Source organism: Marinagarivorans algicola (assembly GCF_001292705.1).
Lineage (GTDB): Bacteria > Pseudomonadota > Gammaproteobacteria > Pseudomonadales > Cellvibrionaceae > Marinagarivorans > Marinagarivorans algicola.
The window spans coordinates 115,344-230,686 of the sequence record NZ_LGAK01000001.1 but is presented as its reverse complement, the minus strand read 5'-3'; the positions used below and the strand labels follow the sequence as shown (position 1 = coordinate 230,686).

The window sequence follows — 115,343 nt, the reverse complement described above, 5'->3', positions numbered from 1 at the left end:
TGTATGGAATACGATTGATGGAATAAACAAGGCTCATAATAACGTGCAAGTTTTACTCAGCGGATGAAGAGATTCGAACCAATGACTATATTAGCGGTCACAGGGCGCTCAACCAAAGCGCTAACGCGAGCGTATGTGGTCGTGAATTTTTGAGCTTTTTTCAGCTATAGTGCGATCTCGGGCACAGTACTGTATTAACATTAGTACCGCCTAAACGTTAGTATGGCCTTAGTTTTAGTACGATTTTAACTTTGCTCGATATTGCTTTATGAACATCAAATAGCACCTAAGGTAGCATTGAAGATAACACCGATACTCATGACTGCTACCGACAGCAATCACTGAGTAGTCACTAACTGAGTAGCCACTAACTAAGTAGTCACTAAGCAAGTAGCAATAACAGTAGGCACTGAGATACAAACAAACGGCTATTAAGAGGCAAATCAAAAGGTATAAGACACAAACATAAAATGACAACAGCCGCAAAGACACAGCGCGACGCAACAAGCAAAATAGCGTGAAATGCAGGTTTTTCTGATGTTTAACTTTGCTATATGTTTTTAACGTTATACAGTATGCCACTGGATGAAAGGTGTCACCATTGTGACATGAGCTGCAATAGGTATAGGCTATTTGGCAAGAATTCACCGGCTAAGTACGAGCAGGTTTAGTATCAATAGAACTAAGGTAGCTTTGAACAAGAACCATAGAAGAGCCAATAGCTCAGCAACACGCTCAAAGCGGCGAGACTATGAGCTAGTCATTGATGAGCGCACATAATTTAGGGGTTAATTTTGATTAAACAACTTTTCGTGACCGGATGCCTTCTAGGCTTAAGTATTCAAGCGCTGGCAATACCCACTACAGCGCCGACGATAGAACCCACCAAAATGCAATCGGTGACCACACGCAAACTAGTGGAAATGCTCAGCAGCAGACACTATCGCAACCTCGTTGTTGATGATGCGCTCTCTGAGGCTTTTTTAGATAAATATTTAAGCAGCCTAGACCCTGCTCGCATGTTTTTTTTAGCCGCCGATATCGCAGAATTCACCAAACATAAACACCAGTTTGATAACGACTTCAAAAGTGGTGATCTGGCCTATGGCTTTAGTATTTATGACCGATATCGCCAACGCTTAACAGGCCGCCTAGAAAGCGTTATTCGTATTTTAGAAGACAAAAAACACCTCTTTGATTTTACGAAAGACGAGATGGTTGAGCTCGATCGTGAAGAATCTCCTTGGCCCAAAACCCTTGCCGAAGCCGATGAGCTTTGGGATAAACGCCTGCGTTTAAGTATTCTTAATCAAAAGTTATCCGGTAAAGAGCCTGAGAAAGCCCGCGAGACACTACTCAAACGCTACCAAAACCAATTAAAGCGCATTGCACAACAAACAGGTGCCGATGTTTACGAGTCACTGATTAACTCGTTAACACTGCTGTATGACCCCCATACTAATTACTTTTCACCGCGCACCTCCGAAAATTTCAACATTAATATGTCCTTATCGCTCGAAGGTATTGGCGCTGTTTTACAATCTGAAGACGAACATACTAAGATTGTGCGCTTAGTCGCTGGCGGCCCAGCGCACAAACAAGGCCAACTGAAACCAGCCGATAAAATTGTGGGTGTTGGGCAAGGTGAAAAAGGCGAAATTACCGACGTTATTGGCTGGCGTTTAGACGAAGTGGTAGACAAAATACGCGGCAAAAAAGGCTCAATTGTACGCTTAGAAGTACTCGATGAAGATGACACTACCCGCGTTATCGCCATTAAACGCGACCAAGTGAAACTGGAAGACCAAGCCGCGCAAAAGGCCATTTTAGAAATAGACGACAATGGTGTTAAGCGCAAAGTAGGCGTGATTGATATTCCAGCCTTTTATATTGACTTTAAAGCCGCCCGCGCAGGAGACCCTAATTACCGCAGTACCACACGCGATGTTGCTCGATTAGTCACCGAACTGAAAAACGAAGGTGTTAACGGTATTGTGCTCGACTTGCGCAGCAACGGCGGCGGCTCTTTGCAAGAAGCCACACAGCTAACGGACTTATTCATTAACCAAGGTCCTGTGGTGCAAATTCGCAGCTCAGATGGCCGCGTTGCACGCGACCATCGCGCTTATTCGAGCGCACTGTATAGCGGCCCCATGGCCGTACTCATCAACCGCTTAAGTGCCTCGGCTTCGGAAATTTTTGCCGGTGCCATCCAAGACTATCAGCGCGGCTTAGTAGTAGGCACGCCGTCTTTTGGTAAAGGGACTGTGCAATTGCTAACACGTATGCCTGAAGGCGAGCTAAAACTCACCGAGTCCAAGTTTTACAGAGTCTCCGGCGAAAGCACACAGCATCGCGGTGTCGTACCCGACATTACCATGCCGGCCATTGTTAATCACGACGAGGTCGGCGAATCAGCCTACGAAAACGCCTTACCCTGGGATACCATTCATGCTGCTGCACACGCGCGTTATTTCGACTTCAGCAAAATAATGCCTACGCTAACCAAAAACCATGAAGCGCGGATTAAAGATAACCCCGACTTTATTTTTATTAAAGAGCAATTTGCGCTGAGCAGCAAAAACGCCGAGCGCACACATGTGTCACTCAATAAAAAGACACGTGAAGCCGAAAAAGCCGATATGGAAGCACAGGCACTTGCTATCGAAAACAAGCGTAGAATCGCTAAAAAAGAAAAGCCTTTTGCCAATATTCAAGCCTACAAGGACGATCAAGAAAACAAAGAAGAAGAGCGTAATGCCAACTATGGCAGTAAAGATAGCCAGATTGATATCAAAGACGATGCCATGCTGACTGAAACAGGGTATATTTTGGTCGACCTTGCCAATGCACTCAGCTCGGATATGGTCGCACTGCAAGCGCCCCTCCACAAAAAGCGCTAACTGCACTAAACAGCTTTGACTAATGCCCCCAAAAGCCCTCTCATCAAAAAGAGGGCTTTTTTTTATGCTTTTTTTAGCATCAAGCAGGCAATAAAAAAGCAGTGACACTGCCAATACAGGCATAAGCGTCAACCCCTCCAGTAGTCATGACTTAGGCGCATTTTTACTTGGCATAAAAAGCAACATTATCGTCTCTTATAACTAAATAATTAGTACATTTTAATCAACTACTCGTTTCAATTCTTGAGGATATAGTCAAAATAACCTAACATTTGCATACTTTTTGTACCGGACAACAGAATTATAATTATGCGATCACTATCGAAATCCTGCAAAAAATGTCACAAAAACATGAACGGCGGGCTTTACCGCGCCCCTCATATTTGCCCACATTGCCACTTTGAGCACCCCAGTAACAAAAAAACACCCAAAAGCTTGGCACAACAGAGCGCTATGGCACCCCAACCTATGCAGCCACGCACTGTTGCTGCTGAGGCTGTAGCGGTAACAGCACAATCCAGCGTTGCGACTCAACCTACACCGATACCCGCCAAGCAAACACATACTGAGCCGTTAAAGCCTGAAGAAGCACCGGCCGAACCTGTTAAACCTCAATCGGCAAGTCACAAGCCTGTTGTCGCTATATCAACAACATCAACATTAACAACAAGACCAATAACAACATCAACAACGGCATCAATACCAACAGCCGCACCCTCAACAAGCACTAAAGCCAATACAGCGCCTAAAGCTCGACCCAACCCATCATTGGCGAGTCACTTAGCCACGGCCAATTTAGCCACTGCAAGTCCCGTGACTGCCAGTACAATGACTGGCACGCCAAAATCTCACGCGCCAAAGGCTAAAGCACCCATTGCTGATATTACTCAGCCCAAACCGGCTAAAACCCAGCCCAAAAAGGTCGGTGCCGATATTACGTTAACAGCAAGCCCCTCTTACGAGCTTCATGCACTCAAATTATTTGAAGAGGTCTCTGCCACCTGTATTTTGAATATTGAGTTAACCGCTGATTTGTTTATCAAGGGCAAATTTGCAGGAGTCAAAAGCCCAAAAATTCAGGCAGCACTCAAACAGGGCAAAAAAGATACCCTAGGGCAACTGCGCAAAATCGCGCGAGACTTAGGCGCTAATGTTGTTGCTGATATTGAGATTAAAAACGCCATGAAAATGGTCGACCAAAATAACGCCAATATCACGGTTAATGCCAGCGGCACAGCGTTACTAGCCGATAACCCCATGGTAGATGACGCAACTACGATGACCGGCACACTCTAAGCCGGCACACTCTAAGATGACGATCACATTTTAAGAAGACGGCCACAGCGGGTTAGCTAACATAGCGATAGCTCGGTAGTTATGAGTAAACGCCCGTTTTTATCGTAGAAGTTTTTGGCGCCGAAGTAGACACGGCGCCTTTTTTTTGCCTAAAGATTTTGTCACTCAGCCATACTGACAACCCTCGATATAACAGGGTACTGACGGATTATTTTCTGGGTAGTTCATCACCGAGAGCACTAATATAGCGCCCGCTCCGCTTAGATGATGAAGGGCGACTTTACGATCGAGGTGCACAAAGTCGCCAATGGCTTGAGCCTCCCAGCCAATCAATCAGGAGTGCCCAATTCCGGCGCCTCTGAACAGTGACAAAATTTTACCCTAAAAAGTATTGCTCCAGCGCAATAAATATCGCTGCCAGTACATCGCTCAATACGCCGATGAGAACATCAGCACAGCCGCAGTCACATTAAAATTGTTGACAGGCATAAAGTTCCAGAGCGGTCGGCGATCAAACCTGATACAATCGAGCAAACAACAAACCTATATCAATATTTTTCAATATAGGTTTTTCGGCTTGAGTATACGCATCAGGTTTTGACTGAACTCAGACTAACTAAGTTCATTCGCTACCGCAGTGATTGAGCGCATACACACGCCGCTCGCCCAGCCTAATTAACAGCTGGGTTTGATATTGCTAACGCTGAGTTACTGCTCAAATATTAGCCGCTAAACTATGACCAACTCCATTATTAATCCGCAAACTATTAGCGACTAGACCATTAGCCACTCGCACTTAACTATAGGTACTCCATGTCTGCACACTCTGCCCGCTCAGCCCTTTTGCAACAAGCACTCAAAGACCGCATTCTGATTCTCGACGGTGCCATGGGTACAATGATTCAAGGCTACAAGCTGCAAGAGGCCGACTACCGCGGTGAACGCTTTGCTCACTATCATCAAGATATAGCAGGCAACAATGATCTACTCAGTATCACCCAGCCCCAAATTATCAAAGATATTCACCGCGCTTATTTTGATGTGGGTGTTGATATTGTCGAAACCAATACCTTTAACTCCACCCAAGTATCGCAAGCCGATTATGATATGGAGGCTATCGCCTATGAGCTTAACGTGCAAAGCGCGCGTATTGCTCGCGAAGTGGCCGACGAACTAACAGCACAAAACCCTGCAAAGCCACGCTTTGTCGCCGGTGTACTAGGCCCCACGAGCCGCACCTGCTCTATCTCGCCCGATGTTAACGATCCTGGTGCACGCAATGTGACCTTTGACATACTGGTGACCAATTACACCGAAGCCACTAAAGGCCTAATTGAAGGTGGTGCCGATATTATTCTTATCGAGACTATTTTTGATACGCTCAATGCCAAAGCGGCCATTTTTGCGGTACAGAGCGTATTTGATGAACTCGGTTTTGAAGTACCTATCATGATTTCGGGCACTATTACCGATGCCTCGGGCCGCACGCTATCCGGCCAAACCACTGAGGCCTTTTACAACGCCTTAGCACATGCCAACCCTCTGTCTATTGGCCTTAACTGCGCGCTCGGTGCGGCAGAATTGCGCCCTTACATACAAGAATTATCGCGCGTGGCCAACTGCTTAGTGTCAGCACACCCCAATGCCGGCTTGCCCAACGAATTTGGCGAATACGATCAAAGTCCCAACGAAATGGCTGGCATTGTGGCCGAATTTGCCCACAGCGGTTTTATTAACATTATTGGTGGCTGCTGCGGTAGCTCACCCGCTCACATTGCTGCCATCGCCAACGCCGTGGCATCTATACCCCCGCGCAAAATTCCCGATATAGAACCGGCCTGCCGCTTGTCCGGGCTCGAGCCTTTTAATATCACGCAGGATTCGCTCTTTGTAAACGTAGGCGAGCGCTGTAATGTCACAGGCTCTGCACGCTTTAAACGCCTTATTATCGACGAAGATTACACCACCGCACTCGAAGTTGCCCTTGCACAAGTTGAAGACGGCGCGCAAATTATTGATATTAATATGGATGAGGGCATGCTCGATGCGCAAGCCGCCATTGAGCGCTTTTTAAATTTAATTGCTGGCGAACCCGATATTTCACGCGTACCCATTATGGTTGACTCGTCAAAATGGGATGTCATCGAAGCGGGTCTTAAGTGTATTCAAGGCAAACCCATTGTAAACTCCATCAGCATGAAAGAAGGCGAAGCTGAGTTTTTAGCCAAGGCCAAATTATGCCGGCGCTACGGTGCCGCTATTATTGTGATGGCCTTTGATGAAGAAGGGCAAGCCGATACCGCCGCGCGCAAAATCGAAATTTGTCAGCGCAGTTACGATCTATTAGTCGGCAGTGGCTTTCCTGCTGAAGATATTATTTTTGACCCTAATATTTTTGCTGTTGCAACGGGTATTGAAGAGCACAATAACTACGCAGTCGATTTTATTGAAGCTTCGAGGTGGATACGCGCTAACCTGCCTTATGCCGGTATTTCGGGTGGGGTGAGTAATGTGTCCTTCTCATTTCGCGGTAATAACCCAGTGCGCGAAGCGATTCACTCTGTCTTTTTATACCATGCCATTAAAGCCGGCATGAATATGGGGATTGTGAATGCCGGCCAACTGGCCATTTATGATGACCTACCCACCGAGCTGCGCGATGCTGTCGAAGACGTTGTTAATAACCGCACCGATGCCGCTACCGAAAACATGCTCGATATTGCAGAAAAATACCGCGGCGACGGCAAGGCACAAAGCAAAAAAGAAGACCTTGCTTGGCGTGAAAAGCCTGTCAAAAAGCGCCTCGAATACGCACTGGTTAAAGGTATTACTGCCTTTATTATTGAAGACACTGAGTTGGCTCGCCAAGAATGCGCCCGCCCACTTGATGTGATCGAAGGGCCGCTCATGGATGGCATGAATGTCGTGGGTGATTTATTTGGCGAAGGAAAAATGTTTTTGCCTCAAGTGGTTAAATCAGCACGAGTAATGAAACAAGCCGTAGCCTACCTTAACCCTTTTATTGAAGCCGAAAAAAGCGAAGAAACCAAAGCCAACGGGAAAATCTTAATGGCCACGGTTAAAGGTGATGTGCACGATATTGGCAAAAATATTGTGGGTGTAGTTTTACAGTGTAATAACTACGAAATTGTAGACTTGGGTGTCATGGTGCCTTGCGAGAAAATACTCGATACCGCCATTCAAGAAGGCTGCGATATTATTGGCTTATCGGGCTTAATTACACCCTCGCTCGATGAAATGGTCTATGTGGGCCAAGAAATGGAAGCTCGGGGCATTAATTTACCCCTAATGATTGGCGGTGCTACCACCTCCAAAGCCCATACCGCCGTTAAAATAGACCCAAGCTTTAATATTAACCAAGCCGTTTATGTCGCCGACGCTTCACGTGCTGTGGGGGTGGCAACCGCCCTGCTATCTGACGAGCAGCGCCCGCAGTTTATTCAAGACATTAAAGACGAATATATCAAAATACGCGAGCGCACAGCCAACCGTCGCGCACGCCCCATGATTCCGTATGCAGATGCATGTGCACGCCGCTTTCAACCACAGTGGCAAGATTACATACCGCCTAAGCCTTCTTTTATTGGCACCAAAACGCTACTAAACTATCCCTTAGAAGAGCTCGTGCCTTATATTGACTGGACACCCTTTTTTATCAGCTGGGATTTAGCCGGTAAATACCCCCGCATATTAACCGATAATGTTGTCGGTGAAGCAGCTACACATTTATTTGAAGACGCACAAACCATACTCAAGCAACTGGTCGAACAAAAACAATTGCAAGCCAACGGTGTGCTAGGGTTTTGGCCTGCCAATAGTGTCGATCACGATGTACTGACCGTCAGTGACGAGGCGGGCACCGAAATATCGCGCTTATATCACCTGCGCCAACAACAAGACAAAAACGCACAAACCGATACATTGTACTCATTGGCCGATTTCATTGCGCCCAAGGACACCGGCTTACAAGACTATATTGGGGGCTTTGTGGTCACTGCAGGCATGGGCGCCGAAGAACTTGCCAAAGCCTATGAAGCAAAAGGCGATGACTACAGCGCCATTATGGTTAAAGCCTTGGCCGACCGCTTAGCCGAAGCCTTTGCCGAGCGTTTACATGAGCGAGTGCGCAAAGAATTTTGGGGCTATGCCAGTGATGAAGCGCTACCTAATGACAGCTTAATTAAAGAGCAGTATACGGGTATTCGCCCAGCACCCGGCTACCCAGCTTGCCCCGATCACACCGAAAAAACGCAATTATTTGAGCTATTAAACGCCACCGCCGAAACAGGCGTTAGCCTGACTGAGCACTTTGCGATGTTCCCTGCGGCGGCGGTAAGCGGTTGGTACTTTTCTCACCCAGAAGCCAAGTATTTTGGAATCGGCAAAATAGATCGCGATCAGCTCAATACCGTGGCAACACGTAAAGGCTGGGATCTTAAAACAGCCCAAAAATGGCTGCAACCGCTGCTCAATTAATTTGTCACGCATCAATTCGCACGGCCAGTACTATTTATTGGCTGTGCGAATTGATGGCCTAGCGTACCTCAATACTGATTATGATTGTTTGGGTAATAAAACCCACAAAATACCGTTTGCTTTCATTTGGCCCGCTTTTATTGCCGCATCGCTGCCACTGCCCCAAAAAAAATCGCCCCGCAACGCACCTTTTATGGCGCTACCAGTATCTTGGGCAATGACCAAACGGGCCAATGCTGCTGTATGATCTGCGCGCGCGCCAGTGTTTGACGCCTGAGCTTGTGGTACATCGGCTGTTATATACAAAGGCAAACCATAACCCCAATACTGAGGATCAATGGCTATTGAATGCTCGGGCGTTAGCGGCACACCTTGTGCCCCCACAGTGGCTTGTGCAGTATTTTCGCTAAAAAAGATATAAGAGGCATTTAGATTCATTACCTGCATGGCCTCGCTGGGATGGGCTAATAGCCACGCACGAATGGCTTGCATCGAAATCGTTTCGCGCTCTAGTTCGCCGCGTTCAATCAACGGCTTACCAATCGCGGTATAAGGGTGGCCATTACGCCCTGCAAACCCTACGCGCAGTGTTTGCCCATCGGGTAAGACTAATAGCCCAGAACCTTGAACCTGTAAAAAGAATTTATCAACATCATTAGCCACCCAAGCGATGGGCTTATCGTGTTGTGCCCCAAGCGCACCGCTGTTAATGTCGGCCCTTGTCCAGTAAGGTTTAAGTTGATTAGCATCCAAGCGGCCATACAGCTTTTTACCGGCCAATGCCGTATCAAAAGCCCCTAAATCAACCGTAACAATATCACTCGGCGGCGCTCTTAATGGCACCGTAAAACCCGCCTGCTTTTGCCGAGTCGCTAATATTTGAGGTTCATAATAACCCGTAAAAAAAGCCTTATTTGAACCGTTATTGGTCACGGCATAGACCTTAAAATATGTTTCAAAAAAAGTTTTTGCCTGCGCATCAGTTGTGACACTCACTTTAGCCTGACAGACTTTTTGCAAGTCGCCAAACACATGCATTGGAGCTGCCAACAGTAATGGCCGCTGCGCGCTTTGCTTGAGTATTTTAGGGCACGAGTGCATCAATGCCCGAAAGGCATGCAAATGGCGCTCTTGCGGCCAGTGCGGCAACAGCTCAAAGCGGCTCGGGCTCATAGCGACACCTGATTCGGTGTGTTTGGTTGGCTCGACTGATTCGAACGACTGGCAGGCAACGACAACAAAACACGTTAGCAGCAAGCTGCCTACACGTAGGCTCCGGGCAAAATGGCAAAGTACTCCATCTGGAGTAAGGCGTTTTAAGTCTTTTAATAGACGGCTCATGTCGGCAGGCTCGTGTGGGTGATAATATGGGTGGCGGTATCAATCGTTATGTCAGTCTGACCACCGGCCTCTTTAAAGCGGGGACTCATGCAAAAAATCATCGTCTAGCGCAATACCCACTGCGTAATCGCGGTAAACGACCTCAAAGCGCCTCAAGCACGTTAAAGTATCGTGCCATATGCCATCAGCTTTTCCTGTTGTTAAATCAAACCCAATGCCGTGCGCACGGCAGCGAATGCTATTGGGCTCTAAGGTGCCTGTCGCTAAGGGTACATCCATATGAGGGCAGCGGTCTTCAATGACATGCACTTCGCCTTGGTGCACAAAAATGAAGACATTAATATGGGGTAGTTTGACGGTCCGCTTAAACCCGTCTTCTAATTCGTTGGTTTTTGCTAAAGCATAAAAAGGCATCACTGTCTCTCAAACATCTCTACAGTTTATTTTCATATAATCACGGTGTGGGTACGTAACTAGGGTAAAATCTATTGCTGGATAATTTGCTATGGCTCGGCCTAGCGCTCAACACCCCCCAACTTGCCCTATAACGAATAAGCCGCCCTCGAACATGACCTGCAGTACCGCATTACCTTACCATAATAACCCAGAAGTTTATTTCAACCAGCTTAAGCATTTACCCGACTTTAGTTGGCTAGATAGCGGCCGGCCAGCAAGTACACAAGGCCGGTACGATATTTTTACCGCCTGCGCCATTAGCCACGCAATGATTGATCACACCCATCACTTTAGCTGCACCGACTCGCATACCAGTACTTTAAAGGCATGGCTTGCAAAATACAGCGCCAACAACGCCGCTGCGCCACGCGACTTACCGTTTACCGGCGGCGTATTGGGTTATTTAGGCTATCACTGGCAAGATGAGCACTTTCAACTTGCCCAGCAAGTGTACTCAAGCGACACCCCTCACGCGCAACTTGCCGCTTATGACTGGGCTTTAATCGTGGATCATAAAAAGCAGCAATGCCAAGTGTTTTTTTTACCCGATAGCCAAGTGGCTCACCAAGTCATGCCTTTACTGCACACACTGCCTTTAGTACCCATCGCACCTGTCACGACCTTACAAGCCCAAGCAGCGCGTGAGCCCTTTAAGTGTGAGCCCTTTATCGCCGCCACAACAGAGCAAGAGTATTTAAAGGCCTTAGCGCGCATACACGATTATATTTTGGCGGGTGACTGCTACCAAGTAAACTTTAGCCAACGCTTTAGCGCGCGCTATAATGGCAGCCTAGATACGGCCTATCTCACATTGCGCCAAGCCACGCCAAGCCCTTTTTCGGCGTATTTAAAGCATGTAAGCAACCCCATACTCAGCCTGTCGCCCGAGCGGTTTTTACAGATTAACGATAGGCAAGTACTGACCCAACCCATTAAAGGCAGCGCACCACGCGGTGCCACTCCCGCCCACGATGAGCAACTCGCCAAGGCACTGCAAAACAGCGATAAAAATCGTGCCGAAAACATTATGATTGTTGATTTGTTACGCAATGATTTAAGTCAAGGTTGCCAGCCATTTAGCGTCAAAGTACCCAGCCTGTGCGAGCTACACAGCTTTGCCAATGTGCACCATCTTATCAGCACTGTTGTCGGCACACTTAAAGAGGATACCGATGCCATTGCATTATTTGCCCAGTGCTTTCCGGGGGGATCGATTACTGGGGCACCCAAAAAGCGCGCCATGCACATTATTGCCGAGCTAGAAAAACACAGCCGCGGTATTTACTGTGGTAGCATTGCTTATTTTAGCAATAATGGTAATGCCGACAGCAGCATTACCATACGCACCTTACAAGCGAATAATAACCAGTTACATTGCTGGGGTGGTGGCGGTGTGGTGCTCGACTCGGTGGCACAAGAAGAATACCAAGAGTCTTTATTTAAAGTACACAAACTCATGCGCGCACTCGCCCCCCTTGCAACCGTGAGCAAAACTATCACAACATAAACGCAACTGTTTCAGATACAGCGCAAGTAGGCGCTCATGAATTATAAGCTGGGCCTGCCAAACCGTTAGCACCCTATCCAAGCAAACTTGTTCGCTGGGCTGTGCGTTAGCATTTTGTACTATTGTGCATCACCGGTCGCCGTTACACGCAATCTGTGGCAATTAATTGCGGCTGTGCGTTGGTAGTAAAATCATCTAGCATAATCATGGGCTGACTAAAAACAGGATCGCCAAGCATCGCCATAAAAGCCGCATTATCGGGATGATCAGTTTGATGTACGCACACACGCTGGTACTCGGCCGGAGAATAAGTGCCCCAATTATTAATTTTAGAAAACTTTAAAATATCGACCCCCCAACTCTTTGCCAATGCCACTAACGCCTTCATATCGCGCCAATTATTCGCCTGCACAACACAATTTATTTTTAGCACTATATGCGGCAGTTGCCTACGAATACGGGCCACAAAAGCCATGCGCTCGAGTAAGACCGCCCATTTTGCAGGGTAGCGATTTTGCTCGTATGAGCTGGCTGTCCCGCCATCAATCGAGACCTCGATTAACTCAATTTTAGGGTGCAACGAGGCAATTTTTTGCCAGCGTCTCTCAGTAAACAAAATTGCATTGGTGTGCAAACGGTAGCTCAGTTTTGGGTAGCGCGATACGATATCTGAAGTGAGCAGCTGCCAGTAATGGCGCGAAGCAAAAGGGTCACCAGAGCCCGTGACATACAAAGTGCCTAAATCATCGGCAAAGACATCCAGCACACGACCAATGAGGGCATCGTACGCTTGACGCTCGTGTGAAGAGGCCTGCATCACCTCATCGCGACACGAGGGGCAGGCTAAATTGCACGAGCGATCGTAAGCGCAATTCATGGTTTTCGGCGCCGACATAAAAAGCTCTGGCTGGTTTACTGCCAACTGGTATTCGGCCAGCTGTATGTCATCCACATATTTAATAGGGCTTTCGGGTGCATTAGGCTCGGCTAAATACGGGCAAAATTCTGCACTGCAATAGCGAAAAGAGCCATCAATCACTGACTGTCTAATATCTGAAGCTACAGCACTGTGCCATAATGTTTTAGCATCATGGTTGTGAATATTTCCTATCGACTTCGGCAACCAACCAGAGCAACATAAATACAGCTCTCCTTCGGGCTGATTAAACACCTCTAACCACTCAAAGGGTTTGGTACATATTTTTGTTGTCATCGCTTACCTCTACTGTGTTGTTTCACCGTGCTGATTAGCCCCTCCCTTAAACAGTGACACTGTGGCGTTATCGATCGCTAGCTTTAGGGAGTATCTGTCACTACAATATGAATTCTTCTGACATTTTTGGATAGTAATGTTATTAAATAAAAAACGTGTTACTTAATAGCATTACTATCTAATGACTCACTTCCCACTGCCCCGACTTACCGAGCCTGCACATCCTGTGAAACACTACTTACCCCTGCTTCAACCTGCCGCACTACTCACTTATTTAATGTCTTTTTTGATTGGCTCGCTCTATGCACAAACCCTGCCCACACTGAGTGTCTATATCGTTGAGCGCTACCAGATAACGCCTTTTTATTTAGGGGTGTTTTTTGTTTCGCTGGCTGCCAGTGCTATGACGGTGTCACAAATTGTAGGCGTACTGTCAGATAAAGGCATGAGCCGCTTATGGCTAATTTTTGCCGGTATGGTCGCCGGCGCACTGGCGTGTGCGGGCTTTGCGCTGAGTGCTCATTATTGGCAGGCCTTGGCATGCGGGGTTTTTATTTATAGCTTTAGCGCCATGACGTTACCGCAAATTATGGCGCAAGGACGCGAATATGCCGACCAGCATTTTGCGGCGCAACAAGTCCCTTTATTTAATGCCATACTGCGCGCCAGCTTTGCCCTTGCTTGGGTAGCCGGCCCGCCTATAGGGTTTTATTTTCAGCATACACTCGGCAGCATAAACCACTATCTTAGCTTGAGTATCGCCTACTTGGGTGTTGGTATTATGGCATGGTTTTTATTACCCAAAGTACAGCGGGCTAAGGTCAAACCATCTAAAGTACAGGCACCTAACGTTGGCGCACCACCGGTGAGCGACGATAACCATTCAGGTCGTATTCCATTTAATTTAAAGTTAGGCTTTGTTGCATGCGCCATTTTATTTGGTGTGAATCACAGCTACATTATTGCCCTGCCGCAACTGCTAGAGCAGCATTTACACATACCCATTTATAATACAGGCTACATTTTAGGCGCAGCCGCTGCACTCGAAATACCCATTATGCTGCTAGGTGGCTGGCTGGCCGCACGCTTACCGGTATTGCCATTGGTGCGCATAGGCGCCGCCGCTGCCGCTAGCTTGTATTTAGGGGTGTGGCTGGCCAATAGTTTATGGCAACTTATTGCCTTACAAATATTTAACGCAGTATTTATTGGCTTTGTGGCAGGTTTGGGCATGACATGGTTCCAAGATCAAATGCCACACTTAACCGGCACCGCATCATCGCTATTTAGCAATGCCATTAACCTGGGTAATATTTTAGGAAGCTTGTTAATTGGCCTTATGGCAGCCTGGGTTGGCTATCAGCACTTATACTTAGCCAATACCCTATGTGCGCTGATTGCCGTTGCTTTACTGTTTTTTTGTAAAAATAAATAAGTTTTTTGTTTGGCTCAATAGTGACAAAATAACAGGCAAAAAAATAGGCGCTAATGCGCCTGGAGTAGTTAAGCCTAAAGTAGTTAAACTTGTAGTCGTTAAAACGGATTTTTAAGCTGATTTTAAAACGATGCAACTTACTTTGTAACTATTCAGTTCAGCTGACAAACCTCACCTGATAAGGTGCTGATGGATTATTTTCTGGGTATTTAAGCGCCGGGCCTTGCAGGGAAAGCAAGGGTTAGACAGTGCAGGAGCAAACTGCCCAGAGCACTTGTATAGCGACCATGGATGGCTTGAGCGGCCCAATCAATGATTCATGAGCGCCTAATTTCGATACCCCTGAATAGTTACCTGACTTTAAGTCTATGCCATAACACCTGCTAGGGTAAGACTTAAGATGCCGGTGCGTCATATTGTTTTTGTAGCCAATCTTTATAGCTGCCATCCATCACGGCACGCCACCACGCCTCGTTATTTAAGTACCATGCTACGGTTTTAGTGATGCCTGTTTCAAAAGACTCTTTGGGTTGGTAGCCTAACTCGTTATTGGTTTTGGTCGCATCAATGGCGTAGCGGCGGTCGTGACCTGGGCGGTCTTTGACATAGGTGATTAATGACGCGCTGTCGCCTTTTTGCGCGGCGGCCGCTTTAGGGAACTGCGCCGCTAGTGCGCTATTGCTGGCAAACTGCTGGTCCATTAACGTGCAAATGGTTTTGACAATATCGATATTGGCCCATTCGTTATTGCCGCCAATATTATAATTTTCCCCTACCCGGCCTTTATTCAGCACCAAATCAATACCATAGGCATGATCGGTTACATATAGCCAATCACGAATTTGCTGACCATCGCCATAAATCGGCAGCGCCTCGTTGTGTAAAATATGGGTAATCACTAGGGGAATGAGTTTTTCGGGGAAGTGGTAAGGCCCGTAATTATTTGAGCAATTACTGGTGGTCACATTCAAGCCATAGGTATGATGGTAGGCGCGCACCAAATGGTCGGAGGCCGCTTTACTGGCAGAATACGGCGAGTTAGGTGCGTAGGCTGTTTCTTCGGTAAAGGCGGGGTCGGTCGCACTTAAGGTGCCGTACACCTCATCAGTAGAAACATGGTGAAAACGATGATTGCTAACACCGGTGTCTTTATTATCTAACCACACTATTTTAGCGGCCTTTAATAAACTGTAGGTGCCTAAAATATTGGTTTCAATAAAAGCATCTGGCCCGGTAATCGAGCGGTCAACATGCGACTCGGCCGCAAAGTGCACTAAAGTATCGACGCTATGCGCGCGCAATAATTGCTCGACTAAGGCGGTATTACAAATATCGCCTTGCACAAAAGTAAAGTTAGGGTTGCTATTGACCGTCGCTAGGTTGGCCATATTACCGGCATAAGTTAAGGCATCAATCACAATGACTTTATCTTGCGGGTACTGCGCTAACCAATAATGGACGAAGTTAGCGCCAATAAAACCGGCGCCGCCGGTAACTAATAATGTTTTCATAAAAGTATTATCTTCAAAATAATGTCAATGATGCGGCCAGTTAGCCGAATGTTTTAGCTGGCTAAACGCAGCCGGTCAGTGAAAGCCAAACGCTCACGTTGCAAGTTTTAATGTTTAATGTTTAATATTCAAAAATTCAGTGCATGTAGCTCATCGAGCATCGTACTTAACTGTTGCTGCCAATGCTTAGCGTGCAGACCGGTCGCTTGCTCGGCACTGGTTTTATCGAGTACCGAGTAACCTGGCCGCTTGGCGGGGGTCGGGTAGCCCGATGTGGGTAGGGGGTTAATGGGTATTGCCTGTGTTAAAAGACCCTTTTGCAGCGCTAAGTGTTGAATAGCCACGGCAAAGTCGTACCAGCTGGCCACGCCGGCATCGCTCCAGTGGTGTATGCCTTGTACTTGGGGCTTAGCCGCTACTGCCCACAACCACTGCGCCAACCCTTTCGCCCATGTGGGTGTGCCTATTTGGTCGGCAATAATACCCAGACTCGGCTTGGTGGCCATTAAATTGAGCATGGTTTTAACAAAATTATTACCGTGAACCGAGTATACCCACGCAGTGCGTACAATAACGCTCGCGTGTGGCAAAATTGTTTGTATATGCTGCTCGCCCGCTAATTTAGAGGCGCCGTACACACTGACAGGGTTGGCCGGCGCGCTAGGCAGTAGCGGTGCAATACCATTAATGGTAACGGCGCTGGTATTGCCAAAAACAAAATCCGTCGATACATGCAATAACCGTGCGTTCACGTATTTTGCCGCCTCGGCAAGATGTTTAACGCCTTGCGCATTAACGGCAAAGGCTTGGGCTTGCTCGGCTTCGGCTTGGTCGACCGCTGTATACGCCGAGGCATTAATCACCACCGCAGGCTTAATGCGCTGCATGAATGCTAATACGGCGCCGGCATCGGTAATATCCAGCTCGGGTCGGCCCACACAGGTTACCGTTGTATTAGCTGGCGCGCAGGCTAATAGCTCGTTGGCCAACTGACCGGTTTTACCCACAATTAAAATATTCATTGATTGACTCTAATTAACATGTAATCAAGGTGTCATCAACACCCCTGCTCTATCTGAGCGATATTCAAAGCACACATTCATCAGCCGATATGGCTCATCGCAGGCTTAAAATTTAGGGGCATCGGCAAAGCTTAAGCCGCTGGCGTCTTTGGCCGATAACGCAGGCGCCTCACCGTTAACCAAAGGCCATTGTATACCTAGCGCAGGGTCATCCCACTTAACCGAGGCCTCTGACTGGGGATGGTATAAATCGGTGCATTTATAAATAAATTCTGCACTTTCGCTAGTCACATAAAAGCCATGGGCAAACCCTTCGGGTACCCATAACTGGCGCTTGTTAGCGGCCGATAGCTCAACGCCCACCCACTGCCCAAACGTAGGCGATTGTTGGCGCATATCAACCGCCACATCAAACACTGCACCGCTTACCACACGCACTAATTTGCCTTGGGTTTGGGTTTGCTGGTAGTGCAAACCGCGCAATATACCCTGCGCCGACTTACTGTGGTTATCTTGTACAAAGGGTTTGGCGGCAACGCCGCAGCTATTTACGCCTATCGCCGCAATAAACTCATCGGCCCTGAAGGTTTCCATAAAAAAACCCCGCTCATCGCCAAATACCGTGGGCTCAAGTATTTTGACATCGGGAATACTCGTATCAATAAATTTCATAGGGGGGTTAAATCATTAATAAAAAAATATGTATAAAAAAAGCATTAACAAAAAAGCGACTAGCAAAAAAGCTTAATCAAAGAACGCCTATAAACTGGAGCCAGCAATACTAATACCAACACCAACACCAACAGTAGGCTAATACACGGTGCTATCTAATAGTTTGAGTAAGTAAGCGCCGTAACCGCTTTTGACCAAGGGTTTGGCTATTTCGCGCAGTGCATCGGCGGTTATCCAGCCATTGCGGTAAGCAACCTCTTCGGGGCAGTTGACTTTTAGGCCTTGGCGCTTGTCGAGTGTGGCGATAAATTGCGCCGCCGCCAATAGGTCATCGTGGGTACCGGTATCGAGCCAAGCCGTGCCACGCCCCATAAGTTGTACATCTAACTGCCCTGCCGCCAAGTACATTTGCATAATATCGGCAATTTCTAGCTCGCCACGGGGGCTGGGCTTAACAGCTTTGGCAAAATCTACCACTTGGGCATCAAAAAAGTAAATGCCTGGCACGGCATAATTGCTTTTGGGGGTTTGGGGTTTTTCTTCGATACTAAGCACTTTGCCTTTAGCATCAAAATCGACAACGCCGTAGGCGCTAGGATTGGCCACATGATAACCAAATACCGTGCCGCCGTTTGTTTTATTGGCAGCTGCGCGCAATTGCTTGACTAAATCGTGGCCATAAAAAAGGTTATCGCCCAGTACCAGGGCGGCAGGGCTACCCGCTAAAAAGGCCTCGGCCAGTATAAAGGCTTGGGCTAGGCCATCGGGGGTGGGCTGCACCTGGTAGCTAATGGTGATGCCAAACTGGCCGCCATCGCCCAGTAACTGCCTAAAGCGGTCAGACTCTTCTGGGGTGGTAATCACTAGTACATCTTGAATACCCGCCTGCATTAACGTGGCTAAGGGGTAGTAAATCATGGGTTTGTCATAAACAGGCATAAGCTGTTTACTGACCACCTGCGTTAATGGGTAAAGCCTTGTACCACTGCCACCGGCTAAAATAATACCTTTGCGCATAACACCTCCTAAATGTTGTTAGAACCAGAGTAGCAAAGTTCGAACAAAAAGGCACCAATACGTAAAGCGATATCTTATGAGCCTACCCATTATGCGCATGTTATCTATATACGCATAGATAACATGCTTGATACGCGGTATATTATTGAGCGCTAAAGATACAACAGCGGCTAATCGCTGCCAAATAAATCGCGGGTATACACCTTATCGGCGACATCTTTAATATCATCAACCATGCGGTTAGCCACAATCACATCGCAGGTATTTTTAAATTCAACTAAGTCTGTCATAACCGCAGAGTTAAAAAACTCAGTTTGTGTTAATACGGGTTCATAAATAACCACCTCGATGCCCTTGGCTTTAATACGCTTCATGACGCCCTGAATAGACGAGGCCCTAAAGTTATCGGAGCCGGCCTTCATAATTAAACGGTAAATGCCCACACGCTTGGGGTTTTTGCGCACAATAGCATCGGCAATAAAGTCTTTACGGGTGGTGTTAGAGTCAACAATGGCGCGGATAATATTATTGGGCACCTCGTTATAATTGGCCAATAATTGCTTAGTGTCTTTGGGTAAACAATAGCCACCATAACCAAAGCTTGGGTTGTTGTAGTGGTTACCAATACGTGGGTCTAGGCCTATGCCTTCGATAATTTGGCGGCTATTAAGCCCATGGCTTTCGGCGTAGGTATCTAGCTCGTTAAAATAAGCCACTCGCATTGCCAAATAGGTATTGGCAAATAGCTTAATAGCCTCGGCCTCGGTACTGTCGGTAAACAGTACGGGTATATCATCGGCGGGCTTTAGGGCTCCGGCCACTAATAGGCCTGCAAAGAGCTTAGCGCGCTCTGATTGCTCGCCCACAACCACACGCGAGGGGTGCAGGTTGTCGTACAGTGCCTTGCCTTCTCGCAAAAACTCCGGCGAGAACATCACATTATTAGTACCCAGCTCTGCTTTAATGCGCTCAACAAAACCGACCGGCACGGTCGATTTAACCACCATTACAGCATTAGGGTTTATCGCCATCACCTCTTTAATAACCGCCTCTACGCTGCCTGTATTAAAATAATTGGTATCTGGGTCATAGTCGGTAGGGGTGGCAATAACCACAAACGCCGCGTCCTCGTAAGCTTCGTGCTTGTCGGTCGTGGCGCGCAAGCTTAGCGGGGCCTGGGCCAAGTATTGCTGTAGCTCTTTATCGTCTATTGGGGACTTTTTGTTATTAATTAAATCTACTTTGGCCTGTACAATATCTAACGCCACCACAGTGTTGTGCTGAGCCAATAATACCGCATTCGAAAGGCCCACATAGCCTGTACCTGCAATTGCAATTTTCATATGTACTCTTTGCTCTTTATTTTTTAATCTTTAGCCCAATGTAAAAAGCGCTAGTTAGGCGGCATATTTTAATGCAAAAAACACAAATGGATAGGCATTAATGTGCTTTTGCCCAACATATGGAGGTTGGAGAGCTTGGGTCACGTAAACCGTAAAGTCCAGAGCGCCATTGAGATTCTTGGTGGCTTTACCCCTTTATTCAGCGAAGTCCATAATGACGCGAAGCAACGTACGATCTCGATATCGTAGCCATGACCGATAAATACGACAATTCTATTTTGGACAATTTGCATAATACCGCCACTTTGCCGCCCTAGGGTTGCACGTGGCTGTAAAAGATGCCAGTGTTAACGGCAAAGTGGATATGGCGATTCAATACAACCATAAAACCTTTATTTTTGAATTTAAAGTGGTAAAAGAACAAGCCACGGGCAAAGCCCTGCAGCAAATTATTGATAACAATTGCGCCGAGAAGTACCGACACCAAACAGCCGAAGTTTGGGGCATAGGGGTTGAGTTTAGCAAAACTGATCAGCAAATTGTGGCATTTGAAACACAGCAATTATAAATGCACACTCTACTCTACTCTACTAGAACAGGCAGATCGTTGCACTAGAAGCTCAGAAATTGTAATGATAGAGGCGGCACTCGGTATGCCGAAAGAGATACATCGCCCTGCTGAACACTGCAGTCAGCAGTACGCTATAAAGCCTCAAAAAAGTCCCCCTCTGGTAATAACACCCCTATCCTCTAAGTCACTACGCACATCAATGCCGCCATAGCACACAGCTAAAGCCCCGCTTTAGCTGTTATACTGCGTACCAGTATTCACGTACAGGCACAGCACATGACAACTAAACGCAAGCTCCCCATTGGCATTCAATCATTAAGCGAGATTATTAACGGCGGCTATTATTATGTTGATAAAACGCCCTATGCCCATGCGCTAATAGAGCAGGGTAAGTTCTACTTTTTGTCCCGTCCGCGCCGCTTTGGTAAGAGCTTGTTTTTAGACACCTTACAGCAATTATTTGAAGGTCAGCGTGCTTTATTTAAAGGCCTGTTTATTGACGATAAGTGGGACTGGCAAACAACCTACCCTGTGGTGCGTTTTGGTTTTGGTGATGGCGTGGTACAAGGGCGTGCATCATTAGATGACCGCATCAACCAGCAACTGAGCGACAACCGCGAACGTTTAGGCCTACCCGCCAACACAGCATTAGATATACCCGGTAATTTTCGCAGTTTATTAATGGCCGCCCACCAAAAATACGGCCAAGGCGCTGTATTGCTGATCGACGAATACGACAAACCTATTTTAGATAATATCGAAAATACCGACATTGCCACGCAAAACCGCGAAGGTTTAAAAAACTTATACAGCGTAATAAAAGACGCCGACCCATTTTTAAAATTTGTGCTGCTAACGGGTGTGAGTAAATTTAGTAAGGTGAGCCTGTTTAGTGGTTTGAATAATCTGCGCGATATTACCTTAAGCCCAGAGTATTCGGCTATTTGTGGTTATACCGACGACGATATCGATGAAGTATTTAAACCGGAGCTAGAAGGCCTAGACCGCGACAAAATACGCACGTGGTATAACGGCTACAATTGGCTAGGTACGTCGGTGTATAATCCGTTTGATGTGCTTTTATTGCTGCAAGAGCGACAATTTAAACCCTTTTGGTTTGAAAGCGCCACGCCGACTTTTTTAATCAAAGAATTGGGCAAGCGGCAAATTAATACGCTAGATTTAGCCGCCCTACATTCCGACCAAGATTTACTCGGCCATTTTGATGTAGATGCCATAGGCACCGAAGCACTGTTATTTCAAACCGGTTATTTAACCATTGCGGCGGCGGATGAACCCATCCCCGGCATTTGGGAATACACCCTGAGTTACCCCAATGTTGAGGTAGAAGTTAGTCTTAATAAAGCCCTGCTACCCACCCAAGGTTTTAGTATTAGTGCCGTTACTAAAACGCGATCTACCTTATTAAAAGCCCTAAAAACCTGCAACTTTGAATTACTCGCCACCCATTTAAAAGCCCTATACGCCAGCATCCCCCACGACTGGTACCGAAATAATCCTTTAAATAATTACGAAGGCCACTATGCCAGCATCTTTTACAGCCACTTCGCCGCTTTGGGCTTGCATGTAACCGTGGAAGAGGCCAGTGTTAACGGTAAAGTGGATATGGCCATTCAATTTAATAACACGACGTTTATTTTTGAATTTAAAGTAGTCGACGATAAACCCTTAGGCAATGCCTTGGCACAAATTAAGGCGAATAATTATGCGCAAAAATATGTGCGTGAGGGGTGGGCTATTTATGGTATTGGGGTCGAATTTAGTAAGGTGCAAAGGCAAGTAGTTGCGCTAGAAGCGCAGAAATTAGGATAACCAGAGTCAAGAAACCGGAGCACTGCTATAGCGGAGCTTGATACTGGGAAAGTACGGTATGCTCCACTCGCGCGAAGCATTCTTGCAACAAAACCATTTCCGACATTTTTACCCGTAAAACGCCTTATACCACTCAACAAACCTAGCCACACCCTCTTTAACGCCAACCGCAGGCGTGTGGCCTGTAGCGGTCTCTAGGCCTTGGGTATCGGCATAGGTTTGGTAAACATCGCCTGGCTGCATGGGCATAAAGTTCTTTTTGGCCTCTACGCCTAAAGCCGCCTCTAATGCCGTAATAAAATCCATTAATTTAACCGGGTTGCCGTTGCCGATATTGTACACCGCATAGGGTGCGCTACTATTGGCTGGGCTGCCGGTTTCGGGCGTCCACGCATTGCCTTGCGCATCTACGCCTTTACCTTGGGGTATTACATTTTGTATACGCATGACGCCTTCAACAATATCATCGATATAGGTAAAGTCGCGGCTTAGCTTGCCGTTGTTATAAATATCAATGGCTTCGCCCGCCAAAATGGCCTTAGTAAACTTAAACAAGGCCATATCGGGCCGGCCCCAAGGGCCGTAAACAGTAAAAAAGCGTAAACCGGTGGTAGGCACTTGGTATAAATGCGAATAGGTATGACTCATTAGCTCATTCGCTTTTTTACTGGCCGCATAGAGCGATATCGGGTGATCGACACTATCGCTTGTGCTAAAGGGCGTTTTAGTATTTAAGCCATACACACTGCTGCTGCTGGCATACACCAAGTGCTTAACTTGGGTATTGCGGCAGCCTTCTAAAATGGTTAAATGCCCCACCAAATTACTATCGGCATAGGCCAGCGGGTTATCGAGCGAATAACGCACACCCGCTTGCGCCGCTAAATGAATCACGCGGTCAAATTGCTGCGACTCAAATAAAGCGGCAATACCTTCACGGTCGGCCAAATCTAATTGCATAAATGTAAAGCCCGCTAAAGGCTTTAGCTCGGCTAAGCGCGCTAGCTTTAAATTCACATCGTAATAGTCATTCAGGTTATCAATACCTATTACATTATGCCCCTGTGCAACTAAACGCTGCACAACAAAAAAGCCAATAAAGCCAGCAGCGCCGGTGACTAAATATTTCAGAGCACTGACCTCTTCATAAAAAATACCCATTAAAAACCATCATGAAATTAGGGGGAATGCATACAGGTTCATCAATCTAGCCGATATACAGAAGTCTTAAGCATGGTTATGCGACCTAAACTATAAACAATAATTAAGTTTATAATAACTAGTAGAATCCTAATACTACTTGAAAAACTTATCTCAGCCATACTAATGAGGAATGTAATTACGTAGAAATTCCAAAATAAAAACAAATGTTTATTACAACTCAACTTAGTAATACATTGACAGAAGAACAATAATCCAGAAGATATAAATATAAATATCAATATAGAAAACGGATACCCGTATTTGACGATAAGATCGCCGGTATAAAATGTTGGAGCAGAACCATCAAAAGACACATTATACATCTTCTGAAAAACAGCAAACTTTATCCCCCTCACATGCTCAATAACACCTCCAAATTCAAGAAGGTCCAAACGATGAATAAACCCTGTCCCCTGAGTAACAAAGAAACGACGAAAAGGAGAGTCCATCATATACGCCAACACATCTGCATCTATATGAGTTATGCCCTTAGTTAGCATATAGACAAAAAGTAAAGCAAAGAAAATAGCAAATATTTTGAAATCAACTGAGAGTTTGAAAACGAAGACCCATAAAAAAAGACAATAATAAACAACAAATCCTTTATGGCCAGCCATAACATAAATAAAACACATTAACAAATTAATAACTACATGCAGATATTTGCTACAAATAGCATCGAAATAGTAGAAATATGTAGAACCAAGATACACCATAACTAAGCTAGATATTGTATAGAAATGAGGGATACTCCCTGTCAAATCGGGCCTATCTATCATTTCACCAGAAATCAAAAAGTACATTAAAGGCATAGATTTAAAGTACATAGCGTAATACACAACTATAATACCGACAAAGAACGAAAAATATATTTTAATTAGAACAGTGGACTGAAATCTAATATTACCAGAAGGGGAAAAAATGAGGCGAATAAAAAACATCAACAGTCCATAAATAAATAAAAACACCCCGCCTATGTGAAAAAACAACACTAATGATTCATTATTAAAAAAACGATATGTAGTACCACCAAAATAAAAATACAGTGATGGCGTATAAAATATAGTTATCAATGACAAAGAATATAAAACAGTGGGCTTTTTGATTTCACCAGTTAGGATATACACCCACAATACAAAAAAAAGTGCTAATGTGAGAAAAAAAAACCCCAAGATCATCAAGTAAACTCCTTACTCTTAATAGTGAAGTAATGTGACTCATCTCTCATAGAAAAGACGGTAGCGGGGTGACCGCCAGCTATACTTAATGCAGGAATATCACATACAACAACACTACCCGCTTGAACAATTACACCCTCACCAATTACTACGCCACCGAGCACTGTAACATCTTGCCCAAGCCAAACATAATCGCCGATAGATACATCTTTGGTGATATATGTATTATCGTACGGTAAAGCGGTACCATTATAGTTATGTACATCAGTAATCACCTTGCAGCCACTGCCACTATGAAATCCCTTACCAATAGTGACCCTACCAACACCTAAAACTTTAAAGCCGTTAAAGTGACAATCATCGCCAATATATGTATTTTTTGTAAAGCGCGACAATGCATTCACCTTAGGTCGGCCACCGCCTAGTGATGTACGCGCCCAAAAACTCCAAAAATATGTCATCATGTTGCGCAAAAATCTCATAACTCAACCACCTCAACATTATTTAACACATGATAAAAATCATACACCTGATCAATATCTTTTGAAAATTTTAGCGCAACAAAATCCAAAGGAATTTTAAATGATATGACGTCAAAACCACTCTCTCTCAACATAAATAAAGCCGTTGAATAAAATGATGCCGCGCATGCAGGTGCCATCTTCAGTTTTTGCATATATGACTCGACATCTTCATTGAGAGATTTCACGGTAAATAGATTCAGCCCATCAACACTTGCCGAGTAGTTTTCTTCAAGCTCGGCCCTGTGTGGGACATATACAACTTTTTTAATAGAACGGTGTTTGTGATAAAAATATTCTGCGACATCGGCCATTAAGGATTTATAGCTCTGCGCTGTAACTATGCCTTTTTCAACAAGAGGGGCACCAATAAAGTATGCAACAGAGCTATCAGTATCACGATCATCAGTAAAACGCTCTACAGGAAGATATACGATATCAACCTTCTCTGCTTTTATGTTAAATGCGGTATAAAAACACACCGAAGGCATCAATAAACGCAACAGCCCCCCCTGTTTAACAAGAGACTCATCTAACTTAGAAACAACATGAATTGTTGCCATACCATCGTCTAAGATATTTATAGACCTTAAACTAAAGAAGGACGCACAAATCCTCATCCAAAATGCACGATAGTCCCCGATAAAAACAGTCGAGCACTTAACACTAAAAACCTGCCTTAACCTAATATAAACAGCAAGCACAATAAGCTTCATCAGTCCCCAAGCACTGCCTGGAGGAGCGACGATAAAGCGATATTCTATATCAGCACCACATGCAGAAGACTTAATTCTAGAATCATTTTCGGCCTCACCATTTAGACGACAAACAATCAATAAATTACCACTACTGGATGTCATCCTAAGTGCACTTTTAAGCTGTAAAGGAGATTCTATAAAAACTATTTCAGGCGGCATCACTTCGACCTCTTAGACACAGCAAAAACTAACACTAATGTGAAAGTGAATAGTAAAAACCAACTTACCAGTAAAGCTAACGCCCCACCTGCAACTCCATATTTTGCAATCAATAAAGGTGCAATAAAAATATGCACCACCAAAGAAGCCACCGAAGGAATAAAGATAAAATGGCTTTTATCATGGAAATGTAAAAAGTTTACAACTAGGAAATACGCCCCCTGAAAAGCGTATGCCAAACAAAAAACGGGGATTAGGTAAGTATACTCAAGATAGTCGACGGGAAAGAAATAATAAAACAACAGCGCCCCCATAACAGAGACTATGCAAAACAAAATTAGCACCCCAGCAAATGCACGACGGAGATATGAAGCAACGCTACTACCGGCAAACAATGCTGTCAAAATCTTAGGAGACATGAATTTATTCATTCCCATCACAACAACACTAACAACTAAGCCCACCTGTAAAGCAGCCGAGTACCCACCAACAGCCACAACCCCAACTAAGGATGCTAGAATCATACGATCATACCCCAAGCGCACCCAACTAGACATAACATGAGGTAACTGAGCCAAAGCAAACCGCACATTTTCTTCAAGTTCGCCAAAAACATTACGGTAAGCTAGTCTTTCCCTAAACATCAAATACGAATGTATCGCTAGCATAATAAAAGATGCAAAGAAGATTAACATCCACACAGTATTCAATGAGAATAATAAAACACCCGTCACTATAGATAGAAAAACTAAAATCGTTTGGGTAAGCTGTAATAATGCATACCTAAATGCGTCTAAACGAGCTTGATATACCGACATACACAATGCAACTAATGCATTGCAAAAACCAGAGAGTATTAAAAGTAGAATACTATTTAGTTCGAACCCTGAAAACACTTCCAGATCAGAAAAGTACTTTAACAACACCGCTAATAATAAGGCTGAAAAAATAGCTATCAGTAAACCGGCACCCAAAACAGATTCAAAAGGCTTCTTTTTAGTAATGGCAAGTATGACTTTTGCGCTCATGCCGGACAAGCAAAAGGCCTGAGAAAACTGCACAAATAGAATACCCAGAGAATACAAACCAAATTCATATCCCGTTGTTTTGTTAATAATTAACGGAAGTAACAGAAAAGGGATTGCCTTATTTAAGGTATCACCGCCAATAAATATTAACGCTGTTTTTGCACCAGAAGAACCGATTAGATTATGTAGACGCTTATACATATCGTTACAAATACTTAGCTAGCACTTCTGCTACATCAAAGTCAAATTGACTATCTATATCAACTGAGCGCTCACGAGGCATCACATAACCACGTGAACCTTTATCATAAGCAAAGCCTTTATTGCTAATTATTGACTCCACATAAGACACATAAATCGCCCCATTCAACCTAAAGTAAACTGGTAAGTCTTGACTTCTTTTATTACTCACAGACTTATCAAAAAACCCTTCCATCGAGCCAGAAGGTGGCAACTGACCACACCACAGAGGACTATGTTCGCACTCTGTAAGGGAGACAATACAGTTAGCGGTATCATCATCTCTCAATAACTGTACTGCATTAATAATATCCTCCGCCCGCCTTAAGGGTGAGGTTGGCTGCAGTAAAACAAGAACATCGCTATATCCCAACTGCAACTCATGAATAGCATGCAAGATAACATCTGCACTCGAAGCCATATCCCCTGAAAGCTCTGAGGGTCTTAAAAAAGGGATCTTCGCACCGGCTTTTTGCGCCAACTCAGCAACATACTCGCAATCAGTAGAGACAACAATCTCATCAAATACACCGGACTGGGCTGCCGCCTCAATCGTCCAAGTAATTAGCGGCTTACCCATTAAGGGTAATACGTTTTTTTGCGGTAACCGTTTACTCCCCGCACGAGCAGGAATCAGTGCTACAACCCTCATAAAACACCCTTTAACCCTAAGGTTAAGATATCCACTTGCGCTTTATTAAAATCATCCATACGACCAATATCAAGCCAATAGTCATGCATTAACTTAGTTTTCACCAACTTACCGTTATCAATTTGAGATTGTAATAATGTTGGCATATCCAATCTTACGTCTTTTTTAACAAAAGCTAAAACCTCTGGGGATATCACGTAAATACCCGTATTCACGAAGTACCTATATGTTGGCTTTTCAACCATAGCAGTAATTTTATTATCATCTGCTTCTATTACGCCAAAAGGAATATTAACTTCATGAGCCCTCACACACATAGTGGCCGAAGCCGCACTCAATGAGTGCTCATCTAAGAGAAGCTTGTAATCTAAATTGGTTAAAATATCTCCATTAATTACAATAAGAGGGAGCTTTGGAATATTGCTAGGTAATAAGCCTAAAGCCCCACCTGTACCTAACGGGCTTTTTTCATGAACATAGGTGATACACACACCAAAATCAGATCCGTCACCAAAATACTCAGTAATAACTTCGGGTAAATAATGTGTAGATATATAAAAGTTCCTAAACCCCTTCGCTTTAAAGCTTTTGATGAGAATTTCCAACATTGGCGTACCGCCAATTTTCAGCATTGGCTTTGGGCAGCTGTCGGTTAATGGTCGTAAGCGCGTGCCAAAGCCTCCTGCCATTATGAAGACCGGATTATCAATAACAGGGACTTGTAACAAGTCTTGCAAGACCGCCAAACCAACTAAAACACCATTGTCAACTTGAGGAAGCGCTAAAACCTTACGTTCTTCCATCAAATCAATCAGCGCTTGCTTCTCCATACTACGAGGAATAGTTATGGGGCTTTTATTCATTACCGCACTGATGCTATCACCCAGCTCCATACCAGATAATAACCCTCGACGAATATCGCCATCAGTCACTACACCTAGTAGCTTATAACTGTCGTCTGTCACCATAACAAAACGTAAAGCACCATCATTCAGAATACGCCAACTTTCTCTAATACTCTGAGAGGGGCGAACAACTACATCCATCCAATCATTGATCATATTAACCTTCTACTTTGCCTTACTCATTAGATTTTATTCATTATGGTTTTTTGTGTAGCTTCTTGCGGGGTAAACGACTGCATCACTAAGCACATCACGAGTAACAATTGCCCCCGCACCAATGACGGCACGGTCACCAACTTGTACACCTTGAATGATATTTGCCCCAGTCCCAACATGTACGCCGTCACCTATCAGTACGCCGCCACATATAGTTGCAGAAGGAGCAATATGGCAATTCGAACCAATCATACAATCGTGCTCTAGAATAGCTCCTGTATTTACAATGCTATTTTCGCCAACAGTTGTATCTGCATGGATAATAGCTCCATCCATAACTTGCACACCGCGACTTAATTTTGCACTCGGCACGCAAGTGGCTGCAGCTGACACTAACTCAGGAAATAAAAAGCTGCGCTGACTATATTGATTAAAAATACTACACCTGACACGAGACCCGGGCAAGCTGCCGATACCGTTGTAGAGCCGTGATAACGATGGGTTAGTTTCTAATAATTCATCATCGTAAACAAATGCTATACCGCTAAAAAAACTTGACGGAACCTCTCCACGCTGCAGCACCAAGCAATAGGGTGAAGTCGACATGGAAGTTAACATGTCCGCAACAACCTTAGCATGCCCTCCGCCACCAATAAGATAGGTTCGCCACTCAACTTTCATCAACCACATCGCCTAAGTTGAATTTTTTAGTAGCTCTACGTCCGAGGTATTCCCAGTAAAGATAAGGAGAGACGCCATCGCCAGGTCTTTTTATATCTAGATTTTCAACGGTAAAACAATCGCCCTCACAGATCTCCGCGGCAGCAACTAAGCTCTTACGGGCAACTGCAATATTTTTAACTTCCGATAATGTTGGCACTTTAACGCTTCGCCCCATAGCCTGCTCTACATTTCTCACACTCAAAACCATTTGCTTGAGCTCAACAGGGTCTAATGAAGCCTTATGGTCTGGGCCAGGCATATTTTTATCTAGCGTGAAATGTTTTTCGATAACAGCTGCACCTAATGCGCTTGCGGCAATAGGTATTTCAATTCCAGCCGTATGATCAGAGTATCCAACCGTTAAATCAAATGCTAAATTTAACGCCGCCATTACATTTAAATTAACCTCCTTGACAGGAGCCGGGTACTCCGTTGTGCAATGAAGGAGCGTAACCTTTCTTTTCAGGAGTGCCTGCCCCTCTATTGATGCATAAGCCTCTTTAAATGCCTGAATCGAAGGCTTAATATTTCGCCCATCAAGATGCTCCAAATAACCAAATGCAATAACGCCTAATACAGACTCGATTTCAGATAATGTTGCCATCCCGGTAGAAACAATGATGTCAAGGCCTGTTTTTGCATGAGCTAAAGCCAAGGGTGCATTTGTTATTTCACCAGAAGGGAGCTTTAATCTTTTTATACCAATATCGTTCACTAAAAATGCTAAGCTATCCTCATCAAAAGCAGTTGATAAAAATTCAATCCCTAACTCATTACAGCGGACCAGTAATTTTTTATGGGTTTCATAACTAAGCTCAAGCCGAGACAACATCGCAAGCTGGGTTTCTGTTTTTTTTGTATTGGCGAGTTGATAATTGGCCTGCTTAGCACTTTTCGTTACCAAGCGCGCTGCTTTAAATGTTTGAAATTTAACAATATCTGCACCCGCCGCATGCGCCGCCTCAACTAATTTTAATGCCAAGTCCTCACACCCGTTATGATTAACGCCAGCCTCAGCAATTATTAATGTCATACACCCTCCACAATACCGTCATAGAATTTTTTTGCTAAATTCACATCTACATTTTTGATAGCTTCAATTACTTTCTTACTTGCATTACCACTGCCATAGGGGTTTTTTACATTATTAAGCACCTCTGCAAAAGCAACACTTAACACTTCACTTATCGCATCATGTATTTCATTAACTTCAACACCGCAATCAACAACGCTGCAGGCTGATACACGCCCTCTTTGGCGCGCACCAATATTCACTGTAGCTCGCTTAAATGATGGAACCTCAATAACACCACTGGAAGAATTACCAAGTACTGCCGAGCACTCTTTTACCGCACTTAAATAACGAAGTTGCCCCAACGAGGGCACAACCAAAGCTCTTAATGGGTTGGTTTTTGCGTACCGCTCTAGTATAGGGATAATTTTTTTTCCTCCGTCATCCGCATTTGGATATGTGATGATGACATTATAATCAGGGAATAAATCAATAGCACTTAATATACTTTCGCATGTTTTCTCTGGACCCTCATCGGCGAGAGTCACAGGATGATACGTAAGAATAAAAAAAGGCTTATCCAAAGTGAAGCACAATGATGAAGACAGCTCACGCCTTGTCATTAGCTTAGTACGCCTTAAGTGATCCAAGCCTATAGCCCCAACATTAAATACTCGACTAGGGTCTTCTCCCATCCGAATAATACGATGTCGATAGACCTCCATGGAGGCGCAATGAATATAGCTCAACTTAGAAATAGCATGTCGAATGGAATCATCATAGGCTCCTTCAGTGATTTCACCACCATGCAAATGCACAACTGGAATCCTTAGGAGCATTGACACCTGAACAACAGCTAACGCTTCAAATCGATCACCAAGTACGACTAAAAAGTCAGGCTTCATTCTTTCCAGTGCATCGGTATAACCTAAAACACCTAAACCAACACTTTTAGCAACGGAAACTGGCGTATCTCCAGATAAAAGGACCTCAATTTTCTCATTAATGACGAAACCGTCTTCCTCTATTGCCTGATACGTCAATCCATGGTCAGGTGATAAGTGGGTACCCGAAACCAACAACTGCAATTCTAGCGTAGAATCCGACTGAATATCTTTAAGCAACCAGTACAGTAAGCCATATTCTGCACGAGTACCTGTAAACACTGCTATTTTCATTAATTACACTCGGCTAAATACGCCTTTGGCGGAGTACTTGGTAGGTTAACTAACGTAGCTTCAAGTTTTTCAGACTCCACTAGAGGGCCGCCGCGTAAACAATCTTTATACATTGGTAAGCGGTGCATCAGCTGCCAAACAGGTCTAGTCATTACTCCCATATCGTTAGTTTCTTTTAAAAGGGCGTCACGCGCAGTTTTTGTTTCGCAGAGCACAGCATTTAACCAATAATTAGACATGGCATAATCAGGCTCTTCAACAAATGAATAGCAAGAACTATTTAATTCTTCTCGATATAATTGAGCTAACTTTCGCTTAGCTTTTAAATAGGAGGGCAATGCCTCCATTTGGGCGCAACCTAGAGCAGAGTTCAGATTAGGTAACCGATAGTTAAACCCAATCTCATCATGATAATATTCATAAGGATGCGGCTGCTTAGCCGTAGTGGTTAAATGCTTCACTCTTTTACCGCGATCTTTAGTATTGCACATAACCATACCGCCACCGCCTGTGGTGATAATTTTATTACCATTAAAACTTAAGGCGCTAAAAGATGATGTGACACCTGTGTGTACACCCTTATAAAAAGACCCCAAGCTTTCAGCTGCATCTTCAACTAGCTCGATACCCCAAAAATCACACACCGCCATCAATTCATCAAGCTCCACAGGATGCCCGAAGGTGTGCATTGGAAGGGCTGCTTTAATTCGCCCCGATGTTGATTTTAGTCTGCACACATTATTGTCATCGAGAAAGGCATGCTCGTCCAAGTAAATAGCAAGAGCTTTAGGGCAAAGCCCCATACTCACACTAGAGACATCGATAAATATAGGCTTGGCCCCTAATAAACTAATCGCATTACAGGTGGCAACGAAGGTCAGTGCCTGCGTAAGCACAAAGTCACCATTTTTAACACCGGCGCAGTGCAATGCCACATGTAAAGCTGACGTTCCATTAACGACAGCAACTGCTTTTTCACAACCAGTATATGATTCTATTTTTTGCTCAAATTCATCAACATACCGACCAACACTCGAAACAAATGTACTATCAATAGTATCTAACAAATACCGCTTTTCATTACCATTAAAGCTAGGTTCATGTAATGGGATGAAATCTTCAGTTGCGTATATGCCCCTTACTGTTTTAATTATTTTACTAGCCGTCATTGCCAACTCCAAAGAACTACATTTTTGAATCTAAATATTTGCCCAGCTCTTTATGGCCAAAATCGGGAAGCATCTCAAAAAACAAACTTACAATTTCTTGCTTTTCCCAAGTGCCGCGAGCCTTCAAAGCATTAATGGTTTTTTCGAAAAAATCCACTTTCAACCCATCAATATTTAAATCATTTTTAATCACACCCAAAGATTTAAAGCATTCCATATCGAGAGTTTCTGTGGCTGTATAAAATTCTTCAAAGTCCTTTTCGCCTGTTGTATCGCTAGGTAAAAACAAGCAAGGCCACTGCCCCTTAGGTGGCAGCACATCCATTAATACCCTAGCCTCTTCTTCACTGCTACATAAGTAAGGCTTATAACCTTGCTGTTTTAAAAACTTCTCCGCAATTTCAGCAAAGGTAATTAAATGTAAATCTTCGCTTAATTTAGGAAAAAAGACGTCTCGATTTTTGCCCAGCAAACAAGACATCAAACAAAGCTCGCCAGATTCTTGAGGAGTGACGAAATACCGCCTTACATCACTAGGAGCTACGATAGGCTGCCGCTTAGTAATACGATTATTAAAACCATGCAATAATGAGCCATCTGAAAATGCTACGTTTGCAAATCTCGCCGTCGAGATTGCAATTTCAGCACTGCGCTTCATCAAGAACATTTCCATTATTCTTTTGGATGCACCCATCATATTCACTGGATTTGCGGCTTTATCTGTAGACACACAAAAATATTTTTTTACGCCTGATGATATTGACTGAACAATAGTTTTATCGGTATTAAATACGTTCACATCAATCATTCGCATGAGTGTAAATGCATCTTTTTCTGAGCGCACATGCTTAAGTGCAGATAAATTAAAAACATAATCGTACTCGCCATCAGACTTTATAAAAGCGTCATACTCAATAGAGCCAATATCTAAAGCAAAGGTTTTAAATTCACCATCAATATACCCGCTACCACTTCTGATATCGCGAACAAGTTCTACTAAATTATTTTCACTAATATCCACCACATGCAATTTCAAAGGGTTGCGTTTAAAAAGTTCCTTAACGACAGCTTGGCCAATAGAGCCTGCACCACCGATAACTAGAAATTTTGATGAGTTTACAATATTTATCAACTCAGCATCATGCGATTGAATATCGTCAGCAAAAAGTTCTTTTTGGCGACCAATTAAAGATAACATTGAGACCTCATTTTTTGTTAGATTCATTATTTCACACACAGCCACACAACAACCACATCTACATTCATAAAAATAATTACCGCCTAAAAACGGCCCTCCAAGCATAAAACAAGAAGCAGGCAGCAGACTTAATCAACCCTAAAGATTCGACATCTCTGTAAATTTTCCACTGCCGCTTTGCTTTTTTGAATTTATTCCGCGATATAGAATTATTAACAATCCTGTATTTCGTCAACACCTCTGTATATGGGTGCGCACGTATACCCGATCTCAATAAAAGCAGCCAAAATGCGTAATCCTGCCCTGTTCGTAAAATAGGCATTCTAGATATACCTACCCTATCTCGGCTAAGCATTACAGTAGAGCAACCCAATGTGGCTTTTTTCTTTAACATATCCTCATAATCAAGGGAATCAGCTTGTGAGGAATCAACCACTACCCCCATCAAGGAGCCAGCCTCATCAATCAACTCGTACGCAGTAAAACAGAAATCTATTTGGTTGGCTTTCATATAAGATAATTGAAGCTCTAGCTTATTTGGGAGCCAGAGGTCATCACTATCTAGAAAAGCCAAATACTCACCAGAAGCCCTATCAATCGATTTATTTCGAGATATAGCCGCACCGCTATTGACGTCATTTCTTAATACAATAACCCTAGAGTCGGTTTGCGCTAATTTTTGAAGGAATTCCCAGGTACCGTCATCGGAGCAATCATCGGTAACAACCCACTCCCAACCCGAGTACTTCTGGGCACTCAAAGATTCGTATGCTTCTTTGATAAAAGGTAATGAATTATAGGCGGGTGTAATCACTGAAACATTTGACATACTAAAGGTATCATCTCTACAACAGGAAATTTACTAACTACGAATTAGCGAAGCACTACTTAATAAAATAACGACTTAATAGAATAACGACTGAAATAATGCCGCCCAACAAAGTAAAAACAATGCAAAGCAATAGCCTAGATGGCTTACTCTTAATCTCTGCGGCCTTCGGTGGAACAACTGTTTGAATTAAGTACTGTTCATTAACTTTTGCAAGCATGAGTGTTTTTGTTTGAGATTCAATCATTTTATAAAAAACAGAATGCATCTCCGAAATACTAGTCCCCTCAATTCTAGCCTCTAAAAATTCGATACCTTTGCGCGCTTCATTTATATCACGCTGCTGAAAATAAGTATTAATATCCTGCACCAATAACTCAATCCACTTTTGACTCAAGTCAGGAATATAATACTCTAAAGATATATTTAACAACCCTGTAGTAGAGTCTTGACTAATGGATAGCATGCGACTGAACTGCTTAAACGTTTCATAACTAGTAGGCTCTGCCGGAATAGTATCTAGAACCCAAGTATTTGTAGTCGGATTGTACACTTCAGTATTCCACTGAATCTCACCCGAAGAATAGCTCCAACTCTTAACACCCATGATGAATGGCTTCAGTTGATGCCTTTCAATAAATCCCTCAAGAAACGGCCAGCTAGAGATCAGGGCTATAGCTTGCTCAATATCGTTACTTTCTCCGCCTCCTAGACTCACGCCCGCCATCGCAGCCAAACCACCAAATTGCCCAGCCATACCTCCTCCTGTACTTTCTTTTTGCGCTGGCGCATAAATGCCTTCACTTTTATACATATTAGGCAAACTTAATGCATAAACCACGCCCGCCACCGCAAATAAAAAGGTAATCGCAATAATCCACCACTTCCCCTCCCAAAGCACACCAAAAAGTTCGCGCAAGTCAATTTCATCGGCTCTTGTATTTGAGCCATCAAAGGGGGGGAGCACGCTTGCTACTGCCATAGACTCTAAACGCTTTTCGAGTTGATCAAAACGTTGATTTAAATCTTTATTATCGGGCATAGTTGTTAAATCACTTTGCAAATAAGGGATTGGGATTAGGGGCTACTTTTAGCTCTACCGCAAGCGGCCAATAAAAATACTTTTATATTATTTCAAACCACTGCTGACTTATTAAACGCGGGCAGCAAACTGCTACAACGATTTTTATGCTGCCTCGCGGCTATTTATTGTATAGCTTTTTATTATGTGACTGTTTATTGCTTAGCCTCGGCCTTTAGCTCTTCTATCTCTTTTTTTAAGCTGTCGTACTGTTGCTGCTTACGCTCTATAAAACGGGTTGTTAACTCAGCTTTTTCGGTAATGCCTTTTGGCGTGAGTAAGTACGCATAACCGGCTTTATTGCTTGAGCGGGCAAAGTTGCCGGCTTTTACCCAGCCCACTTTGACTAATGCTTTTAGGCAGTAGTTAACCTTGCCCAGGCTTACACCTAGCTCGGCAGCTAGCTCGCGTTGGCTTACATTGGGGTTTTGGGCTAGCTTGCGCATTAATGCCAAGCGTACCTCGTCGGGTATGGCTGTTTCTTTCATAGGTGCATTTTACGGCAGTTTTATTTAGTGTTCAAGCATTGAACAGAAAATACTTAATTTGCTCTTTATTGGCGTCTCGCTTTTTACTAAACGACCCTACCTGGGCTTACCCTTAAAGTTCGCTGCACTTAGGTGTTTTACTTGCTGTTGCTCGCACCCTAATTCCCACTTCCGCTTTTTAGCGAAAGTGTGACTTTAAATTCTTCGCCTATTTCTTCAAACGTTACTTTACGCATTAATTTTTTGGCCTCTTGCCATACCATGGGCAAGCCCCGGCCTAATTTATCAACGTACCTTAAATTTTCTAAAAACTTCAAAATAATAGGGTTACTCGCATAAGAGACTCCAAAAGGCAACTTTTGGATAGATACCGTATTGGGTAGGCGCCCCGGCGATATAAACTCTATGCGATCGCCAAAATGCAGTATACGTATGCGTGAACCTACAATGCTGTAATTGCGGTGCACTACAGTATTAACTATTAACTCCCTAAATACTTTTTGTGGGTAGTTCATTGTGGTGGGCTCGGTTTTGGCGCCTTGTATATTACTGCTTACCGCTACATTATTCGTTATTACCGCTAACGCACGCTCAATTTGCTCTGGCAGGGTACCGTTTATTACTTGCTTATCAATTAATTCGGCATCTATTGTATTGCCTGCAAAGTGCGCATAGCTCACACAAGCATTAGGCAAAAAGCGCTGCGGGTTTATACCAAATAACAACAAACCTGCAATTGTCGGCTCTTCGGCGGTGAGTATATCCATATTCTGTAACAGCGCTGTATGATCGGCATCGTCAGCAAGGCTTAAGTCATACCTTGTTAAATATTGATCAAGGCTGCTTAGGCTTAAATCTTTAATGCCAGCCCCTGCCACAGGGTTAGCATCTACATGAAATACACCGGCCTGCTGAAACAATCGCATTAACTCTTGCACCGATGCCGCCCTGTTGGTTGCGCCTACACGCACTAAATATTGGCCAGCGTTGGTCTGATAGGGCTTATCCGTACCTTTAGGCACGTTAATTACACCAATATTTTTGCCGTCAACTTGCGCAACACTCACATCAGCATTAATAGGCGGGTTAACAGCGGTCCGTAGTATATTGGCGACCCAATCACAAAATTCAGTCGGCCTATTTAGGTCCGTCTTTAGGCCTTTTATATTACCGCTATCATCAACCCCCACCAACACCACGCCGCCTTGACCATTCACAAAGGCTACTAGCTCTTTTGCTAATGACTCTGGCCGTACATCAGCGGCTTTAAATTCTACCGCGCTATTTTCGCCTTGCTGTATTAGCTCTTTAATATTCATTGGCGTCTCGCTATGCTCGGGGTTAAGGGTTGGCTTTTGGCTAAACGAGCCTATTTTTTTATTCTTCTATTTGCTTTTGCAACGCGATATAAAATACTTTAAATGCAATTAGGTCGCTAGGCGAGCTTTGTTAGCTTGCCCATAAATCTAAGTGCCAGTGCGTGCCGCTGTATTACACATTTTTTATAATGTATAAAAAGTTGCTTTATTTTTTAACCCGCCTCTTTTAACCCGCCTTTTACCCCCTTGGGCAAAGACACTTTTAAAGCATGCCCTTGGGTTGCTTGCCTCTGGTCTGCGCATTAACGCCGCGTACACCTCGCCATGCATGGCGGCTTTTTTATGAGTGGTATTTTACGGCAGTTTTATTAGGTGTTCAAGCATTGAACACTTGGCATTTTACGCTTTGGGATCTAGGCCTAGCGTGACTTCAAAAAACAAGCACAAAGGACACACAAGGAGGCACAAAAAAGGAGTCGGTAAGGTGAGTATAAAAAGCAAAGCCCTATTTTATTGCCTTAAGGCTTTATATCTTTAAGACCTTAAAGATATAAAGCCTCGGGCTTCGCTTTTTATTTGATGATGAGTTTTATTGATTAGGCATCCGCGCTACACACCTTAACCCTTGTATTATTGCGCACATACCTATAACAAAAACCCCGTTATTACGCAAAACCCGCTATTGCGCAAAGCGGCGTTTGTTCCAGCGAATAAAGCGCCAACTACGCTTCATTAATAATTGGTAGGCCAATACAAATACCAAACAGCAACTAAATGATATTGCCTCGGCGCCAGGCAGGTAATTAAACATCATACCCATACATACTAATACCAGCTGCACAAACAGCATGATGTATAGGGTTTGGCGGCTATTAAAGCCGGCGCGCATTAATATATGATGTATGTGCGTACGGTCGGGTGACAAAGGCGATTTACCGCGCTTAACGCGGCGATACATTAATGTAATCATATCGGTGAGCGGTAGCAATACAAACCATAGCGCCGTTACTGGCTTAAAGGCGGCTGTTTGCTCGCTTGCTCCGTATAGCAGTAATACTGCCAAGGCCAAACCTACAAACATACTGCCGGCATCACCCATAAATACTTTTTTAAAGCGCTTATGGCTAGGCTTACCCCACAGGTTAAATACCAAAAAGCCCATTAGCGCGCCCACCAAGGCAAAACATAGCCAAGCGGTGTTTAGCCCGCTTGCACCAAAGTACAACAATGCTAAGCCCATAAAGCTGGTTAGGCCCAGGCCGCCCACTAAACCATCGATGCCATCAAGCATATTTACGGCGTTAATAACAGCAATAATTGCCACCAGCGCAAATGGGTAGCCTAACCAGCCTAGGCGTATTTCACCTAAGCCTAGCAAGTTGCCAAAACTGGCCACACCCAATTTAAGGCCGTATACAAATAAAGCCGCTATTAATAGCTGCGCCACTAATCTAAACCTAGCGCTAATGTCGTATCTATCGTCCATAGCACCCATAAATACTATCATGGCGCCACCAAGCATAAACACACGCACAAACGTGGGCTGCTCTAGCATAATATAAGATGACAAAAACAGCCCTACAAACATGGCCAAACCACCAATTAAGGGGATAGCGCCATCATGCTGTTTACGGCCACCGGGCTTATCAACCAGCCCTACACTAACCGCAAGCGGCCTTATTACTTTTACGGCTGCGACGGTGACTAAAAAAGCAACGCCCAATACCGCAAATCCATACTCCATCTGGCACTCCAAAATACTGAATAGGTAACATCTAACACTTTATGCATGCACTCCCCTCTAGCAGCCACGGAATGTAGCAACCACTGCGTGCCTTAGCTGCGCGCACTGTCACTACCAAGCAAATCGCATCGCATACATAACCCTACATTAATAGGTAAACCATCTATTAATATGTAAGCCACCTATTAATAAAAGCAGAAGTCTGTAAACCATATCATATAAAGTATGGCTACTTTGACTTATGCCTCAAAATGGATACACATCAGGTACAACGCTGGCTCAAGGTTTGTTTGTATTGCGGGTTATGTGGGTGTGTTTGTACCACTTGGTAAGCATAGCTTGCGGCACTCACGCTATTGTTGTTTAACATGCATAGCTAGTAAATCATAGCGAGTGAATAGTCACCTAAATTGTTAGATAAAAACTCTGGCGCCGCATTCTAAACATCGGCGCTGTAGTCGTTATGAATACATCGCAGTTTAACAGAGCTATACACCTGTAATAAAGGTGTAATTTGTTACTTGTCGTTACAAACGTTATAAACAGCACACTGCATACTACTAATTTGTTAACTGCGTCCAAATACATCCTCAAAGCGCACAATATCATCTTCGCCCAAATAACTTCCACTTTGCACTTCAATCAGCTCCAGTAATAATTTACCTGGGTTTGTGAGCCTGTGTTTTTCACCTAAGGGAATGTATACCGATTGGTTTTCGGTGAGGAGCATTTCATCATTCCCACGCTGAACAAGCGCTGTACCAGAGACAATAATCCAGTGTTCGGCACGGTGATGATGCATTTGCAATGACAAACTTGCACCCGGCTTTACGCTTATACGCTTAACTTGGTAACGCTTACCGCCATCAATGGCATCGTAGCACCCCCAAGGGCGGTGCACTTCGCGGTGGGCGGTGTACTCTTTGCGGTTGCGCTTTTTTAGTGTTTGCACCACTGCTTTAACATGCTGCGCTTTATTTTTGTTAATCACTAATACGGCATCGGCTGTATCAATCACGGCCACATCTTCTACCCCGACTAACGCCACCAGTCGGTGCTGCGCATCAACATAACAATGGCTGCTTTGCTCGGCAATCACATCACCGATAAAGGCATTATCGCTATCATCTTTTGGGCTCACCTGCCACAGAGCATCCCAGCTACCAATGTCGCTCCAGCCGCTATTATGTAAGGGTAGCACCCAGGCTTGGCGTGTATGCTCCATCAATGCGTAATCAATTGATATTGCCGGGCTTTGCTCAAAGGCCGTTTTATCAAGCCTAATAAAGTCAAGGTCGGTACAGCTAGCTTGCAGGGCACGCCGGCAAGCCGCCACTATGGCAGGCTGGTATTGCTGTAGCTCGGCAATCAGTACACTGGCTTTAAAGACAAACATGCCGCTATTCCAATAATAGTCACCACTGCTTAAATATTGCTCGGCCACTTGAGCATTGGGCTTTTCTACAAATTGCGCGACGGGGCTTGGGCCATTACCAATATGCTGCGCTTTAATATAACCGTAGCCAGTTTCGGCCCTTGTGGGTGTAACCCCAAAGGCAACCAGCTTATGTTGCTCGGCCATATTAACCGCTTGCGCCAGTGCCGTATTAAACACTTCTGCGTGCTGAATAAGGTGATCGGCGGGGAATATAGCAATAATAGCCTCGGGGTCGCGCTGCATAGCCTGTAAGGCGGCAATAGCAACAGCCGGTGCCGTATCGCGCCCCACCGGCTCTAAAATAATATCAGGGGCGGTGGCGCATACTGCCGCCAATTGGTCAGCCACCATAAAGCGCTGTTCATTATTGCAAACGACAATAGGGGCTTGGTCACCCATTATACGCTTAACTGTATGCTGTAGCAGCGTATGCTCGCCATAAAGCTTATGCAATTGCTTGGGGTAATGCTGGCGCGATTTAGGCCACAAGCGTGTGCCACTACCACCCGAAAGTACAACAGGAATAACAAGAGCCGGCATAAGAGTCCTTAGTAAGGATTAACATCAATAGAAAGTAGTTTATTACTGTGTGTCTGTATATGCGCTGGCCTGTACAGCTCATTGCGTGAAACCGGTCATACAACACGATGGTGATACGCCATACAATAAACTGGCAACAGTTGGCCGCCTTTAAGCATCGATAGCACCGAGGTAGATCTATAGGCCCTATTATAGGTGCTAAATGTATACGCACAGCGGTGTACAGGCGTGCAATACAGCCTTTAATCGATACCGCTTTTAGCGTATCTCGGCTAATTGCTCATTGACTTTTTCGCGCAGTTCTTTGCCTGGCTTAAAATGCACCGCATACTTTCCCTCTAGGGCAACCTGCTCACCCGTTTTGGGGTTGCGAGCACGCCTAGGTGGGCGGTAGTGTAATTCAAAACTGCCAAAGCCGCGTATTTCTATACGCTCACTCTGGGTAACGGCTTGCGCCATGTGCTCAACTAGCATTTTTACCGCCAGCTCCACATCACGCACCTGAATACCTTGCTGTGCATCGGTAATACGCTCTATAAGCTCAGACCTTGTGACTGTCATATTCAACCCTACCCCTTATCCATTTGGTACCATTTAGGCACCTTAAGGTTTTTGTAGAGTGCTGTTATACAACACTTTTATCATATTAAAAAGTCAGTACGGCTGTGCGTGCTGATTTAATGCTTTTTGGTAAAGCCTAAAGGCCCCAAAAATCAGCATACACCACCGTAAAAGATGACTTTCACACCCATACATAAACCTTTAACTCACTGATTTTTATGACTGACTGCCGCCATTAATTATAGTGGGTACTCACACAGCAAGCAGAGCCTTAACGCGATTAGCAAAAAGCCCCACAGCGGGGGCTTTTATAGGCGTGCGGCTATGTTAAGCATCACGGTCACACACATTAACCATCAAAATCAAACTCTTTCATTTCGCGCAATAGACGTAGTTCGTCAATTTTATTTTCTAGGCGTCTACGCGAGTCTACGCCCATGACTCTATCGCTCTCTTGCTCAACAAAATCGTCAATATCTTGCTGCATTAATTGAAGGCTCATATCGCCTTCTAATATTTCTAAACCCATAGCTAAACTCCTCATGTAAAACAACACACAAAAAACAAAACTAGAGCAAGCAACCCGCTAGGGGTAAGCCTAAGTACACGGTATTATTGGCTATAGCCGACTACAAACGCCGGCTAACTATTCGCCCTAAGCAAGCTGTGCACTTATTGAGATTATGGCCGCTTTTAAAGCGGTATAAAAGTCAAAAAATCACACTTTTACGTATTTTTTAGACTCTTTTGTGCTGTTATATCAATGCGCTTAAAGCACCTGTTATGAATGGCTTAGTGCATCACTTCAGTGATTAGTGACTTGTGCGTTATGGCCTGTCATCGGCTACCAACATTAGGCTTGATTGACTGTGTGCTCATAGGCTATCTAAGTCAAAGCCCTCTTCACGCAGCTTGGCCATTTTATAGCGCAAGGTGCGGGCGCTAATGCCCAGTCGCTTGGCGGTTTCTTTTTTACTGCCGCGTTCACTTTTTAAGGTTTGGCGTATAATTTCAAACTCGCGTTGACGCAGGTCATGCCCCAGTTCGGCAACCGGCGCCAGTGGCTCACGCTCTTGCACCCTTAAAGACGCCGGGATATCTTTGGGGCTTGAGCCCCAGTTTGCACCACCCCAAGGCTGCGCGACACTACCTACATTCACTTGCGTAACCACTGGCCCAGAAGCATGACTAGGGGCAAAATCATCACCGCCATTACCCGCAGCGACGGTATTTGCCACTAATGTTTGAGCACACTCAGAACTGGGCGCTAGCTCGGCTTGCATTACATCGACTAATGAAGGCTTTTGGCTAAAGTGCTGTGCCGCTTGCAGGCCTAGATCTTCTGCCGCTATCACATTACCTGCTTGCAATATTAGGGCGCGCTGCATCACATTATCTAACTCGCGTACGTTGCCAGGCCACGGGTATTGCAGCAACAATTGCTTCGCCGTATCACTCAGGTACACACCTGCGCGGTGCTGCTTAGCCGCATGGCGCTGCAACAAGCTTTTAGCTAAAGGCAAAATATCTTCTTTGCGGTCACGCAACGGCGCCCACTGCAGCGGCAATACGCTCAATCTAAAATACAAGTCTTCCCTAAACTTACCGTCGACAACTTCTTGGCGCATATCGCGGTTAGTGGTTGCAATGACTCGTACATCAAGCTGTATGCATTTACGCCCACCTAGGCGCTCAACCTCACGCTCTTGCAGTACTCGCAGTAACTTAGCCTGCAATGGTAGGGCCATTTCAGATATTTCATCTAATAATAAAGTGCCGCCATTGGCCTGCTCAAACTTACCCGGCGCCGAGCTATAAGCCCCAGTGTAGGCGCCTTTTTCATGGCCAAACAACATGGCTTCTAGCATGTTTTCAGGGATGGCGGCACAATTAATGGCAATAAAGGGCTGGGTTTTACGCGGTGAGTACTCATGAATATAGCGCGCCAAGACCTCTTTGCCGGTACCCGATTCACCTACCAGCAAAGCGGTAGAGTCCGATTGCGCCACCCGCCTTGCCAGCTGCAATAGTTTTTGGCTAGAGGGCGCTATGGCTACCGGCTCGTCACAGCTGCCCGCACTTTGCCCTACAAATTTACGTGCCGCGCGGGTTAATACCTCGGCCTCAAAAGGCTTGACTAAATAATCCACTGCACCTTGGCGCATTGCCTCTACCGACTCACTAATACTAGCAAACGCGGTAATTAATAATACGGGAATGTGGGCGTATTCTTTACGTATATGACGCAACAAGTCGTGCCCACTCAAAGCCCCCATATTGACATCTGATACCACCAGCGCCATATCCAAGTGCTCGGGCAGCAGGCTAATAGCTTGCTCGGCGCTGTGCGCTTGCATCACATCAAAGTTCGCTAATACGAGCGTATCACACAAGGCTTCTCGCAATGCTGGGTCATCTTCTACCACCAGCACTTTAGGGGCTATACGCTCACCCACTAAGGGTTCGGCATGCGCTCTCGCCGAGCCGCTCATACACGTGCTCCTTTAGGGTCGTGCACCAAGTTATTTTTGCTAACATGATGATCGTTGGTAGGATTTAGCGGGATATAAACACGCGCTTTAGTGCCTTGCCCCTCACCCGATTGCAAGCTCATATAACCACCGTGCGCTCTGGCAACCGATTGCACCACCGCCAAGCCTAGGCCTGTGCCCTGTGGTTTAGAGGTATAAAAAAGTTCTTTGGCTGCATGCAGTTGCTCTTCACTCATACCTGGGCCATCGTCTACTACCGATACCCTTAAATGCGGCACCCCGTTGAGCGCCAAGCAATCAAAGCGCAGCGCAATATTCACCGCCGCTGCTTTAGCTTGTACCGCGTTATTGACTAAATTGCCAATCGCACTAATTAAAGCTTCGCGGTTGCAGCGTAGCTCGGTCGTGGCTTGAGGGTTAATATAGATACAATAGCTCTGGCTGGTAGCCAAAGTCACTTCTATGGCGGCGCGCACGCCCTGCTCTAGGTTACTTAGGCTAATAACGTCATTTAATGGCAACTCGTTGCGCACAAATAACAGCATGTCGCGCACTTGCTTTTCCATATGCTGAAGACGACTTTGAATTTTTTGGGCGCACTTTTTTTGATTTTGCGGGCTTAGGTCTTCGCTGTTTAAGTGGTCGGCATACAGCATGGCCGCCGATAGCGGCGTACGTATTTGGTGGGCTAGCGCCGATACCATTTTCCCCATTGCCGATAGCTTTTCGTAGCGACTCACCTTTTGTTGTAGCTTGCGAGTTTGTGTTTGGTCGGTCAGTAGTACAATTTGCCCCTCGTTATCGAGTGAGCTGGTGGCCATACTGACGCGGCAACCCTCACGGGTTGATATTTCTAAACCATCGTCGCCACGCGGCGCAAAACACTCACTAATAATATTGCGCCACAAGCTATTATCCAGCGTATGGTCAAGCATTTTTTGGGCAGCTGGGTTACTTTGCACAATCACGCCCTTAGCATCAATTACAACAATACCGCCGGGCAATAAATCTAATAGCTTTTGCAAGCGCTGAGCGAGCTGAGCTTTTTCTTCGTTAGCCTCTTGCTTTTGTGCCGATACCTTATCTAACTCTTGAGTGAGCTGTGCAACGCGGTTTTCTAGCATTTGATAAGAGCGACCCAACTGCCCTGCGGTTTTATTAAAAAAATCCAAGGCGCTGTCAACATCACAGGTATTCGGCTCACCGCGTGGCAGTGTTTGTTGTGGCAATACGTCTTGAAGCAAAGGTTCAGCAGGCTGCATAATTAACTCCCGACAAGTTACTGTCATCATGTTGCAATTACAGGAGTTTTAGCAAAGGCAATGCCAAATCAATATTTGCCAAATAAAAACATCACCCCCTACAATACTGGCGGATGACTTTTAGCGCTTAGCTAATACATTGCTGAGCGCCTAGGCACTAATCAATACTATCGAGCACGCCAATCGCAGTCACCACATCTACCGATAACTGATTAATCAAATCATTTAAAGCGCTAACATAGGGGCCAAAGCCCTTGCCTTGCGCTTGCGCGGTAAAGTGCACACGCTTTTGAAGTAATGTTTTTTCGCCATTGAGCTCAGTTAACGCCCATTTGGCTTTAAGTACGACTTGCCCCTCTAATCGCCCCGAAAACTGCTCGATAACAATACGTACTTGCCGTGTGGGGCGGTTGCGATTATCCCAAGGAAAGGGCCACACTGCATCAACCCCTGTTAATTCACTGATATTACTTGCCATTACACGGGTTATGCCCTCACGCAAATTACCGCCCCAAATATTAAACAACGACAAGTTTACTTGCTGCCCACTTCGCTGCGACACAACACCAGGCTGCATCAAGGCCTCGGGTAAAAATAACGGCCCAACACCATAGGTGTGAACATTATCAATGGCAATATGTGTCGGTGCGGGTTTATCGCCAAAGCCCTGCAGCGCATAAAAATAGGTTTTAGGGCTATTGACGCATCCACTGCACGCAAAGCCTAGCAGCAATGCGACACCCAACAATAGCAATGTTCTTCGAGTACGTAGCCAGTCATTACATTTTAAATTGATCACGTTATTCACCCTTTCCTAAACCAAATACTAAAGAGCTTGGATAGCGGTATAGCTCTTCAACAAAGCGATCAAACGAATCAGAGGCCTCACTGACCGACTGCAATGTTTCTAAGAATTCTGCATGCAGTTGTGAATCCGGTGCAATAGTATGATCTACGCTTTTTAGTGTTTGCGTTAACTGTTGCAAAGTCACCCGAGCATCAGCGACGGCACCTTCCATTTTGGCGGTTGCTTTTTGCGTATTGGCAATCGTGCCATGCAGTGCTTGAGCGGTCTTTTTTTGATCAAATACATTTAAGATATTACTTAACGCGCGCAAACTCTGGTTCATTTCTTGGCCAATACTCTCAACAGGAAAACGGCTCACCGCACTTGCCACATTGGCTAACTGGCGCTCTAGTTTATCGAGGGGTTCGTCAATTGTTGGAATTTGTGGCACACCTGAGTGTGTCATTAAGCCTGTTATTGGCGCTTTTACCTTGGTGTCGTCACTGGCATAGCGTAATTCAATAAAGCGTGAACCCAGCAATAAGTTACCCGATTTAATTTGTGCCCTTAAACCTTCTTTAATTAACGGGTTTAGCAATTCATTCAACTGCTCATGGGTAGGCGCGGTAGTAGGGTCAAAACGCTGAGGCTCTAGGCTAATATATACCTCTAGGCTTTCACTGGGGCTACCTAGCGACACCAGCTGCACATCCACTACGCGCCCTACTTTTAACCCCCTAAATTCGACCGGCGCGCCGACTTGCAGACCCTTAACCGAGTGACTAAATTTTAATACATACGGGTAACTTAGCGTGAAGCGCCCCTCGGTTGCATCATCGTGGTTGTCATATAATGCAAAAATATGGTCAGCTTCAGCAAGTTTTTGTTGGCTGGCCAATACCGGCGTTTCAAAGGCTACTCCACCCAGTAACAACGACGACAAAGACGCCAGCTCCGCTTTTACCCCATCAATACCAACCGAAACATCCACACCGCTCACATTCCAAAAGCGACTACGCGCACTCACTAAAGCATCATGAGGGGCTTCGATAAAAATACGTGTATCCACATGACTACCGTCTTCACTGAGCTGGTAGTTTACGACCTCGCCTACGCGCAGCTGCCTAAAATAAACCGGCGAGCCTATATCTAACGATCCCAGTGTTTGCGCCCGCAATATATACTGTGTGCCTTTTTCGTCAGACTGCACTGCTGGTGGCTCACTCAAACCAATAAAGCGATCGCTATAACCTTCTTTTTTACCCGGGTCCATGACGATATAAACGCCCGATACCAATGTCCCCAAATTAGAGATGCCCGACGCACTAATGCGTGGTGTTACCAGCCAAAAACGTGAATTTTTACTTAAGTGTCGCGACATACTTCTATCGAGGGTCACCGTGGCGTGCACTTTGCTTAAATCTTCACTTAATTGTAAATGTGTCACTTTCCCCACAGGTACATCCTTTAAGCGCACCTCTGTTTTACCCACTTCTATACCACCGGCCGCTTCAAAGGTGATAACAATTTGTTCGCCTTTTTGCTGCCAAGCACGTACCCCCAAAGCCACTGCAATCACTAATGCAAAAAACGGGATAAACCACACCGGCGATATACGTTGGCGACGTACTTTGGCATTGGGCACCGCTAGAGAACTTTGTGCCTCCTCAACTAAATGGCTATCTGCCATGAATATTTACTCCGTTATGTTGTACGAATAATAGGCCGCTCAGTACATTCACTTTTTATGTCAATCAGTGTGTTTATCACAGATCGTACATTTCAAGCTCAAACTGTAACGCTCACAGATTACAGGGCTTATCACTGGCTCGCGCGCCCATAAAAATAGGCTCTTGTGCACCCGCGGCGTCCCATATCAGGCGCGGGTCAAAAGCATGTGCGGCCAGCATCGTGAATACCACTACCGCCGCAAAAGGCAATAAAGCACCGCCGGGGGTGATAGTACCTAAAAAGCCAAACTGCACCAAACCTGTCAATAGCGTTACCACAAACACATCAACCATCGACCACCGCCCTACCCATTCTGTCATTTTAAATAGCCACAACCGTTGCTTCATACCTGCTGTATGCCCTTGGGACACCGACCACACCAAATATATCAAAATCACTAGTTTTGCCACGGGCACTACAAGACTCGCAATAAACACCACCGCTGCAATCCCCCATAAACCATGCGCTATTAACACCGCCACCCCCGAAAATATTGTATCGCTACGCTCCCCCATTAAAGTGTTCATCGTCATAACAGGCAAAATATTAGCGGGGAAATACAAAATAATTGCAGCCACGGTATAGGCTAACGTTTTTTGGAGGCTATAGGGCTTGCGTGTATGTAACTGGTTATCACAGCGCGGGCAAAAACCATGATGCACAATAATGGATTCGCCCACTAGCGCGTGGCATACATCACAATCATAGAGCCTTTCGGTGAGTTTATGGCCTTGCTCATCATGCCCAACAAAGCAATTATTTGGGTGTAACCATGCCCAGAGATCACGCTTGTTAATGCACCAATAGGCTGCTCCTAGCACTGCAACTAAAGCAAAAAAGGCCACAATAGATACGCCCAATACAATGGTGGCCATATCGCCAAGTTTAACCGAAGTCACCAAAACAGCTAGCAAAAAAATCTCCAGCATGCTCCAAGGAGCCGCTTTAATCAACCAGCGTAGTAACGTGATCTGAAACGGCAAGCGCACTCCAAAATAACAAGGCAATACCAAGTAGCACAGCGCCATAAGCTCAAAAAGAGGGAATAAAAAAATTGTCACAAAGACCAAAATAGCTAATGGGATATTATCGCTATGAATCAAGCCCCACACGCCACTTAACAGGTTAGCCTCGTGGTGAAAAGCCCCTACATCTAATCCTAAAAAAACAAAGCAATTACTAATGACAAACAATACTAAGCCTGTAATCACCAAAGCGGCGGTTTTTTCACGCCACGGCCCCTGCCCCAATGCTAACGGCTGCGCACAGCGTACACAGGTGAGTACTTTTTGGGCACAAGCCCCCACTAACGGCACATTTTGCACTTGACCGCACTCATCACACGCCATTAAATCTTGATGGCTATGCTCAAAAGTAGTGGCGCGCACGGTGCCTGATACTGTTTTTGGTGAAGATGTAAAAAAAGTCAAGCTGCTGCCTAACAAGTAATCAATAAGAGTTGGACTATACTGGATCAAAGCGCAACCGTCATGGGCCTTGTGATAATTATGGATTCTTTACGTCAATCAGCACAACATCAACAAGCACAACACTCGCTTGAGCTATTACAAGTGTTGCACATTACCGAGCAACCGCGCGATATATTTTGGCTGTATCGCAATCTACATAATCAAGCTCAAGATAATGTCATTATTACCTCAACTATAGGCCTTAGCCAAGCCAAGCAAATACTCAACAAACAACATTATAATGCCATTTTTATTCATTGCTATTTAACAACATCAGGGCGCAACGACGCCAAGTATGTGAGCGCTAACACCCGCGGAAAACCTCTTAATAAAGGCTCCCAGCGAATAGCTAGCGCACTCACAGGTACTGTTCGCCATACGGTGAGCCCAAGCAGTTCTAATCCAAGCAGTTCTAACCCAGGCACTTATGATCCAAGCGCTAATGATCCAAGCACTCACGATCTAAGCACTCATGATCTTAGTAGCACCAAACTCAGCACTTCTACTGTAAGCACTAATGCACTCGATGCTATTACTCAGTGGAGTCGTCATAGCGCAATTATCGCAATTATACACGGGCCGCATTCTTACTCAGCATCGTATTCGCAAGCTGAATCCACCACCCATGCAAAAACCAATACCGCAATACACCTCAATCATGACTCGAAGGCCGATTACAACGCATTGATCGAGCAACTTTTGCAAACCGGTGTTGATGACTATATTGCCGCTGAAGATATGACCACACCGTTGCTCGCCAAATTGCTTCATTACAGCGTTGAGCGCAAACAAGCCAAGCAACACCTGCAACTGAACGAGCTCGATACCATTACACAGCTACCCAACCAAAATTATTTTGAGTACCAACTCACCCGGCACCTACATACCGAAAGACTCACCGAGCACGTCAGTGCCGTATTAGCTGTGCAGCTCGATCATATCGCCCGCATTGAATCAACCAACGAGCGCGCCACTTATCACGCTTATTTACAGGCCAATGGCGCCAAACTACAACAAGCGCTCCGGCAAAACGATATCATCGCTTGCGCCAATGATGGCGGCTTTCTGATCATGCTCAATGCTATGCCCAGCATGCATACCGTGACGCAAGTCAGTGCGCATATCATCGAAACACTCGGTAAAGCACTTAATATCGACGGTGCCACTTTGTTTAGCACCGCCAGTATTGGCGTGAGTATTCAAACACCCAAAGGTGAAGACGCTAAAGAGCTGATTCATCAAGCCACGCAAGCGGCCAAACTGGCTCAGCAGCAAGGCGGGAATCGTCATTGTTTATTTAGCTTAGACCAGCGCGTGCAAGCCTCATTAAACAATCAGCTCACCACCGAGCTTTATAAAGCTCTGCAAAATGATGAGTTTTTTCTTGTCTTTCAACCTCAAATTAATGTGCTAACTCAGCAACTTCATGGAGCCGAAGTATTGCTGCGCTGGGAGCACCCAGAGCAAAAAACCTTAACGCCTTATGCATTCATGTCTATCTTAGAAAGTACTGGGCTTATTACTCCGGTTACCGAGTGGATTATTCATAAAGCCATTACACAATGGCAACAATGGCTCAAGCACAACATTGCCCCACAAGGTAGCCACCTCTCTATTAACCTTTCACCGAGTTTTTTAGCTCAGCCGACTTTTAAGGTATTTTTTAACACCTTAAAACAACTGCCCGAGGCACTCAAAAATACGATTTACTTTGAAATCACCGAAAACCTCTTCGTCGATCCCGACAGTAATATTAGCCACCTTAAATACATGAAAAGCTGCGGCTTTAAACTCTCGATGGATGATTTTGGCACTGGCTATTCAAGCCTTAGTTATCTTAAGCACTTTCCGCTCGACTGCATTAAACTCGATTGTACTTTCACCAAAGAAATCGTCGAGAACCCGACCGACTTAGCCATCACACAAGCAGTGATTAACTTAAGCCGCGACCTAAATATAGACCTTATCGCCGAAGGGGTCGAAAATGAAGCTACGCTCGCGCTGCTCAAACATATGGGCTGCCATGTTATTCAGGGTTACCATTTTTCAAAACCTCTAAAACCGGATGACTTTCAACGTTTTTGTCGCTCGCTCTAATGGGTGCTTGAGAGCTGGCGCTTGATATTGATGTTGATGCTGATAATCGAGCCTTGCGTAGACAACCATCGGCAAGATTGTGCATACCGTAAAACTACGATAACTACGATAAAACTGCTAAGCTGCGCACTACTGAGTTATCTAGGTGGTTTTATGTTTTTGATTAATGCGTCCTTGAGCATTCCTTGGCGGTGCATCCAATTATCGGCCATACGCGCACAAGGTGCAGGCGGGCAAAATGTCAATAAAGTTTCATCAGCAATTTGCTTGCAAGTCGACCTAAACCAAACACCTATGCCCTCGGCTATTCGCGAGCGCCTGTATGCACTCAATGATTCACGTATTAGCGCCAATCGCATTCTCACCATTAAAGCGCAAAGCCACCGCACCCAAGAAAAAAACAAAAGCGACGCCCTCGAGCGCTTAAAAACTATTTTTATCAAAGCCTGCCATAAGCCCAAATACCGGGTGACCACAAAACCCACTCGCGGCAGTGTCGAGCGTCGTATTAAAGCCAAAACACAGCGCAGTAGCGTCAAAAAAATGCGCAGTAAAAACCACTTCGATTAATACTTATTCGTCACTACTCAAAGATACCAAGCTTGGGCACCTATGAAACACTTTGACACTCTACACAACATTACCCAATACCTTGAAGCGTTTGCACAAGAGCGCGACTGGGAACAATTTCATAGCCCTAAAAATTTAAGCATGGCATTGAGTGTTGAATGCTCAGAGTTAATGGAGCATTTTCAGTGGCTCACAGAGGAGGCCTCGGGCACACTTGATAACCATACCCATCAGGCCGTTAGCGAAGAGGTGGTTGATGTACTGTTGTACACCCTTAGGCTCGCCAGTGTATTAAACATTGATCTTCCCACTGCAATTGCACACAAAACACACAAAAACGAGCAAAAATACCCCATAGATAAAGTAAAGGGCAGTGCTAAAAAATATAACCAATACGAATAAAAACCACGCTTTACACAGCCAAACCCCGTCTATACTCACAGTAATGGCCGCCGCGCTTAAACCTCTTCGTGCAGATTTTTTCAAGGAGCATGAAAACTGTGGACACCCCAATTGATCAATACTTAAATATTTTAGCGAAAAAAGACGGCTCAGACCTTTACCTCAGTACGGGGGCACCGCCTTGCGCTAAGTTTCAAGGCACACTTAAACCACTGGCACAAACCCCGTTTACAGGTGGGCAAATACAAGACATTGCCAATGCCATTATGGACAGCAAACAACGAAAAGAATTTGAAGAAGAATTAGAAATGAACCTAGCCATTTCTATTCACAATGTGGGCAGGTTTAGAATTAATATTTTTAAGCAGCGCAATGAGGTCTCCATTGTGGCGCGTAATATTAATACGCAAATCCCTAATTTTGACGACCTAGGCCTACCCGAAATACTCAAAGAAGTGGTGATGACCAAGCGTGGATTAGTGCTTTTTGTAGGCGGTACGGGCTCAGGAAAATCGACCTCTTTAGCGGCCTTGATTGATCACAGAAATAGCACCACAGGCGGCCACATTATTACCATCGAAGATCCGGTTGAGTACGTTCATAAACATAAAAAAAGTGTGGTTAACCAACGCGAAGTGGGTGTAGATACCCGCACATTTAAAGCCGCACTCAAAAATACCTTAAGGCAAGCACCCGATGTGATATTAATTGGTGAAATTCGCGACCGCGAAACCATGGAGCATGCCCTAGAGTTTGCCGAGACTGGGCATTTAGCGATTTCTACATTACATGCTAACAATGCAAACCAAGCACTTGAGCGCATTATAAACCTCTTCCCGGAAGAGCGTCGGCAACAACTGATGCTAGGCTTATCACAAAATTTAAAAGCGTTTGTCTCTCAGCGGTTAGTCCCCACTGTTGATGGCAAGCGCTGCGCGGCCATCGAGGTGCTACTGGGCACAAAAACCATTCAAGAACTTATCTTAAAAAATCGTTTGCCCGAAATTAAAGAAATTATGGAAAAGTCCGAAAACCTCGGCATGCAAACCTTTGATGCGGCTTTATTTAAGTTGTATCAGGCAGGTAAAGTAAGTTTTGAAGATACCATGGCTCACGCCGACTCACCCAATAACTTGCGATTACGTATCAAGCTCGCCTCAGAGGGAAGCTCGCCCGCTGCCGAATCGGGCCTTGGCGAGTTGAGCCTAGAAAAGATAGAAGAGCACACGCAAGATGAGACAGCCTCAAAATATTGACGCAGTCCTTTTATTGAGCCACACAAACCAAAAAGAGGCTAACTGAAGGCCTCTCGTATACTAGAAAAGTTAAGACTTAGGGCGTATGAGGCCTTCTTGTGAAGAACTGGCCAGTAGTTGCCCTTGATCATTAAATATTTTACCCCGTGAAAAGCCTCTCGCGTGACCAGCCCAAGGGCTGTCAATTTCATAAAATAGCCAATCATTCAAACAAAAATCATGCTCGTGAAACCACAGCGCATGATCGATACTGGCCCCCATCACCTGACCACTAAACAGTGATGCGGGATGCTTGGCTAGCGAAGTTGCGAGTAAACCAAAATCAGAGGCATAAGCCAAAGCACAAGCTTGCACCAGTGGCGTATTTTGTAAAGGCTCTACGCAACGCATCCAAAATAGCGTGGCAGCCTCTTGCTCGCCACTGGTCGATAGCATGCCTTTTGTTAAAGGGTAAAACGCAAATGCATCAACCTCCAACCCGGGCTGGTTTGGAGCTAGCTCTGGGGATGCTTGCACCTTGGCCAGCTCAGGTCGAGCGGGCTCTTGCTGCCAAGAGTCTGCATGCTCAAAGCCCTGGTCTTCCCCGTGGAACGACACCATAGCCGTAAAGATTAATTGACCATTTTGTTCTGCATTGACTGTGCGATGACTAAAGCTTCGTCCGTCACGGTTGCGTACCACACGGTAATCAACTGGCGCTTGACTACTACCGGCACGCAAAAAATACGTGTGCATCGAATGTGGCCGACTGCCTTCAACAGTTAAGCCCGCGGCCATTAATGACTGGGCCAGTACCTGACCACCAAATAGTGTACTTTGGAAGTTTTCTTTGTGGTGAATTGCGCGAAAAACATCTGAGCCTAGTGGCTCTAGTGTTAAAACGTCCTGCAATGTTGACTTCATAGCATTCCCGAGCACTGAATAATTAAATATGGCGCGCAACAAACCACCATAATATAGGCCATCACAAAAGTAGCCATGACAAGCAAGAGCGCACATTAGTGTGTATTAGGGTAACACGTAGCCTATAGGCTAACTGCGTATTGAGCGCCCCCGCCCGACAAAAACACACACAATGACGTGTTTTAACACTAAAAAGACCGGCCCGCTCCATTTTGAGGCACACCCTTATCAGGTATATCCAGTACAGGGGCGTGCCAATACGCGCCTATCAAATACAGACAAAGCATCTACAAGGTAGCCCAACATCAAGTCATTCCCGTCACATAACAGACATAAAAAAAGCGCTCAATGAGCGCTTTAAAATAAAACCATTTAGCGTTTTTCTACAGGAACATACTCGCGCGCATCATAGCCTGTATACAACTGGCGAGGACGCCCAATGCGCGTACCCTGAGAAATCATTTCGTGCCAATGTGCAATCCAGCCGACGGTACGGCCCACAGCGAATATAACGGTGAACATTTCAGTCGGAATCCCGATAGCCTTCATGATAATACCCGAGTAAAAATCAACGTTGGGGTATAACTTTTTCTCTACAAAATAGGGGTCTTCTAAAGCAATCTGCTCTAGGCGCTTAGCAATACGTAGCAGCGGGTCGTTTTCTACACCTAGCTCAGCAAATACTTCACCACAGGTTTGCTTCATCACTTTAGCGCGGGGGTCAAAGTTTTTATACACTCGGTGTCCAAAGCCCATCAGGCGGAATGGATCATTTTTATCTTTCGCTTTAGCAATGTAAGCATCAATATTACTTTCATCACCAATTTCTTCTAGCATTTGTAAAACAGCTTCGTTGGCACCACCATGAGCAGGCCCCCACAAAGTCGCAATACCCGCTGCAATACATGCATAAGGGTTAGCACCAGAAGAACCAGCCAAACGCACCGTTGAGGTTGAAGCATTTTGTTCGTGATCAGCATGCAATAAGAAGATGCGATCCATAGCCTTAGCCAGCACAGGATTCACTTTATACTCTTCGCATGGGGTACCAAACATCATACGTAAAAAGTTTTCGGCATAGCCTAAGCTATTGTCGGGGTATAAAAATGGCTGCCCAACATGATGTTTGTAGCACATAGCTGCCAGCGTAGGCATTTTAGCGACTAAGCGATACGCTGCTGTGATGCGATGCTTTTCATTGGTGATATCTAAATCATCATGATAAAAAGCTGACAAGGACCCTACCGCGCCGCACATTTTAGCCATGGGATGCGCATTGTGATGGAAGCCTTCAAAGAATTGATGAATAGACTCATGCACCATCGTGTGATGAGTAATAGCGCCTTCAAATTCTTCAAGTTGCTCAGCAGTTGGCAGCTCGCCGTGTAATAAAAGATAACAGCTTTCGAGGTAGCTAGAGTTTTCGGCCAATACATCAATGGGGAAACCGCGATGCAAAAGCACACCTTTACCGCCATCAATATAAGTAATAGACGATTCACAAGCCGCAGTAGAGACAAACCCGGGATCGTAAGTGAAAAAGCCATTCTTTGTTAATGCGCCCACATCAATGACGTCTGGGCCAACGGTACCAGAGCGAATGGGCAAATCAATCGCTAGATCTGTGCCCTCGATGGTCAGTTGTGCTTTCTTTTCAGTCATTCCCGACTCCTGTAACTGATTTATCATTAAGTAAAAAGTAAAGTAATACGCATAACTTCTAAAATGAATATCCCAAACAGACAATCATACTATTAAGTACGCTTTGCCTACCTTTAGAGTCATAAAATAAACCGCAGGGTTTACTCCATCAAGCGCTACTGCAGGCCAATTCATTCACTGACTCACCCTGAACAGCGTTGCTTTTTGCTCTGCTGGATATTGCAACTTCGAAACTAAAGGCGCCTAGTATAGTGAAAAATCCACATTGATAGGAACTAATTAATCATACAAGCTAAGGAATTGTCTGCTTTAATTGAATAAGGGCATGCAAAAAGACACCATAAAAGTCCGTAAAGATTATTTACCTCTCGCCTTTAAAGCCATTTATAGCCCTGAGCAGTAACAATAGAAGAAGCGAAAGTCTGTTTGTAATTTGTATGGTGTGTCTCTATAATCTTGCGCGTTTTTAGGGCTTTTAAAAGCAGTAAATGAAAGTTGTGCACATTTTAAGGCTTAACTTTATTGCTGGCGCTCTACCAAACACTCAATGACTGTACGCGATGCATAATAGATAGTCAAAAAGTACGCTTCGCACTCACAGAGTGTAATAACAAACTCAGTATTTTCAACCTTCGGGTTATTTAAAAAATAATGTTTATTCACAAAACCAACCATTTTAACTAACAAGACGTGGTACGAACGTGAAAAAAGACAGGCCAGTCAATCTCGACATCTCAACAATCTCTCTCCCAGTCACTGCTCTCGTGTCCATTACCCATCGGGTATCTGGACTGATCATGCTCGGCGGTGTTTTGGTTTTACTTTGGATGCTAGATAGCAGCTTAGCGTCTGAGCAAAGCTTTAACGAACTTAAACAAACGCTCTCTCACCCCATTGCCTTATTGATTGTTTGGGGCGTATTGGCCGCACTGGCTTACCATACCGTTGCGGGCATTAGGCACCTGATTATGGATATGGGCATTGGCGAAACCTTAGAAGGCGGGCGCACAGGTGCCAAAATTGTTATTGCTCTTTCAGCCATAGCCATTCTTGCTATCGGAGGCTTTTTACTATGGTAAATCATGTTGTTACATCAGCTACTACCTTCGGACGCAATGGCGTTTCTGACTGGATTATTCAACGTGTTAGCGCTGTTATCTTAGCCGCTTATACGTTATTTCTTGCAGGCTTTATTGTCACTACACCCAATATAGACTACGCCACGTGGCAGCATTTATTTAGCCAGTCATGGATGCGCATTTTTAGCGTACTCGCACTGCTCAGTATTGCAGCGCACGGCTGGATTGGCTTGTGGGGCGTGGTGACCGACTACCTAACGCCACGCATGGTTGGCAGCAAGGCCTTAAGCTTGCGCTTACTCGTATTATTAACATATGCAATCATCACCATCGCTTACCTCGTCTGGGGTATCGACATTTTGTGGGGAGCCTAACGAATGGGCACTATGAGAACAATTACTTTTGACGGCATCGTTATTGGCGGCGGCGGCGCAGGTATGCGCGCTGCTTTGCAAATGGCGCAATCGGGTTTTAAAACGGCAGTTATCACTAAAGTCTTTCCCACTCGATCACACACTGTTTCTGCACAAGGCGGTATTACCTGCGCCATTGCAAGCGACGATCCCAACGATGATTGGCGCTGGCACATGTACGATACCGTCAAAGGCTCTGATTATATCGGAGACCAAGACGCGATCGAATACATGTGCTCTGTTGGCCCTGAAGCGGTCTTCGAGCTAGAGCATATGGGCCTACCTTTTTCACGTACTGAAAAAGGCCGTATTTATCAGCGTCCTTTTGGTGGGCAATCAAAAGACTTTGGTCGCGGCGGCCAAGCAGCACGTACCTGTGCAGCCGCTGACCGTACAGGCCACGCACTACTGCATACGCTTTACCAACAAAACATTAAAAGCAATACAACTTTCTTTAATGAGTGGTTTGCTGTTGATCTTGTTAAAAACCAAGACGGCGCCGTTGTAGGTGTTATTGCCATCAACATTGAAGATGGCGAAACTGTTTTTATCAAATCAAAAGCCACCGTACTTGCGACCGGGGGTGCAGGCCGTATTTACGCCTCAACCACTAACGCTCATATTAATACTGGCGACGGTATTGGCATGGCACTACGCGCCGGCGCCCCAGCACAAGACATTGAAATGTGGCAATTTCACCCCACTGGTATTCATGGTGCTGGAACACTCGTGACCGAGGGTTGTCGCGGCGAAGGCGGCTATCTCATTAACAAAGATGGCGAGCGTTTTATGGAGCGCTACGCACCTAACGCCAAAGACCTCGCAGGCCGCGATGTTGTAGCACGCTCAATGGTGTTAGAAATTCTTGAGGGTCGTGGCTGCGGGCCAGATGGCGACCATGTATTGCTCAAGCTTGACCACCTTGGTGAAAAAGCGCTGAACGCTAAATTGCCCGGTATTTTGGAATTGTCGCGCACCTTTGCACATGTTGACCCCGTCAAGGCACCCATTCCTGTTGTTCCCACGTGTCATTACATGATGGGTGGTGTAACTACCAACATCAATGGCCAAGCCATGACACAAGATGCCAATGGTAACGATAAAATTATTGACGGCCTCTACGCTGTTGGTGAAGTTGCATGTGTCTCTGTACACGGCGCTAACCGTCTTGGCGGTAACTCACTGCTCGATCTTGTTGTTTTTGGTCGTTCGGCCGGTTTATATCTCGAAAAAGCTCTGCGTGAAGGTATTGAGCTGCGCGAAGCCTCGCAAACCGATATTGAAGCCGCTAGTACACGCTTAAACGCTCTAAACAATACCAATAACGGCGAGTCAGCGCCTGCCTTGCGTAAAGAACTACAAACAGTAATGCAAAATCACTTTGGCGTTTTCCGCAAAGGTGAATTTATGCAAGAAGGTATTAAGAAAATCGCCGATTTACGCGAGCGCATTAGCAATATTAAGCTCGACGATAAAAGTAACGCGTTTAACACCGCCCGTATTGAGGCGCTCGAGGTGCAAAACTTACTCGAAGTTGCCGAGGCAACAGCCATCGCCGCCGAAGAGCGCAAAGAATCGCGTGGTGCACATGCGCGTGACGACTTCCAAGAGCGTGATGATGAGAACTGGTTATGCCACTCGCTGTACTTCCCCGGCGAAAAACGCGTTGGCAAGCGCGCAGTTAACTTCACACCCAAAACAATGAAAGCTTTTGAACCAACGGTTCGCTCATACTAAGGGGTCACACATGTTAAACGTTGAAATATATCGCTATAACCCCGAAACCGACAAAGCGCCTTATATGAAAACCTATGAGGTAGACACCGACGGCAAAGATGTCATGGTGCTTGATGTCTTGGAAATGATTAAAGCCCAAGACGCCAGCTTATCGTATCGCCGCTCATGTCGCGAAGGCGTTTGCGGTTCAGATGGGATGAATATTTCGGGTAAAAACGGCTTAGCCTGCATTACACCGCTTTCGGCATGCGTTAAAAACAACAAGCTTGTTTTGCGCCCCCTGCCTGGCCTACCAGTCATTCGCGACCTTGTTATTGATATGGCGCAGTTTTACGAGCAATACAGTAAAATTGAGCCATACCTACAAAATAACACGCCCGCTCCTGCTATTGAGCGCTTACAGTCACCTGAAGAGCGCGCAAAACTGGACGGACTATACGAGTGTATTTTGTGTGCATGCTGCTCAACGAGCTGCCCGTCATTTTGGTGGAACCCCGATAAATTTATTGGCCCAGCTGGTTTGTTACAAGCCTATCGCTTTTTAGCTGATAGCCGTGATAATGCCGACCAAAAGCGCTTAAGTAATTTATCGGATCCTTTCAGTGTGTTTCGCTGTCATGGCATCCAAAATTGCGTTGCGGTTTGCCCTAAAGGCTTAAACCCAACTCGTGCGATTGGCCACATTAAGCATATGTTATTACAAAATGCGACTTAACGCGCCACGCACGCTTTGCATGCAAGGTACTTAAGGCAGGCGATAGCCGCTATGCCTATACTAGTAACATTCATTGAAAAATAAAATAAGGGCTTATCTAAGCCCTTATTCACAGCGGATCAATCCGCATAACATTCTGTTGATGTTTGCAAACACATTAGATGGCAGGCATTAACATCCGCACAGCAGCGGCATTAGTGATGGTGGGCAAATAATGCAACAGAGCCTCATGGAGCTTTTATGGAGTACTTCTCATATTTCTGGTGGCAACGCCGAATATGTTGAAGAGGTCTACGAGTCCTATTTACGCGACCCAAATTCAGTTGATGAAAAGTGGCGCGACTACTTTGATAAACTCCCCCGCGTAGCGAATAATGTCAACCCTGACATTCCGCACTCCGAAATCATTCAATACTTTGAGTTACTCGGTAAAAACCGAGCACGACCTCTGGTAGCACCTGGCTCTGGTGGCGGTAACATTAGCCATGAGCGCAAGCAAGTTGAAGTTGTTCAGCTGATCAATGCTTATCGCTTAAGTGGCCACAAAAAAGCCCAGCTCGACCCTCTGGGCCTGAGTAATGAAACAACTGAGCTTGAAGAGCTCGACTTGCAATTTCATGGCTTGAATAATTCAGACCTTGATGCTGTTTTCCAAACCAGCGATTTGTCGCTAGGGCTAACCGAGGCACCGCTGCGTGATATTTTAGCCGCGCTCAATCAAACTTATTGCGGTAGTATCGGTACAGAAGTAATGCATATTACCAACTACGCCGAGCGCAAATGGTTGTTACAACGCCTAGAAAGTGTACGCTCAACCCCTGCACTATCGGCCGAGGCACGCATTCATTTACTGGAGCGATTAACAGCTGCCGAAGGCTTAGAGCGTCATCTTGATAGCAAATACCCCGGCACCAAGCGCTTTGGTCTTGAAGGCGCCGAGAGCCTAATTCCCATGCTCGATGTACTGATTAAAGGTATTGGCAGCCACGGCGCCAAAGAGATGGTCTTGGGCATGGCTCATCGCGGCCGCTTAAATACCCTTGTCAATATTTTAGGTAAAAACCCCACCGACCTCTTTGATGAGTTTGAAGGTAAAAAACTGGTTGATACCTCGGGGGATGTTAAGTATCACCAAGGGTTTTCTTCTAACGTGATGACCCCTGGCGGTGAAATTCACTTAGCACTTGCATTTAACCCTTCACATCTTGAAATTGTATCGCCGGTTGTTGAAGGCTCTGTGCGCGCACGCCAAGACCGTCGCCGCGACGACATTCGCAACGTAGTTGTGCCTGTCGTGATTCATGGCGATGCCGCTTTTGCCGGTCAAGGCGTTGTGCTCGAAACCTTTCAAATGTCACAAACGCGTGCCTATAAAACAGGTGGCACCATACATATTGTGATCAACAATCAAGTGGGCTTTACCACTAACCGCAAAGAAGATTCACGCTCTACGCGCTACTGTACCGATGTTGCGAAAATGATTGAAGCACCCATCTTCCATGTAAATGGCGATGATCCTGAAGCGGTTGCCTTTGTCACCAACCTTGCTGTTGACTACCGCAACGAATTCAAAAAAGACGTTGTCATCGACCTCGTTTGCTACCGCCGTCGTGGTCACAACGAAACCGATGAACCCTCAGCCACTCAACCGCTGATGTACTCGGTTATTCGTAAGCACAAAACAACCCGCACACTGTATGCCGAGAAACTGGCTAACGAAAACATCTACAGTGCCGATGACTCTACCAAAATGATGAATGACTATCGTGCAGCGCTCGATGCTGGCGAACATGTTGCGCGCGATCTTGTCAACGAGCCTGACGCTTCACTGTTTGTCGACTGGAGCCCTTACATTGGTCACACTTGGGAAAAACAAGCTCATACTGGCTATGAACTCAAGCAGTTACAAGAGCTTGCGCAATCAATCACCCACATCCCAGATGGTATTGTAGTTCAACGTCAAGTCGCTAAAATTTATGAAGATCGCCAAAAAATGGCTGCTGGCTCTCTCCCACTGAATTGGGGTATGGCTGAGATCTTAGCGTACGGATCGTTACTGGCCGAAGGCATTGCTATTCGCATCACAGGCCAAGATGTAGGTCGGGGCACTTTCTCGCATCGTCACGCCGTGATTCACAACCAAAAAGATGGCGAAAGCTATATTCCACTTAAGCACATTGCCCCTGATCAGCCTAATTTGCATATCTACGACTCCTACCTTTCCGAAGAAGCCGTACTGGCTTTTGAATATGGCTACTCAACGACCAAACCTAACGCGTTGGTTATTTGGGAGGCGCAATTTGGTGATTTTGCCAATGGCGCGCAAGTGGTTATAGATCAATTTATTACGAGTGGCGAGCATAAGTGGGGGCGTTTATCAGGCCTGACCATGCTACTACCGCACGGTTACGAAGGCCAAGGGCCTGAGCATTCATCGGCTAGGCTTGAGCGCTTTATGCAGCTTTGTGCTGAGCAGAATATCCAGGTGTGTATTCCTACAACACCCGCGCAGGTTTTTCACATGTTGCGCCGACAAGCGATCCGCCCACTGCGCCGACCACTTGTGGTTATGAGCCCTAAGTGGATCCTACGTCATAAGCTTGCCACATCAACACTTGAAGAGCTTGCTGAGGGCAGCTTCCAAAACGTGATTGGTGATGATGTTATCACCAGCGAAGACGCGCGCCGTGTTGTATTATGTAGCGGTAAAGTTTATTACCACCTGCTCGAAGCACGCCTAGAGCGCGAGCAAAAAAATGTTGCACTCATTCGTATTGAGCAGCTTTACCCCTTCCCACAAGAAGAGCTACAAAAAGCGCTCGAGCCCTTTGCAAATGTTACGGATATTATTTGGTGTCAAGAAGAGCCTATGAACCAAGGCGCTTGGCACTCAAACCAGCACCGCATGCGCGAAGCTTTAGGCGGCGTGAATAACGATGCTTTCTTACGCTATGCAGGCCGCTCGCCTTCATCTGCGCCAGCAGCAGGTTACTTTTCAACGCACCTTGAAGAACAAAATCGATTTATCAATGCCGCGCTAGACGTTACCGTTTAGCGCAATACTGTATTTTTGCTCATAATATTGTTTTTGTTCATAATATATTGCTACAGAACATATTTTTACATAACTTAGATCGCTCACAATAAACGCTATATGAAAGAGCCTAACCAAAGGACCATATTGGAATGACCATAGAAATCAAAGCCCCGACATTCCCCGAGTCTGTTCAAGATGGCAGCATCGCCACTTGGCACAAACAACCAGGCGAAGCCGTGACGCGCGACGAGCTGATTGTAGATATTGAAACAGACAAAGTTGTACTCGAAGTTGTTGCCCCTGCCGATGGTGCGCTCACAGAAATCATTAAAGGTGAAGGTGATGTGATACTCAGCAATGAGGTCATTGCCCATTTTGAAGCAGGTGCCGGTGCAGCAGCACCTGTGGCTGACGCAGCTAGCGGTAACAACTCAAGTGCCGATAGCTCGAATACCGAGAGCCTAGTCAACCCAGCCGCTAAAAAAATCGCCGCTGAAAAAGGCGTTGATTTAGCGGGCGTTAAAGGCACCGGTAAAGATGGCCGTATCACAAAAGAAGATGTACTTAATGCACCTGTCGCTACGCCATCAGCACCTGCTGCCCCTACCACTTCTAACACTAATATTTCTGTCAATGTTAGCGACAATGGACGTGTTGAAAAACGCGTTCCTATGACACGCTTGCGTGCACGCATTGCTGAGCGCTTACTCGATGCCTCACAAAACAGCGCCATGCTCACTACCTTTAATGAAGTGAACATGAAGCCGGTCATGGATCTACGCAAGAAATACAAAGATCACTTCGAAAAAGTACACAATGGCAGTCGTTTAGGTTTTATGGGCTTTTTTGTGAAAGCCGCTGTTGAAGCTTTGCGTCGTATTCCGGCGGTCAATGCAAGTATGGATGGCAGTGATATTGTTTATCATGGCTATCAAGATATTGGCGTAGCTGTATCAACACCTAAAGGCCTAGTTGTCCCGGTATTACGCAATGCTGAAAACATGGGTATTGCCGATGTAGAGAACACTATTCGCGACTTTGGTATGCGCGCCAAAGATGGCAAACTAAGTATTGAAGAAATGACTGGCGGCACCTTTACTATCACTAACGGTGGTGTTTTTGGTTCGTTAATGTCTACCCCTATTCTTAACCCGCCACAAGCAGCCATTTTAGGTATGCATAAAATTCAAGAGCGTCCTATGGCTGTTGACGGTAAGGTTGAAATTTTACCAATGATGTACCTTGCACTGTCTTATGACCATCGCTTAATTGATGGTAAAGAAGCGGTACAGTTCTTGGTAGCAATTAAAGACATGCTTGAAGATCCTGCACGTATGCTACTAGAGGTATAACCTCTCAGGTCTCAACCTTTTCGATCTAACGCACTACAATTTTAAATTTAGTTTGAGCCAGGCGGGATGCACACCCGGGTATTCCTGGCTCTTTCGCTGACTCACACTTGGGGTATTTACAATGTCTGATAAATACGACGTTATTGTTATTGGTTCTGGTCCTGCAGGTTATGTTGCAGCTATTCGCTGTGCTCAATTAGGCCTAAAAACCGCTTGCATCGAAAAATGGAAAGACGCAAAAGGTAAAGGTGTTAACGGCGGCACATGTCTAAATGTCGGCTGCATCCCCTCTAAAGCGTTGCTTGATAGCTCACATAAATATCATGATGCCAAAGATCATTTTGATATTCATGGTATTACAACGAAAGAGTTAAACATTGACATCCCCACTATGATTGCTCGCAAAAACGATGTTGTGAAGAAATTAACCGGTGGTGTTGCCAGTTTGTTTATGGCAAATAAAGTGACTTCGCTTTACGGTACAGGCAAATTATTAGCTGGGCGTAAAGTCGAGTTTGTCGACTTTGACGGTAAAACTGAGATTTTAGACGCTGATAATATTATTTTAGCCGCAGGCTCTGTGCCGGTGAATATTCCCGTAGCCCCCGTTGACAATGATATTATCGTTGATTCAACAGGCGCTTTAGAGTTTACCGAAGTCCCAAAACGCCTAGGTGTCATTGGTGCTGGCGTGATTGGTTTAGAGCTAGGTTCTGTCTGGAATCGTGTAGGCTCGAAAGTGGTGTGCTTGGAAGCAATGGATAAGTTCCTTGCGATCATGGATCAGCAAATCGCTAAAGAAACTCAAAAAATATTGACCAAACAAGGTCTCGATATTCGTCTAAATTGTCGTGTAACAGGCTCTGAGATAAAAACCAACGGCAAGCATAAAGAAGTCGAAGTCACCTACACCGATAAAGATGGCAATAGCCAAACTGAGACGTTTGATAAGTTGATTGTCTGTGTGGGCCGCCGTCCTTATACCGCTAATTTATTAGCGGATGATAGCGGTGTTAAGCTAGACGAGCGTGGCTCGATTTATGTTAACGACCTTTGCGCAACGAGTGCACCAGGTGTATTCGCTATTGGTGATTTAGTGCGTGGCCCCATGCTTGCACACAAAGGCTCAGAAGAAGGTGTTATGGTTGCCGAGCGCATTGCTGGGCAAAAGAGTGTGATGAACTATGACATTATTCCTAATGTGATTTACACACACCCTGAAGTGGCCTCTGTCGGTAAAACTGAAGAGCAATTAAAAGCCGAAGGCATTGAATACAATGTCGGTACATTCCCCTTCTTAGCCATTGGCCGCGCTTTAGCTGCTAATGAAAAAGACGGTATGGTGAAAATTTTAGCGCATGCTAAAACAGACCGTATTTTGGGCGCACACATTGTGGGCCCTAGTGCTGCCGACCTTGTTCAGCAGGTTGCTATTGCTATGGAGTTTGGCTCTAGCGCCGAAGATTTGGGCATGATGGTCTTTGGCCACCCCACCTTATCTGAAGCTGTACACGAAGCAGCGCTTGCCGTGCATGGCCACGCCATTCACATGCCTAATCGCAAAAAGCGTAAATAAAGTACTCTCTAAGAGACCGCGTTTATCGCGGTCTCTTGTTATTTAATCGTGTATTTTACAAGAACATTTTTTAAGTTTATAACGTCGAGAACCTCTCACTAAGGGACTCTCTTTAAGGGGCTGTCGTTAATATATTGTCTTAAGTGAATGCCTTTGTAAGAACGCTATTAAATAAACAGTTATTGTGCACAATATAAAGGTGTTATTTATTGCTACCGCTGCCCTTGGCTCAGACAAGGCATAAGCAATAGCATAACGCTTACATAGCTCAATTTTGATCGGCCCCAGTACCTTACTGGGTTTACTCATTCAACGCATTAAGGCGTTAATTACAGTGGAACTAAGTCATGAATTTGCATGAATATCAGGCAAAACAGCTTTTTCGCGAATACGGTTTACCCGTATCTGATGGTGTAGCAGCAGAAACCCCCAGCGAAGCAGCCGCTGCCGCCGATATTATTGGCGGCGATAAATTTGTCGTTAAAGCACAAGTACACGCAGGCGGCCGTGGTAAAGCCGGCGGCGTTAAGCTTGTTAGCTCAAAAGCTGAAATTGAAGAATTTTCGCGTCACTGGTTAGGTAAGAATTTAGTCACTTACCAAACTGATGAAAACGGCCAGCCGGTTAGCCGTATTTTAGTTGAAACCTGTACTGATATCGCTCAAGAGCTTTACCTTGGTGCCGTTGTAGACCGTGCGACTCGTCGTATTGTCTTTATGGCCTCAACTGAAGGTGGCGTGGAAATTGAAAAAGTTGCCGAAGAAACACCAGAAAAAATCTTGCGCGCTATTATCGACCCTCTTGCTGGCGCACAAGCTTACCAAGGCCGTGAATTAGCTTTTAAATTGGGCCTAGAAGGCAATCAAGTTAAGCAATTCACCAAAATTTTCTTAGGCTTGGCAAAAATGTTCCAAGACTATGATTTTGCATTGCTCGAGATTAACCCTTTGGTCATCACCGAAGAAGGTAATCTTCATTGCTTAGACGGTAAAATCAACATCGATAGTAACGCTATCTACCGTCAACCAAAAATCAAAGAAATGCATGACCCTTCTCAAGAAGATGAGCGCGAAGCACGTGCCGCTAAATGGGAGCTCAACTATGTTGCTCTCGATGGCAACATCGGCTGCATGGTTAACGGCGCAGGCCTTGCCATGGGAACCATGGACATCGTTAAGTTGCACGGTGGTCAACCGGCCAACTTCCTTGATGTAGGCGGTGGCGCAACAAAAGAGCGCGTTGTTGAAGCCTTTAAAATCATCTTATCTGATGATAACGTGAAAGCGGTATTAATTAACATTTTTGGCGGCATTGTACGTTGTGATTTGATTGCCGAAGGTGTTATTGGTGCCGTCAATGACGTGGGCGTAACTGTACCCGTCGTTGTACGTTTAGAAGGTAATAACGCCGAACTTGGCGCAAAAGTTCTTGCCGATAGCGGTTTAAACATTATTGCAGCAACTAGCTTAACGGATGCTGCTGAGCAAGTCGTTAAAGCGGCAGCGGAGGCTTAATTATGAGCGTTTTAATTAATAAAGATACAAAAGTATTGTGCCAAGGTTTTACTGGTTCACAAGGCACCTTTCACTCTGAGCAAGCGATTGCTTATGGCACTCAAATGGTTGGTGGTGTTACCCCAGGTAAAGGGGGTCAAACACATTTAGGTTTACCTGTATTTAACACCATGAGCGAAGCGGTTGAAGCAACAGGCGCTGATGCCAGTGTTATTTATGTTCCTGCACCGTTTTGTAAAGATTCGATCTTAGAAGCGGCTCATAGCGGCGTAAAACTGATTGTTTGTATTACCGAGGGCATTCCTACCCTCGATATGCTTGATGCAAAAGTAAAATGTGACGAGCTTGGCGTACGCTTAATTGGCCCTAACTGCCCAGGTGTTATTACACCCGGCGAATGTAAAATAGGCATCATGCCAGGCCATATTCATTTACCGGGTAAAGTGGGTATTGTTTCTCGCTCAGGGACTTTAACTTACGAAGCCGTTAAGCAAACGACTGACTTTGGTTTTGGTCAATCTACCTGTGTGGGTATTGGTGGCGATCCTATTCCTGGCTCTAACTTTATCGACATTTTAGAAATGTTCCAAAATGATGATAAAACTGAAGCGATTGTAATGATCGGTGAAATTGGTGGTACTGCTGAAGAAGAAGCTGCCGCTTACATTAAAGCCAATGTGACTAAGCCTGTTGTGTCTTATATTGCTGGCGTCACTGCACCTCCAGGTAAGCGTATGGGCCATGCTGGTGCCATTATTTCTGGCGGTAAAGGAACAGCAGATGAAAAATTTGCAGCCTTACAAGATGCGGGTGTTAAAACCGTACGCAGCTTAGCCGACATTGGTAAAGCGCTTAAAGAAGTGACCGGTTGGTAAACCACTCTCTTTTAACGATGCGAATAAAAAGCCCTAACACATGACTGTGTTAGGGCTTTTTTTTGGTTATTTGTCGATCAAAAATGCCGCCTTATTTGAACAAGCATTGTATGTACAAGCCAGCCGCAGAGATCCTATCAAAACACTCGACTCTTATTAACAGACTCACTTAATAAACACATTCATTCCTTGAAACAAGTCCGCCGATACGTATTCAAACCCATCTCAACAAGCGCCTCTAAAATCAACTCTCAATGTAGCAGCACCGAAGTACCAAACCCCTCATGGGGTTTGGTATATTGAGTGTGAATCTTAGTAAGGCAAAAAGTCAAAGGTGTAACGCAATGTGGTTTGCAATACATCGGCAGTACCAAAGTTGATGGCACGCAAACGGGCTTTGATTTTACGCTCAAGCCTCTTGTCGTCTAAATCACTCGATACAATTTTAACCGATGATACGACACCATTAGGTTCAATGATCAGTTCAAAGACCACCTTACCTTCCAGCGTAGGATCTTCATCCAATGCACGTTGATGCAGGCTATGAATAGCCCCTTTATGCGCATCCATCACCTGCCCCATTGACGCTTTATTACGCGATGTTTTCTCGCGGCCTACGGCGCTTTCACTAATTTGCTCATCCACGCGCTTACTGGCCTCAGCCAACTTGCTATCCACCGCAGTTGTTTCTCGGCCCGATAGCGCTTGACCACCCGTATCAGTACTCAACGCTGCATTATTCACACCGCCACTCATGGTTTGAGCCCCACTATCAATCAATTTACGATTGGCAGTGGCCGCTATCCCTTGCGCTCTTGTCACCTGTTGCGTTTTTATATCACTCACATCCAGTGATTCACGCATTGCACTTAAATCATCAGCGAATTGCAATACACCGCTTCTTTGCGCCGTTTCTTGCGCTTTTTTAAGTTTTTCAGGATCTGGTGCTTTTTTAGGAACCGGTTTAGGCTCTTCTTTCTTTTTCGGCTTAGGCTCCTCTTTAGGTATTTTTTTAGGCTCTTCTTTGAGCTTTTCTTTGGGTTCTTCTTTTGGCTTGGGCTTAGGTTTGGGCTTTGGCGGTGGCGGTTTGGGTAGCTCTTTTTTTTCTAGAACAACACGCGCCAGTTGCGGTGGTAATTTAGCCCGCTCTTCACGTGTTTTTTCGGGCAGCTCTATACTTGCCACTACATAGCCTAGAATCACAAACGGAATAAAGAGGCTAAAAAAAGTCTTCCAGTAGCGCTTGCTATCTTCCGCCTCACTGGACCAGGGTAACACCAAATTAGGCGCTAAAATGAGTTTAGTCATGCTCACGGCGCCTCATGATCAGGGGAACTAGAAATCTTACTTACAGCCAAAGAGATGTTGCGATAATCCGTTTGTGCGCAGGTTGTCATGATTCGCTTAAGTAATGTATAAGGAATACTACTGTCACCCATAATTGTAATATCGCGGCCTTTTTTAGCCTCAGAGTCATTAGCGAAGGGCTTACGCGACGCTAAATATTCTAGCTCTTTTTTGAGTAATGCAATCTCATCATCGTCACCCGACAGTGCCGCCTCGACCGTCATAATTGAGCGACCAGAAATGACAATATCTTGTGCGCTCACCATAACCACGAGTGTATTATCAGGTTTTTGTTCTGCCACAGAATCGGGTAATTTAATAGCCTTGTTACTTTGTAGCACTTCAACATCCGAGGAGTTAACCAACAAAAAGAAGACTAAAATAGTAAAAATATCCATCAGTGAAACTAGGTTTAATTTTGGCTGTCCTTTGTGCCTACGATGTAGGCGTGCCATTCTGCGTGCACGAAGTGACTGTTTCATTGTGTCACCTCTGGTGCTAGTTCAGTATTCGGGTTCTCAGCACCGAGTGCCGGTGCATCACCTAATGATATTTCAGGGAACAACTCAGCCTCAACAACGGACGCTGCCACCACGGCATCATAAGAGCGTACAGTATCCATTGTCGTAACAATTGTTTGATAATCCGTGTCTGCCTGTGACAAAATAAAAATATCGCGCTTTTCTTTTCCTTTAAGCGCAAGGCGCCTTTTAATTTCCTGTAAATACGTCGACAGCATTTTGAAATCGTGGCTGCTATCAATATTATTAATACTTTTAACAGTAACTCCCGCAGGATAATTAATCACAAGTTTATCGGTGTAGATAACCACCTCTAATGCATCATTTGGCTCCGGATTTTCATTAGTGCTGTTAGGCGCTAAATCAGGGAGCTTTAAATCGAGAACAGTGATGTGCGAAAACACCATGCTCATCAATAAAACGGGCACAAGGATGATCATCAGATTCATAAAAGAAGTGATGTCTAAATCAGCTTCTTCTTTTGCTCTGCGTCTGATTCTCATAATAACAATTCGCCCAATTACTGAGTAGGAGCTTGTGGTTTAGGTGCCGCGGGTTTAGCAGCAGAGGATTTAGTACCCGACGATAACGTGTTAGCCGACAAGATATTCAAGCACTTCACACCCGCCATCTCTAAACTATCGATGATTTCGTTAGTTTTATGTTGAATAGAGGTATGCAGGAGTAGTAAAGGAATAGCAGCCATCAAACCAAAGGCTGTAGTATTCATGGCTACCGAAATACTTTGCGATAATAAAGTGGCTTTTTCTGAAGGGTCGGCTTCGGCCACCGCTGTAAACGCGGCAATCAAGCCCATAATGGTACCGAGTAACCCCAGCAATGTTGCAATATTGGCTAGCGTCGCAATGTAAGCGGTGCGCTTTTCTAAGCGCGGTACTGCTTCCATAACACCCTCTTCCATCGCATATTCAATCTCTTCACGACGGGGCGTTTGCTGCATACGCGCCAAGCCAGAAGCAATAATGCGACCTACTGGTGCTTGCGAACTGCGAGACACCTCGACTACACCGTTGTAATCTTTTTTACGCAGTAAGGGTAAAATTCGGTCAAACGCACGACGGTTTGAGGTTTTGGCTACGCTCAAAAAAACCCAGCGCTCAATGGCAACTGCCAAACCTACGACCAATACCAAACCAATCGGGTACATAAAGGGGCCGCCGTTTTGAAAAAAGCCAATTGCTGTATCTAACATGCTATATCTCCGCAGAGTGAACTAATTATTTAGTCTTAAAGGTTACTGTAATGCTAACTAATATAATTTATGTCATATTAGTCAATGGGTTATGTATTGAGCTACGATGTATGTCGTGCTTTTTTGTAGCCGGGCTATTCATTCAGAGGCAGCTTACGGGCTTGCAATTGTTTCTTCATGTCGGTTAAAAAATCGACTTGTCGCCGATGCTCAGCACGCTCTACATGATTAAACACATCACCTAAGCGCGTACGTGTATTAAAAGACATCGTCAGCTTTCCCTCATCAGCTGCTTGCTGCCAAGGTACGATATAACTCACACTGGGGTGCTCTTGATTGCCTTTAATGGTTGTACTGAGATTAACAACATCGGCCCCGTACACAGCGCTCGAAGAAAACATTACTGTCAGTAACATAAGGCTGATTTTAGATTGCATTTGATGACTCATTTGCCGCACCTTGCTCAGTGGATTCGGCAGGAGCTGTTGCACCTGATTGTTTTTGCTTCTTCGCCATTTTAGCCTGCCTGCGCTTGATATCGACCATCCAGCCGCGTAGTTTTTTATCGGGTGTTGCCATGATTTTTGCGCACTGCTCAAAGTGATAGTAAGCTTCATCAAAGCGCCCCATGTACATGTCGTACAGCACGCCTAAATTACGATGACTGATCACATTATGTGGCCACACTGCAATCGCTTGTTTATAAAGCGTCTCTGCTTTTTTAAAATCACCTTGTTCGCGCATCATGACGGCATACAGGTTGTAAGCGTCACCATTTTTATCATTTTTTAAAATAGCTTGCTCAAATGCGTGTTCTGCAGGTTCATAGAAATCTTGACGCCAAAGGCTTAAACCCAAATTCACCCAAGGCCCCGAAAATGTCGGTACTTGCTGTGTTAATTGCTCAAAGTGTATTTGTGCTTGGGACCATTTTTGGGCTTCGATTAAGGCAATACCTTGTTGAAATTTGGCACTCACATCGGCAGAAACCTCGGTATTTGACAGTAAGTAGGGATCGGGAATCAACACTAAAATCGGCTCGCCTGTTGTCTCATCCAAAACAACCTCAGACATCTGCTCGGTATCATTTTTAGGGCTAACAGCACAGCCGCTCACACAAATACAAACAAGGGCCAACAGTAGACCTGCGCCTACAAGGCCTTTACTAAACGCCATGTATTGATTAACGAACACCGCGACTCACCTCTATGACTGTTTCTTCTTTACCATAACGCGCAGGTAACAGCTTAGCCAAAGCACTAAAGCTTTCTTTTACCCATTCATCATAAAAGCCATCCCATGAGCGCTCGGCATTAATTGTTAGCATGTCAACGGCCTTACCCTTAAATGGATAGGCTTGCTCTTCCAACATGATTTCATATTGCTCCATGGTTAACTCATCGAGCCCTTTGGGTCTTTCAGAGTTTAATAAATTATCATAAAGATTAGCGTAAACTTCACCAATGCGATGATTCGCCTGTGTGGCAAACTCGGCAACACCATAGTCAATAACCGTTTTATAACTTTTTAGCGCTTTATCCATCGCCTTGCGCTTGGCTTTAAGCGTTTTTTTAATCGGTGCTCGCAAGCGAATACTCTCAAATTGGGCAAGGTCTTTACCGGCAAAATACGTTTGGGATTGCGCGGCTAAATAAGTAGACCTTGTTGTCCGTGCACCACCGGCTTTGGCATCGACGGTAATTAGCTCTTGCATAAGCGCCTCTTGCTTGCGGAGGGTACCATGTGTTTTTGCCATTTCTAATAACTGCACGCGTGCTTCAAGCGCTAAATCAAACGGTACGGGATAGCGCTTGATATAAGCGCGATATGTTTTTTCAGCGAATGCTTGACTACCCGACTTACGGTAAAGCTCTGCCGATAAGTACAAGGCGCTACGGCGTGTCTCTGGGTCAGACTCACTACTCGACATGCTCTCTAATTGCGCTGCTGCTTTTCCCCATTGCTCAGTTTCTTGATACAGTACGGCTAATTTGGGGGTGATTGTTTTATGTAATTCATGCTCTGGGTACTGGCGTTGAAAGTCCAGCAACACTTTTTCAGCGCGTGACCAATCTTTGAGTGTCATTAAATGATTTGCAGCATCATATTGTGCATTAACACTAATCGTAGAATCCGGCGCGACTGAAGCAATGCTGAGTAAACGATCAACCGCTTCGGGCAATTGATTATCGGCTATATTTTGCTCGGCTTGTTTGTACATACTTGCCGCAATACGGTCAGTGACAGGCGCACGATCCTTATCGCCATCGGATAATAGCGCCAAGGCTGTACGGTATGACGCCTCTGCCTCGGAAAATCGCTCTAATTCATAGAGACTATGCGCCAGTACTAGCCAAGCTGTTTTTTGCAATGCTGGCGCCTGTTGGGGCTGCCACTGCGTTAGCCGCGTTGCGATGACAATCGCTTGCTCTTTGTTGCCGTCGCTATATAAACGCTCAGCAGCATTAGTCAGTACTGCCACCGCGCGTTCGTCGGCAGGATAATAATCGGCAAAGCTAATGGCGCTATTAATGCGCTGTAGCTTTAACTGGTTCAGTGCGCTGCTGGCTGCTTCATTACCCGCTGAATCATTAACTGCCTGCTCGGCTTCTAATAATTGATCAAGCGTTAAGATAGCGGCATAACCCGCTGATGCACCACGCTGTGGGTCTAAATATTCATACGCGACTTGCTCATACGCAACAACCGCGCGTGTTAAAGCACCAGCATCATGTAGGGCCTCGGCCATTAAAAAAGTCAGCTCAGGGACACGAGGGTGATTGGGAAAGCTGCGTAACATTTCATCATAATAGCCTGCCGCTTTCACAAATGAGGGCACAGGTGAGGCAGGCTGTTTTTTCAGCTGTTTGTTCGCATACTGTGTTTGCGCGGCCACTAATGTTTGTGCTTGTGCGTGATAATAACTAGACACTTCATCTAAATAAGACTCTAGTGTGGCACTGTAACGTTCACGCTGTGCGGGTGTGCGCTCTTGCCAGTAAAGACTCGCCAAGCCAAAGCGTTGAATATAGGTTTCTTTGGCCGGTAATATTTCTTTGTCAAAACCGCCCTTTAAATAAACCGCAATAGCTGTATCGGCAAATTCCGGATTGAAATCACTGTTGGGATATTCTTGAATAAAAGCTTCATAGGTATTGGCTGCATCGTAATAACGTTTATTCTCAACATAGAGTCCACCTAATTGGCGGTAAATTAAATGCGTATAATCTCGTTCGCCATGAGTTTTTGTAAACGTTGCAATACTTGCCGGGCCGTCAATATAGGAATAAGCAAAGCCCAGTACTTTTAAGGTATCGGCCACCAAACTTTGTTGTGACTTGCTCAATGACTCTGGATTGCTGTTTGTAGGTAATATTTTATCCATCACTAAGTGAAAAGGGTTCAGCGATGCCAGATATTGATCTTGTTTGAATAAAGCCCAGCCTTGCATATATAAAGCATTTAAATAAAAAGGCGTTTGATCACCGATATCAACAACAGCACCGTACAATGTGTAAGCCGCCGAGTAATCTTGATAACTAAAAGCTTGTTCTGCACGCCTAAATTGGGCCTCTGCGGCAAACGAAGAATTAGGATTTTGGGCAATTAATTTCTCAAGCGCAGCGTCGGACTCATCCATCCTTGCGTCTAAGGCATAGGCTTTGGATACTCGATATAATAGACGCTCATCAACCTCACCTTTTTGCGCTTGCTGTAATTGAATGAGTTGATCGTACATTGAAATCGTTTGATCAAAAAATTGCCCACCGGTATCACTAGCGATTTGTAAATCTTCACCTCGTGCCATCGCGATATCGGCCAAGCGAATTTTAATTTTTTGACGCACTTCAATGTCTTCGGCAACGGCTAAAGCCGAAAGGTACATCGCTTCAACCTCATCGCGCGAAACCACCGCAACAGGTTCGAGTTGTTCGGGTATTACTGGGTCCGGTAAATCCGCTAAGGTCGGACCAAGGTCAGAAATATCTTGACTAAAAAAACTACACGCAGTTAACGATACATATAACAGTGCCGTTATACAACGTAAAAAAATACGGGCAAAGGCGATACGCTCAAAAGGCGCCATCAGCAGAGTCAAAAATGTGCTCATCAGTAACGCTCTCCGTCAGCTTCGTCGGAGATGCGCGCAATTGCTAAACGACTTTGCGCTAGGTAATACTGCAAGCGACTACGCTGCTGGGCTAATGCCGCGATAACCTCAGTGCGGAGTATACTTTGTGCTTCTTCTATGGCCACTTTAAGATTGGCTTGTTGGCGAGTAATACGCTGCTTAGCCTCGTTAATTTGCGTACGATACGGTGCCAAATCAAAGCCTTCATCTACAATGGTTTGAATACGTACCTGAGCCTCAACAGCACCATCAATACGCTGACTTAATTCTTCGAGCGTTTTTCGCCCACGCCATATTCGCTCCGCAAAAAGCTCACCCGCATTCCATAATAGCAAGCCCCGTAAGCGCGCTAGTTTTTCGCGCTCTAGCGCCATATCATGACCAGCATCTAACAGCATTAGCAAGTTACCTTCCGCTTGTTTAATACGCGCTAGACGCTCGCGCTCTTTACCTTGTAGCATCGATAAAAAATCATCGGTTTGATCAAATCGATGTAAAATGGCTAATAAGCTTCGACGATCACTTTGCATTTTATTTAAATTTTCGAAGGCTTCTTGCTGGGCAATCACATTCATCTCCAGTAATCGATTGGCCTCTCGCTCATCAAGCATATCTAAATAAAACTGCATGCGACCTTGCCATACGGTGAGCTTGCGCTGTAATACGAGCAAATCACGAAGCTCTTGGACCAAGCCTTGAAACTCATTGCGTGCAAATAATGCAGTCAAATAACTCAGTTGTGGCGCCAGTTTATTTTTTTGTGCGTAGTTAAACCAGTTGATGTCCTCTGACGGGTCGATTTTAAGAGCATCCAGCATGGCTTCGCTATTGAGGTCGTTAACAAAGGTATCTAAGGTAACAATTTCAGATTCAAAACTGGCTTCAGCATCGCGATATTTATCTAAAGCGACTTTGGCAAGGCCCATTTGCTCGTAGGCATAGGGAATCGCCACTAGCGCCTCTTGCGTGTTTTCATCAATTAAAGGATCTTGTGCTAATAGCTGCCATGGCGCCAAAGCACTGCGATACTCACCATCATCGACACTCGCCCAACCATAACCCAATAACGCTCGCCCAGACATGGGACTATCTAAGCGCACACGCTTGAATTGCTCAATGGCCTGGTCATGCTGTTTATTAAAGAAGTACGCATAACCCGCAGCAGTCATCGCCTTATCGTAGAGAGCTAAATATTCTTCTTCGCGCTGTGGAATTTTAGCCAACTTTTCATAATAACTAATTGCTAACGGATAATCTTGAGCTCGAGCATAAGCCGCTGCCATATTAAAATATAAATAAGGCGCTAGAGCTTCGTTATCATCAACTTTTGCAATTAAGCGACTCGCTTTATCAAGCTCACCATCTTTGATGGCAAGGTTAATCATTAACGCTTGTAATTCATGAGCGATTGAGGCTTGTGGTTTATCACTAATACGTGCCAAGGCATCTTTGACACCCTCAATATCATCGCGTAGATAACGAATTTTGGCCAAATAAAACCACGCCGCATCACGCGTTTTTTGTGGCCGATTGACATCCAATAAGCGCTCGAATATATCGCTGGCTGTGCGATCTAGCCCATAAGCTAAATAAAAGCCACCCAGCATAATTTCGGGGTTGTCACCATGGCCTTGGATACCACCTTTTTTTTCGGCTACCAACAAGTCACTGAGTGCTTGAAAATGCTGGTTTTGATAAAAATGATATAAAGCAACCCCATAGCGTAAATCAGCCACAGCCGATAAAGGCGGTTTTTTAGCCTGAGTACCCACGCTGAGGCACCCTAAAAAAACCAGCCAGACAAGCCGATTGATCATAGGTGCCACTCTTTAAATTCAAACGTAGGCTGCATATTACGAGAGGAGTCACGCACTTTGATTTCTAACATGGTGGGCTTTTGATCTTTCGTTAGCGTATAGCTAGCACCGCGCTTATACTCACGGTTTTGAGGACCAATCCCATGAAAAAAAGCCGTGATTTCATGCTGTCCCGTTTTAAGATTCCCTAAATATAACCGCTGAATACCGCCACGGACTAAGGCACTATTTTGTTTTTGTGTATACAAATGGCTTGCCACCAACTCACCATCAATGGTGAGTTTAACGGCATCCATGGCAAAGTATTCTCCCACATCTAGCGAAACATATACTGCCACTTGTGTATTCGCAGGAAACAATAAATCTTCTTCTAGCAAGAGTAAATCACGGTTAAGCTCTAGCGCAGCCCTTTTTAAGGACTCAACTTGCTCACTTAATGGTGTAGCATTTTCGTTGCGCTCAATAAATTGAGTGTTATCTTCTACACGCAATTCAATGTTTAGAGCGCCTTGATCGGCTTGAGCTTGTGCCTGTTCAGGCAGATCTTGAGCGATAACTGGCATGCTACAGATATATAACCATGTAGCCAGTAAAATAGCGCTTTTACTATTAACGGTATTTAACAAGGGAGTCTCCCGTTTTAACGGTCTATAAACTAGGTGATTTACGCGTCTCTTTGTACAAGCTTATGGGTAAAGCTCATCGCACAGCAAGGAGTGCGCCAGTTTTTGCATGTGGAAACACCCGTATTTGAGTATATTCCCACAACATTTATAAGTTTCAAGGCAGCCTAAGTCGCTTTGCCAATTACCTCACACGCTGCTAATTTGTTGTAGCAAATTGACTGCTTTATACAGTGGCTATGGAGCTGGCGGCATTAAACCATTGCTATAGTGCACTTGGCCAGCGCTATCAATAATGATCGCATCATAATTGGGTAACTGATTAATCAGTTTAAGCCCTCGCTTGACGCCCATCACAAACACTGCTGTCGATAATGGATCGGTACCTAAGCCTGTATCCCCTAAGACGGTCACACTCATAACACCTGTAGCACTGCGGCCTGTTTGAGGATTTAGAATATGATGGATACGCTGACCGGTCGCACCATCAATAAAAAATCGCTCGTAGTCACCTGATGTACTAATGGCTGTATCAACTAAAGGCAAGCGAATAACAAAGCTCGGCGTTTGATCTTTAGGGTTGCTCTTGTGATTATAGCTTTGTGTATCGCTTTTGTTAGTGTCGTTTGGGGGGGAGGTATTTTTGCTATATGCATTTGCAAGTCTTGGGTTTTTAATACCGATAATCCAAGGCTTACCTCGTCTATCACCTAGGACACGACTATCGCCACCGGCTCCTACATAAGCATGTTTAATACCCTGCTTTTTTAAATAATCAATGGCTAAGTCGACAGCATAGCCTTTAGCAACGCCGCCCAAATCAATTGCAACGTCGGGATGTAAAAACTGCAATGTTTGCTTACTCGGATCAAAAGCGAGATGACGGGTACTGAGTGCAGGTAACAAGTGTGTGACCTGCTGATCGCTCGGTAATACCTTTTCGCGATAATCATAATGCTGGCCAATCGAGGCAAAGGTAATATCAAACGCTCCTTCACTTATCCCAAAAACACGCTGCGAACGCTCATACAGTAAACGCATCTCGTCCGATAACACAACGGGTCTTATTGCTGCGTTAGCGTTCAGAATAGACAGTTCGGAGCTTGGAATATAAGGCGATAAGCGCTGCTCAACCCCTCGCATAATCGCTAGTACGCCATCGATGGCCGCCTCACCCTTTTCAGTATTATCCGCCCACACACTCACCGAAACTTTTGTACCCATAATTGCTTGGCTATCATAAAGCCATTGAGCCTGCGTACGCGCACAAAAACACACACCAACTAAAAAGAAAAAGCCAAAGTATAAAACTTTAGCTTTTTTAAATTCAGGCACAAAAAACACCTACTGCTCGATCATTACAATGGGTACTTAACAGCAAACGCGCCGTTTTCTTGCGGCACTGCAAATAAACCTAAGACATCTTTGATCTCGTCTTGCGCATTGCTTTTCGGTAAAATAGTGCCCTGTGCCGAGGGTGCGGTATTGATACCTGCGACCGCATCAAGCTTAACGCCAAATGGACCCGCTAAATCAAACACAGTCGCTTTAATACTGCCATCCCCTGCATTGATAACATCAGCGGCAAAGTCACCTAAGGTAAACCACATATTCTGCACATTAACACGTGCACCACGCCAACTGACACTTCCCTCTAATGTTTTGACAAAACCCTTATCTGTCACTTCGCCTCGCAAAATATTGAGGCTTGCCATACCTGCAAACTGCACTTCACGATTAAAATGATTAGCTAGACTTGCAGGTAGCTCTGCCTGAAACTTATACACTTGATTTCGGCCTGTGAGCGTACGGCATGCATTACCACTAAAGACTTCACTTTCGAGATCCACGCATATTTTGAGTGCCAGCAATTTAAGTGGCTGAAATTTCCAACGTAAAATACCTAGGCGAATCGCTTGACCTTGTACTTCGATGCTCGCATCACCCGATTTACCGACCCAAGCCGTGCCGCTTACCACAGCTAATTGTAGCTGTGGTAATGCTTTTGCTAAATTTGAGGTAACTAATGTCGCCGGTACCCTCACAACTATTGCAGATACCAAGTAAATGAATAAACCTAAAATAATGAGTATTTTAAGCAAGCGTGTAATAAATTGAGGCATGCATTAATTCCTGTTTAACTTGACCGTAACTGTACTGAGTAACCCTTTCACGTCGTCCGCCGTTACAGAAACCTCTTTCACTTGAACCCCTTCTTTATTTTCAAGATCATTCAGCCAAGCCATCACTTTATTAAATTCAACCTTAGCCAACCTAACACGTACATTATTATTACCTGTAGGCTGAAAGTCTTCCATTTTAAGGCCATGATTACGCAGTGTAGTATTGGTCACTTGCGCCAAACTTCTCTGACTGCCACCGCCGGAAAGTTCTTGACCTAAAACCCTAGCTGCGAGCTCTCGCACTTCGACTTGCTGCGATAGTACCGCACGATTATTGATCACTTGTTTGTCGCGGGCTTTTGTTAAAGGTAGCAGCAGCCCCGCATACAGCACTGTTAATACTAATGCGATAACACCTATACCCAGTAATAATTGCTCGCGAGGTGAGTTTTGTAAGAACCAGTTTTTAAACTCATTCATTGTTAGCTCTCCGTCACTCGAATTTGTGCTTGATGTATATCGCCAGAAACCTTGGAGTTTCTAATTTCTGCTGCCAATCCTGTTTTACTGATATCACCACGCAAAGCTTCTAACATGGCAAAATCCTTAGCCTCAACACTAAATTGTAGTGCTCCATTGTTTTGAGTGTAGCGGAAGCTGGTCATGTTTAAATTCTTATTCTTGCGAATTTCAGGTGCCACCTTAGACACAAGAAATACAACATTTGAAGGCTCTGTTGATGTTTGTTTTTGTAATTTAGCTCTTAACTGCCTAACAGGATCGGTAATTGACCCTGACGAAACTACCTGCCTAAAAACCGCATCGCGATCAGAAAATAGCTGCATGGATTCTTTTTTAGCCTGCTGAAATTCCCCCCAAGTCGTACCAAGAGCAACTATAAAGGCAATAGAAGCAGCGATGGCTGGTATTTTCCAATCATTCCACCACACACCAAAAGGTAACTTACGGGCTAAATTACCTGATCGAAACTCCATGACAGGCTTAATACGTAAAGCGACGGCATCCCAAAAACCACCTTCCTGTTCGTAAATACTTAAAGTCTCAGAGACTTCTAAGTTTTTGGGTAGCCAATTACGTAAAGTCACTAAGGCTTCTTCGGTTTCGGCCACCAAGTGTAAAGCTGCTGGCTGAACAATATTTTCATTTTTGTCAGCTTCGGTACATAAGGCCTGAATAAATAACTGTGCCACTGTCGCTTCGCAACTAAACCCTTGATGCGAACCTATTTTGGCAAAAAACGTTTTATCTTCTAATAAAAAGACCCAGCCCTCACCCTCATCAAGTTCGGCATAATCACATCCAACACTTTGTACTTCCGCGCCCAGCTCTTCTAGCTCGGCAATCAGCTCGGCAACACTGTCTTCTTTTACATATTGCGTACTCACTAGGCCGTCTTCAAGCGGGCCATAGGCAAAAATAAGTTCATCAACAGGTGTCACAACCGTCTCTTCAACCTCAAAGGGCACCAGTTTACTGAGTAACTTTCGGTCTTTAACCCCTACATCAACAACCTGAGAAGACACCGTACGACCATCAAGTAATAACCAACAGGCTTTACCCGCTACAGACTCTGCCAATAAATTGATATCGCCGGTATAAAATGACTCGCTAAGCCATTGATTTTGGCTCGTTACAACACGCCACTGCCAAAGCCCGGGTTCTATTTTGCGCACCAGAATTCGTTCTGCCACTGCATCACCTATCTTATATTTTGCAACCAAAGCTGCTGTTATTATGTTCGGCTAAAATAGCCCAATATTTTCTGAGTATCGTTAAAAATTTGCGTCAGTCCGCCATAACACTTCAACACTACTTTTGTTTCTATCACGTCGCATTAATGTTTTTATACGGCGTGTCTTATCGCCAATAATGACTTCACCATTATAAATAAAATAATTGGTACCCACCGATAGCTCCGAAGAATCAAGATCTGCTTTATTCAACCCTAAATCGGTTAGGTTTGTCACAAAATCATCTATATTTTGATAACCTTGCGCTGGCTGAATATTGGGGTTTACTGTTTCGTTACGGGCAAAAATTAGGTCACCGGCCTGCCCCTCATCGAGCGGTAGCATCTCGGACTTCAGATTAAACATACGTAACATCGCATCTGGCATAGTATTGATGTTCGGGTATGCCGGACTTTTTTCACTTGTCGGTAATGCTATCACGTTAGGTAGTAAACGCTCGTATATCTCGGGTGTAATGCCTTTAACTAGACTCAGTTCACTAATTGTAGTCATTGGGGCGTTACTCACCACAATAGGCACCTCTAAGCCACTGTAATAGCTTTGCTCTGCACCACCATTTTTTGGCTCGTGATCACCATCCATCCAATCAATTAATGCATTGACTATTTCTTGTGCTTGAAAAGGGGTGATGGGTTGCTCATTCATGGGTAAAGTTTGCAAATAGCGAATAAACCGCCTTTGCGAAACGGTATAGGCACAATGAAATAGCTGAGGGTCATCATTACACTCTTGCGACTTATTAGAGGCTCCACTCGATGATGAGGCGCCATTAGCGCCTCTGGGCTGCTGGCCTGGCACTACAGGCACCGGCGCAAGCAAATTAATATTAAACCGCGCTTGCGCATCTTCCATTTGAACGGTGATAGTACCGCCATCAATGCCCTCTGAAAAAGGTGACATCCACATTTCTTGCTTGTTATCGACTTCCTCGCTACCGTCGATAGTTTCATCTCTGAGATCTTCAAGCAAAAACAGTTTGGCCGCTAGCTTTTCGCCGCCGTCTAACACAAGTCTCGCTTGCAGCCCATGCCAGCGATTTTCGTTCCGCGACATACCTAACTCAAAACGCCAGCTTGTCGCCACCACTAACGAGGTAACCAATACAACGATCATCATGGCGAGCAACAACACCATGCCTTGTTGTTTTTTAAGCTCTGGGCGTGGCCGGCCAAACGGTTGTGCTATTCGCATATGCTAGCCTCCCTTAATGCCTGGTAATATCGAATAAATACGCTTAATTTCACCAAAATCAGGCAGTATCAGCGTCACCTCTATTGCCGCTGGAAATGTTGTATCTGGTCGTACACCAGAGGCAGGCCAACGCTCTTGCCATGGGCCACCGGTTACACTCGCACTGTTGCTATTAGGAAGGGCTTTAACCAATATGTCGTCTATTTCCTCAAGAATACGCTGAGGCCTTGCATTGCGCTCGTCATTATCGGCAATATTATTCCACGTATCACGCCACAGTACATTATCTTCAAAGCGATAACCCACACGTACCATTTCGGTTCGCGGTAATCTTAGTGGGTTAGCGTAGCCTCCACGTAAAATAGACAATCGATACTCTTCACTCGGGTCGACATAGAGTGGAGGTATATCATTTCGACCTTGCACCTTAGGGATAGCCGGCACCGCATTGCGCAAATCAGTCTCTAACAATACCCATACACGATCCACCGCCGCTAAGCGTGCTATTGCCTCTTGTGTAGCCTCGGAGCTAGAAATAGCCGCCGTAAAAGACTGACTCGTCATAACCGCAATCATCGCCATAATAACAATGGCAATCATCACTTCGATTAACGTAAAGCCCCGCTGAACTGACTTGTGACAGGCAAGCCTTGTGTAGCATACTACAGCTTTCATAGGCCTCATCGCTCAACCATTGCGGTCGATAACTCAACAATAGGCTCTTGTCCCTGCCTACCAACGCGAACCCAGACTCTTAGAGCCCCAGCATAAATACCTTTTTGCTCTTCAGATTCTACTTTCCAATCCCATACAATACCTGCCATTTCAACGTCGCCAGCTTGTCGACCTTTAGGCACTAAGTTTTGCAATCGTTCGGTTAAGTAGATCTCTTGCACTTTATTTTCGGCGACCCAGTGAGCTATCGTCAAATCACGACTATAGTCAACCGTACTTGCCATATTACTCATACGCCCCATAAGCGCAGGTAGCGCGAGGCCAATAATCACTAGGGCAACCATCACCTCAATCAGGGTAAAGCCCTGAATATGATGCGTTATTGATGAGCATTTATTTGCTGTCTTCACGGGCTTTTAGCTCCTCAGCAAACTCTTTCCATTCTAGCTGGCCATATTCATTGATATGAATAGTTTGCTCATAATCAGGCAAACGCTCATCAGTAATAATAATTTCTATAGGGGAAATATCACCCGATGAATAATAGGCCGTGACAGGATGAGAGCGGTCAAGTAACTCTTCCCAGCGCCATTCAAGGTCATCAATCAATACCACGATCTGTGTTTCAGGGTCGAATGAAATTGGCTCTAATTCGGGGATATCAACGAACATACCCTGCGGGTTACCTTGCTGCCAACGATAGCGCCAACCTAGATTTTCCCAGTCAAACTCCGATTCGGACTGCCATTGAGGCGGCTCGAGCAATAAGCCCATTGCATCGCCCGATAATATAGCTCTATCGGAGGCGAATTCACTTAAAGCCATGAACTGCTCGATTTTATCGGTTAGACGGTTTTCTGCCCCACCTCGACCAATAGTTAAAGAGGCAACACCCATAGCAATACCCAGTACTGCAATCACAGCGAGCACTTCAAGCAATGTAAAACCTACTTGCCCCTTAGGTGCTTTCATTGCAACCTCAATGCCAGCCACTTCATTTACTCTGCCGCCTCAGCCCAAAAGCTAATATCAGCAGCCTCACCTTCACCACCTTGCAGGCCGTCGGCGCCATAGCTGATGATATCAAAAGGCTTACCATCATCAGAGGGGCTTAAGTAAATATACTCACGCTCAAAGGGGTCTTTTGGCATTTTCTCTAAATAACCACCCTCACGCCATTTTCGCGGAACGGGATCTACATCAGGCTTACTCACCAAAGCGGCCAAGCCCTGCTCCGTCGTGGGGAAGGTATAATTATCTAATTTGTAAGTTTGTAACGCTGTTTTAATCGATGCAAAATCATTTTTGATACGCTCTTTTTGAGCCTCGGCGATATTACCAAATAATGCCGGCCCCACAACACCTACCATCAAACCAATAATCACAATCACTACCATGATCTCGATAAGGCTAAAACCGCCCTGCCGCTTACGTAACATAAAACCTCCTAAGGTATTTAAATAGATAATTTGATCGACTAAACCATTTGATTAAGCTGAAACATGGGCTTAAGAATTGCCATGACAATGAAACCAACCATGCCTGCCATAAATAAAATAGTCATCGGCTCTAATAAACTCATCATCGTAGCCAAGGTAAATTGGAGCTCACGCTGCTGATTAGATGCGGCATGAATTAATTGCTCAGACAGTTGACCATTCGTTTCACCACTAGCGACCATTTGAACCAGTAATGGCGGAAACTCATCCACTTGATCCATCGCTTTGGCCACACCCATACCCTCTTTAACAGAGACTGCAACTTCTTTACCGGCCGCTTGAATATGCCGATTAGTTAAGACTTGTGCTGCTATACTTAATGCCTCTAATACTGGCACACCACTTTTCACCAACAAACCTAATGTGCTCGAGTAACGCGCCGCCTCAGCCGTGCGGTTTAGCTCACCAAATAGCGGTATTTTAAGCAATAAGCGATGCCATTTTAATTGATTTTTAGGCGATTTTAAGTACTGTTTTAAACCTGCAACTAAACCCGCAATCACCACTAAAGTCAATACACCATAGCTGAGTATGAAATCGCTCATACCAATTAATAACTTGGTTGAAAACGGTAGCTCTGCTTTTTGATTTTCGAATAAACCGACTAGGTTAGGCACCACAAAAGCCATCAAGGCAATAACCACACCGATACTCACCACAAATAAAATTAGCGGGTATGTCATCGCGCCCTTTACTTTTTGGCTTGTTTCTTGACTATTTTCAGTGTAGTCGGCTAGCTGCTCCAGTACTGGCCCCAAAAAGCCAGCACCTTCACCAGCTTTTACCATGGCGCGATAAAGATCATCGAATGTTCGCGGGTGCTCAGCCATTGCTTGATTTAGCGATAAACCTTCAAGCACCCGGGAGCGCACCTGTAAGATCATAGCCTTAATTTGCGGCTTGCGACTTTGGTTTGCACAGGCATTAAGCACCTCATCCAACGGTAAGCCAGACTGAATAAGTGATGCCAACTGCCGAGTGACCAATGAGGTATCTTTAACACTTAACTTAATGCCATTAGAGGCACTCAAGCTCGATAGCAATCCTTTTAGGCCACCTTCGGTAGGCTGTGGTTTGCCCCCCGGTTTTACTTGACCCGCTCTTTTAACAGAGCTTTTTACTTCAAGCGGGCGTAAGCCTTGCTGGCGCAATTGTGTGCGGACTTGCCGCTCATTGTCACCTTCAACTACACCTTTTACTGTCTTCCCTTTAGGGTCAAGGGCTTGATAACTAAACGCTGCCATATAAAACCATTAGTGCGACGAAGTCACACGGAGTAATTCTTCGACGGTGGTAATTCCCGCCAATACTTTTGCTCGGCCGTCGGCTTCAATGGGCTCACAGTATTGCCTTGCATGAGCCAACATTGTTTGCTCTCCACTCCCTTCATGAATAAGCTGCCTTAGCCCGTCATCAATAGGAATAAGTTCATAAATACCGGTACGGCCACGATAGCCACCAAAATTACATTTTTCACATCCTACAGCTCGGTGAATCATACTGCCTGCAGGGATTTTAATTCTTTCACACTCTGATTCACTGGCTTCATGGGGCTCTTTACAGTCAGGGCATAACACCCTTACCAAGCGCTGAGCAATTAAAGCTTCTAAACTTGACGATAACAAGAAAGGCTCAATACCTAAATCGCCCAAACGAGTGATTGCACCAATCGCGGTATTGGTATGCAATGTTGATAGTAGCAAATGGCCTGTTAAACTGGCTTGCACTGCAATAGCGGCCGTCTCTTGGTCACGGATTTCACCAATCATAACCACATCAGGATCTTGACGTAAGATAGCGCGCAAGCCGCGTACAAAAGTCATATCGACTTTATTGTTCACTTGCGTCTGACCAACACCTGGCAGCAAATACTCAATCGGATCCTCTACTGTTAAAATATTACGATTCGGAGTATTTAAGTAACTTAAACCCGAATACAGCGAGGTCGTTTTACCTGAACCGGTGGGCCCTGTTACCAAAATAATTCCATGAGGCTTAGCTAGCGCTGCTTTAAAGTGCTCCAGAACTTGATTCGGCATATTAAGCTGTTCGAGCTTCAAAGCCCCTGCCGATGAGTCTAAAATCCTCATTACGGTTCGCTCACCGTGTGCACTAGGTAGCGTGGATACACGAATATCCACCGCATGCCCAGCTAATTTCACCGTAATACGGCCGTCTTGAGGTATACGCTTTTCAGCAATGTCTAATCGCGCCATCACCTTTAAGCGCGACGTTAAAACAGGGCCTAACTGAGCCTTCGGTGATAGCACCTCTTTCATTACACCATCAATCCTAAAGCGCACCGAGACACGGTGCTCAAAAGGTTCAACGTGAATATCAGAGGCGCGCTCTTGAACTGCTTGCGATAATATCGCATTGATTAAGCGGATAACGGGGGCGTCGCCATCGCCACTGAGCAACTCACCATCATCAGGAATATCCTCAGCTAATGCAGACAGGTCAAATTCAGCGCCCATATCATCGGCCGCTTGTTGTGCTGCATTATCACCACTTTGGTAATGCTGAGTTAAACGCTTTTGAAAAGCCTCATCATCGAGTGCTTCTAGTGATAGCTCATCACCTGTATAGCGGCGTAACTCTACTAATGTTTTGAGTGATGGAGTGCCGCAATAAAATACAGTACCATCTTCAATCAATACATGATTGTCAGATGCGTAACTAAAAGGTAAACGACCTAACTTAATCTCTTCTTCATCCTGAGCAAAGGAGTCATCAGATTCCATATCCTCAAACTCATCAGAAAGAACTGTCTCTAGATTACTCACAATGCCCCCTTTAAACTATGCCATGAAAAACTATGCGATAAAAAGCGCATTATAAAAACCATACAATGACCGATGTTATTGCTCTTCATTAGCTGATGCTTCAGATACAGGTACCGCTGGTGGCACAGGTACAGATAAATCATACTCCGACATATTAGGTAATAGTGGTGCACTGTTGTCCTTAACGCGCAAAAAGCCTTTATCTCGCATATCCAATTGCATTTGACGAATATGTTGATACTTCTCGGCTGTGGCACCACTTAAAGCTTCATCATCACGAATCACTGTTGCGCGGATAAAAATAGCCAAATTCGACTTCGATTGATTATCTGTATTCTTTCTAAATAAACGTCCTATTAATGGAATATTGCCTAATATAGGCACTCGCTGCTCTGACTGGCGACTAGATTCTTTCATAAAACCGCTCATCACAATCACTTCACCACTAGAAGAAAGCACTTGTGTTTCTACTTTGGTTTGTGATGTTACAGGACCGTTAGATGTCTGCGACTTAACATCAGAAATTTCTTGTGAGATATCTAATAAGATCCTATCGCCTTCATTCACATGCGGTGTCACTTTGAGCGTAATACCCACATCTTCACGCTGTACGGTTTGGAACGGGCTGCTAACACCCCCGGTACCGGTATTGGTAAAACTACCGGTAATAAACGGTACATTTTCACCCACAGTAAACGATGCTTCTTTGTTATCCATCGTTAATAACGAAGGTGTTGATAGCACGTTACTATTTGAGTCGGTTTCAAGTGCTGTTAGTACCGTGGTAAAATCAACATCATTATTAGTACCAACAACGCCTAGCAACTGCCCAGTCGTCCCCCCCAAAGCAGTCGCTAATGATGTTAATACCGAGATGCTATCGTCATCGTCAGCCTCAGCAACAGCACCTTGGAAGGCAGCACCGGTTAGTGTTGGCGAAGCATTACCGCCTTCGGATACACCAAAAACACCTTTTTCGGAGTTTCTGAACATCCAGCCTACGCCCAAAGCCTCATCAACATTATCACCAAGCTCAACAATAATGGCTTCAACCAGTACCTGTGCACGACGAATATCTAACCGATCAACCACCTCTAACAACGAGCTAAGCGTATCCCCTTCAGCAGTAATGAGCAGGCTATTGGTATCCTCATCGGCTTCAACGGTGGCGCTTGTTTTAGCGGCATCGGCTTTACCGCCGGGGCCCAATTTAGATAAATTGGAAACAACTTTGGTTAACACTTCTGCCGTCGCTTTAGCTTTTGCGTATTCCAAGTACACAACACGCACATTACCTGTTTGCGCCTTGGGTTTATCGAGCTTACGCAGTAATAGCTTTAAGCGCTGACGTTGCAACTCTTCGCCAGTAATTAGCACGGCGTTATTGCGCTTATCTGCAATTAATGTGACCTTATTTTGCGAACCCCGTGACTTTTCATCTTTATCGATTTTAGTAAGTGTCTGCACCATTTCATCCGCATTGGCATATCGCAATTCAACTACATCGGTAACGGGTGTTGCAGATTTATCAATACGTTCAATAAGCGAACGAATACGGGCAATATTATCAATTGAATCTGAAATAACGATAGAGTTTGAAGGGTCATACGCTGCCAAATGAGAATGTTGAGGAACCAGCGGACGGATCACGGGTAATACTTTCGCAGCGGCAATATTTTGCAGTTGAATAACTTGCGTGACAAAACCTTCTTCAGAAGTTTTTTGATCGGTCACTGGCACAGGCGATGAGCGCGCATCTTTTAAGGGTACAACGCGAATCACGTCACCCACCTCTACCAAGGTATAATCGTGTATTTCTAAAACCGTACGAAAAAGATGCAATAACTCTTCTTCATTTAAGGGCTTAGACGAAATTACTTTAACACGCCCTTTAACCCGCTGATCAATCACCGTTGTTTTGCCCGTCACATCGGCGACAAACTTGATGACTTCTTGGATATCAGAGTCTTTAAAGTTGACTGTCCATGTTTGCTCAGCCCAGCTAGCAACACTTATTGCTGTCAATAAGGTAAATGCTGAACCCGCTTTTATTATTTGTTTAAACACCCACTCGTCTCCTAACCAGAACTCATGCGAATTTGGATAAATTGTGTACTACCGTCACGCATAACCTCAAGGTTAGCTTCAGTAGCGGTTTTAAGCGCTTGATACACTTCGCGAACTTTTTGAGGTTCGTTCACCTCAATGCCATTCACAGAAACTACAATATCATTATTTTTTAATCCAACTTGATCAAATAATTCACGTTTACGACCTGGGCGCACTTTATAGCCGATCATCTGGCCATTCTCTGTTGCAACCATAAAACGCACAACATCGCCAATAGATTTTGCTTCTGCTAGTTGATCTTGAGAAATTTCTTTCACTATTCGGTCATCTTTTGGCTTAGGCTGCGGCCTGGTATTGCGTACACGAGGCGCTGCCGCAATCTTAGTCCCGTCTTCGCCATAGAGCCATAACTTTTCTGACTTACCGTTGTTATCTAACACAACCCACAAATCGGCAATATCACGTAACTTAACATTGCGCGCCCCAGGAATAGCATCACCTATCTTATAAAGTTTTTGTGAGCTTGCCTCACCAATAATAGCCCAAGATCTAGCCGGCTCATTACTGGCAATGACACCTTGTAGTTTCAAGTTTAATTGCGTGATAGGGACATTGGCAGGGTCAATTTCAGGCTCTTTAGGCTGTACAGCCACTAACGATTGAGGATCAAAAACCCCAAATAAATCATTAATCGTGGCCAAATTGATGCTGACTGGAGTCACATCGGCATGACTGGTTGTCATTTTAGGTATAACAGGCGACACGACTTGATCGGGCACAGGAACGACTACCCAAAACAAACGTGCAAGACTGTGACACAACCAGAGCGCCACAAAAAACAAAAGAAGTTGGCGCCAGCGTTTAACCGGTACCTTTTTAATAACCGCGCCGCACTTGGTTACATAAACCATTGCAGTTTGCACCGCAGGTGATGCGCTTAAAGATTGTGCAGTCACCGATGCTCTCCATTATTGTTGTTTACTAGTTCAGCCAAGCGTTTAACCCTTACACAAACTGCTCAAAAACCACCGCCCTAAGGCCTGTAGCGCCTCTGCAAGCGGCACAATATCACTTATATAGTGCTCACATGCAAATAGTTAATCTTAAATATAGTGTGGTTAAAGCCACTTTTGGGGCTCAATGCACAATCGTACTAAGAAAGTTGTTTTTTAAAACCCCTTCACTCGCAACTTTTTATATAAATGCCTGTCATTTCATACACTTGTAGCTAGGCAAGGCAAAAGCTATGCTGTTTAGCTTTTAGCGAGCCAGCATAGACTTCTATATATTAACCGATGGCTCTATATCTTAACCGATTAAATCGCAAGCGATTACTGCGAATACACCTTTAATTCACACCCTCTATAAATTGACAAGCTAATCCTATAACTTACTAAGCCTAGTTGACAATTGATCATGACAGAAGTTTATCTTTTACAAAATAGCGAAAATTTATTTTTAAACAAGCGCCAAGAATGGGTTGATGGCAGCGAAGCAGCCAGTTTGTATCGAACCCCCCTCAAAGATGACGCTATTAATACAAAAGTAGAGATTACCGTAAAAGCCCCCGATGCTCGCATTACAATAATTGTATGCACGCTCGACGACAAAGGCCTTCCCAGCCTCCCATCAGCCGATACAGAAGAAGCGCAATGAATCCATACCAACTCTCTACTAGCAATCAGAGTATTTTAAACACATTGGCACAAGCCGAAAACCACCCTCTAACTCGCGGCTTGCTAAAGGGCGTAGAGAAAGAAGGCCTGCGCGTCACACCCGAGGGTTCGCTCGCTCAAACACCTCACCACAAAGGTCTTGGCTCAGCGCTGACTCACCCGCAAATCACAACCGATTTCAGCGAGTCATTACTTGAGTTTATTACACCACCTACGCATTTAAATCAGCATACTCTCGATGACCTCACTAATTTACATCGCTACAGCTATACACACCTCAATAATGAACTCGTTTGGCCTATGAGCATGCCAGGAAAGCTCCCCGAAGACGATGCTATCCCAGTCGCACTTTATGGCTCAAGCAATCGCGCTAAAATGAAAACCATTTATCGCGAAGGCCTAGGTCTTCGTTATGGCCGCACCATGCAAACCGTTGCCGGCCTGCATTACAATTTTTCGCTTCCTCGATCGTTTTGGGCTTTTTTACACCAACACGAACTTGGTGCACAGCCACTAGAAACGTTTATCACCGAAAAGTACTTTCATCTTATTAGAAATTTTAGGCGCTATTACTGGCTACTTATTTATCTATTTGGCGCATCACCGGCGGTAGATTCTAGTTTTGTTAAAGGCAGAAAACATAATTTAACCCCCTTGAGTGATAATACTTTAGGTCTACCTTTTGCCACATCATTACGCATGGGCGACTTGGGCTACCAAAGCAACGCACAGAGTGCGCTTTTTATCTGTTACAACACGCTAGACACCTACATAAAAACCCTTAATAAGGCCATTAAAAGCCCGTATAGCGACTACGCAAACCTAGAGACAGCTCACGCCAAACAACTCAATACTAGCTTGCTACAGATAGAAAACGAATTTTACAGCCCAATACGCCCAAAAAGAACAGCGCACAGCGGCGAAACCGCGCTCACTGCACTGTGCAAACGCGGCGTAGAATACTTAGAAGTACGTTGCCTAGACCTCGACCCCTTTGAACCTGCAGGCATCTCTCGTAACACATTGCGCTTTTTAGATACATTTTTAATGTATTGCTTGTTTTTACCTAGCCCAAAGTGTGACAAGCAAGAATTCACTAATACCGCCCAGAACCAAAGCTCGGTGGTTACGCACGGGCGCAAACCTGGCCTCACACTGGTAGACAAACAAGGAAAACAGCGCCCGCTAGCGCAGTGGGCCAACGAGCTACTCGAAGCCATGCAGCCTATTGCGCAGCTATTCGATAAAGCCGCACATCAAGATAACAGCTATAGTGGTGCCTTAAATCTTGCGCAAACCCGTGTTGCGCACCCCAGTACTGTGCCCTCTGCACAGATTATGCAACATATTAACAACGGCCTCAGCCATGTAGAATTTGGCCTGCAGCAAGCTCGCGCCCATAAGGCGTTTTTCGGCCAAAATCCTTTAACCCCATCACTAGCTCAGCGCTATAGCGATATCGCCACAGAAAGCCTTCAGCTACAACAAAACGAAGAAGCTGAGCCGCAGGTGCCGTTTGCCCAGTATCTCGAGGCCTACTACCAACAATATGATGATTGCACTGAGTCAGTATAATCAAGTGCTCAATGAAGGAATCTCACTAGAAGACGCTTGAGAACGTGTTACTAACAGCCACTCTTGCAATAAAAAAGCCGGCGCCCTATCACTGAGCGCCGGCTTTTTTATTAACGGTGATTAGTAGCTAAATGCCGACCTCATCAACCCGGTCAAGTACTAACCTAATTTGTCGCTCGCCACATGGTAAGCGGGATCCTCAAGCTGATTAACTTCACATAGATCACCCGCTTTTGCCAACAGCTCTATGCACTCTGGGCTCAAATGGCGAATGTGCAGAGTCTTACCCAGCGCGGTATACTTTTCGGCTAAACTATCTAACGCTTCAATACCCGAGTGATCACTAATGCGTGAGCGGGCAAATTCAATGACCACATGCTCAGGGTCTTCTTCTGGTGTAAAAAGCTCTTTGAAATTTGATACTGAGCCAAAAAACACTGGGCCACGCAAGCTGTAGACTTTCATCCCTTGATCATCGATACTCTTTTCTACTGCTATGTGCTGTGCATGCTTCCAGGCAAACACCAGCGCCGATACAATCACGCCCACGATCACTGCAATCGCCAAATCAGCAACCACCGTAATACCGGAGACCAGTACAATAACAAAGGCATCTGATAAGGGGATTTTGCGGAAAATACGCAAAGAGGCCCATTCAAACGTTCCCAAAACCACCATAAACATCACACCCACCAATGCCGCCAATGGAATCATCTCAATCAAGGATGCGCCAAAAAGGATAAAGGCTAACAACACCAATGCCGCCGTCACACCAGACATTCGACCCCGACCGCCAGAGTTGATGTTGATCATACTCTGGCCAATCATGGCACAACCACCCATGCCACCAAAAAAACCATTCGTAGCATTCGCAACACCCTGACCAATACATTCACGATTACCACGACCGCGCGTACCCGTAATTTCATCAATTAAAGTTAAAGTCAGCAGTGATTCGATCAAGCCAACGGCAGCCAAAATAAGCGCTGTGGGCAAAATAATTTTGAGTGTTTCTAGGGTAAAGGGGACATTAGGAATCGCAAACGTTGGCAATGTGCCCTCGAGTGTCGCCGTTGCCGCTTGGTCAGCAGGTAGCATATCGCGCACAAAATCAATCACCGTTCGTGCCTCTAGGCCCAGCGAGTGCACCAACACACTCACAACCAAAATAGCTACCAGTGAAGACGGTACAGCCTTGGTGAATTTAGGTAAAAAGTGAATGATAGCCATCGTTAGCGCAATAAGTGCCAGCATGGTGACCATCATATTGCCTTCCATGAGCACTGTGTCGCCCATATCACTTTTAATATAAAACTGACCCAATTGCGCCAAAAAGATCACAATCGCCAAACCATTTACAAAGCCCAGCATGACAGGGTGCGGAACAATACGAATATACTTGCCCAGCTTAAAAATACCAGCCAGTATTTGCAGCACACCAGACAGTAACACCGCAGCAAATAAATATTGCACGCCGTGCAATGCAACCAAACTAACCATTACAACAGCTGTCGCGCCTGTCGCGCCCGAAATCATACCTGGACGCCCACCGATAATAGACGTAATAAGGCCCATCATAAAGGCTGCGTATAAACCAATCATGGGCTCAAGACCTGCCACAAAGGCAAACGCGACCGCTTCAGGCACCAAAGCCAGAGCAACAGTCGCGCCCGAGAGGACATCATTTTTTAAATTAGAGGGAGTGCGATAGATAAGATTAAACATACGGCTCACAACAAAAGAAGAAGTTACCCCTAGGGGCGCAGGCGCGCATGGTATCAAACCCCTGTAATCAGCTCAAATGATGAACAGCAACAAGACCTACTTTAGGCGCCAACGAGGCGCTCAATCAACCATCAAGTCGCCTAAAAAGATAAACCAGCGAACTAGAATGGCTCATACTGAATAGCATCAATCACCCATTCAACCCAGCCACTGGGTGTGTTAACACGTACTTCGTCGTCGACTGCCTTGCCAATTAACGCTTTTGCCATCGGTGAATCAACCGAAATCGCAACTGAATTTGCTGCAATTTCATCACCGCCAACAATACGATATACCGCACACTCATCAAGCCCCTCTGGGCCTTCACGCACCACCCGAACATAGGCGCCAAAAAATACTCGACCTTCTTGTACCTGCGAATAGTCAACCACGCAAAGTACATCAAGGCGCTTAGCTAAGTAGCGTATGCGCCGATCAATTTCACGTAATCGTTTTTTACCATAAATATATTCAGCATTTTCGCTTCTATCGCCCAAAGCCGCGGCATCGTGCACCTGCTGTGTGACCTGAGGGCGCTCAACTTTCCACAAATATTTTAACTCGGCATTTAAAGCCTCATAGCCTTTGCGCGTAATGTAGGGCGAACGAGTCATTGCGCGCGGTTAAATAACCGTAAAAAGTTGTTTGTCGTGATGTCGGCAAGCGCTTCTAGAGTAAGCCCTTTTAAGTCAGCAACAAACTGCGCCACATCACGCACATAAGCAGGCATATTAGGCTTACCGCGATAAGGAATTGGCGCCAGATAAGGTGAATCAGTCTCGACTAATAGGTACTCTAAAGGCATTTTACGAACAACCTCTCGAATATCTTCTGCATTTTTAAAGGTCACAATCCCCGAAATCGAGATATAAAAATTCATATCCATAGCCGCTTTAGCCATATCCCAGTCTTCGGTAAAACAGTGCAATACGCCCGAGGCTTCTCGACAAGCGTGATCACGCATAATGGCTAACGTATCGTCTTTCGCGTTGCGCGTATGCACAATCACGGGCAATTTTTGCTGCTGCCCCACCTGAAAATGATTGATAAAGCTCTGTTTTTGCTGGGCGACATGCTCAGTACTATGAAAGTAATCTAAACCCGACTCCCCCAGCGCAACCACTTTTGGCGCTTGTGACCACTGCGTTAACGCCTCAACACTCACTGCACTATCGGTTACATCACAGGGGTGCACACCAACAGAGGCAAACACATTTTCTCGCGTTGCGGCAATATCAAGCACCGCCTGGCGGTTCTCTTCACTAATACAGACGCACAAAAAGCGGCTAACACCTTTTGCTTCGGCATCATCTAACGCCACCTGAAGACTATTATCGCTTTTGCTTAAATCTAAACGGTCTAAATGACAGTGGGAATCGGTGATCATGTCATGCTCTTTAAAATATGATTAACGAATATTACACCCCGCAATCGTTGTTAAAAAAGACTTATAAGGGGATAACAATAAGATGCAAAAAAAGGCCGCAAGCGACCCCTTTTCAATACGTTTTTAAGCCTCTGCAGCCTCACATGGTGTGAGTGGGCCTATCAGACTCTAAGGTACCAGCCAAATAGGTTTCGATTTTACGGTTAGCCGTATCATCATCACCCTCAAACTGCACGCCAATGCCTGCAGCACGATTGCCTTGTGCGCCTTTTGGTGTGATCCACGCCACTTTCCCCGCAACGGGGATTTTCTCTGGCTCGTCCATTAAACTCAACAGCATAAACACTTCATCACCTAAGCTATAAGCTTTATTAGTTGGAATAAACAAACCACCATTTTTTAAATACGGCATATAAGCGGCATATAATACTGCTTTATCACGAATAGTTAACGACAATATACCGTTACGAGCTCCGCCAATCCCCTGCATACTCTTGCCTCTTTATATAGTTCTACTCGGACTCAGTGCAATTCACTACCCTTACTAACGGGCGAACAATAATCGCTTAACAAGCCGGTGTCTAGCCCTTATAAAGGTTAAGCCAAAGTTAACATAATACAAACCCTCTATCTCCCTAAAAATTGTGCCCGATACTGACGACTCTTTTTATCCTTGACGTTGCCTGCGCGCGCGCTCGGCTAAAAACCCCTGCACAATTAGCATCAATTCTTCTGTGGCAAGCACCTTGTTTGGGTTGCTTCCAGCATAAAGTTGCGCCATGCGCCCTTGCACTGTATCGAGCACGCTATATAAACGCACAGCCGGTAATATTGCGAGATTTTGCACCACGGGCAAGTCATCATTAAGCTGTGCGCATTGCACTTTAATCGCGCGCTGAAGCCACAATAAAAGCAGACCAAACACAACGAGTAAATCATAAGCTGCTAGCTTTTTACCGACATCAACGGGCGAAATTTCGCCTTTTAGGCCGCGACTCAAACACTGAGCAATGTCATCATGCACCTCTAACTGCTTATTATTAAACCATGTCAACGCCTTGACAGGCGCACCGCCGGTCGCGCTGAGCAGATCGGCCGACCGCGTCACTTGCTGGCCGTCAAGCCAAGCCAATGCATCGCCCCAGCGCGGTGTAGGTAATGCGATTTGTGACGTTCTTGAGCGAATGGTTGGCAATACTCTCGCCGACTGAAAAGCAACCAAAATAAACACTGTCTCATTTGCAGGCTCTTCAAGATTTTTTAAAATTGCATTCGCCGCCTCGACATTCATCATCTCAGCGGGCGCCACCAACACCACTTTACGCCCACCTTGCTGGGCAGTATTGGCCAATATTGCCGTCAATTCGCGCACTTGGGCAACCTTAATTACATGACTTTTTTCTTGCGGCACCAGCTGAATAAAATCAGGGTGTGTGCCAGCAACTAGCAGCTCACAACCACGGCAATGTCCGCACGAGCGTGCATCTATAGGTGTGCGGCACAATAAATATTGCGCCATTGCTGTTGCCAGAGCTTCAGCGCCGATACCTTCGATACCTTTTAGTAGCAACGCATGAGGCAAGCGCTCAGTAGTCACTTGCTCAACAAACTGCTGCCAATACTCAAAAAACCAAGGATAAGGGGGATGAACAAAAGAAACTTGAGCGGTCATGATAAGCGGCAACATCCAAAATAAAAGCACAGACTGCACTTATTCACAGCCCCATAAAGTCAACAGCATACCAGTGAAGCCTATTTCTTGCGATAATTGAGGCCCTTTAAAAAAGTGCCCAATACTCTCTATGCAGCCCCTTACCGAACATCAAGCTCAGCCCATTGATATTATCTTTGAAGACGAACACCTTTTAATTTTAAACAAGCCCTCAGGTTTACTCAGTGTACCGGGCAAAACCGAACCATTTTGCCTTACTGCACAAGCGCTGCGCTACAACGCCAATAGTCGCGTTGTGCATAGGCTAGATATGTCAACATCAGGATTAATGATCTTTGCCAAAAACCACATCAGCCAAAAAGCGATGGGGCAATGTTTTGAAAAACGGTTAGTCAAAAAAACCTACGATGCAGTGATTCACCATGCACCCTCACAGCACGAGGGCGTTATCGAGCGCCCCCTAATCTGCGACTGGCCCAATCGCCCCAAACAAAAAGTCTGCTTTGAAACCGGTAAAGCGGCTACCACCCACTATCGGGTGATACGTACACTGGCGCACCTGCAGGCAAGTGTGGTGCGCTTAACCCCTGTTACTGGGCGCTCTCATCAACTCAGAGTGCATTGCTTGGCACTAGGATGCCCCATTTTGGGTGATCAGCTATACAATTTACAGGGCTCTCACCTTAGGGCTCCGCGGCTCATGCTGCATGCCGCTCAACTGCACTTTGAGCACCCTATCACCGCGCAACCTTTACATATCAGCAAGCCCTCGCAATTTTGTCGCATACCACTCACTGCGGTTTAATAGGCAAAAGCGTACTTTTAAGACGCGCTATATTTTAATAAGCCTTTTTCTTGAAAGTCCCTCAAAGATAAACCAAAGGAGCCGTCAGCATGTACACGGCGCACAAGGAAGTCTTTACTTAAGCCATCGGTTTCGATGAGTGAAAGGCTATAAGTTAAAGCCTTATCTAAAGGTTTTTTATCGGCATCGAGCAACACCGATACGACAGGCAAATGCTTATACTGTTGGTTAGTCTCGATCACTACACCAACAACACCAGATATTAGCTCAACAATGCTGCCCGGCGGATACAGCCCAACTGTCTCTAAAAAGGCCAAAGCTAAATGACCATCAAATTGCGTACCGCGACCTTCATAAATAATTTTGAGTGCCTCGGTTGTGGTTCTGGCTTTTTGGTAACAGCGATCGGCCGTCATGGCATCATAGGCATCAACAATCGATATAATCCGTGAAAACAACGAAATGTTTTCACCCGGCAATTTACGGGGGTAACCGGTGCCATCTATGCGTTCATGGTGGCTATAAGCAACATCAATAGCTCCGGTGTAAACATTACCTGCTGCCAGTAAGAGATTGCGACCGTGAATAGTATGCGCCATCATCATGCGCATTTCTTTTAAGGTTAAGCGTGCAGGCTTGTTCAATACTTGAGGCGGCACCCGCATTTTGCCCACATCGTGCAACAAGCCGCACAACCCCAATTGCTGAAGCTCCTCTTCGCTTAAGCCTAAATGTCGGCCAAAAGCGATCGCTAAAATACACACATTTAAACAATGCTCTGCGGTGTACTCGCTCTCATTGCGTAAACGGGTCATCCACATTAGAGCATCAGGATGACGAATCACAGACTGTACGCACTCGTTGACGGTTTCTTTTGCGGCTTCGGTATTTATAGCTCCACCTAAAATAATATCATCAAGGAGCGTTTTGGTTAATGACCGCGCCTGGCCAAAAAAAACACTGGTACGACTATGTTCTGCATAGATATCTTCTTTGGGCGGGTAGATAGAGCCGCCGTCAAAGGCGGCCTGCGAGGCAGTGGTTGGTCGTTTTGCCTTGCGTGCAACATCAACCCATACGTACTCACAATACTCTGCAACGGTATTCACATCATCCGTGGTCTCGATATAAAACCCCTGCATAAGAAAAGGCGTATCGAGCCACTCGCGATCAAGCTTAGAGATGTACATCCCTACCCTAAGCTCAGACACATGGACTTTTACCGTGGTTTCAGACATTCAGCACCTAAATTAGACCTACACAAAAGCCAGAACTCAATCAAAGGGCCATACTGATGCATTGTTCTGCACTCCATGTACAACGCAACAAGCGCCCAATTATTTGCCTATTATTACTTTTACTGTAGTTTATCTTGGGCTTGAAGCAAGTTATGTCATGGCGATTAAAGCAGCCGAAAGCCAGTGCCGATACCAAAATGTAATGCGCCACTTGCCTGACAAGGCACTGAGCGATATGAAGAAGGCAGCACGCTTAATCAGCACTATGCCTGATTAAGCGATACCGCAAGTGCCTCGCATACATAGCTAACATTGTCTTGATTCAGCCCTGCAATACTGGCTCGCGAATTACTGAGTAGGTAAATACTTTTATGCTGAGCCAGCCATGCCACCTGTTCGGCATGGATACCCAAATAAGAAAACATTCCCTTTTGCTGACTCACAAAATCAAACCCTTGCACCCCCAGCGCATCCATATTACGCACAAAATCGTTGCGCAAATTTTGAATGCGCTGCTGCATTTGTGTGAGCTCGGTCTCCCACTGTTGTGTTAATGATGTATCTTGCAAAATTTCAGCCACTATAGCGGCGCCATGATTAGGTGGCATAGAATAAATTCCACGTACAATACCTTCAAAATGACTTTGTGCAGCCTGCGCCTGCTGAGCTGTCGCGCAAAGCGTGGCCACCAAGCCCACTCGCTCACGGTATAAACCAAAGTTTTTAGAGCAAGAAACCGCCAGTAACGCCTCTGGAACCGCCGCAAAAATATGGCGCAAGCCTGCGGCATCTGCCGCTAGGGAGTCACCAAACCCCTGATAAGCCATATCAACAAAAGGAATAAAACCTTTTGCCTGTGCCGTTTGAGCGACCCACTGCCACTGCTCAAAGGTAAGATCAACGCCTGTCGGATTGTGACAACACGCATGTAGTAATACCACATCACCTGCTGGAATACTCTCTAAAGCAGCCTGCATCGCCGGCCAATCCAATGTGGTTTGGCTAGCGCTCAAATAGCTATAGTGCTTTATTGGCACGCCTGCATCGCCCAGTAAGGGTTTATGGTTAGCCCACGTGGGGTTGCTAAGCCAAATGCTGGCTTTAGGGTTAGCATGTTTAATAAGCTCAGCGGCTATACGCAAAGCGCCGCAGCCACCTGGCGTTTGCACCGCTGCTATTCGCCCCTCCAACGCCATAAGGCTTGAACCAAAGATTAATTGCTGCATATGCTCGACAAAGGCGGGGTTACCTAAAGGCGTTAAATAGGTTTTTGTCGTTTGCTTGGCCAGTAAATTGCGTTCAGCAGCGGTAACCGCTTGCATGACAGGGGTTTGCCCCTCATTGTTTTTATATACACCCACTCCCAAATCAACTTTATGTGGATTGGGGTCTGCGCGGTACAATTTCATCAAACCCAAAATCGGATCACTAGGCAATACAGTTAGAGCATCAAACATCATTCATTCTCGCAAAAGACTGTACAGTAACAACAGGCCAGCCATAGAATCAATAACGCAAAGCAATTGTTACGCTTTTTTTACTCAATCAAAGGGCTTCGCTGCACCGATGACTTACCGCTATTAGAGGCAGCTATTAGAGTAAGAACCCTCATTTATAACCATTAGCTATAAATGTTCGCTATAAGCATTAGGGCCAGATCAAGCACGGCAGCAAGTACTCAAGTGCTACAGCAAGTACTATAGCAAGCCAAACTTACCTAAAGACTCTTTCAGTTTATCGGCATTAATAGGCTTTTGAATAAAGTCTAAAGCCCCTAAAGCCTGTACTCGCGCTTTGGCTTGTGGCTGAATATCACCAGAGATAACAATTACGACCGCCTTAAGGCCCTCGGCTTTGATGGCCTCTAACACGCCAAAACCATCAAGCTCAGGCATCGTCAAATCCAAGAAGACCATTTCACCTTTGCCTTCGCGAATCGCCTGCACACCCTCAACACCATTTGTCGCAAATGTTACGTCTACATCCCAGCTAGCAGGTAACGATCTTTTCACCTGCTTGCGGGCCATATTTGAGTCATCACAAATGAGAAGTGGGGTTGCCATAGGGCCAAGCCTTTAAAGAGTCACCTCTTTAGTATAGGCAGCTGTTTCAAAATGCCAAACTCATTCGCCGTCTATTTATCGCTCGACGAATTGTCAGCATCTATGCTTTGCTTCGCAGCCGATAACGCTGAAAGTGGCTTTTGCATCTCACGCTCTAATAACGCTTGCAAAGATACATCAAACTCTGTGTGAGCCGCGGCCACTACGTTGTTACGTAGATCCGAAAAGTGCTTCCCCCAAGCTGCACTCGGGATCGATGGCATTTTCTTTTCTAGGTCGCTGACTTTAATCTCCAGCAGTACGACTAAATCCCACAAGCTGAGCTCGCTAAAACTTCGGCATAAGGTGTAATCGCCATCACTCGTCTCAACAATCCAATTCGCTTGAATCAACGACTGCCTTAATTTTTGCCAATACACCACGCCCAAACCTAAGCGGTAACAATGCTTATCGCCTACAACACGGCCTTGCTTGTGATGCTGGTAAAACATAGCTAAGCACTCGATCGCTTGCGCCAAGTCCGTTTTACGACCGCGTACATTCACATAATTACGCTCAGCCAATGTGCGCACCAAAATAGCGCCCGATAAAACAATCGTCCACAGCAGATTTATCCAAATCAAAAAAAGCGGTACGACGGCAAATGCACCATAAATGAGCTCAAAACTCGTATTCGACACAAATCGCCCGAATAGGCCTTTCACCAATTCAAAGCAAAGCGCTGTCACGAAGCCACCAATAAACGCATATTTCATGGGGACTCGGCAATTAGGTACCGTAGAAAAAAGCATGGAGAAGACAAAGGTCATAATAAGGAGTGGCAATAACTTAAACAGTAGAGGTATCACACCAATAGGATCGTATTCATTAAAGACCAGCTTCAGCGATAGCACATAGGTACTCATTGCCATTGTCATAGCGAGCATAATGGGGCCAATGCTCAATACGGCCCAATAGCGTAAATACTTGAGCAACCCTCGCCTTGCTTGAGTTACCCCCCAAATAGTATTGAAGTTTTTTTCGATATTGGTCAACATCAAAAAGGCTGTCACAAATAACATGCCCATACCGGGCAGCGTTAGATTGCGCGCCTGAGAGGAAAAACTGTGCAAATAAGTTTTGACTGATTGACTCGACTCAGGGAGTAGATTGGAAAACAGCGTGTCTTGCAACTGATCACTTAAGCCTTCAAATGCGGGTACCATTGAAAACACAGAATAAAAAACCATTAATAAAGGTACGAGTGCAAATAAGGTCATATAGGTTAACGCTGCTGCGCTTTTTTGGCAGCCAGCCGCGTTAAAATCGCGCACTAAACTTAAAACAAAGATCTTGGCCCCCAAGCCAAAGTTCATCCAGTGCTGTTTTTCTAACTTAAACACAATCGTTCACCTCTCAATACCTTACTCGGCTCAAAGCCATAAAAATGATAGAACAAATGTGTAAGCATAACCCTTAAACAACGCTAAGTACGCTAAGATATGCCTTTGTCTATTTTTTGCTGATATTTTCCATCCTTTAACTCTATGGAACCTCTACTGTCAACCTTATGATCACCTATACGCTTTATCACAACCCACGCTGCTCAAAATCTCGTCAAACACTCAGTTTATTAGAGCAACACGGCATCACACCTAACATTGTACTGTACCTTAAAACACCACCAAGCCCTGCAATACTGGCTAGCTGTTTAACCGCTTTAGGGCTTTCTCCCCGCGCACTCCTGCGCACCCAAGAAGAGGCATACACCACTCTGAATTTAGCCAGTGAGCAGTGTACCGACGCGCAATTACTGCAAGCTATGAGCGACAACCCCGCACTTATCGAGCGCCCCATTGTAATGAAGCAAACCGGTGATAGTTGCCAAGCCATACTCGGTCGCCCACCCGAGAACGTCCTACAACTATTATCGCAATAAGCCGTATAATACCGCTGCACTCAATCGATTGAATCTCATCATATGACTAGCCCATATGAACAAGCCACCCGATACGTAATAGAACAATGACTCGTAATATATTAATTCTTTACTACAGCGCTAACGGCGCAACCGCTATGCTAGCCAAAAGCATTGCACGCGGCGTTAACAGCGTAGATGGCGCCAATGCTGTTTTACGCACCGTACCCCGCGTACAAACCACAACTGAGCAAACAGAGCCACACATTCCCACGCAGGGCGCACCCTACTGCACCCCCGAAGACTTAACCGATTGCTCAGGGTTAATCCTTGGCAGCCCGACACGCTTTGGTAATATGGCAGCACCTTTGAAGTATTTTTGGGATACCACCGCCACCCAATGGCTTAATGGTAGCTTAATCAACAAGCCAGCCGGCGTTTTCACTTCTTCGAGCAGTATGCATGGCGGGCAAGAAAGCACACTACTGAGTATGATGCTGCCCTTGTTGCACCACGGTATGATTATTACTGGCATTCCTTACAGCGAAGAATCAATTCATCATACGACAAGCGGCGGCGGTCCTTATGGTGCCAGTCACGTATACAACACACATAGCGCAACCGCCAATCATCAAGATCAACTCACCAGCGATGAGATGAGCAGCTGTCACGCGTTAGGAAAGCGTATTGCTAACCTTTCTCTACAGTTGCAGCATTAAGTCATACCGCTGTCTTAAGGTATTAAGGTATTAAGGTATTAAGGTATTAAGGTATTAAGGTATTAAGGTATTAAGGGATAGAAACATTATTCAGCAACGCTACCATCAACAACCGCCTTATTCGACAGCATTCATCATGAACAGCGTCATCACGCAGTTAACACTCGACAGCGACACAATTAGACATGCTATGACAAGATCTCCCAACCATATCGAACCCGCCACTGCACAAAAAATAGCCGCACTGCGATATAAAGCTCGTATTGGGCACCGCTTGACCTTGGTCTTCTATATCACGCTATTAGCTTTATTTAGTGTCCACCAATGGTTAAGGCCCGAAGGTATTAGCCTACTGCAATGGTCAGTACAATGCTTACCGCTGCTGCTTTTTTGGTTTGGTTTACGCGTACAGCGTCGCCGCACATATTTATGGCTATGCTTTGTTATTTTGCTTTACTTTATAAAAGGTGTGGAGGGCGTTATGGGCTTAAGCCCAGACCTTTTTGACAGCATACTACTCACTGCAAGCACTTCATTATTTATTGCCAGTATGATGACAGCACGCTGGCTACTACTGGCCGAAAAAATTCAATTTGAGCACCTTCAAAGTACTCATTCACAATAAGGATCTTCATGAGCTCTTCTAAAAGTAATATCGTAGTGCGTTTATGGCGCTTTATTTGGGGTACTGTTAGCTGGTTGCGCATAGCACTGCTTAATCTTTTGTTTATTGGGTTACTGGTAATTTTTATTTCTGCAGCCCTAGAATCAGCTCCAAAACCTATAGAAAAAGCAGGTCCGCTATTAATAGCTCCAGCCGGTACGCTGGTTGACCAACTGAGTTATGAGCCGCCTTTAGCCTCACTGACGGGCAATAATAAACCGGCAGAAACCGAGCTGCGCAGCCTGATTGAGGCCATTAATCAGGCGACGTTTGACCCACGGGTCACCGCGCTGATTATGAAACTCGATGATCTAGGCAGCGCAGGCGTCAGTAAACTTCAAGAATTAGGCCAAGCCATCGAAGCCTTTAAAGCCAACGATAAACCCGTTATTGCCTATAGCAACATGCTCAACCAGCAGCAATACTATTTAGCCAGTTACGCCAATACGATTCATATTCACGATATGGGGGGTGTCGCCATTACCGGTTTTGGCCTATACCGCAATTACTTTAAAGGCCTGATTGATAAACTTGGCGTGAATGTTCACGTATTTAAATCAGGGACCTTCAAAGATTTTGTTGAGCCTTATATTCGCAACGACATGTCCGAACCTTCGCGCGCGCACAATACCCAGTGGATAGAATCCCTCTGGGCAACCTATAGCCACGATATCGAACAGCGCCGTCACTTAGAAGCGGGCAGCCTAGATCAATACATCAAAAACCTGCCACAACTGCTCAATGACAACCAAGGCAGTACTGCGCAATTGGCTAAAGCGTACAACCTTGTCGATAAAATTGGCAGTAAACAAGAACTTATCGATTATTTACGTACTGAATTTGGCCCTCACAAAAACAATAAGCATGCCTTCAACAGCATTAGTTTATTCGATTACCAACAAGAACTGGCCTTCAAAAAAATGCAGCAAAAAGGGAATATTGGGCTCATTGTTGCCACTGGTACCATCACCGACGGCGAGCAACCCGAAGGTAGCATTGGTGGCGACACACTCTCATCACTGATCCGCGAAGCACGCCATAACGATGACCTGAAAGCTCTAGTGCTACGCATTGATAGCGGCGGCGGCAGCGCATTTGCCTCCGAGCTTATTCGGCAAGAAATCATAGCCACACGCGCCGCAGGCAAACCGGTTGTTGTATCTATGGGTAGTGTCGCCGCATCTGGCGGCTATTGGATAGCCACGGCAGCTGATCAGATTTTTGCAACGCCCACAACAATCACAGGCTCTATTGGTGTCTTCAGCATCATACCCACATTTGAGCAAACACTCGATAAAGTCGGTATTACCTCCGACGCCGTTGCCACCAGCGAGCTTGCTGGCTTATTTCAATTAAGCCGGCCAATGAGCGCAGAAGCAAAACATGTGTTTCAGTTAGGCGTTGAGTCAGTCTATCAAAAGTTTTTAACCTTAACTGCCGAGGCCAGAAAGAGTAATATAGAAGACATTCAAAAAGTAGCCGAGGGTCGAGTTTGGCTAGGTCAAAAAGCGCAAACATTAAATCTCATTGATCAAACCGGCTATTTAAGTGATGCCATTGCACAGGCGGCTCAATTGGCAGGCGTCACCACAGCCCACGTTAAACTCATCGAGCGGACGCTCTCGCCAGCAGAGCAAATCATGAAGCGCTTAATGCTGAACACCCAAGTACAAAGTGTTGCCGCTAACCTTGTGCCAACAAGCCCTAGCCGGTCATTAATCCATAGTGCGCAAGCCGCTTTTGATGATCAAGCCTTGACGACACTGATGGCGCAACAACTCAAAGTACAAGCGCGCAATCCGCAGGCACCGCCAGCACCCGTTGCGCTATGTGTCCAGTGCGTTGCTTATTAAATATTAAGTTTATTAAACATTAAGGACCGGGCTATAGCGTTCATCAAGGCGTCACATCGATCGTTTATTAATAGCGACTTGTTATCACGATGAAAAAGCGGCTTTATTGAGCCGCTTTTCTTGTTTAGGGTAAGTTGGTATACACCCCAAAAGGATAATTATGATCAGCCACCAACGTGGGCTTTTAGCGCTGTATAGCGCGACCGTTATTTTGGCCATTAATGGCGTATTATCAAAGTCCATCCCTCTCGATGCGATCACCATTACTTTTGCACGCTGCGGTATTGCTTGCATTGCCTTGTGTATGATTTTGCAATTGCAGCGCAGCCAAAACCTACTGTCACTCAAAGCCCGAAAAAGCTATGGGTTCGTTTTGCTAGTAGGGGCTTTAATGGCCTGCCACTGGAGTAGCTTTTTTCATGCGATGCAAATATCAACTGTCGCTATTGGTATTTTGGCGCATTATAGCTTTCCGGTTATCACCGTTATTATCGAGCCGCTGCTCGATAAACAAAAACCTCAAAAAAACGATCTACTCGCCGGTATGGCGGTATTAATGGGAGTCGGTTTGATGGTGCCCTCATGGGATCTTAATAGCCAAGCCTTTTTAGGTGTCGCTTTTGGCTTACTATCAGGTGCAACATGGGCAGTGCGTAATATTGTACAGCGGCGCTGGCTATCACAAGAATCCAGCCAGAGTATCATGATCTACCAATTATTAGTCATTCTGCTATTCACCGCGGCTTTTATTGATTATCCAAGCCTGTTGTTAGCCTCGAATAATACTTGGCTAATGCTATTATTGCTCGGCGTCGTGAGCACTGCGCTCGGTCACACATTATTTTCGATTAGTTTGCGCGTCATGCAGGCAAAGTCAGCCAGCTTAATTAGTTGTTTACAACCGCCCATTGCCGTTGGCCTAAGCTGGCTGATTTTGGCAGAACAACCCACCGTGCAAACACTCATCGGTGGCAGTATGATATTAGGGATTGCCCTGTATGAAGCCATTAAAATCAAAGCCTAATCCTTCTTTTACATGCCTCTGTAAGTGCGCCATATATCAAAAGTGCTCTCCTACGCTACGCTATGATAGAAAGGCAAGCGTTGGTAACCGATCTAGTATTAGACACTGACATTATCAAAACTCATGGCTCGACGCACTTTAAGCCTGTGTGCATTTAAAGTGCCGTGGCATGGCATCGATCCCATTCATTTATCATAAAATTATCACACAAGAGACTCTCACGATTGAAAGTCATCGCTTAACTCACGAATTACCCGAGCATGATGATCATTTAGAATCACTTAAAGTCAAGCACTTGCAAGCCAAAGACACCCTATGTAGCATAATTCAAAAATCAGAAACCGCTTAACCTCAAAATAGCGCCATTAATACTGGCGCGACACATAAATCAACACCCTTCAATACTGAGCGCCTACACTTTTTAATATGAATCATTAGTCATGCTTTTGAATGAAGACTTTTTTGAATATCACCCTTCACAAACACTTTTCACAAACACTTAAGGGTGCAACCATCACAATGGAATATACTAGGAACTGGATCGCTTTGGATAAAGCAAATAGCACAGGAGCGTGCGGCATGAAGCCAACACAGGAGTCAGGAGTTTAACGGGAGCCGTAACCCAGAGGACGGACAAATTCAAAGCCCCTTATAGCTGAGACTAAAAGGGGCTTTTTGCTGATGCATTCACGCCACGAGTATTGGACAATGCAAGCAATAGCCGTACAATACATGCCGTTTATACTAACGGATTGATGCCATAAGGCGGCTTTGCAATGAACGTTATTATTACTGAAAGTCATTATACTCGGCCAACAATATTGCATGCTCGCCCAGCTATCACCATAGAAGGCGAGCATATACGCACCCCATCGCCCAAACCTAACACGCCTCACTCTGGCACCACAGTGCAGGCGCATACCGCTAGCCCTCAGGCTCACCCGCCTATCCGCACGATAGAAGCCAAACCCGTTAAAGATGACGTGCAACTTTTAGATCCATCGCGCATCTATACACCTGATCTAGCAGGCCCAGCCTTCACCAAAAATACTTATCCGCTCGCACGCTCAGTGATTAAGCTGGGCTCAACAATAGACACTTTTGTATAATCAGCCAGCAAACTCAAACTTTACAGCAACACACTGTATCGGTGCACAACGCATCACAAGCACATACAAATACAAATACAAATACAAATACAAATACAAATACAAATACAGCATATTCATTACGCCATCATTTGACCATTATTAACTTTAAGGAACTGTCAATGTTTAAACTTCCTAGCAAGCATCAACTACTGGGCATAATCACCTCTGCCAGCTTGGTTATGCCCAGTATTAGTCACAGCGAATCACTGGCCGAGATTTACCAGCTCGCCCTTAAAAATGATGCACAGTTCAAAGTCGCTCAGGCGAATTTAGACTCGGGAAAACTCAGTAAAAAAATCGGGCTATCTGGGCTACTCCCACAAATTAATGCCGAAGCTAGCTACAGTGAGTTTAACGGTGACGGCAGCCAAAACAATAGTCCCTCTTTCGATGTTGAAACCGACACGACAACCTACGGTGTTACGCTTTCTCAACCTCTCTTTAACGCTGCTAATTGGTATACCTATAAACAAAGCCAATCCAGCGTCACATTAAGCGAAGCAAGCTTTGGTATTGAGCAGCAAAACCTGATTTTACGTACCGCAGAGGCCTATTTTGATAGCCTTAAAGCTGTGGATGACTTAGAAACCGCCATCGCTGAAGAAGACGCGTTATCACATAGCCTTGAGCAAACCAAGCAACGCTTTGAAGTGGGCCTGACCGCCATCACAGAAGTTCATGAAGCACAAGCCGAATTCGACTCGGCCAAAGCCAATAGACTAACACTAGAAGGCGCCCTAGTGATTGCTTTTGAAGCCTTAGAGGTATTGACAGGTAAAGCACACAAAAAGGTTGCGCCCCTCAAAAACAACTTCCCGGTAACCCCGCCAACCCCAGCAGCAAGAACCGAATGGGTCACCATGGCAAAAAATACCAATCTTGAATTACAAAGTGCAAAAATCCAACTCGCTGCAGCACAAGCCAATTACAAAATACAGCGCAGCGGCCACTTGCCTACACTGAATGCCACCGTCGGCTATAGCGACAGAACAAATGACGGCATCGCTGAGCAAAACATTAACACCTCAGTGGGTACTAATGTGGCGCTAACACTAAGCTTACCTTTGTATAGTGGTAGTCGCGTTTCAGCACAGCGCCAACAAGCGGCTTACCAGCAAGTAGCCGCCAAAGAAACTGTTAGTCAAATAGAGCGTAAAGTGACTCAAGACACGCGCTCACTACATCAGCGTGTAAATACCGGTGTTGCCACTGTACAGGCACGCCAGCAAGCGATAATATCAAGTGAAAGTGCCTTAGAAGCTACCAAGGCAGGCTATGATGTTGGCACACGTAACTTAGTTAACGTGCTCGATGCACAGCGCAAAGTCTATGCGACAAAACGAGACTTCTTAGGTGCTCTTTACGATTATGTCCTATCTGGACTTCGCTTAAAACAAGCTGCCGGCATGCTATCTGCGGCCGACCTTATCCAACTAGATCAATGGCTCAATAAAGAACAACTGGTTGGCCTAACCGCTGAACAACGAAGCTAATACTGCGCATTTAAGGTATGCTTTGGCATGTATTACTCGCCCTCTTAAGCCAATCGCGGTCACAACATTGATTTAAGAGGGCTAAACACCAAGATAACAGGGCCAAAGTTATGCATCCAATAAAAACCACTGCCATTATCGTGCTCTTTGTCACAGTACTCAGCTTAAGCCTTACCGCGCTAGCTGGAAAATATTACAAATGGGTCGATGAAAACGGCGTTGCGCACTTTTCAGAGCGGCCACCACAAGCGGCTGAGGCAACATCTGTTCAAACAGTGAAAGTAAAAACCCACGCGAAGGAAGACCCATCAGAAAACAGCGATGAGGATAGCCCTCCCACGCAACTGTCAGGGCCACTGCAAGCCGCTACCGACCCCAACGCTAAACAGCTGGATCCCGAGCGTTGCAAAGCCGAACAAGAGCGTCTTAAAACTTTAAACTCTGGCTCACGCATTCGCATGCAAGATACACAAGGCGGGTTTTACTATCTCGAAAAAGCGCAAATACTCAAAGAAATACAACGCTCTCAGCAAGCGATAAGAGAAAGCTGCGAATAGCAACAATGCAAGAGGGAATAGTAACAGTGCAAGAGGGAATAGTAACAATGCAAGAGGGAATAGTAACAATGCAAGAGGCGCTACACAGCATAACTGATCAACCAAAACCGCAGGCATCAACCGATGCTGATCAGTGCATGAAAAAGCCCGCCTGAGCCTCACTAAAGCGGGGTTTTTCCTTGGGCTTTTTAGTGCTTATGATTACATGCCTGGTCAATGAACTGTAACCCGTAATTTCAGACTAATACTCTGGCAACTCAATACCCGATAGCAACTCATCAAGCTCAAGCTTAGAGCCGCAATTAAAGGCTTCATCAACTAATGTTTTGGTTAAATGAGGCGCAAATCGCTCGATAAAATCGTACATAAAACCTCTTAAAAAAGTCCCCCGCCTAAAGGCTAGGCGCGTTGTACTCGCTTTAAATAAATGACTAGCATCTAAAGCCACCAAATCAGCGTCCAACTCAGCATCGAAAGCCTGCTTAGCGACAATCCCCACTCCCAAGCCTAAGCGCACATAAGTTTTTATCACATCGGCATCAGCAGCGGTAAAAACAACTTTAGGCGCCAAGCCATGCTCCATAAAAGCCTCGTCAAGCTTAGAGCGGCCTGTAAACCCAAAAACATAAGTCACCAAAGGGTGCTTAGCGACATCTTGAATGGTTAACTCGCTCACATGACATAAGGGGTGATTTTTAGGCACCAAGATACAGCGATTCCAGTTATAGCAGGGCAACATAATGAGATCGCTAAACAAATCCATAGCCTCTGTGGCTATCGCAAAATCAACGGTCCCATCGGCCGCCATTTCAGAAATTTGCATGGGAGTGCCTTGATTTAACTGCAAAGAAACATCAGGATATTCAGCAATAAACTGAGCGATAACACTTGGTAAAACATAGCGCGCCTGAGTGTGGGTAGTCGCTATCGACAATGTCCCTTTGCGCTCATCGCTAAACTCTTGCGCTACTTGCTTAATACTTTCAACCTTGCGAAGAATCTCTCCGGCGGTACGTAAAATCGCTTCCCCAGCAGGTGTTATACGCGTTAAATGCTTACCACTACGAGAGAAAACCTCAACACCTAACTCATCTTCTAATAAACGAATTTGCTTACTAATACCCGGCTGCGAGGTATACAAACTTTGTGCGGTTGCTGACACATTTAAATCGTGATGTGCCACTTCCCAAATATATCGTAGTTGTTGGAGTTTCATTTATGCCCTCCGATTGGCGGCAAAAGTAATTAAATTAACAGCGCCCAAGCATATGCAACGGCTTGACCCACAAATACTGACAAACAGATAACCTTTTATCAAAAAAAGCTGCTTATCAACAAACAAAATGACATATTACACATAAGAACACTCGACGTTAAAACCATTATTAAGTCGCATTAATCTTTACAGAGTGCATAACATGCGATTAATACACATAGAAAACATATAAAAAGCATAAAAAATATTCTATTCAAGAATAGATGGAAACCCAATAATTTGCCAACCCCTTTCTCTTCTTTTATCGTAAACTCTTTAGCGAAAACACCTGCTATCTTTGTAGAACGCCCATTTAATCGTGTCAATATATGCCTTTCAAATCTTTTACCGTTTTATTCATCACTGCTCGAGTTTTTATCGCGGTATCTATCGGCATTTTAACAGATGACGCGCTGGCACAAGATGAGCCAGAAGCACCCAATAGCGCACCAAAAAACGCCACTAACGCCATCAAAAATACGTCAGAAAGTACTACCGAAAATACTCACAAAACAACGACACAGGAGGCGGCTGGGGATATTCAAGCGCCCATCAAACCCCTAGGACCACCAAGCATCTATCAATATACCCAAACGAAACAACATGCATTAATTGCGACAGAAATTCAGCTCGGCAATACTGTGTGGCTCAGCGCACTGGGCGAGAATTTTTTAGCCACTTGGTATCCTGAGCATAGCGGCTCCCCCAAAGGCGCCGCGTTAATTATTCCTAATCACAATACCAATCCTAGCGAGCAACACACCCTAGCCAACTTGCATCATTATTTAAGTGCTAATGGTTGGTCAACGCTAGCGATTAGCCTGCCAGCACAACATCGCATACGCCCTCCTGCCAGACCGGCACCTTTACCCAGCTCTCAATCAACCCCCGCCACCGATACTGACGAGGCGCCAGAAACTGCAGCAACACCAGACCCGCAAGAAATCCAAGACACACCAGATACACCAGATACAGAGGATAGCGCGCTGACAGTGCCCCCCACGCCAGACGAAAAAGAAACCGTCTTCCAAGACCCCAACAACACTCCGGCAGGTGCCGATAGCACCAATACAGCCACCCCCCTCGAAGAGCCAACACCCGACGCCTCGGTTATAACGCCTGTAGAGCCTCTGGCTTTAGCCCGCATTGGTGCGG

At 45.3% G+C, this 115,343-nt stretch carries 99 protein-coding genes and 1 pseudogene (1 of these 100 only partly in view); 33 read left to right on the top strand and 67 right to left on the bottom strand.

The window, feature by feature from the left end:
* Positions 1 to 794 precede the first annotated feature (794 nt).
* From AC438_RS00960 to metH, 3 genes are all read left to right on the top strand, one after another.
* Positions 795 to 2,903: a carboxy terminal-processing peptidase gene (locus tag AC438_RS00960; RefSeq protein WP_053979398.1), complete on the top strand. Its 2,109-nt coding sequence runs from the start codon at positions 795 to 797 to the stop codon at positions 2,901 to 2,903.
* Between the two features lie 468 nt (positions 2,904 to 3,371).
* Positions 3,372 to 4,199, top strand: a complete 828-nt coding sequence (locus tag AC438_RS00955) for a heavy metal-binding domain-containing protein (protein WP_162230669.1) — start codon at positions 3,372 to 3,374, stop codon at positions 4,197 to 4,199.
* A gap of 813 nt (positions 4,200 to 5,012) precedes the next feature.
* Entirely contained in the window at positions 5,013 to 8,696 is a 3,684-nt protein-coding gene (gene metH / locus AC438_RS00950) for a methionine synthase (protein ID WP_053979396.1), read from the top strand.
* Between the two features lie 78 nt (positions 8,697 to 8,774).
* Here metH and mltA read toward each other — a convergent pair whose 3' ends face one another.
* The gene (gene mltA, locus AC438_RS00945) at positions 8,775 to 10,037 is read right to left on the bottom strand and encodes a murein transglycosylase A (RefSeq protein ID WP_053979395.1); all 1,263 of its coding nucleotides are present in this window, start codon (positions 10,035 to 10,037) and stop codon (positions 8,775 to 8,777) included.
* 72 nt (positions 10,038 to 10,109) lie between these two features.
* A complete protein-coding gene (locus AC438_RS00940) occupies positions 10,110 to 10,451 on the bottom strand; it encodes a Rieske (2Fe-2S) protein (RefSeq protein ID WP_053979394.1) in 342 nt (113 codons plus the stop codon).
* Positions 10,452 to 10,605: 154 nt separating this feature from the next.
* Between AC438_RS00940 and pabB the strand changes: the two genes are divergently transcribed.
* Positions 10,606 to 12,000 (top strand): aminodeoxychorismate synthase component I, encoded by a 1,395-nt coding sequence (pabB, locus tag AC438_RS00935; protein ID WP_053979393.1) that lies wholly within the window; start codon positions 10,606 to 10,608, stop codon positions 11,998 to 12,000.
* A 142-nt stretch (positions 12,001 to 12,142) separates the two neighbouring features.
* Here pabB and AC438_RS00930 read toward each other — a convergent pair whose 3' ends face one another.
* The gene (locus tag AC438_RS00930; protein ID WP_053979392.1) at positions 12,143 to 13,213 is read right to left on the bottom strand and encodes a radical SAM/SPASM domain-containing protein; all 1,071 of its coding nucleotides are present in this window, start codon (positions 13,211 to 13,213) and stop codon (positions 12,143 to 12,145) included.
* A gap of 226 nt (positions 13,214 to 13,439) precedes the next feature.
* Between AC438_RS00930 and AC438_RS00925 the strand changes: the two genes are divergently transcribed.
* Positions 13,440 to 14,648 (top strand): sugar efflux transporter, encoded by a 1,209-nt coding sequence (locus tag AC438_RS00925; RefSeq protein ID WP_162230668.1) that lies wholly within the window; start codon positions 13,440 to 13,442, stop codon positions 14,646 to 14,648.
* 395 nt (positions 14,649 to 15,043) lie between these two features.
* On the opposite strand, the gene rfbB is transcribed toward AC438_RS00925, so the two are convergent.
* The 5 genes from rfbB to AC438_RS00900 form a co-directional block, all read right to left on the bottom strand.
* Positions 15,044 to 16,159, bottom strand: a complete 1,116-nt coding sequence (gene rfbB / locus AC438_RS00920; protein WP_053979390.1) for a dTDP-glucose 4,6-dehydratase — start codon at positions 16,157 to 16,159, stop codon at positions 15,044 to 15,046.
* 128 nt (positions 16,160 to 16,287) lie between these two features.
* Positions 16,288 to 17,181: a dTDP-4-dehydrorhamnose reductase gene (gene rfbD / locus AC438_RS00915; protein WP_053979389.1), complete on the bottom strand. Its 894-nt coding sequence runs from the start codon at positions 17,179 to 17,181 to the stop codon at positions 16,288 to 16,290.
* A 105-nt stretch (positions 17,182 to 17,286) separates the two neighbouring features.
* Positions 17,287 to 17,853, bottom strand: coding sequence for a dTDP-4-dehydrorhamnose 3,5-epimerase (gene rfbC, locus AC438_RS00910; protein WP_053979388.1), 567 nt, complete (start codon positions 17,851 to 17,853; stop codon positions 17,287 to 17,289).
* A 138-nt stretch (positions 17,854 to 17,991) separates the two neighbouring features.
* The gene (gene rfbA, locus AC438_RS00905) at positions 17,992 to 18,870 is read right to left on the bottom strand and encodes a glucose-1-phosphate thymidylyltransferase RfbA (RefSeq protein WP_053979387.1); all 879 of its coding nucleotides are present in this window, start codon (positions 18,868 to 18,870) and stop codon (positions 17,992 to 17,994) included.
* 170 nt (positions 18,871 to 19,040) lie between these two features.
* A complete protein-coding gene (locus AC438_RS00900; RefSeq protein WP_053979386.1) occupies positions 19,041 to 20,213 on the bottom strand; it encodes a nucleotide sugar dehydrogenase in 1,173 nt (390 codons plus the stop codon).
* Positions 20,214 to 20,520: 307 nt separating this feature from the next.
* On the opposite strand from AC438_RS00900, the pseudogene AC438_RS00895 reads away from it, so the two are divergent.
* Positions 20,521 to 20,781 (top strand): annotated as a pseudogene (locus AC438_RS00895) (PD-(D/E)XK nuclease domain-containing protein); the annotation flags it as partial.
* A gap of 279 nt (positions 20,782 to 21,060) precedes the next feature.
* Complete coding sequence (locus AC438_RS00890) at positions 21,061 to 22,617, top strand: ATP-binding protein (protein ID WP_053979384.1); 1,557 nt, start codon at positions 21,061 to 21,063, stop codon at positions 22,615 to 22,617.
* A 108-nt stretch (positions 22,618 to 22,725) separates the two neighbouring features.
* On the opposite strand, the gene AC438_RS00885 is transcribed toward AC438_RS00890, so the two are convergent.
* The 24 genes from AC438_RS00885 to AC438_RS00765 all read right to left on the bottom strand — a co-directional run bounded on the left by AC438_RS00885 (position 22,726) and on the right by AC438_RS00765 (position 50,399).
* Positions 22,726 to 23,748, bottom strand: a complete 1,023-nt coding sequence (locus AC438_RS00885) for an NAD-dependent epimerase (protein ID WP_082353833.1) — start codon at positions 23,746 to 23,748, stop codon at positions 22,726 to 22,728.
* Positions 23,749 to 24,997: 1,249 nt separating this feature from the next.
* Complete coding sequence (locus AC438_RS00875; RefSeq protein WP_053979381.1) at positions 24,998 to 25,480, bottom strand: acyltransferase; 483 nt, start codon at positions 25,478 to 25,480, stop codon at positions 24,998 to 25,000.
* Entirely contained in the window at positions 25,477 to 26,436 is a 960-nt protein-coding gene (locus AC438_RS00870) for a hypothetical protein (RefSeq protein ID WP_053979380.1), read from the bottom strand. Before AC438_RS00870 ends, AC438_RS00875 begins: the two co-directional genes overlap by 4 nt.
* Positions 26,436 to 27,665 carry a lipopolysaccharide biosynthesis protein gene (locus AC438_RS00865; protein ID WP_053979379.1) on the bottom strand — a complete coding sequence of 410 codons (1,230 nt, stop codon included), beginning with the start codon at positions 27,663 to 27,665 and terminating at the stop codon, positions 26,436 to 26,438. Before AC438_RS00865 ends, AC438_RS00870 begins: the two co-directional genes overlap by 1 nt.
* A gap of 4 nt (positions 27,666 to 27,669) precedes the next feature.
* Entirely contained in the window at positions 27,670 to 28,356 is a 687-nt protein-coding gene (locus AC438_RS00860) for an acylneuraminate cytidylyltransferase family protein (protein WP_053979378.1), read from the bottom strand.
* Positions 28,353 to 29,417: a nucleotidyltransferase family protein gene (locus AC438_RS00855; RefSeq protein WP_053979377.1), complete on the bottom strand. Its 1,065-nt coding sequence runs from the start codon at positions 29,415 to 29,417 to the stop codon at positions 28,353 to 28,355. The genes AC438_RS00860 and AC438_RS00855 overlap by 4 nt, the downstream gene beginning before the upstream one ends.
* 33 nt (positions 29,418 to 29,450) lie before the next feature.
* Positions 29,451 to 30,098: an acetyltransferase gene (locus AC438_RS00850; protein WP_053979376.1), complete on the bottom strand. Its 648-nt coding sequence runs from the start codon at positions 30,096 to 30,098 to the stop codon at positions 29,451 to 29,453.
* Positions 30,088 to 31,173 (bottom strand): N-acetylneuraminate synthase, encoded by a 1,086-nt coding sequence (neuB, locus tag AC438_RS00845; protein WP_053979375.1) that lies wholly within the window; start codon positions 31,171 to 31,173, stop codon positions 30,088 to 30,090. Before neuB ends, AC438_RS00850 begins: the two co-directional genes overlap by 11 nt.
* Positions 31,170 to 32,330 (bottom strand): UDP-N-acetylglucosamine 2-epimerase, encoded by a 1,161-nt coding sequence (gene neuC / locus AC438_RS00840; RefSeq protein WP_053979374.1) that lies wholly within the window; start codon positions 32,328 to 32,330, stop codon positions 31,170 to 31,172. The genes neuB and neuC overlap by 4 nt, the downstream gene beginning before the upstream one ends.
* Entirely contained in the window at positions 32,330 to 33,499 is a 1,170-nt protein-coding gene (locus AC438_RS00835) for a LegC family aminotransferase (protein ID WP_053979373.1), read from the bottom strand. Before AC438_RS00835 ends, neuC begins: the two co-directional genes overlap by 1 nt.
* Positions 33,500 to 33,515: 16 nt before the next feature.
* Positions 33,516 to 34,697 carry a UDP-N-acetylglucosamine 4,6-dehydratase gene (locus AC438_RS00830; RefSeq protein WP_238376289.1) on the bottom strand — a complete coding sequence of 394 codons (1,182 nt, stop codon included), beginning with the start codon at positions 34,695 to 34,697 and terminating at the stop codon, positions 33,516 to 33,518.
* Positions 34,698 to 34,773: 76 nt separating this feature from the next.
* The gene (locus AC438_RS00825) at positions 34,774 to 35,526 is read right to left on the bottom strand and encodes a glycosyltransferase family 2 protein (protein ID WP_053979371.1); all 753 of its coding nucleotides are present in this window, start codon (positions 35,524 to 35,526) and stop codon (positions 34,774 to 34,776) included.
* Positions 35,527 to 35,581: 55 nt separating this feature from the next.
* Positions 35,582 to 36,568 (bottom strand): Wzz/FepE/Etk N-terminal domain-containing protein, encoded by a 987-nt coding sequence (locus AC438_RS00820; protein ID WP_156316951.1) that lies wholly within the window; start codon positions 36,566 to 36,568, stop codon positions 35,582 to 35,584.
* Between the two features lie 194 nt (positions 36,569 to 36,762).
* Entirely contained in the window at positions 36,763 to 37,095 is a 333-nt protein-coding gene (locus AC438_RS00815) for a MarR family EPS-associated transcriptional regulator (RefSeq protein WP_082353812.1), read from the bottom strand.
* Between the two features lie 158 nt (positions 37,096 to 37,253).
* Positions 37,254 to 38,414 carry an RNA-binding domain-containing protein gene (locus AC438_RS00810; RefSeq protein ID WP_053979369.1) on the bottom strand — a complete coding sequence of 387 codons (1,161 nt, stop codon included), beginning with the start codon at positions 38,412 to 38,414 and terminating at the stop codon, positions 37,254 to 37,256.
* A 679-nt stretch (positions 38,415 to 39,093) separates the two neighbouring features.
* Positions 39,094 to 40,158, bottom strand: coding sequence for an undecaprenyl-phosphate alpha-N-acetylglucosaminyl 1-phosphate transferase (locus tag AC438_RS00805; RefSeq protein WP_053979368.1), 1,065 nt, complete (start codon positions 40,156 to 40,158; stop codon positions 39,094 to 39,096).
* 568 nt (positions 40,159 to 40,726) lie between these two features.
* The gene (locus tag AC438_RS00800) at positions 40,727 to 42,136 is read right to left on the bottom strand and encodes a mannose-1-phosphate guanylyltransferase/mannose-6-phosphate isomerase (RefSeq protein WP_053979367.1); all 1,410 of its coding nucleotides are present in this window, start codon (positions 42,134 to 42,136) and stop codon (positions 40,727 to 40,729) included.
* Between the two features lie 258 nt (positions 42,137 to 42,394).
* Positions 42,395 to 42,697: an integration host factor subunit beta gene (ihfB, locus tag AC438_RS00795; protein ID WP_053979366.1), complete on the bottom strand. Its 303-nt coding sequence runs from the start codon at positions 42,695 to 42,697 to the stop codon at positions 42,395 to 42,397.
* Positions 42,698 to 43,046: 349 nt separating this feature from the next.
* Entirely contained in the window at positions 43,047 to 43,226 is a 180-nt protein-coding gene (locus AC438_RS00790) for a hypothetical protein (RefSeq protein ID WP_053979365.1), read from the bottom strand.
* A gap of 346 nt (positions 43,227 to 43,572) precedes the next feature.
* Complete coding sequence (locus AC438_RS00785; protein WP_053979364.1) at positions 43,573 to 45,189, bottom strand: sigma-54-dependent transcriptional regulator; 1,617 nt, start codon at positions 45,187 to 45,189, stop codon at positions 43,573 to 43,575.
* Positions 45,186 to 46,451 (bottom strand): sensor histidine kinase, encoded by a 1,266-nt coding sequence (locus tag AC438_RS00780; protein WP_053979363.1) that lies wholly within the window; start codon positions 46,449 to 46,451, stop codon positions 45,186 to 45,188. Before AC438_RS00780 ends, AC438_RS00785 begins: the two co-directional genes overlap by 4 nt.
* A 157-nt stretch (positions 46,452 to 46,608) precedes the next feature.
* Complete coding sequence (locus AC438_RS00775; RefSeq protein WP_053979362.1) at positions 46,609 to 47,250, bottom strand: PqiC family protein; 642 nt, start codon at positions 47,248 to 47,250, stop codon at positions 46,609 to 46,611.
* Position 47,251: 1 nt separating this feature from the next.
* Positions 47,252 to 48,928, bottom strand: coding sequence for a PqiB family protein (locus tag AC438_RS00770; RefSeq protein ID WP_053979361.1), 1,677 nt, complete (start codon positions 48,926 to 48,928; stop codon positions 47,252 to 47,254).
* A 112-nt stretch (positions 48,929 to 49,040) separates the two neighbouring features.
* Positions 49,041 to 50,399: a paraquat-inducible protein A gene (locus AC438_RS00765; RefSeq protein WP_053979360.1), complete on the bottom strand. Its 1,359-nt coding sequence runs from the start codon at positions 50,397 to 50,399 to the stop codon at positions 49,041 to 49,043.
* 78 nt (positions 50,400 to 50,477) lie between these two features.
* On the opposite strand from AC438_RS00765, the gene AC438_RS00760 reads away from it, so the two are divergent.
* The 4 genes from AC438_RS00760 (at position 50,478) to AC438_RS00745 (ending at position 54,763) form a co-directional block, all read left to right on the top strand.
* On the top strand, positions 50,478 to 52,535 hold the full coding sequence (locus AC438_RS00760) for a putative bifunctional diguanylate cyclase/phosphodiesterase (RefSeq protein ID WP_162230667.1): 2,058 nt from the start codon (positions 50,478 to 50,480) through the stop codon (positions 52,533 to 52,535).
* A 153-nt stretch (positions 52,536 to 52,688) separates the two neighbouring features.
* A complete protein-coding gene (gene arfB, locus AC438_RS00755) occupies positions 52,689 to 53,105 on the top strand; it encodes an alternative ribosome rescue aminoacyl-tRNA hydrolase ArfB (RefSeq protein ID WP_053979358.1) in 417 nt (138 codons plus the stop codon).
* 42 nt (positions 53,106 to 53,147) lie between these two features.
* Positions 53,148 to 53,507 (top strand): nucleotide pyrophosphohydrolase, encoded by a 360-nt coding sequence (locus tag AC438_RS00750; RefSeq protein ID WP_053979357.1) that lies wholly within the window; start codon positions 53,148 to 53,150, stop codon positions 53,505 to 53,507.
* 98 nt (positions 53,508 to 53,605) lie between these two features.
* Positions 53,606 to 54,763, top strand: coding sequence for a PilT/PilU family type 4a pilus ATPase (locus AC438_RS00745; protein WP_082353830.1), 1,158 nt, complete (start codon positions 53,606 to 53,608; stop codon positions 54,761 to 54,763).
* Between the two features lie 69 nt (positions 54,764 to 54,832).
* Here the strand turns inward: AC438_RS00745 and AC438_RS00740 are convergent, their stop codons facing one another.
* From AC438_RS00740 to AC438_RS16720, 3 genes are all read right to left on the bottom strand, one after another.
* Positions 54,833 to 55,666, bottom strand: a complete 834-nt coding sequence (locus AC438_RS00740; protein ID WP_162230666.1) for an acyl-CoA thioesterase — start codon at positions 55,664 to 55,666, stop codon at positions 54,833 to 54,835.
* 372 nt (positions 55,667 to 56,038) lie between these two features.
* The gene (locus AC438_RS00735; protein ID WP_053979354.1) at positions 56,039 to 57,328 is read right to left on the bottom strand and encodes a citrate synthase; all 1,290 of its coding nucleotides are present in this window, start codon (positions 57,326 to 57,328) and stop codon (positions 56,039 to 56,041) included.
* Positions 57,329 to 57,847: 519 nt separating this feature from the next.
* Positions 57,848 to 57,991 (bottom strand): hypothetical protein, encoded by a 144-nt coding sequence (locus AC438_RS16720; RefSeq protein ID WP_156312553.1) that lies wholly within the window; start codon positions 57,989 to 57,991, stop codon positions 57,848 to 57,850.
* Positions 57,992 to 58,029: 38 nt separating this feature from the next.
* Here AC438_RS16720 and sdhC point away from each other — a divergent pair, with 38 nt between their 5' ends.
* The 9 genes from sdhC (at position 58,030) to sucD (ending at position 69,626) form a co-directional block, all read left to right on the top strand.
* Positions 58,030 to 58,407 carry a succinate dehydrogenase, cytochrome b556 subunit gene (sdhC, locus tag AC438_RS00730; RefSeq protein WP_053979353.1) on the top strand — a complete coding sequence of 126 codons (378 nt, stop codon included), beginning with the start codon at positions 58,030 to 58,032 and terminating at the stop codon, positions 58,405 to 58,407.
* Entirely contained in the window at positions 58,401 to 58,781 is a 381-nt protein-coding gene (gene sdhD, locus AC438_RS00725) for a succinate dehydrogenase, hydrophobic membrane anchor protein (RefSeq protein WP_053979352.1), read from the top strand. The genes sdhC and sdhD overlap by 7 nt, the downstream gene beginning before the upstream one ends.
* Before the next feature lie 3 nt (positions 58,782 to 58,784).
* Positions 58,785 to 60,557 carry a succinate dehydrogenase flavoprotein subunit gene (gene sdhA / locus AC438_RS00720; RefSeq protein WP_053979351.1) on the top strand — a complete coding sequence of 591 codons (1,773 nt, stop codon included), beginning with the start codon at positions 58,785 to 58,787 and terminating at the stop codon, positions 60,555 to 60,557.
* Positions 60,558 to 60,567: 10 nt separating this feature from the next.
* Positions 60,568 to 61,272, top strand: coding sequence for a succinate dehydrogenase iron-sulfur subunit (locus tag AC438_RS00715; RefSeq protein WP_053979350.1), 705 nt, complete (start codon positions 60,568 to 60,570; stop codon positions 61,270 to 61,272).
* Positions 61,273 to 61,486: 214 nt separating this feature from the next.
* Positions 61,487 to 64,327, top strand: coding sequence for a 2-oxoglutarate dehydrogenase E1 component (locus AC438_RS00710; protein ID WP_053979349.1), 2,841 nt, complete (start codon positions 61,487 to 61,489; stop codon positions 64,325 to 64,327).
* 131 nt (positions 64,328 to 64,458) lie between these two features.
* A complete protein-coding gene (gene odhB, locus AC438_RS00705) occupies positions 64,459 to 65,661 on the top strand; it encodes a 2-oxoglutarate dehydrogenase complex dihydrolipoyllysine-residue succinyltransferase (RefSeq protein ID WP_053979348.1) in 1,203 nt (400 codons plus the stop codon).
* A gap of 121 nt (positions 65,662 to 65,782) precedes the next feature.
* The gene (lpdA, locus tag AC438_RS00700; RefSeq protein ID WP_053979347.1) at positions 65,783 to 67,237 is read left to right on the top strand and encodes a dihydrolipoyl dehydrogenase; all 1,455 of its coding nucleotides are present in this window, start codon (positions 65,783 to 65,785) and stop codon (positions 67,235 to 67,237) included.
* A gap of 347 nt (positions 67,238 to 67,584) precedes the next feature.
* Positions 67,585 to 68,751 carry an ADP-forming succinate--CoA ligase subunit beta gene (gene sucC, locus AC438_RS00695; protein ID WP_053979346.1) on the top strand — a complete coding sequence of 389 codons (1,167 nt, stop codon included), beginning with the start codon at positions 67,585 to 67,587 and terminating at the stop codon, positions 68,749 to 68,751.
* Between the two features lie 2 nt (positions 68,752 to 68,753).
* Positions 68,754 to 69,626, top strand: coding sequence for a succinate--CoA ligase subunit alpha (gene sucD / locus AC438_RS00690; protein WP_053979345.1), 873 nt, complete (start codon positions 68,754 to 68,756; stop codon positions 69,624 to 69,626).
* Between the two features lie 312 nt (positions 69,627 to 69,938).
* Here sucD and AC438_RS00685 read toward each other — a convergent pair whose 3' ends face one another.
* From AC438_RS00685 to gspC, 22 genes are all read right to left on the bottom strand, one after another.
* On the bottom strand, positions 69,939 to 70,934 hold the full coding sequence (locus AC438_RS00685; RefSeq protein ID WP_053979344.1) for an AgmX/PglI C-terminal domain-containing protein: 996 nt from the start codon (positions 70,932 to 70,934) through the stop codon (positions 69,939 to 69,941).
* Between the two features lie 2 nt (positions 70,935 to 70,936).
* Complete coding sequence (locus tag AC438_RS00680) at positions 70,937 to 71,455, bottom strand: ExbD/TolR family protein (protein ID WP_172676750.1); 519 nt, start codon at positions 71,453 to 71,455, stop codon at positions 70,937 to 70,939.
* Positions 71,452 to 71,997 (bottom strand): ExbD/TolR family protein, encoded by a 546-nt coding sequence (locus tag AC438_RS00675; protein ID WP_053979343.1) that lies wholly within the window; start codon positions 71,995 to 71,997, stop codon positions 71,452 to 71,454. Before AC438_RS00675 ends, AC438_RS00680 begins: the two co-directional genes overlap by 4 nt.
* A gap of 17 nt (positions 71,998 to 72,014) precedes the next feature.
* Entirely contained in the window at positions 72,015 to 72,707 is a 693-nt protein-coding gene (locus tag AC438_RS00670) for a MotA/TolQ/ExbB proton channel family protein (RefSeq protein ID WP_053979342.1), read from the bottom strand.
* A gap of 134 nt (positions 72,708 to 72,841) precedes the next feature.
* Positions 72,842 to 73,156 (bottom strand): hypothetical protein, encoded by a 315-nt coding sequence (locus AC438_RS00665; RefSeq protein WP_053979341.1) that lies wholly within the window; start codon positions 73,154 to 73,156, stop codon positions 72,842 to 72,844.
* Complete coding sequence (locus AC438_RS00660; RefSeq protein ID WP_156316950.1) at positions 73,134 to 73,901, bottom strand: tetratricopeptide repeat protein; 768 nt, start codon at positions 73,899 to 73,901, stop codon at positions 73,134 to 73,136. The genes AC438_RS00665 and AC438_RS00660 overlap by 23 nt, the downstream gene beginning before the upstream one ends.
* A complete protein-coding gene (locus tag AC438_RS00655; RefSeq protein WP_053979339.1) occupies positions 73,891 to 76,818 on the bottom strand; it encodes a tetratricopeptide repeat protein in 2,928 nt (975 codons plus the stop codon). Before AC438_RS00655 ends, AC438_RS00660 begins: the two co-directional genes overlap by 11 nt.
* On the bottom strand, positions 76,818 to 78,656 hold the full coding sequence (locus tag AC438_RS00650; protein ID WP_053979338.1) for a tetratricopeptide repeat protein: 1,839 nt from the start codon (positions 78,654 to 78,656) through the stop codon (positions 76,818 to 76,820). The genes AC438_RS00655 and AC438_RS00650 overlap by 1 nt, the downstream gene beginning before the upstream one ends.
* Positions 78,653 to 79,282: a hypothetical protein gene (locus AC438_RS00645; RefSeq protein WP_053979337.1), complete on the bottom strand. Its 630-nt coding sequence runs from the start codon at positions 79,280 to 79,282 to the stop codon at positions 78,653 to 78,655. Before AC438_RS00645 ends, AC438_RS00650 begins: the two co-directional genes overlap by 4 nt.
* A 234-nt stretch (positions 79,283 to 79,516) precedes the next feature.
* A complete protein-coding gene (locus tag AC438_RS00640; protein ID WP_238376288.1) occupies positions 79,517 to 80,614 on the bottom strand; it encodes an FAD:protein FMN transferase in 1,098 nt (365 codons plus the stop codon).
* A gap of 23 nt (positions 80,615 to 80,637) precedes the next feature.
* Positions 80,638 to 81,402, bottom strand: a complete 765-nt coding sequence (gene gspN, locus AC438_RS00635; protein ID WP_053979335.1) for a type II secretion system protein N — start codon at positions 81,400 to 81,402, stop codon at positions 80,638 to 80,640.
* Between the two features lie 3 nt (positions 81,403 to 81,405).
* The gene (gene gspM / locus AC438_RS00630; protein WP_053979334.1) at positions 81,406 to 81,882 is read right to left on the bottom strand and encodes a type II secretion system protein GspM; all 477 of its coding nucleotides are present in this window, start codon (positions 81,880 to 81,882) and stop codon (positions 81,406 to 81,408) included.
* Between the two features lie 2 nt (positions 81,883 to 81,884).
* A complete protein-coding gene (gene gspL, locus AC438_RS00625) occupies positions 81,885 to 83,114 on the bottom strand; it encodes a type II secretion system protein GspL (RefSeq protein ID WP_053979333.1) in 1,230 nt (409 codons plus the stop codon).
* An 81-nt stretch (positions 83,115 to 83,195) separates the two neighbouring features.
* Positions 83,196 to 84,365, bottom strand: a complete 1,170-nt coding sequence (gspK, locus tag AC438_RS00620) for a type II secretion system minor pseudopilin GspK (RefSeq protein WP_053979332.1) — start codon at positions 84,363 to 84,365, stop codon at positions 83,196 to 83,198.
* Between the two features lie 3 nt (positions 84,366 to 84,368).
* Positions 84,369 to 85,040, bottom strand: coding sequence for a type II secretion system minor pseudopilin GspJ (gspJ, locus tag AC438_RS00615; RefSeq protein WP_162230665.1), 672 nt, complete (start codon positions 85,038 to 85,040; stop codon positions 84,369 to 84,371).
* Between the two features lie 5 nt (positions 85,041 to 85,045).
* Positions 85,046 to 85,450: a type II secretion system minor pseudopilin GspI gene (gspI, locus tag AC438_RS00610; protein ID WP_053979330.1), complete on the bottom strand. Its 405-nt coding sequence runs from the start codon at positions 85,448 to 85,450 to the stop codon at positions 85,046 to 85,048.
* On the bottom strand, positions 85,434 to 86,012 hold the full coding sequence (locus tag AC438_RS00605) for a pilus assembly FimT family protein (RefSeq protein ID WP_156312551.1): 579 nt from the start codon (positions 86,010 to 86,012) through the stop codon (positions 85,434 to 85,436). Before AC438_RS00605 ends, gspI begins: the two co-directional genes overlap by 17 nt.
* A gap of 26 nt (positions 86,013 to 86,038) precedes the next feature.
* Positions 86,039 to 86,479, bottom strand: coding sequence for a type II secretion system major pseudopilin GspG (gene gspG, locus AC438_RS00600; protein ID WP_053979328.1), 441 nt, complete (start codon positions 86,477 to 86,479; stop codon positions 86,039 to 86,041).
* A gap of 38 nt (positions 86,480 to 86,517) precedes the next feature.
* A complete protein-coding gene (gspF, locus tag AC438_RS00595) occupies positions 86,518 to 87,783 on the bottom strand; it encodes a type II secretion system inner membrane protein GspF (RefSeq protein ID WP_053979327.1) in 1,266 nt (421 codons plus the stop codon).
* Positions 87,784 to 87,792: 9 nt separating this feature from the next.
* The gene (gene gspE / locus AC438_RS00590; protein WP_053979445.1) at positions 87,793 to 89,283 is read right to left on the bottom strand and encodes a type II secretion system ATPase GspE; all 1,491 of its coding nucleotides are present in this window, start codon (positions 89,281 to 89,283) and stop codon (positions 87,793 to 87,795) included.
* A gap of 117 nt (positions 89,284 to 89,400) precedes the next feature.
* Entirely contained in the window at positions 89,401 to 91,392 is a 1,992-nt protein-coding gene (gene gspD / locus AC438_RS00585; RefSeq protein WP_053979326.1) for a type II secretion system secretin GspD, read from the bottom strand.
* A gap of 11 nt (positions 91,393 to 91,403) precedes the next feature.
* On the bottom strand, positions 91,404 to 92,351 hold the full coding sequence (gene gspC / locus AC438_RS00580) for a type II secretion system protein GspC (RefSeq protein WP_053979325.1): 948 nt from the start codon (positions 92,349 to 92,351) through the stop codon (positions 91,404 to 91,406).
* A gap of 460 nt (positions 92,352 to 92,811) precedes the next feature.
* On the opposite strand from gspC, the gene AC438_RS00575 reads away from it, so the two are divergent.
* Both AC438_RS00575 and gshA read left to right on the top strand, forming a co-directional pair.
* A complete protein-coding gene (locus AC438_RS00575; protein WP_053979324.1) occupies positions 92,812 to 93,051 on the top strand; it encodes a hypothetical protein in 240 nt (79 codons plus the stop codon).
* Positions 93,048 to 94,646, top strand: coding sequence for a glutamate--cysteine ligase (gshA, locus tag AC438_RS00570; protein ID WP_053979323.1), 1,599 nt, complete (start codon positions 93,048 to 93,050; stop codon positions 94,644 to 94,646). The genes AC438_RS00575 and gshA overlap by 4 nt, the downstream gene beginning before the upstream one ends.
* Positions 94,647 to 94,805: 159 nt before the next feature.
* Here gshA and AC438_RS00565 read toward each other — a convergent pair whose 3' ends face one another.
* The 5 genes from AC438_RS00565 to AC438_RS00545 form a co-directional block, all read right to left on the bottom strand.
* Positions 94,806 to 96,371 carry a SulP family inorganic anion transporter gene (locus tag AC438_RS00565; protein ID WP_053979322.1) on the bottom strand — a complete coding sequence of 522 codons (1,566 nt, stop codon included), beginning with the start codon at positions 96,369 to 96,371 and terminating at the stop codon, positions 94,806 to 94,808.
* Between the two features lie 161 nt (positions 96,372 to 96,532).
* Entirely contained in the window at positions 96,533 to 97,024 is a 492-nt protein-coding gene (gene greB, locus AC438_RS00560; RefSeq protein ID WP_053979321.1) for a transcription elongation factor GreB, read from the bottom strand.
* Positions 97,021 to 97,797 (bottom strand): TatD family hydrolase, encoded by a 777-nt coding sequence (locus AC438_RS00555; RefSeq protein WP_053979320.1) that lies wholly within the window; start codon positions 97,795 to 97,797, stop codon positions 97,021 to 97,023. Before AC438_RS00555 ends, greB begins: the two co-directional genes overlap by 4 nt.
* A 139-nt stretch (positions 97,798 to 97,936) precedes the next feature.
* A complete protein-coding gene (locus AC438_RS00550; RefSeq protein WP_053979319.1) occupies positions 97,937 to 98,287 on the bottom strand; it encodes a PilZ domain-containing protein in 351 nt (116 codons plus the stop codon).
* Between the two features lie 177 nt (positions 98,288 to 98,464).
* Positions 98,465 to 99,469: a DNA polymerase III subunit delta' gene (locus AC438_RS00545; protein WP_162230664.1), complete on the bottom strand. Its 1,005-nt coding sequence runs from the start codon at positions 99,467 to 99,469 to the stop codon at positions 98,465 to 98,467.
* A gap of 130 nt (positions 99,470 to 99,599) precedes the next feature.
* On the opposite strand from AC438_RS00545, the gene AC438_RS00540 reads away from it, so the two are divergent.
* Positions 99,600 to 100,274, top strand: coding sequence for an RluA family pseudouridine synthase (locus AC438_RS00540; RefSeq protein ID WP_053979317.1), 675 nt, complete (start codon positions 99,600 to 99,602; stop codon positions 100,272 to 100,274).
* Positions 100,275 to 100,291: 17 nt separating this feature from the next.
* Here the strand turns inward: AC438_RS00540 and AC438_RS00535 are convergent, their stop codons facing one another.
* The 4 genes from AC438_RS00535 to AC438_RS00520 all read right to left on the bottom strand — a co-directional run bounded on the left by AC438_RS00535 (position 100,292) and on the right by AC438_RS00520 (position 104,957).
* Positions 100,292 to 101,512 carry an HD-GYP domain-containing protein gene (locus AC438_RS00535; protein ID WP_053979316.1) on the bottom strand — a complete coding sequence of 407 codons (1,221 nt, stop codon included), beginning with the start codon at positions 101,510 to 101,512 and terminating at the stop codon, positions 100,292 to 100,294.
* Positions 101,513 to 101,775: 263 nt separating this feature from the next.
* Positions 101,776 to 102,972: an amino acid aminotransferase gene (locus AC438_RS00530; RefSeq protein WP_338011119.1), complete on the bottom strand. Its 1,197-nt coding sequence runs from the start codon at positions 102,970 to 102,972 to the stop codon at positions 101,776 to 101,778.
* Positions 102,973 to 103,209: 237 nt separating this feature from the next.
* Positions 103,210 to 103,575 (bottom strand): response regulator, encoded by a 366-nt coding sequence (locus tag AC438_RS00525; protein WP_053979315.1) that lies wholly within the window; start codon positions 103,573 to 103,575, stop codon positions 103,210 to 103,212.
* Between the two features lie 71 nt (positions 103,576 to 103,646).
* Entirely contained in the window at positions 103,647 to 104,957 is a 1,311-nt protein-coding gene (locus AC438_RS00520; protein WP_053979314.1) for a YihY family inner membrane protein, read from the bottom strand.
* 167 nt (positions 104,958 to 105,124) lie between these two features.
* On the opposite strand from AC438_RS00520, the gene arsC reads away from it, so the two are divergent.
* From arsC to AC438_RS00475, 9 genes are all read left to right on the top strand, one after another.
* Positions 105,125 to 105,493 carry an arsenate reductase (glutaredoxin) gene (gene arsC, locus AC438_RS00515; protein ID WP_053979313.1) on the top strand — a complete coding sequence of 123 codons (369 nt, stop codon included), beginning with the start codon at positions 105,125 to 105,127 and terminating at the stop codon, positions 105,491 to 105,493.
* Between the two features lie 86 nt (positions 105,494 to 105,579).
* The gene (gene wrbA, locus AC438_RS00510; RefSeq protein WP_053979312.1) at positions 105,580 to 106,191 is read left to right on the top strand and encodes an NAD(P)H:quinone oxidoreductase; all 612 of its coding nucleotides are present in this window, start codon (positions 105,580 to 105,582) and stop codon (positions 106,189 to 106,191) included.
* A gap of 136 nt (positions 106,192 to 106,327) precedes the next feature.
* Positions 106,328 to 106,816 carry a DUF2069 domain-containing protein gene (locus tag AC438_RS00505; RefSeq protein ID WP_053979311.1) on the top strand — a complete coding sequence of 163 codons (489 nt, stop codon included), beginning with the start codon at positions 106,328 to 106,330 and terminating at the stop codon, positions 106,814 to 106,816.
* A gap of 8 nt (positions 106,817 to 106,824) precedes the next feature.
* The gene (gene sppA / locus AC438_RS00500; protein ID WP_053979310.1) at positions 106,825 to 108,708 is read left to right on the top strand and encodes a signal peptide peptidase SppA; all 1,884 of its coding nucleotides are present in this window, start codon (positions 106,825 to 106,827) and stop codon (positions 108,706 to 108,708) included.
* 160 nt (positions 108,709 to 108,868) lie between these two features.
* Entirely contained in the window at positions 108,869 to 109,732 is an 864-nt protein-coding gene (locus AC438_RS00495; protein WP_053979309.1) for a DMT family transporter, read from the top strand.
* 169 nt (positions 109,733 to 109,901) lie between these two features.
* Positions 109,902 to 110,081: a hypothetical protein gene (locus AC438_RS00490; protein ID WP_053979308.1), complete on the top strand. Its 180-nt coding sequence runs from the start codon at positions 109,902 to 109,904 to the stop codon at positions 110,079 to 110,081.
* A gap of 427 nt (positions 110,082 to 110,508) precedes the next feature.
* On the top strand, positions 110,509 to 110,841 hold the full coding sequence (locus AC438_RS00485; protein WP_053979307.1) for a hypothetical protein: 333 nt from the start codon (positions 110,509 to 110,511) through the stop codon (positions 110,839 to 110,841).
* A gap of 161 nt (positions 110,842 to 111,002) precedes the next feature.
* Positions 111,003 to 112,376 (top strand): TolC family outer membrane protein, encoded by a 1,374-nt coding sequence (locus AC438_RS00480; protein ID WP_053979306.1) that lies wholly within the window; start codon positions 111,003 to 111,005, stop codon positions 112,374 to 112,376.
* A gap of 110 nt (positions 112,377 to 112,486) precedes the next feature.
* Positions 112,487 to 112,933 (top strand): DUF4124 domain-containing protein, encoded by a 447-nt coding sequence (locus AC438_RS00475; RefSeq protein ID WP_053979305.1) that lies wholly within the window; start codon positions 112,487 to 112,489, stop codon positions 112,931 to 112,933.
* Positions 112,934 to 113,174: 241 nt separating this feature from the next.
* Here the strand turns inward: AC438_RS00475 and cysB are convergent, their stop codons facing one another.
* Entirely contained in the window at positions 113,175 to 114,149 is a 975-nt protein-coding gene (cysB, locus tag AC438_RS00470) for an HTH-type transcriptional regulator CysB (protein ID WP_053979304.1), read from the bottom strand.
* A 368-nt stretch (positions 114,150 to 114,517) separates the two neighbouring features.
* Here cysB and AC438_RS00465 point away from each other — a divergent pair, with 368 nt between their 5' ends.
* A protein-coding gene (locus AC438_RS00465) for a DUF3530 family protein (protein WP_053979303.1) crosses the window boundary here: on the top strand, positions 114,518 to 115,343 show its 5' portion. It continues 464 nt past the right edge of the window; the window shows 826 of its 1,290 coding nt (coding positions 1-826); the start codon lies at positions 114,518 to 114,520; its stop codon lies off the right edge, out of view.

Bases quoted from the DNA above. Each gene is read 5' to 3' on its own strand.
- gspE (WP_053979445.1), bottom strand. From the start codon at position 89,283: ATGGAATCTGATGACTCCTTTGCTCAGGATGAAGAAGAGATTAAGTTA.
- wrbA (WP_053979312.1), top strand. From the start codon at position 105,580: ATGACTCGTAATATATTAATTCTTTACTACAGCGCTAACGGCGCAACC.
- AC438_RS00785 (WP_053979364.1), bottom strand. From the start codon at position 45,189: ATGAGCGGCTCGGCGAGAGCGCATGCCGAACCCTTAGTGGGTGAGCGT.
- AC438_RS00750 (WP_053979357.1), top strand. From the start codon at position 53,148: ATGAAACACTTTGACACTCTACACAACATTACCCAATACCTTGAAGCG.
- rfbC (WP_053979388.1), bottom strand. From the start codon at position 17,853: ATGAAATTTATTGATACGAGTATTCCCGATGTCAAAATACTTGAGCCC.
- greB (WP_053979321.1), bottom strand. From the start codon at position 97,024: ATGACTCGTTCGCCCTACATTACGCGCAAAGGCTATGAGGCTTTAAAT.
- AC438_RS00485 (WP_053979307.1), top strand. From the start codon at position 110,509: ATGAACGTTATTATTACTGAAAGTCATTATACTCGGCCAACAATATTG.
- AC438_RS00835 (WP_053979373.1), bottom strand. From the start codon at position 33,499: ATGACGGCTAGTAAAATAATTAAAACAGTAAGGGGCATATACGCAACT.
- AC438_RS00875 (WP_053979381.1), bottom strand. From the start codon at position 25,480: ATGAGATTTTTGCGCAACATGATGACATATTTTTGGAGTTTTTGGGCG.
- sucC (WP_053979346.1), top strand. From the start codon at position 67,585: ATGAATTTGCATGAATATCAGGCAAAACAGCTTTTTCGCGAATACGGT.
- AC438_RS00710 (WP_053979349.1), top strand. From the start codon at position 61,487: ATGCAACAGAGCCTCATGGAGCTTTTATGGAGTACTTCTCATATTTCT.
- lpdA (WP_053979347.1), top strand. From the start codon at position 65,783: ATGTCTGATAAATACGACGTTATTGTTATTGGTTCTGGTCCTGCAGGT.
- AC438_RS00860 (WP_053979378.1), bottom strand. From the start codon at position 28,356: ATGAGGGTTGTAGCACTGATTCCTGCTCGTGCGGGGAGTAAACGGTTA.
- AC438_RS00830 (WP_238376289.1), bottom strand. From the start codon at position 34,697: ATGTTATCTTTAATTGGTCGCCAAAAAGAACTTTTTGCTGACGATATT.
- sdhD (WP_053979352.1), top strand. From the start codon at position 58,401: ATGGTAAATCATGTTGTTACATCAGCTACTACCTTCGGACGCAATGGC.
- AC438_RS00800 (WP_053979367.1), bottom strand. From the start codon at position 42,136: ATGCCGGCTCTTGTTATTCCTGTTGTACTTTCGGGTGGTAGTGGCACA.
- AC438_RS00535 (WP_053979316.1), bottom strand. From the start codon at position 101,512: ATGTCTGAAACCACGGTAAAAGTCCATGTGTCTGAGCTTAGGGTAGGG.
- rfbB (WP_053979390.1), bottom strand. From the start codon at position 16,159: ATGAAAACATTATTAGTTACCGGCGGCGCCGGTTTTATTGGCGCTAAC.
- arfB (WP_053979358.1), top strand. From the start codon at position 52,689: ATGTTTTTGATTAATGCGTCCTTGAGCATTCCTTGGCGGTGCATCCAA.
- AC438_RS00890 (WP_053979384.1), top strand. From the start codon at position 21,061: ATGACAACTAAACGCAAGCTCCCCATTGGCATTCAATCATTAAGCGAG.
- AC438_RS00815 (WP_082353812.1), bottom strand. From the start codon at position 37,095: ATGAAAGAAACAGCCATACCCGACGAGGTACGCTTGGCATTAATGCGC.
- AC438_RS00810 (WP_053979369.1), bottom strand. From the start codon at position 38,414: ATGAATATTAAAGAGCTAATACAGCAAGGCGAAAATAGCGCGGTAGAA.
- neuC (WP_053979374.1), bottom strand. From the start codon at position 32,330: ATGAAAATAGCAGTGTTTACAGGTACTCGTGCAGAATATGGCTTACTG.
- gspN (WP_053979335.1), bottom strand. From the start codon at position 81,402: ATGCCTCAATTTATTACACGCTTGCTTAAAATACTCATTATTTTAGGT.
- AC438_RS00780 (WP_053979363.1), bottom strand. From the start codon at position 46,451: ATGCAGCCTGCTGAACCTTTGCTTCAAGACGTATTGCCACAACAAACA.
- AC438_RS00685 (WP_053979344.1), bottom strand. From the start codon at position 70,934: ATGACTAAACTCATTTTAGCGCCTAATTTGGTGTTACCCTGGTCCAGT.
- AC438_RS00940 (WP_053979394.1), bottom strand. From the start codon at position 10,451: ATGCCTTTTTATGCTTTAGCAAAAACCAACGAATTAGAAGACGGGTTT.
- AC438_RS00850 (WP_053979376.1), bottom strand. From the start codon at position 30,098: ATGAAAGTTGAGTGGCGAACCTATCTTATTGGTGGCGGAGGGCATGCT.
- sppA (WP_053979310.1), top strand. From the start codon at position 106,825: ATGAGCTCTTCTAAAAGTAATATCGTAGTGCGTTTATGGCGCTTTATT.
- gspG (WP_053979328.1), bottom strand. From the start codon at position 86,479: ATGTTACGTAAGCGGCAGGGCGGTTTTAGCCTTATCGAGATCATGGTA.
- AC438_RS00655 (WP_053979339.1), bottom strand. From the start codon at position 76,818: ATGAGCACATTTTTGACTCTGCTGATGGCGCCTTTTGAGCGTATCGCC.
- AC438_RS00605 (WP_156312551.1), bottom strand. From the start codon at position 86,012: ATGAAAGCACCTAAGGGGCAAGTAGGTTTTACATTGCTTGAAGTGCTC.
- AC438_RS00930 (WP_053979392.1), bottom strand. From the start codon at position 13,213: ATGACAACAAAAATATGTACCAAACCCTTTGAGTGGTTAGAGGTGTTT.
- sdhA (WP_053979351.1), top strand. From the start codon at position 58,785: ATGGGCACTATGAGAACAATTACTTTTGACGGCATCGTTATTGGCGGC.
- AC438_RS00480 (WP_053979306.1), top strand. From the start codon at position 111,003: ATGTTTAAACTTCCTAGCAAGCATCAACTACTGGGCATAATCACCTCT.
- gspJ (WP_162230665.1), bottom strand. From the start codon at position 85,040: ATGAAAGCTGTAGTATGCTACACAAGGCTTGCCTGTCACAAGTCAGTT.
- AC438_RS00530 (WP_338011119.1), bottom strand. From the start codon at position 102,972: ATGATGTTTGATGCTCTAACTGTATTGCCTAGTGATCCGATTTTGGGT.
- AC438_RS00495 (WP_053979309.1), top strand. From the start codon at position 108,869: ATGATCAGCCACCAACGTGGGCTTTTAGCGCTGTATAGCGCGACCGTT.
- AC438_RS00735 (WP_053979354.1), bottom strand. From the start codon at position 57,328: ATGACTGAAAAGAAAGCACAACTGACCATCGAGGGCACAGATCTAGCG.
- AC438_RS00675 (WP_053979343.1), bottom strand. From the start codon at position 71,997: ATGAGAATCAGACGCAGAGCAAAAGAAGAAGCTGATTTAGACATCACT.
- AC438_RS00475 (WP_053979305.1), top strand. From the start codon at position 112,487: ATGCATCCAATAAAAACCACTGCCATTATCGTGCTCTTTGTCACAGTA.
- sucD (WP_053979345.1), top strand. From the start codon at position 68,754: ATGAGCGTTTTAATTAATAAAGATACAAAAGTATTGTGCCAAGGTTTT.
- rfbD (WP_053979389.1), bottom strand. From the start codon at position 17,181: ATGAATATTTTAATTGTGGGTAAAACCGGTCAGTTGGCCAACGAGCTA.
- arsC (WP_053979313.1), top strand. From the start codon at position 105,125: ATGATCACCTATACGCTTTATCACAACCCACGCTGCTCAAAATCTCGT.
- AC438_RS00670 (WP_053979342.1), bottom strand. From the start codon at position 72,707: ATGTTAGATACAGCAATTGGCTTTTTTCAAAACGGCGGCCCCTTTATG.
- AC438_RS00555 (WP_053979320.1), bottom strand. From the start codon at position 97,797: ATGATCACCGATTCCCACTGTCATTTAGACCGTTTAGATTTAAGCAAA.
- AC438_RS00550 (WP_053979319.1), bottom strand. From the start codon at position 98,287: ATGCAGGGGATTGGCGGAGCTCGTAACGGTATATTGTCGTTAACTATT.
- AC438_RS00575 (WP_053979324.1), top strand. From the start codon at position 92,812: ATGACAGAAGTTTATCTTTTACAAAATAGCGAAAATTTATTTTTAAAC.
- gspM (WP_053979334.1), bottom strand. From the start codon at position 81,882: ATGAATGAGTTTAAAAACTGGTTCTTACAAAACTCACCTCGCGAGCAA.
- AC438_RS00825 (WP_053979371.1), bottom strand. From the start codon at position 35,526: ATGTCAAATGTTTCAGTGATTACACCCGCCTATAATTCATTACCTTTT.
- gspK (WP_053979332.1), bottom strand. From the start codon at position 84,365: ATGCGAATAGCACAACCGTTTGGCCGGCCACGCCCAGAGCTTAAAAAA.
- AC438_RS00650 (WP_053979338.1), bottom strand. From the start codon at position 78,656: ATGATCAATCGGCTTGTCTGGCTGGTTTTTTTAGGGTGCCTCAGCGTG.
- AC438_RS00900 (WP_053979386.1), bottom strand. From the start codon at position 20,213: ATGAAAATTGCAATTGCAGGTACAGGCTATGTGGGCCTTTCGAATGCG.
- mltA (WP_053979395.1), bottom strand. From the start codon at position 10,037: ATGAGCCGTCTATTAAAAGACTTAAAACGCCTTACTCCAGATGGAGTA.
- pabB (WP_053979393.1), top strand. From the start codon at position 10,606: ATGACCTGCAGTACCGCATTACCTTACCATAATAACCCAGAAGTTTAT.
- gshA (WP_053979323.1), top strand. From the start codon at position 93,048: ATGAATCCATACCAACTCTCTACTAGCAATCAGAGTATTTTAAACACA.
- rfbA (WP_053979387.1), bottom strand. From the start codon at position 18,870: ATGCGCAAAGGTATTATTTTAGCCGGTGGCAGTGGTACAAGGCTTTAC.
- AC438_RS00770 (WP_053979361.1), bottom strand. From the start codon at position 48,928: ATGGCAGATAGCCATTTAGTTGAGGAGGCACAAAGTTCTCTAGCGGTG.
- AC438_RS00545 (WP_162230664.1), bottom strand. From the start codon at position 99,469: ATGACCGCTCAAGTTTCTTTTGTTCATCCCCCTTATCCTTGGTTTTTT.
- AC438_RS00740 (WP_162230666.1), bottom strand. From the start codon at position 55,666: ATGAAGTCAACATTGCAGGACGTTTTAACACTAGAGCCACTAGGCTCA.
- AC438_RS00870 (WP_053979380.1), bottom strand. From the start codon at position 26,436: ATGCCGCCTGAAATAGTTTTTATAGAATCTCCTTTACAGCTTAAAAGT.
- AC438_RS00865 (WP_053979379.1), bottom strand. From the start codon at position 27,665: ATGTATAAGCGTCTACATAATCTAATCGGTTCTTCTGGTGCAAAAACA.
- AC438_RS00805 (WP_053979368.1), bottom strand. From the start codon at position 40,158: ATGGAGTATGGATTTGCGGTATTGGGCGTTGCTTTTTTAGTCACCGTC.
- AC438_RS00665 (WP_053979341.1), bottom strand. From the start codon at position 73,156: ATGAGTCATCAAATGCAATCTAAAATCAGCCTTATGTTACTGACAGTA.
- gspF (WP_053979327.1), bottom strand. From the start codon at position 87,783: ATGGCAGCGTTTAGTTATCAAGCCCTTGACCCTAAAGGGAAGACAGTA.
- AC438_RS00490 (WP_053979308.1), top strand. From the start codon at position 109,902: ATGGCATCGATCCCATTCATTTATCATAAAATTATCACACAAGAGACT.
- AC438_RS00855 (WP_053979377.1), bottom strand. From the start codon at position 29,417: ATGATCAATGATTGGATGGATGTAGTTGTTCGCCCCTCTCAGAGTATT.
- AC438_RS00540 (WP_053979317.1), top strand. From the start codon at position 99,600: ATGCAGCCCCTTACCGAACATCAAGCTCAGCCCATTGATATTATCTTT.
- AC438_RS00505 (WP_053979311.1), top strand. From the start codon at position 106,328: ATGAACAGCGTCATCACGCAGTTAACACTCGACAGCGACACAATTAGA.
- AC438_RS00680 (WP_172676750.1), bottom strand. From the start codon at position 71,455: ATGAAACAGTCACTTCGTGCACGCAGAATGGCACGCCTACATCGTAGG.
- neuB (WP_053979375.1), bottom strand. From the start codon at position 31,173: ATGACATTAATAATTGCTGAGGCTGGCGTTAATCATAACGGGTGTGAG.
- odhB (WP_053979348.1), top strand. From the start codon at position 64,459: ATGACCATAGAAATCAAAGCCCCGACATTCCCCGAGTCTGTTCAAGAT.
- ihfB (WP_053979366.1), bottom strand. From the start codon at position 42,697: ATGACAGTCACAAGGTCTGAGCTTATAGAGCGTATTACCGATGCACAG.
- AC438_RS00565 (WP_053979322.1), bottom strand. From the start codon at position 96,371: ATGTTTAATCTTATCTATCGCACTCCCTCTAATTTAAAAAATGATGTC.
- AC438_RS00790 (WP_053979365.1), bottom strand. From the start codon at position 43,226: ATGGGTTTAGAAATATTAGAAGGCGATATGAGCCTTCAATTAATGCAG.
- AC438_RS00820 (WP_156316951.1), bottom strand. From the start codon at position 36,568: ATGCCCGATAATAAAGATTTAAATCAACGTTTTGATCAACTCGAAAAG.
- AC438_RS00715 (WP_053979350.1), top strand. From the start codon at position 60,568: ATGTTAAACGTTGAAATATATCGCTATAACCCCGAAACCGACAAAGCG.
- AC438_RS00955 (WP_162230669.1), top strand. From the start codon at position 3,372: ATGCAGCCACGCACTGTTGCTGCTGAGGCTGTAGCGGTAACAGCACAA.
- cysB (WP_053979304.1), bottom strand. From the start codon at position 114,149: ATGAAACTCCAACAACTACGATATATTTGGGAAGTGGCACATCACGAT.
- AC438_RS00525 (WP_053979315.1), bottom strand. From the start codon at position 103,575: ATGGCAACCCCACTTCTCATTTGTGATGACTCAAATATGGCCCGCAAG.
- metH (WP_053979396.1), top strand. From the start codon at position 5,013: ATGTCTGCACACTCTGCCCGCTCAGCCCTTTTGCAACAAGCACTCAAA.
- AC438_RS00760 (WP_162230667.1), top strand. From the start codon at position 50,478: ATGGATTCTTTACGTCAATCAGCACAACATCAACAAGCACAACACTCG.